The following is a 113,893-nucleotide window of genomic DNA, read 5'->3' as shown; positions in this document are numbered from 1 at the left end:
AGCACCGCGCGCGCCGCGGTCGCGCCCAGGCACAGCACGATGCGCGGACGCACCCGCGCCAGTTCGCCGGCCAGCCACATCCGGCAGGCCTCGACATGGGCGCGCTCGGGATTGCGATGCAGCCGCGCCTTGCCGCGCTGCTCGAAACGAAAATGCTTGACCGCGTTGGTGACGTACAGGCCTGCGCGTTCGACGCCCAGCTCCTGCAACGCGCGGTCGAACAAGCGCCCGGCCGGGCCGACGAAGGGACGCCCGCTCAGGTCCTCCTCGTCGCCAGGCTGCTCGCCCACCACCATCACCGCGGCATCCTGCGGACCTTCGCCGAACACGGTCTGGGTGGCCGGCTGCCACAGCGGACAGCGGCGGCAGTCGCGCGCCGCCGCGCGCAGCGCGTCGAGGCTGTCGTCGGCGGCCACCACCGGCGCCGGTGCCGGCGCGGGAATGCGCCGCCGCACCGGCTCGGGCGCGCGCTCGGCCATCTCGCGCACGCGCTGCCCGGCGTCGCGGATCAGCGTGGGCAGCAGTTGCGCTTCCGGCAGGTGCTTCCAGTATTTCTGCGGCATCTCCTGGCGCATCATCGTCGGATTGAGCCGCGCCGGGTTGAAGATGTTGGCGTAGTAGGTGCGCCACAGCGTGTCCTGCGCATCGTCGGCCGGCGCATCGGCGCGCTGGGCGCCGGCGCCGAACTGCAGCGTCTCGCCGTCCCAGCGCACGCTGCGGTACGGAGTGAGGATCGCCCAGCGCATCCCGGCGAAGCGCCGCGCGAAGAACGGCGCCACCCGATCGACGATGTGATGTTCCGGCTCGAACCAGGCGATGTAGGCCTCCTGCTCGCCCGGCACCTCGCGGAAGCGCACGAACGCCTTCATCTTGTGGCTGTCGCGGCGCACCGCCTGCGCCCATTGCTGGGCGCGGTGCACGTCGGCATCGGTGACCCGCTGCAGCAGCGCGCGCTCGCCGCCGGCGATGCGCCACAGCAGGCGGTACAGCAGCGCGTGCCGCTGCGGATCGCGATGGCACAGCACCGCACCGGCCAGCGCCAGGAACTCGGCCGATACCCGCGGCGGCGGCACCTGCGCCGGCAACATCGCGACGTCGGTCCCGACCAGCAGCCCACCCTGCGCATCGCCGTCCCAGGCCAGCGTCTCCGGCGCCACCTGCGCGCACCACGCCGCCCGCGCCACCGCCCGCCACGCCTCCAGGCTCCACGGCGGCGCCACCTCAGCCTGGAACATGCACCGCTCCACGCATCAGCTCACCGAAACGAATGCAGAACACAGCAACACAACCGCCAACACAGCATCCGCAACCATCGCCGCGCGTGCAGATGTTGCTGTTGCTGTTGCTGTTGCTGTTGCTGTTGCTCGTGATGTTGCTTTTAAAACTTCCCGCCTTAAAGCGAGCCGAGCACCGGAGTGGCGAGCGGCCGAAGAGGCGCCCTTGTTTGAGCGAAGCGAGTTTGGGCGCCGTGCCGCTCGCCGCGAGGAGCGCAGGGGACCGGTGCGGCCGTATCGCACCGGCTCGTGTCAGGCGGGAGCGGTTTTGGTGACTTTTGCCAAGACAAAAGTCACTCGCGCCCGTAGGCGCGAAAGCCTTTGCTGTTGCCGTTGCCGTTGCCGTTGCAGCAAGCATGGCAACACCCCACCCCACCGCGTCAATCAAACAAGCCCCCCTGCCGCGGTGCCGGCGCCAGTTGCGCACGCAGCCGCTGCGGATCGTCCAGCCGCTGCCGCGGATGGTGGTCCAGCACACTGACGAACGGCAGCAACTTCTTCAGCGGCACCCGCAGCCGCGCCAGATCCTCGACCCGCAGCCGCGCATGCCGCCGCGCCAGCAGCAAGCGCTCGACGTTGCGGGTGCCCAGCCCCGGCACGCGCAACAACAGTTCGCGCGCGGCGGTGTTGAGATCCACCGGGAATCGCTCCGGGTTGCGCAGCGCCCACGCCAGCTTGGGGTCCACGTCCAGATCGAGCATGCCGCTGGCCGCAGGCGGGGCGATCTCCTCCACCGAGAAATCGTAGAACCGCAGCAGCCAGTCGGCCTGGTACAGGCGGTGTTCGCGCTGCAGCGGCGGCGCCAGCAGCGGCAGCTTGGCCGAGGCGTCGGGAATCGGACTGAACGCGGAGTAATAGACCCGGCGCAGGCGATAGTTGCCGTAGAGATTGTGGCTGGTGTGCAGGATCGCGCGATCGTCCGCGCCGTCGGCGCCGACGATCATCTGCGTGCTCTGTCCGGCCGGGGCGAAACGCGGCGGCTTGGCGCGCACCCGCGCCTCGGCCTTGCGTGCTTCCTTGCTCTCCTCGATGCGCCAGCGCAACTCGCCCATCGCCGCGCGGATACCGCCGACGTTCTTCTCCGGCGCCAGTTGCGCCAGGCCGCGCTCGGTCGGCAGCTCCACGTTGATGCTGAGCCGGTCGGCGTAGCGGCCGGCGGCGGCGAGCAGCTCCGGCGCCGCGTCGGGAATGGTCTTGAGATGGATGTAGCCGGCGAAGCGGTGCTCCTCGCGCAGTTGCCGCGCCACTTCCACCAGTTGCTCCATGGTGTAGTCGCTGTTGCGGATGATGCCGCTGGAGAGGAACAGGCCTTCGATGTAGTTGCGCTTGTAGAAATCCAGGGTCAGCTTGACCACTTCGGCCGGGGTGAAGCGCGCGCGGCGCACGTTGCTGGACACGCGGTTGACGCAGTACGCGCAGTCGAAGACGCAGAAGTTGGTCAGCAGGATCTTCAGCAACGACACGCAGCGCCCGTCGGGCGTGTACGAATGGCAGATACCCATGCCCTCGGTGCTGCCGATGCCGCCGCTGCGCAGCGAATGGCGCTTGTCGGCGCCGCTGGAGGCGCAGGACGCGTCGTACTTGGCCGCGTCGGCGAGCACGGCGAGTTTTTCGAGGGTATTCACCGGCCGACGATGCCGGGTCCGCGTCTCAAACGGTGAGACGCGGATGCGCTGCGGCCTTCACCGCGATGAACCGCTCAGGTCGATCTCCTGGCGTTCAGGCCGCCACGCGCGCTGCGGCGCCGTCGAAGCGGTAGATGTCCATCGCCAGCAGGCCGGCGTCGATCCCCGCATCGATGCGCTGCGCGCCCAGCCCGTCCGCGCCGGCCGCACCCATCGCCACATAGATCGGCAGCCAGTGCTCGTCGGTGGGATGCGCGCGCTCGGCGAACGGCGCCTGCCGGCGGTAGTCGAGCATCGCCGGCACGTCGTCGCGGCGCAACGCCTGCTCGGTCCATTCGATGAACGGACGCACGTAGGGCACTTCCTTGCCCTCGGCGTAGCGGCCGAAGTCGTGCAGGTTGTGGGTGATGCTACCCGAGCCGATCACCAGCACGCCGTCCTCGCGCAGCGGCGCCAGTGCGCGGCCCAGCGCCAGGTGGTGCTCCGGCCCGAGTTCCGGCTGGATCGACAGCGGCACCACCGGGATGTCGGCCTGCGGGTACAGCAGCGACAGCGGCACCCACACACCGTGGTCCAGCCCGCGACGCTCGTCCAGCACCGGCGCCAGCCCGGCCTGCGCCAGCAGCTCGGCGACCTGCTGGGCCACGGCCGGCGCGCCCGGCGCCGGGTACTGCATCGCGTACAGCGCCTGCGGGAAGCCGCCGAAGTCGTGGATGGTCTGCGGCTGCGCCGCGGCGCCGACCAGCGGCCGCCGGCCCAGCCAGTGCGCCGAGGCCAGCACGATGGCGCGCGGCCGCGGCAGCGTCGCCGCCAGTTCGGCCAGCCGCGTGCCGACCAGGCCGGGCTGCAGCGCGGTCATCGGCGAACCGTGCGAGATGTACAGGGAAGGCAAACGCGCCATGGCAGGTCTCCACAGTGGGGGGCGGCACGGTGGCGCGCGCGGCCAGCGCCGGGCGTTCGTGCAGACGACCAGGGTATTTCCGCCATCTGCGGGAATAAATTACCCTGCCGCCGACGATCCATTTCAGGAACCGAAACAATGGACACGCTGGAGGCGATGCGGGTCTTTGTCGCCGTGGTCGACCGCAACGGCTTCAACGCCGCCGCCGACGCGCTGGGCATTTCCACCGCCAGCGTCACCCGCCAGGTGGCGTGGCTGGAACAGCGCCTGGGCTCGCGCCTGCTCAACCGCACCACCCGCCGGGTCAGCCCGAGCAGTGTCGGCGCGGCGTATTACCAGCGCTGCCAGTTGCTGCTGGCCGAGTTCGACGACATGGAGGCGGCGGTCGGCGAGCAGGCGCTGACGCCCTCCGGCACGCTGCGGATCAACGCACCGTTCAGTTTCAGCGTCGCCCGGCTGGGTCCGCGCCTGGCCGGCTACAGCGCGCGCTATCCGCAGGTCGCCCTCGATCTGTCGCTGTCCGACCGCCTGGTGGACATCGTCGAGGAAGGCTACGACCTGGCGATCCGCATCACCCGCCAGGTGGCGCCCACCTTGATCGCGCGCAAGCTCGGCGAAGTGCAGGCGTTCCTGTGCGCGTCGCCGGACTACCTGGCGCGTGCCGGCACCCCGCAGCTGGCCGCCGACCTCGCCGGCCATGCCTTCCTCAGTTACAGCTACGTGCAGGACGACCTGACCCTGCACGGCCCCGACGGGGCGACCCAGGTGCGGGTGGCCGGCACCCTGCGCGCCAATTGCGGCGACGTGCTGCGCGAGGCGGCCATCGCCGGCATGGGCGTCACCGTGCAACCGGACTTCATGGCCGAAGCGGCGCTGGAGGACGGCCGCCTGGTGCGGGTGCTGCCCGACCATGAGATCGGACCGATCGGCGTCTACGCGGTGTACGCCAGCCGCAGCCACCTGGCGCCGAAGGTGCGCAGCTTCATCGACTACCTGGTCGAAGTGGGCATCGATCGCACGATGCGCTCCCCGGCCGAGAGCTGAACCGCGGCGCGCGGACCGGACACAACATCCCGCCGATGGCGCTGATCGCGGCGGCCGCGCATGCGCACAATGCCCGCGCTTTTCCCCTCACCTTCAGGAGTCCGCGCATGAGCAAGATCGCGATCGTCTACTTCAGCGGCTACGGCCACACCGTCAAGCAGGCCGAGGCCGTGCACGCCGGCGCCGCCAGCGTCGGCGAAGCCACGCTGTACCGCATCGACCAGGACGGCAACCTGCCCGACGGCGCCTGGGAGGCCATCGGCCAGGCCGACGCCATCGTCTACGGCAGCCCGACCTACATGGGCGGCCCGGCCTGGCAGTTCAAGAAGTTCGCCGACGCCAGCTCCAAGCCGTGGTTCGCGCAGGCCTGGAAGGACAAGATCGCCGCCGGCTTCACCAACTCGGCCTCGGTCAACGGCGACAAGTTCGCCACCATCGAATACTTCTGGACCCTGGCCCAGCAGCACGGCCAGATATGGGTCGGCACCGGCCTGCTGCCGTCCAACACCAAGGCGCATGGCCCGGACGACGTGAACTGGACCGCCGGCTCCGGCGGCGCGCTGGCGATCTCGCCGTCCGACGCCTCGCCGGACGAGGCGCCGCGCAGCGGCGACCTGGAGACCGCGCGCCTGCTCGGCAAGCGCGTGGCCGAGTTCGCGGCCAAGCTCAAGGGCTGAGCCCGGCGGTGCCGCCCGCAAAGGGCGGCACCCTGCATCGCGATCGCAGCGGTCTCCGGGCGAGGCGATGCCCCTGCGGCGCCCGGCCTTGCCGGTCGGGCGCGTCTTCGAGGGGACAATGCCCTCGCGCTGCGGCGCTGCCGCGTGTTCTCTGCATCCCGATCTCGCCATGCGCCGGCCCTCGGCCAGCACCGTCGCGCTATGCCGGGCCACCCACCGCATGCGCCGCGCGCAGATGGTCGATGAACACGCGCAGCTTCGGCGGCAGGTGCTCGCGCGCCGGGTAGTAGATGTGCCAGCCGGCGAACGGCGCGTGCCAGTCGTCCAGCACCTGCTGCAAGCGGCCGGCGGCGACGTCTGCGGCCACCTGCCATTCGAACGCCTGGCCCAGGCCCAGCCCACGGCGCGCGGCGTCCAGGCCGACCGCGGTGTCGTTGACCACCAGGCGCCCGGCGACTTCGACCAGGAAATCGTGGCCGTCGCGGGTGAACTCCCAGGCCTGCAGGCGGCCGTCGGTGCGCCGCCAGCGGATGCAATCGTGTTCGGCCAGTTCGGCCGGCGTCTGCGGCGTCCCATGCGCGGCGAAGTAGGCCGGTGCGGCCACCACCGTCTGCCGCTGCGGCGGGCCCACTGGCACGGCGATCATGTCGCGCGCCAGGCTCTCGCCCAGGCGGATGCCGGCGTCGAAGCCGCCGGCGACGATGTCGGCCAGGGTCCGGTCCGAATACAACTCGACGCTGACTTCCGGATAGCGCGCCAGGAACGCCGGCAGGTGCGGACACACCAGTTGCTCGGCGGCCACCAGCGGCAGGTTGATGCGCAGCGTGCCGGCCGGGCGGTCGCGCAGGAAATCCAGGTCGGCGAAGGCCGCATCGATCTGCGCCAGGCCCGGCGCCACCCGCTGCAGGAAGCGCTCGCCATGCTCGCTCAGGCCGACCCGGCGGGTGGTGCGGTTGAGCAGGCGTGCGCCCAGCTGCGCCTCCAGCGCGCGCAGCGTCTGCGACAGCGCCGAGGGCGAGACGCCCAGCTCGGCGGCGGCGCGGGTGAAGCTGCCATGGTGGGCGACCCGGACGAAGGCGACGACGGCGGACAGCGGCGAGGGACGGTGCATGGCGGGCGGGCAGCAAGGGAGGACAGACGCGGCAGGCGCCGGTCATTGTGTAGCACAGCTTCAAAGCCCATGCGGATTACCAGGATTTATCCAGGGCGACGCGGCGCCTACAGTGCCCCGCACCCTCACCTGGAGATCGCCGCGATGGCCCTCGACCATTACCGCCTGCTCGGCCGTTCCGGCCTGCGCGTCAGCCCGCTGTGCCTGGGCACCATGACCTTCGGCGCCGACTGGGGCTGGGGCGCGGACGAAGCCGAGGCACGCCGCCTGTTCGACCTGTATGTCGATGCCGGCGGCAACTTCCTCGATACCGCCAACATCTACACCAACGGCAGCGCCGAGACCCTGCTCGGCCGCTTCGTCACCGGCCGCCGCGACCGCCTGGTGATCGCCAGCAAGTTCGCGCTCAATCCCTTCCCCGGCGACCCCAACGGCGGCGGCAACCACCGCAAGGCGCTGCTGCGCTCGGTCGACGCCAGCCTGGCGCGGCTGGGCACCGATTATCTGGACCTGCTGTACCTGCATGCCTGGGACGGCACCACCGGCATCGACGAGATCATGCGCGGTTTCGACGACCTGGTGCGCGCCGGCAAGATCCTCTACGCCGGCATCTCCGACACCCCCGCCTGGCAGGTGGCGCGCATGCAGACCCTGGCCGACCTGCGCGGCTGGACGCCGTTCGTCGCCCTGCAGATCGAGTACTCGCTGGCGCAGCGCACGGTCGAGCGCGAACTGGTGCCGATGGCCGAGGCGCTGGGCATGTCGGTGCTGGCCTGGTCGCCGCTGGCGATGGGCGTGCTGACCGGCAAGTACGGCGCCGCCGATCTGGCACGGGTGCGCGCGGCCGCCTCCGGCGGCGCGCAGGTCGATGGCGTGGGCCGCGCCGAGGTCGCGCATTCGCAACGCACCTTCAACGAACACGCGCTGGCGGTCGCCGAGACGGTGGTGGCGCTGGCCGCCGAGCTGCAGCGCTCGCCGGCGCAGGTGGCGCTGGCCTGGCTGCTGGCGCGCGGGGCGATGCCGATCGTCGGCGCGCGCAGCGTGGCGCAATTGCAGGACAATCTGGGCGCACTCACCCTGCACCTGGATGCCGAGGCGCTGCAGCGGCTGGATGCCGCCAGCGCGATCGAACTGGGCTTCCCGCACGACTTCCTGGCCTCGCCCAACCCGCAGGCGCTGCTGAGCGGCGGCACCCGCATCCAGCCGCGCTGAGCGCGGCGTCCTGCCCCTTCGCACACGAGCACCATTCCATGGCATCCATCGCGAACGCGTTGCCGAGCAACATGACCCTGGCCGAGGCCGAAGCGGCCGGCATCGCGCAGATCGCCGCGCTGATGGGCCCGCAGCAGGGCGCGGCGATCCGCGCCCTGGCCGACGACGCGGACACCGCGCTCACCGGCCGCGGCGCGGCCATCGCGTTCGGCGAGATCTACCGGCCCGACAGCGCGCTGGACCTGAAGACCCGCGAACTGGTCACGGTCGCGGTGCTGGCCAGCCTCGGCCAAGCCGAACCGCAATTGCGTCTGCACCTGCGCGCCGCGCAGGCGGCAGGCGCCAGCCGTGCGGAGATCTTCGCCGTGCTCGACCAGTTGTACGCCTACGTCGGCTTCCCGACCGCGCTCAACGCCCTGGCCGTCGCCCGCGACACGCTGGGCCCGTCCTCACCCTGAGCGAACCGCCCGGCGGCCACGCTTTCCCTCCCCTCCCCCTCAGGAGCATCCTCCATGCAAACCCGCACCCTCGGCCGCAACGGCCCCCGCGTCTCCGCCCTCGGCCTCGGCTGCATGGGCATGAGCGCGTTCTACGGCGGCCGCAGCGACGACGCCGCCTCGATCGCGGTCATCCATGCCGCGATCGAGCACGGCGTCAGCCTCATCGACACCGCCGACATGTACGGCCCGCACACCAACGAAGTGCTGGTCGGCAAGGCGCTGGCCGGGCGCCGCGACCAGGTCGTGCTGGCGACCAAGTTCGGCATCAAGCTCGACCCCAACGACCCGGCCGCGCGTGGCATCGACGGCCGCCCGGAGTACGTGCAGTCCGCCTGCGAGGCCAGCCTGCGCCGACTCGGCGTGGACCACATCGACCTGTACTACCAGCATCGGGTGGATCCGAACGTGCCGATCGAGGACACGGTCGGGGCGATGGCGCGGCTGGTGGAACAGGGCAAGGTGCGCTTCCTCGGCCTGTCCGAAGCCGCCGCGGCCACCATCCGCCGCGCGCACGCGGTGCATCCGATCACCGCGCTGCAGAGCGAGTACTCGCTGTGGTCGCGCGACCCGGAACACGACGGCGTGCTGGAGACGGTGCGCGAGCTGGGCATCGGCTTCGTGCCGTACTCGCCGCTGGGCCGCGGCTTCCTGACCGGGGCGATCCGCTCGCCGGAGGATTTCGAGGCCGACGACTACCGGCGCCATTCGCCGCGCTTCCAGGGCGAGAACTTCGACCGCAACCTGCAGCTGGTGGAGCGGGTACGTGAGCTGGCGCAGGCCAAGGGCGTGACCCCGGGGCAACTGGCGCTGGCCTGGGTGCTGGCGCAGGGCGAGGACCTGGTGCCGATCCCGGGCACCAAGCGCCTGGCCTACCTGGAAGAGAACCTGGGCGCGCTGCAGGTGAAGCTGAGCACCGAGGAACTGGCGCAGATCGAGGCGATCTTCCCGGCCGACGCCGCCGCCGGCCATCGCTACCCGGCCGCCTCGCGCGGCGCGCTGCAGGGCTGAACCGCGCCCCCGGCCGCGGCGCGGGTCGATTGCCCGCGCCGCCCCGGCCCCGCATGATGCGGGGGTGATCTCCTTCATCGTCCCCGCGCACGACGAAGCCGCCCTGATCGGCGACACGCTGGCCTCGCTGCATGTCGCCGCCCAGGCGCTGCGGCTGGACTGCGAGACGCTGGTGGTGGCCGATGCCTGCCGCGACGGCACCGCCGAGATCGCGCGCCGGCACGGCGCGCAGGTGCTGGAGGTGGAACTGCGGCACATCGCCGCCGTGCGCAATGCCGGCGCCGCCGCCAGCCGCGGCCGCCATCTGCTGTTCGTCGATGCCGACACCCGGGTCAACACCCCGCTGCTGGCCGCGGCGCTGCGCGCGCTCGGCACCGGCGCGGTCGGCGGCGGCGCGCAGGTGCGCCTGCTCGGCGACATCGCCTGGCACGAACGCATGGCCCAGGCGCTGTTCGGTTGGCTGTTCCGCTGCACCGGCATCGCCCCCGGCTGCTTCCTGTTCTGCACGCGCAGCGCCTTCGTCGCCGCCGGCGGCTTCGACGAGCGCTACTACGCCGGCGAGGACGTGGCGCTGAGCCGCGCACTGGCGCGGCAGGGACGCTTCGTGATCCTGCGCGAGCCGGTGCACACCTCCGACCGCAAGCTGCGCAGCTTCAGCAAGCGCGAGCACCTGGGGCTGCTGTTGCGCCTGCTGCGCCGCGGCCGCAGCCTGCTGCGCTCGCGCGACGGACTTGGCTTCTGGTACGGGCAGCGTCGCGGGCGCTAACGCGCCGCCCATTTCCGCACAGATTGCGTCGGGTCGGCAAAGCGGTTGCGCCCGACGCGGGCGACTTCCTACTGTCTGCAAATGCGCGAGAACGGCACCCTGGACATCAGGAACGCGGCAATGGCGGACCGGCAGGCGATCGTGACGCTGATGGCGGCACTGGACTACGCCGGAACCGAGGACTTCATCGAGGCGCGCTTGGCGCAGCTCCTGGCACATCCGGACGCGGCCTTGCTGTTGGCCGCCGCAGGGGACGCCATCCTGGGTGTGTTGTCGCTGCACTTTCTGCCGCAGTTGGCATTGGCCGGCGACATCTGCCGCATCAGCTATTTCTGCGTCGACGATCGCGCGCGCGGCGCCGGAGTGGGACAGCGTTTGCTGGCAGAGGGCGAGGCGCTGGCGCGGCAGCGCGGCTGCGACCGCCTGGAGGTGCACTGCCACAGCCGGCGGGAACGCGCGCACGCCTTCTATCGGCGCGAAGGCTTTGTCGAAGCGCCCACGTATTTCGCCAGGTCGCCGCGCGATTGAGGATTGTCTGAGGTCGCCAGCCGCAGACAGCGGCGCGATCTTCGCAAGAACGGTTGCCGGCGCCGAGCCGCTGGCAGTACGCTGCGCGCCCCTTGTGCGAGCTTTACGGATGAGCGTCCACACCAGCAGGCCCATCGCGCTGCGCATCCTCGGCACGGGCGAGTATCTGCCCGCGCAGCAGGTGCCGGCGGAGGCCTTCGACCGGCGCTGGGGCAAGCCCGCCGGCTGGACCCTGCGGCATACCGGGGTCGCCACGCGGCACTACGCGGGCGCCGACGAGCCGGCCATGTTCATGGGCGAACGCGCCGCGCGCGCGGCGCTGCAGGCGGCGCAGTTGCAGGCGCACGAGGTCGATTGCGTGATCAGCGCCTGTAGCCTGATGGAACAGGCGATCCCGTGCAGCGCGGCACTGCTGCACGCGCGGCTGGGCCTGCAGGGAAGCGGCATCCCCGCCTTCGACATCAACGCCACCTGCCTGAGCTTCATCGCCGCGCTCGACCTGGCCGCCTGCGCGATCGCCGCCGGCCGCCATCGCCGCGTGCTGATCGTCTCCAGCGAGATCGCCAGCGTCGGCCTCAATCCGGACGATGCGGATACCGCGCCGCTGTTCGGCGACGGTGCCGCCGCGGTGGTGCTCGGCGCCGACGACGGCGCCAGCGGTTCGCAATTGCTGGCGGCGCGGCTGGAAACCTATTCCGAAGGCATCGACCACTGCCGCGTGCGCGCCGGCGGCACCCGCCTGCGCCTGGATCACGGTGTCGAGGCGCTGCGCGCCGGTTCGCAATTCGAAATGAACGGCCGCGCCACCTATCGCCTCGCCGCGGCGAAGCTGCCCGGTTTCCTGCAGCGGCTGCTGGCGCAGGCCGGGGTCGATCTGGCGCAGCTGCGGCGGATCGTGCCGCACCAGGCCAGCGCCAAGGCGCTGCGTCACCTGCGCGTGGCGCTGGGGCTGGCGCCGGACGCGCTGATCGAGGTGATCGGCCAGCGCGGCAACCAGATGGCGGCCTCCATTCCGAGTGCGCTGCACCAGGCGATCCACAGCGGCCGCATCGTCCGCGGCGACCTGATCGGCCTGGTCGGCTCCGGCGCCGGGCTGGCGTTCGGCGGCGCGGTGTTGCGTTACTGACATGGCACGCGTCCTGGTCACCGGCGCGTCCGGCTTCATCGGCGCCTACATCGTGCGCGCCCTGGCCGATGCCGGCGTAGCGGTGCGCGCCAGCGGTCGCGACGCCGCCAAGCTGGCGGCCTTCGCTGGCGATCCGCGGATCGAGGTCGTGCCCGCCGAGCTGTGTCGCGATGACCTGGCGCCGTTGCTGCGCGGCTGCGATGCGGTGATCCACTGCGCTGCGTTGTCGGCACCTTGGGCCAGCGCCGAGACCTTCCGCCTGGCCAACGTGGTCGCCACCGAACGCCTGCTCGCCGCCGCGCTGGCCGCACGCGTGCGCCGCTTCGTGCACTTCAGTTCGCCCAGCATCTACTTCCGCTTCGCCGATCAATACCAGATCACCGAAGACTTCACCCCGCCGGCGCGCTGGATCGGCGGCTACCCACAGACCAAGTGGGAAGCCGAGGAAAAGGTGCGCGCCGCCGCCGCGGCCGGACTGCCGGCGGTGGTGCTGCGCCCGCGCGCGGTGTTCGGCCATGGCGACAACGCGATCGTGCCGCGCTTGCTGGCGGTGGCGCAGCGCGGCTGGTTCCCGCTGGTCAACGGCGGCCGCGCGATGATCGACGTGTGCTGCGTGGAGAACGCGGTGGCCGCGGCACTGGCCGCGCTGCGCGCCGAGCACGTCGTCGATGGCCGCGCCTACAACATCAGCAACGGCGTGCCGATCGTGGTGCGCGACCTGCTGACCGAACTGTTCGCGGTGCTGCGCCTGCGCGTACGGCTGCTGTCGGTGCCGCGCGGGCCGGCGCTGGCGCTGGCCGCGCTCGGCGAACAGATCGCGCTGCGCCGGCGCGGGCAGCCGGAGCCGCGGCTCAGCCGCTACGGTATCGGCGTGCTCGGCTATTCGCAGACGCTGGACATCGGCCGCGCCCGCCGCGAACTCGGCTATGCGCCCGTGCTGTCGACCGAGGCCGGGCTGGCCGCGCTGGGGCGGCCATGAGCGTACCCAGGCTGCAGTGGCGGCTGTACGAAGCCGGTCACTGCACGCATCCGGAGCGCGCCACGCGCCGCGGCGCGCCGCTGGCGCCATGTCCGTTTCCGGCGCTGGCGGCCCTGCTGCAGCATCCGCAGCAGGGCGACCTGTTGTTCGACACCGGCTACGCCCGTCATTTCTTCGATGCCACCGCGCGCTTTCCCGAACGCCTGTACCGCTGGCTGACGCCCGTGCAATTGGCACCCGGGCAATCGCTGCGCGAACAACTCGCCCGCGACGGCGTGGATGCGGACCGCATCGGCTGGATCGTGCTGTCGCATTTCCATGGCGACCACGTCGGCGGCGTCGCCGATTTCCCACACGCGCGCCTGGCCTGCGCGCAAAAGGCCTGGGACGATCTGCAGCGCCGCGGCCGGCTGGCCGCGCTGCGCGAAGGTTTCCTGCCGGCACTGCTGCACGGCGCGCGCCCGCGCATGCACTGGATCGAGGCGCTGCCCGCGGCGCTGCCGCCCGCCGCGCTGCGCGACTTCGGCACGCCGCGCGACCTGTTCGGCGACGACAGCGTGCTGCTGGTGCCGCTGCCCGGACATGCGCCCGGCCACTACGGCCTGTGGTTCGAGGACGCGCACGGCCCGGTGTTCCTGATCGCCGATGCGGCCTGGTCCAGCGCTGCGCTCGCCGACGGCACGCCGCCGCCAGCCCTGGTCACCCACCTGCTCGGCGAGCATCGCGTCTATCGCGACACCCTGGCGCGGCTGCATGCGCTGCGCCAGGCCGAGCCGGGCTTGCGCCTGGTGCCCTCGCATTGTCGGCAATGGCGGCCGGCACCGGCGGAGCACCCGCATGGCTGAGGCCCCCGGCGTGCTGATCACCGGCGCACGCGCGCCGGTCGCCCTGGACCTGGCGCGCCGCTTCGCCGCGCAGGGTTGGCGGGTGCACCTGGCCGACAGCGTCGCCAGTCGCATCTCCGGCTGGTCGCGCGCGGTGACCGCGCATCACCGCGTCGCCCCGGCACGCGATGCGCCGCGCGCCTGGCTGGCCGATCTCAATGGCGTGCTCGCCCGCCAGCGCATCGACGTGCTGGTGCCGACCTGCGAGGAAGTGTTCTACCTGGCCCGCTACCGCGGCGCGCTGCCGACGCAGTTGCACCTGCCGCTGCAGGACTTCGACACGCTGCGCACGCTGCACAGCAAGTACGCCTTCATGGCACTGGCGCGCGGCCTGGACAGCGCCATCGACGTGCCCGCCAGCGTGCGCGTGCGCAACCTGGTGCAGGCGCGCGAGTGGGCCGGCGACACGCCGCTGGTGTTGAAACCGGAATTCTCGCGCTTCGGCGTGCATGTGCGGCTCTATCCGGACGGTGTGACCGCCGATGCCACGCCGCTGCCCGCGCAGGGCGACTGGGTCGCACAGCGCTACTGTGAGGGCGAGGAGCGCTGCTCGTATGCGCTGGCGCGCGACGGCGTGCTGCTGGCGCATGCGGTGTACCGCCCGCGCTATCGGCTGCGGCGCAGCTCCAGCTATTACTTCGACGCGGCGCCGGATCCGCAGATCGAGCGCTTCACCGCGCAACTGGTGCAGGCGCTGCGCTTCACTGGGCAGATTTCCTTCGACTGGATGGTGTCCGCGCAAGGGCGCTGCAGCGTGATCGAATGCAATCCGCGCGCGACCAGCGGCCTGCACCTGTTCGCCGCGACCGATCCGCTGGTGGCCTTGCTGTGCGGCGACGCGGGCGCAGCGCCCGCGCCGTTGCGCCCGGCCGACGAGCGCGCGGCGATGCTGGGCACGCTGATGCTGGGAGTGGCACTGCCGGCGGCGCTGGGCCAGGGCCGGCTGCGACAGTGGCGCCGCGACTACGCGCGCGCCGAGGACGTACTGGCGCCACGCGGCGACCGCTGGCCGCTGGTCGGCACGCTGTGCGACCTGGGCAGCCACGCGCGCCTGGCGCTGGCACAACGCTGCAGCGTGCGCGAGGCCGCCACCCGCGATACCGAGTGGGACGGCGAGGCACTGCCGCCGCCATGAGCCATGGCGACGCCGCCGCCGCAGCCGCCGACTACGCCACGCAGCTGCAACGCTTCGCCGCGCTGCATGCCGGCGGCGACGCGCAGCAGTTGGCCGACAACGCACATGCGCGCATCGAGGTATTGCAGGCGGGCGACCTGGCGCTGCCGGTGACGGTCGGCGAACGCCACCCCGGCAACGCCTGGGTGTGCTCGCCGCGCACCACCTACGCCGACTACGCTGCCGAGGAGGCCGCACGGCTGCTGCCGGGCACGCTGGCCGCGCCGGTACGCGGCCTGTGCGGCGGCATCGGCGCCTGGCTGGACTGGGCACGGATCGACCGCGCGGTCACCCTCAACAACTGGCTGCTGTCCACCAACCTGTACCCGCCGCTGCCGCCGAGCGGCTTGCGCGCGTTGCTGGATGTCGCACGCGCGCGCTGGCCCGACCACGCGCTGTGGTTCCGCTCGCTCAACGCGGTGGATACGCCGCAGTGGCTGCACGCGCTGCAGGCCGAAGGCTTCACCCTGATCGGCAGCCGCCAGGTCTACCTGTACGAGGACTGGCCGCGACTGTTGCGTCATCGCGACCTGGCCCGCGACCTCAAACTGGTCGAGCGCCGCGACCTGCAGCGCTGCGGCAACGACGCCATCGGCGAGGCCGACTATCCGCGCATCGCCGCGCTGTATGCGCAGCTGTATCTGGAGAAATATTCGCACTGCAATCCGGCCTACCACGCCGGCTTCCTGCGCGCCTGGCACCGCGCCGGGCTGCTGCGCTTCGACGGCTTCCGCGACGGCGACGGGCAACTGGTCTGCATCACCGGCCTGTTCGGCGTCGGCGGCACCGTCACCGCACCGATCGTCGGCTACGACCTGCAGCTGCCGCAGCGGCTGGCGCTGTACCGCACCCTCACCGCCTGCGGCATCGACCATGCGCGACGGTATGGCCAGCGCCTCAACCAGAGCGCCGGCGCGGCCAGTTTCAAGCGCCAGCGCGGCGGCATGCCGGTCATCGAGTACAGCGCGGTCGATGCGCGCCACCTGCCGCTGCGGCGACGCCAGCCGATCGCCGCGCTCGGCGCCCTGACCCGGCGCATCGGTGTCCCGCTGATGCGCCAGTACCGGCTGTGAGGCCAAGCAGCGCCAAGCCCGAAGGCGGGCCGTAATCGTTTTCAGCGTCGATCGCGCATGCCGCGTCGGCTGCCCGACACTGGCACTGGCATATACTTTGCTGCATCTGCAACACCTCATCGCCGCTGCGGCCCGGAACATCTGTGGAATGGATTGCGCATCTGGCCCATGCCGGCACCTTGCTGATCGTCAACGCATTGCTCGCGGCGGTGTCCTCGGCGATGTTCCTGGCGCTGTACGTCACCGGCCGCAAGGAACGGCACGCCCGCAGTCTGTTGCTGCTGACGCTGAGCTACGCCGTGTTCACCCTGGGCTTCGGCACCCTGCTGGCGCCGGCCTGGCACTACATGGACGTCTGGGTCGCGCCCGCCGGCAACGTCACCCTCGACGTGGCCACCGCACTGACGCTGTTGGCGGTAAACGCCTACCTGCGACGCCCGCTGCTGCAGTGGACATTGCTGGTCCCGGTCGCGCTGCTCTGCGTGCTGGAACTCTACAGCCTGCACTACACAGGCCTCGATCACCGCATCATGGTGATCTTCGGCGGCCTGGTACGCGGCATGCTGACCCTGGCCACCGCGGTGGCGCTGTGGCGCCATGCCGACAGCACCGTGCGCACGCCGGCGCGCTTCACGGCCGTCTTCCATTTCCTGTGGGCCGGCATGGTCGGGCTGCGGGTGGTCTGGTGGGCCGTCCATCCCGACGTCGATACCAGCTACGACCCGACCACCAACTTCGGCCTGCTCTCGCGCATCGTGCTGACCGCCAGCATCACCCCCGGCTTCCTGTGGATGCTGACCCGCGAAATGAACGCGGAACTGCGGCGGCACGCCTCGCAGGATCCGCTCACCGGGGTCACCAACCGCCGGGTGATGTGGGAGCGCGGCGAGGCGGCGACCCTCGATGCCGCACGCAAGCGGGCGTCGATCGCGGTGTTGATGATCGACGTGGACCATTTCAAGGCGATCAACGACCGCTTCGGCCATGCGGTCGGCGACCAGGTGCTGGTCGCCATCGCGCAGACCCTGACGCAGCACATCCGCATGCCGGACCTGCTGGCGCGCATCGGCGGCGAGGAGTTCATGGTGCTGATTCCGCAGGGCGACGAGGCGTCGGTGCGCGATCTCGCCGAACGCCTGCGGCGGCGCATCGAGCAGGAACAGATCGATGCCGCGCCGGAGGCGCCGCTGGTGTGCACGGTGAGCATCGGCTACTGTCTGTCGCCCGGGGCGCAGGCGTCCTGGCAGACCCTGGTGCTGGCCGCCGACCAGGCGCTGTACGCGGCCAAGCGCGCCGGCCGCAACCGGGTCGCCGGCACCACCATCACATGAACGCGCGCGGCGCGCGGCACACCACGCGCGTGGCGCCGGCGGCATGAGCGCCTGGCATCCGTCCCTGTACCGGCAGTGGTTCGCCGTCGCGCCCGCCGCGGCGTTGCGGCGCCAGCCGCTGGCGGTGTCGGTGATGGACCGACATGCGGCGATCGCGCGTTGCGCCGATGGCGGCCTGCTGGCGCTGGAAGACCGCTGCCCGCACCGGCACGCGCCGCTGTCGGCCGGCTGCGCCACCGGCGACGGCCTGTCCTGCCCCTATCACGGCTGGCGCTTCGACCGCGCCGGCGCCCTGCGCGAGATCCCCGGCCTGCCGCCGGGGCAGGCGCCGCCGGCGGTGCGGGTCCGCGCCTTCGCCGCGCGCGAGCACGACGGCCTGATCTGGCTGCGTCCCGATCCGGAAGGCGAGGACGCGCCCTCGCAACTGGTGCAGGCGCTGCAGCCGTCGGCGCGGCGCTTCCTGTGGCGCACGCGCTGGGAGGCGCACGTGGTCGATGCGCTGGAGAACTTCCTGGACCCGCTGCACACCCATCTGCTGCATCCGGGGCTGGTGCGGCGCGGCGGCGCGCGCACCGCCATGCGCGCCGAGCTGCGCCACACCGACGAAGGCTTCCACGTCGACTACCGCGGCGCCGCGGCGCAGAGCGGCTGGCTGTACCGGTTGTTCGAGTCGCCGCGCATCCTGGAACGCGCGCATTTCGCCGCGCCCGGCAGCGCGCAGATCGAGTACCGCTACGCGCGCGGCGGCCGCGTGCGGATCAGCCTGCACTTCACCCCGCTCGACGCGCGCAGCACCGACGTCTTCGCCAGCCTGCACGTGGAGGGGCGCTGGGCGCCGGTGTGGGCGGTGCGGCTGCTGGTGTGGCCGCTGCTGCGCCGGGTCGGCGAACAGGACCGGCGCATGCTCGCGCTGCAGTCGCGCAACCTGCAGCGCTATCCGGGCGCGCGCGGTGCCTCCACCGCGCTGGACCTGGTGCGCGAACCGCTGCGGCGTTACTGGGACGGCGAGCCGCTGCCGGCACCGGGCAGCGGCCACGACGTGGAACTCATGCTGTGACCGCGCCGAACCGCTGCAGCACATCCGCCAACGGGGCCGGACGCCCGAGCAGATAGCCCTGCACGCCGCCGCAGCCGTGCGTGCGCAACCAGCGCAGCTGCGCCTCGGTTTCCACGCCCTCGGCGACCACGTCCAGCCCCAGGCAATGCCCCAGGGTCAGCAGCGCCTGGCAGATCGAGGCGTTGCGTGGATCGCGGTCCACCTCGGCGACGAAGCTGCGATCGATCTTCAGCGTGTCCAGCGGCAGGTCGCGCAGATACGCCATGCTGGAGAAGCCGGTGCCGACATCGTCCAGGGCCACGCGCACGCCCAGCGCGCGCAGTTGCCGCAGCACATCGCCGGCCTGCTGCGGCTGCCGCATCAGGCTGCTCTCGGTCAGCTCCAATTGCAGGCCGTTGGCGGCCAGCCCGGCCTCGGCGCAGGCCTGCACCAGGTCGGCGACCAGATCGCCATCGAAGAACTGCAACGCCGACACGTTCACCGCCACCGGCAGGTCCGGCCATCCGTGCTCGACCAGGGCGCGGCGCGCCCGCGCCGCCGCGCGCATCACCCAGCGCCCCAGCGGCAGGATCAGCCCGGTGTCCTCGCACAACTGGATGAACGCATCCGGCGCGATGAAACCGCCATCGGCCTGCGGCCAGCGGATCAGGGCTTCCAGTTCGCGCGGCGCGCCGCTGACGGCGTCCATGATCGGCTGGAAATACAGCTCGAACTCCTGGCGCTCGATCGCCTGCTGGATGCGCCCGGCCAGGCGCAGGCGTTCGCCGGTGCGCGCGGCCATGGCGCGGTCGAAGCGCACCAGGCTGCGGCCCTCTGCCTGCGCCGCATGCGCGGCCTGCGCGGCGCTGCCGATCGCCTCGTCGGCATCGGCGGCATCGTCCGGACACAGCGCCACGCCGATGTGCGCCTGCAACTGCTGAGCGAATTCGCCGCCCTGCACCGGTGCGTACAGCGCCTCCTGCAGCGCCTGCAAGGCCAGCGGCAGGGCCTGCGGGTCCAGGATCGCCAGCACGAAGTCCTGCGCCGGCTGGTGCGCGCTCAGCCCGAAGCGCTCGCCGAGCGCGCGGATGCGCCCGGCCACCGCGCTGCGCACCGCGTCGCCGGCGGCGCGGCCGAGGGTGTCGCCGATCAGAGCCAGGCCACGCACCTGCACGTAGGCGATGGCGTAGCCGCCACGCTGCGCGCGCAGGGCTTCGGCCAGCGCCCGCGGCTTGAGCAGGCCGGTGCTGAATTCGTGGCGTGCGAGATAGGCCAGTTCGCGTTCGTGGGCCAGGCGCTCGGTGACGTCCTCGGCCAGGATCAGCCGCGCCGGCACGCCGCCGAACTCCAGGTCGGCGCTGTGGATGCACACCGATAGCAGGCTGCCGTCCTTGCGCCGATGCGTCCACACGCTCGGCGCGTCGAAGCCCTCGCGCGGTTTGCGCACGTCCTGCAGCAAGCGCTCGGCATCCTCCGCCGGGCGCAGGTCGCGCAGGTCCATCGCCAGGAATTCCTCGCGGCTGTAGCCGTACTGGCGCACCGCGGCCTGGTTCACTTCCAGGAAGCGCAGGCTGTCCACGGCGAACACCCAGTACGGCAACGGATTGCGATCGAACACCAGGCGGAACTGGCGCTCGGCATCGAGCAGGCGCGCGTGCGCCGCCACCCGGTCGCTGACGTCCTGCACCGCACCGGTCATGCACACGCCCTCGCGGGTGTGCACCAGCGCGCCGCGCGCGGCCAGCCAGCGCAGGCGTCCATCGGGCAGGTGCATGCGATAGACGGTGTTGTACTCCGCGCGCCCTTGCGCAGCGTCCTCGTACAGCTGCGTCACCCGTGCGCGATCCTCGTCGTGGATCCGCGCCAGGAACGCCTCGATAGGCAGTTGCATGCGCTGCAGGCCGAACATCGCGCCGGTCGGTTCGGACAGGCGCAGCACACGCTGCGCGATGTCGACGCGCCAGGTGCCGATGCCGCCCATGCCGTGCGCCAGGCGCAGATCCTCGTCGCCGCGGCGCAGGCGCTGCAGCAGGTGGCGCTGGCGACGCTCGGCACGGCGCAGGCTGACCAGCAGATAGGCCAGGCCGAGCAGGTACAGCACGTACACCAGCGCCGCCGCCGCGGCGAACCACCACCAGCCGGACAGCGTCTCGCGCAGCCCCACGCCAGCCACCGCCAGCAACGGATACGCACCGCCGCCGCTCAGCGCCAGGATCCGCGGTGTCCCGTCGAAGACATCGCGGCGTACCCCCAGGGCGCCGCCGTGCGGCATCGGCTGCGCCAGCGCGATCGGCAGGCGTGGCTGGCCGGCCGCGAGCGGACGGCTGGCGGCCAGCAGCACGCCCTGCGCGTCGGTCAGCGCGACGATGCCGTCGCGCCCGCTGTCGGTGCCCCGCACGATGCGTTGCAACGCGGCCACCCGCCATTGCGCCTCGACCCAGCCATCGGTCCCCCACGGGACCGCCACGCGCACCACCGCCTCGCCATCGGCCAGGCGCACTGGCGGACTCACGCAGACCCGGTCGCCGCAGCGCGCGCGCGGCATCCATGCGCGCAGTTGCGGATCGCCCGTGCCGCCGAAGCGGCGTTGGCCCTGCACATCCAGCAGGGCCACGTCGCGCAGTTCCGGGTGCCGCGCCTGCAGGCCGTGCAGCGAGGCGGCGATCAGCTCGGGCGCCCGCACCGGCGTCTCCGCCAGCAGCGCCTGCGCGCTCAGGCCCTCGCCATGCAGGGCCTGGCCGAGATTGTCCAGTTGCAACTGCAGCAGGCGGTCGCTGCCGGTGGCCAGGGCCAGGCTCTGCCGCTGCGCTGCGGCCAGGCGGTTGTGGCGGTCCTGCGCCAGCACCAGCACCAGGCCGGCGGCCAGCAGCATCGCCAGCGCCACGCCCCAGGTCGCGATCGCCCGCAACGGCGCGCGCGTGACGCGCCGCAGGCTGTGCCGAAAGCGACGGTCACGCTTCCTGTCGGCGAGCGGGTTCGGCGGCATCGAGGGTCGGGAGTGCGGCGTAGATGCTGGATACAGCGGCCTGGGACCGGCGATCTTGACCGCCCGTGACGCGATGCTGCGTTCAGCGATGCGGATAAATCATTCAGTCCGCTGCGGCCACTGCGCCAGTGCCTGTGTCGTCAGCCCCACCCGTCGGCACGCCCGCGCGGCGATGCCGTCGTGCAGCGCCACCCGGAACAGCGGCGCCACCTGCTGCAGCAACCAGGCCGGCACCGTCGGGCCGGTGCGCTGCAGCCGTGCCTGCCGCAGCAGGGCGCTGGCCCATGGCGGCAGCAAGGCCGCGCCGGCGCCCAGGAACAGTTCGCGCGACAGCCCCGGCGCCGGCACCGGCAGACGCAGCCCGGACAGCACCGCCAGCACCTCGCGCGAGCGCGCATCCACCCGCAGCAGCGGCCGCTGCCGCTCGAAATAGTCCAGCACCGCCGCCTCGCTGGCCGGGACGTCGCGCGCGCCCAGCGCTTCGGCGACGCGCCGGCCTTCGTCGTAATAGCGGTCGGCGATCGCCGCCGGCGCCGCGCGGCAGTAGCGGCGGTAGCCCTGCAGGAAGCCGTAGGCCTCGGTCACGTGGACCCAGGTCAGCAGCGCCGGATCGTCGGCGGCGTAGGCGCGCCCGTCGGGCGTGTGGCCGCGCACCCGCGTGTGGATCGCACGCACACGGGCGATCTGGCGCTGCGCCGCGTCGGTGGGCGCGTAGCTGGTGGCGGCGACGAAGTGGGTGGTGCGGCGCAGGCGCCCGACCAGATCCTCGCGAAAGTTGGAATGGTCGTAGACCCCGGCCAGCGCCAGCGGATGCAGGGTCTGCAGCAGCAGCGCACACAGCCCGCCGGCCAGCATCCCGGGAAACTCGGCATGGATGCGCCAGGTGACGCTGTCCGGACCGAACAGGCCCACATCGCCGAGCGGCTGGTCGTAGTCGATGGCGTCGCGTTCGCGCGGGAACGCGCCCAGCACCCAGCGGCGGATCTGCGCGGTGGCCGGAGCGGAGAGGGTGCGTAGCAGCGGGGGCATGCGCCGATGGTAGCGAAAGCGGCGCGAGCGCCGTGCGATGGCGTATGGCGCGCCGCTGCCGCGCCGCATGTGCGACCGCAGCATGCACTTTGCGGCCGCTGTGCTAGAAAGAAGCTGCCTCAAGATCGCCAACCGACGTTCCGCGTCCGTCACCGCATCTGCAAGGAGCCCGTCATGCTCGCTCTGTTCAAAGGCTTGGGATTGCTGCTCGAGGACAACGCGCTGCATCAGCGCTCGTTTCCCGAACAGGTCGCGCACTGGCAGCACAAGAGCGAGGCGCAGATCCGCGAAGAGGTCGCGTTGCTGGCCAAGGCCAAGCAGCAGTGGCTGGTGGCGTCGATCATCGGCTGGCAGGCGATCTCGCTGATCCTGCTCGGCGTGATCACTGCGCAGTTGTGGCAGCACGACTACCACCTGACGTTCTCGCGCATCGTCATCGTGGTCACCTCGTGGGTGGCGATCCTGTTCGTGATCTGGTTCATCGCCAACATGTTCGACCGCACCGCCGGCTTCGAGCGCTGGCTCACCGCGTTCAACAGCCGCGAACCGCTGTCGGCCGATGCCGACACCGTGGAGTGCGTGGCCGACGCGCTGAACATGGCGCGCAAGTATCCGGAGATCCTCGCCTACAAGCGCGAGGTGGTGGCCAACCGCGAACTACGCCACGAGGACATCCGGATCATGCGCGAGATGGGCCGCATCCGCCTGCATGCCGAACTGGTCGCCTCGCTGATCCAGTTCGAGGGCACGCCACCCGGCGGCCAGCCCGGCGTGTTCCGCGTCGCCGGCTGAGTCCGCCGCACACGCATCTCACGCGCGCCGTCTGCGATAGACGGCGCGCCCGCCGATCCGACATCACGCGCGGGCGTGACACTGGCGCAACACGCGCGCAGTCGGTCGCGATCCGCGCGTCCGACGGCGTGTTCGCTCACGCCCGCGATCGCCGCAAGGGCGCAACGCCACGGCGATGCCAGCCCCCAGTCAAACCGCACCGACCCGACGCAGCCGGCGTCGGCCGACCGCGGTGACACAGGGCATTCCCAACGCCCGTTTCGCGAAATATAATCATTCTCGATTAGAACTTTCGCCCCACGGTCTCGATGACACTGCATCCCCTTTCGTGCGCCTGCCTGCTGGGCATGGCGCTGTCCCTGCCTGCGCACGCCGCCAGTGCCGACACCGTCTCGGACGCCGACAGCGGCGCCGATGCCGCACAGGCGACCGCCCTGCCCACGGTGCAGGTGCGCGCCGACGCGCAGAGCGGCTTCCGCGCCACCGGACCGGTGCAGGCCGACAAGTCGGATGCGCCGCTGGCGCAGACGCCGTTCTCGATCACCGTGGTGCCGCGCGCGCTGCTGGACAGCCAGCAGGCGCGCACCCTGTCCGATGCCCTGCACAACGTCTCCGGGGTCGTCGCCAACACCTACGGCCGGCGCGGCTGGGACGACCTGATCATCCGCGGCCAGACCGCCTCCGACGCGCTGTTCGTCGACGGCCTGCGCACCGCCGACAGCAACCGCGTGGCCGAGCAGTTGTTCGGCGTGCAGCAGGTGGAGGTGCTGAAAGGCCCGGCTTCGCTGCTGTACGGACAGGTGCTGCCGGGCGGCCTGGTCAACCTGATCAGCAAGCGTCCCGGCGCCGAGCCGATGCGGCGGGTCGACCTGGGCGTGGGCAGCGACGGCCTGCGCCAGGGCAGCGTGGATCTCAACCAGCCGCTGTCGGCCGATGGCAAGGTCGCACTGCGCCTCAATGCGCTGGCGATGAACAGCGACGACCCGTCCGACCACGTGTACTTCCGCAGCCGCTGGATCGCCCCCTCGCTGTCGCTGGACCTGGGCCCGCGCACCGATTTCGTGCTGCTGACCAGCTACCAGGAACGCGACTACATCCGCCAGCAGGGCCTGCCCTGGGAAGGCAGCGCCGAACCCAACCGCAACGGCAGGATCGACCGCGCGCTGTTCACCGGCGAACCCGGGCAGCGGCCGTACCACAGCCATCAGAGCCGGATCGGCTACGTGCTCGATCACCGCTTCGACAACGGCTGGAGCCTGCACCATGCCGCGCGCTGGCAGAGCTTCGGCCTGGACGGTTTCCTGATCGCCAACAACGGCCTGGCCGCCAACCTGCGCACCCTGCGCCGTACCGCCACCCAGCAACAGTTCGACGGACGCACCTGGGTGCAGGACACCTACCTGCAGGGCGGCTTCGCCACCGGCACCTGGCAGCACACCGTCACCGCCGGCCTGGACGCGTTCAAGACCTGGGAATGGAACGTGCAGTCGACCTGCCGCGTCGGCAATCTCGACGTGTACGCGCCGGTCTACGGCAGCGCCGTGACCTGCCCGGCCCGCCCCACCCGCGACAACCTCAGCGTGGTGACCTCGGGCGGCCTGTACCTGCGCGACCGCATCCAGTTCGCGCCGGACTGGCAACTGCTGCTGGGCCTGCGCCACGATCGCAGCCGCAACCAGAGCGAGGACCGGCTGGCCGGCAGCGACACGCGCACCGACAACAGTGCCACGACGGGCTCGGCAGCGCTGATGTTCGACGCCGGTGGCGGGCTGCGCCCGTATGTCAGCGTCGCCACCTCGTTCTATCCCAACGTCGGCGTCGATGCGCAGGGCGCGCAGTTCGATCCCGAGCGCGGGCGCCAGGTGGAACTGGGCGTCAAGATGGAAGTCGGCAGCGGCACCAGCCTGAGCATGGCGCTGTACGACCTGCGCCGGCGCAACGTGCTGCAGACCGATCCGTTCAACGACGGCTACAGCATCGCCGTGGGCGAACAGCGCAGCCGCGGCCTGGAGCTCAACGCCGCCGCCGACCTGGGCAACGGCTTGAGCCTGTTCGGCGGCTACGCCTACACCGATGCGGTGGTCACCGACGACGGTGGCCAGCGTGTCAGCAGCGTCGGCAGCCGCCTGAACAACGTGCCGCGGCATAGCGGTTCTGTGTGGCTGCAGTACACCGCCCACGGCGCGGCCGACGGCTGGAGCGTCAGCGGCGGCGCCCGCGCCGAAGGCGAGAAGACCGCCTACGGCCATCGCATTCCCGGCTACCTGGTATTCGATGCCGGCCTGGGCTACCGCCAGGGCCATTGGCGCTACGCGCTGAACCTGAAGAACGCCTTCGACCGCGACTACTTCACCGGCGGCCTGCAGCGCGCCGTGGCCCTGGGCGACCCGCGCACGCTATTGTTCTCGGTGGGCGTGGATTACTGAGTGGGTGCGCGTCATTGCGCACGACGCGACGCCGTTCGTGCCAGCGTGCTGTGGGATCGCGGGACAGCGTCCTGTGGGAGCGGCTTCAGTCGCGACGCGAGAGCCCATCCGGCGGCTCCGTTGCGGAGGCGTCGGGACTGAAGTCCCTCCCACAACGGCAGCGATCCGATTGCGACAGTCGGATGCAAGGGCGGATACGGCGACGCGATGCGTCGGTCGACCTCGCATCCGGGTCGCGGCTGACGCCGCTCCGACGGTGCCGATCTTCGGACCGCAACGAGGCATCGCGCAGGAACGGCTTCAGCCGCGACGCATGACGTCGTCCGACGGCTCTGCGGCAATGCCTCTCAACGGCTTCAGCCGCGACGCGCGACGTCCGACAGCTCCGCGGCAATGTCGGTGTGGGAGCCACTTCGGTAGCGACGCAAGACGCCATCCGGCAGTTCCATTGCAGACGCGTCGGGACTGAAGTCCCTCCCACAACAGCCGCGGCCATCGTGACATCGCTGGATGTGTCGGAAGATCGTATCGACCAGCCGTTCGCTATCGCCTCTCACTCGCGCCCGCAGGCCGACGCCGGTGCATCCGACACCACGCACTGGCGGAAGTCGCGTGGCAGCCCGGCGATCTCGCGGCGCTGACCGATCGCCAGATCGAAGGCCTGCAGCACGTGCGGATTGCAGGCAGCGCCATCGCCGCCGCTGGCCTGCGGCGATGCCGTGCAGGCGGCGTAGACCCGGTAGTGGCAGCGCCCGCTGCGGCTGTCGATGCAACGGAACGTGGCCAGGCCACCGCGATACGTGGTGCGGCTGAAGAGCAGCGGCACGCCGCGTTCGCTGGCCTGCACCACGGTCTCGCGGCGGGCGCCCATGGACAGGTCGAGATCGGCATGTCCCTGGCAGCCGAACAGGCCGAGCAGGCACGACCACAGCACGGAGAGCAGACGCATGGCGGAGATTCCTTGTTCCAGTGCGAAGCGAGGGAATGCGCGGCTACATGCCGCGGAACAGGCTCATGTACGGCTGGCTGACGGTCAGGACCTCGTCGCGGTGGCGCAGCTTCAGCCGGCCCTTGCCGGTGTCGTCGCGCACCACCGAGGCCACCGCCTTGAGGTTGACGATGGTGGAGCGGTGGATCTGCCGGAACGCCGCCGGATCGAGCACGTCCAGCAGCTCGCGCAAGGAGGTGCGCAGCACCGCCTCGCCGTCGCGGGTGAGCACCGTGGTGTACTTGCTGTCGGCCTGGAAATACAGCACGTCGTCGAGCAGGATCAGCCGCGTCTCGCGGCCGCTGCTGGCGGTGACCCAGGCCAGCGGCGGCGGCGCCGACGGCGCGGCCGGGCGCTGCTGCAGACGCAGCAGCAGCGCGTCGAGCACCGCCGGATCCGGCCCCTGCGCCGCCCGTGCCTGCAGCCGCTGCACCGTGGCCTGCAGGCGCTCGCGCACGATCGGCTTGAGCAGGTAGTCCACCGCGCCGTGCTCGAACGCGTCGATGGCGTACTGGTCGTAGGCAGTGACGAACACCACCTGCGTGTGCGGGCTCAGTTCGCCCAGCGCACGCGCCACCTCGATGCCGCTCAGCCCGGGCATGCGGATGTCCAGGAACGCCACCTGCGGGCGCAGCTCGGCCAGCCGCTCCAGCGCGCTGGCGCCGTCCTCGCACTCGGCGACGATGCGCAACTCCGGCCACACCTCGCCCAGCAGCGCGACCAGCGCATCGCGCAACAGGGTTTCGTCCTCGGCGACGATCGCGTCAGTCATGGTGCGCTCCCGTGTGCATCGCCACCGCTGCCGGCGCTGGCGGCGGTGTCTGCGTCGTCCCCGCCGGCCACGGCAGGGTGATGGTGGCGGCCACGCCGCTGGGGAAGTTGGAGACGATGGCGAAGCTCGCCGCGCCGGCATAGGTGAGGCGCAAGCGCTCGCGCAAATTCTTCAGGCCGATGCCGGTGCCGCTGGACTGGGTGTTGAAGCCCAGGCCGTCGTCGGCCACGGTCAGGGTGACGTGGTCGTCGACCGCGCGCGCCAGGATCCAGATGGTGCCGCCGCCGGGCTTGGGTTCCAGACCGTGCTTGATCGCGTTCTCCACCAGCGTCTGCAGCATCATCGACGGCAGCGGCAGCGTCTTCATCGTCTCCGGCACCTGCACCTGCAGTTGCAGGCGTGCGCCCATGCGGATGCGCAGGATCTCCAGGTAGGCCTGGGTCCGCTCGAGTTCGTCGCCGAGCGAGCTCATCGCGTCCTCGGTGCTGGGCAGCGAACGCCGCAGGTACTGGATCAGATAGCCCAGCATCAGGTCGGCGCGCGGCGGATCGGTCCGCGCCAGCACCTGTGCACTGGCCAGCGTGTTGTAGAGGAAGTGCGGCTCGACCTGCGCGTGCAGCAGGTTCAGCCGCGCCACGGTCAGCTCCTGCTCGGTGGCGGCCTGTGTGGCGGCGGCCTGCTCGTCGCGGCGCAGCTCGGCCACGCGCCGCGCCAGCGCACGACCCAGGGCTTCGGCGTTCTCGTAGTTGCTGCCCTCGTCGACCGCGAACAGGTCGATCCAGGCGCTGGCATCCGGCTCCAGCAGCAGGGTCAGGCTGCTGGTGCCGGTGCCCGGGGTCACCGTCGCCACCACTTGGTTGCGCTTGACCGCGAAGCGCGCGGCCAGGTTCCAGCGCGACGGCGGGCGGCCGTTGTACGGATCGATGCGGCGCACCTTGGCGCGCACCTGCAGGCTGTCCAGCGTGCTTTCCACCTCCTCCACCCGCGGCAGCTCGCGCACCGCCGCATCCAGCAGTGCGAACGCCTCATGGGTGTCCAGCGGGATCTCGATCTGGCGCCGCTGGCGGCTGGCCAGGGTGCCCCAGTCCAGGCGCCCGGCGATCAGCCAGACCTTGCGCAGGTGGGTGATGCCGGCGATCAGCGCCGACAGCATCAACAGCATCGCCAACAGGCCGAACAGCCAGCCCGGTCCGGAATTCATGCCGTAGAACAACCCGGCCCAGACGAAGGCGGCGACAACCACCGCCACTGCCCAGGCGCACAACAGGCGAACGAGGAAGAACAGGCTGGCGAGCATGGCGGCCGGGGACTGGGTAGTTCCGGCGAGGATAGCCGCGGCGTCGCACGGCGCCAGCGGCGTGCGACGAAACCGCCGCTGGCGAGGATGGGACCGGGCCTTGGCAGGACGAAATCGCAGCCCAGCCGCACGCCGAGGCGGCGGCGCCATTCCAGGCGACAGCGCGCCCTACAGCCGGCTCACGCTGCGGATGCGGATCTCGCTGCTGTCCACGCCGTGGCGTTGCGCCGCCTGCGCCCGCATGTGACACAGCAGCCGCTCCGGGTCCAGCGGCGCGGGCTCGGCCCAGGTGTGCGCCAGGGTGCCCCAGGCCACGCGCTGGCCGAAGCTGTAGGCCTCGTAGTCGGCCAGGTAGTGGCGCGCGCGCTCAGGTGCCGACGTGGACATCGCCTTCGTAGCCGTTGCAGCCAAGATGTTCGAGCGCGATCGACAGCGCCAGCGCGTAGCCCTGCGCGCAGTAGCCGCCGACCTGGCCCAGGCGCTGCCCCGACGCCGCGCACAGGCAGGCTTCGCGGCGATCGCTGGCATCGTCGTGCACTTCCACGTAAGGCCGGCGCAGGTGCGCCACCGCGTCGGCGGTGATGGCGCTGTCCGAGCACGCGCCCGGATCCAGCAGCAGCATCTCCACCCCGGCCTGGTCGGCCTGGGCCAGCGCCTGCAGCAGTTCGCGCTCGCTGGCGCAGCCGCGCACCGCCAGGGTCTTGCCGGCGCGGCCGGCATGGGCGAGCAATTGCCGCATCACCGGTGGGGCGATGCGGGCCGGGCGGCCGCGATGGCCGGCCACGCAGTCGGGGCCACGGAGCAACAGGATCGACATGGCGGCGCCCTCAGTTGGCCAGCGCCGCGCGCGCGCCGAGCCGGCGCTGCGCCACGCCCAGGGCGATCGCGTAGCTGTCGGCGAGCGCCCCGTTGGCGATCACCGTCAGCAACGGCATGTGCCGCGGATGCAGCAGCGGTTCCAGCGCCTGCGCGCTGGCATCGTGCACCTCGATGTACGGATGGCCCAGCGCGTCCAGCGCCGCGCACAACTGCGCGCCATGGTCGGCCAGCTCCGACGCCGGCAACTCGCCGGAATCCAGCAGCACCAGCTCGGTGTCGTCGCACGCGCCTTGCTGCAGCCGCGCCACGATCTGCGCAGCATCGGCACAGGCCACCGGCACCACCTGCGCGGCATGGGAAGCGGCCAGACACTGCGCCGCGGCGATGGCCGACGCATCGCGATGCGGGCCCTGGATCAGCAGAATCGACATGGAACACATCCAACGGAAAGGACGTGGCGCAGTCTGCGCGCGTGCCGCGTAAGCGTTCCATGGCGGAAGTGGGCCTGGGGCGTAAAGCTTGCGTAAGCCGGGAATCGGGAATGGAGAATGGAGAATCGTTGAGCGCAAGCCGGGAACGTTCAGCCAACGACACGCCGCTTTTCCGATTCCCCATTCCCCAATCCCCATTCCCGGCTTTATGCGATCATCCCCCGCTTCCCGCCGCCGCCGGACCCGCCATGACCCAAACCGCCCTGCGCCGCGATGTCGGCCCGTTCGCCCTGATGCTGACCGGCCTCGGTTCGATCATCGGTTCCGGTTGGCTGTTCGGCGCCTGGCGCGCCGCCGGGCTGGCCGGCCCCGGTGCGATCTGGGCCTGGGTGCTGGGCGCGGCGATCGTCACCACCATCGCCCTGGCCTATGCCGAACTGGGCGCGATGTTCCCCGAGTCCGGCGGCATGGTCCGCTACAGCCACTATTCGCACGGTTCGCTGGTCGGCTTCATCGCCGGCTGGGCCAACTGGATCGCGATCGTGTCGGTGATCCCGGTGGAGGCCGAGGCCTCGGTGCAGTACATGGCGTCCTGGCCCTGGCAGTGGGCGCAGGACCTGTACGTGCAGCAGCCCGGCGGCGCCGGCGAGCTGTCGGTGCCCGGCCTGTGCATCGCCGCGGTGCTGGTGCTGGTGTATTTCCTGCTGAACTTCTGGAGCGTCAAGCTGTTCGCGCGCTCCAACAGCCTGATCACCGTGTTCAAGCTGGTGGTGCCGGCGCTGACCGGCGTGGCGTTGATCGCCAGCGGCTTCCACAGCGAGAACTTCAGCGTCGGCCTGCACGGCGGCAGCCACACCATCGACTTCGCCGCGGTGCTCACCGCGGTGGCCACCGCCGGCATCGTGTTCAGCTTCAACGGCTTCCAGAGCCCGGTGAACCTGGCCGGCGAGGCGCGCAATCCCGGGCGCAGCATCCCGTTCGCCGTGCTCGGCTCGATCGCGCTGGCCACGGTGGTCTACGTGCTGCTGCAGGTCGCCTATCTGGGCGCGGTGCCGCCGGACCTGCTGGCCAAGGCCGGCTGGCACGGCATCGACTTCCGCTCGCCGTTCGCGCAGCTGGCGATCATCGTCAACCTGCACTGGCTGGCGATGCTGCTGTACGTGGACGCCTTCGTCAGCCCCAGCGGCACCGGCATCACCTACACCGCCACCACCGCGCGGATGATCTACGGCATGGAGCGCAATGGCACCATGCCCAAGGTGCTGGGCCGGATCCATCCGACCTGGGGCGTGCCGCGCCCGGCGATGTTCTTCAACCTGCTGGTGTCCTACCTGTTCCTGTTCTTCTTCCGCGGCTGGGGCACGCTGGCGGCGGTGATCTCGGTGGCGACGATCATTTCCTATCTGACCGGCCCGATCAGCGCGATGGCGCTGCGCAAGCACGCGCCGGAGATGCACCGCCCGCTGCGCATCGCCGGCCTGCCGGTGCTGGCCGCCGCCGCCTTCGTGCTGGCCACCGAACTGCTGTACTGGGCGCGCTGGCCGCTGACCGGCGAGATCATCCTGCTGATGCTGGTCGCCCTGCCGGTGTACGCCTACTACCAGCAGCGCGACGGCTGGAAGGATTTCCGCCGGCACCTGCGCGGCGCCAGCTGGCTGATCGCCTATCTGCCGACCATCGCCCTGCTATCGTGGGCCGGCAGCACCACCTTCGGCGGCCACGGTTACCTGTCCTACGGGCCGGACCTGGTGGTGGTCGGCGTGGTCGCGCTGGGCTTCTACTTCTGGGGCGTGCGCGCCGGCTGGCGCACCCCCTCGCTGCAGCAGGCCAGCGCCGGCTGAGCCGCGGCGGCGCTCAGCCGCCGCGCAGGAATTGCAGCGCGCGCGACAGCAGCGCGGCGCCGACGAAACCGGCCAGGGCGCACAGGCCCACCGCGATGACGCCCTGGTGGGACGGGTCGTCGCGTCTGTCGAACAAGGCCAACGCCGCGGCGACGCAGACCGCCGAGGTGCCGGCGCCGATCAGGCCGATGCGCAGATGCGCGCGCCAGCCGCGCAGGCGCGGCCAGGCGCGTGCGGCGAACAGACCGGTCAACAGCGCCGGCAAGGCGCCGAACACATAGGAAAACGTCGCCATCAGCAGGAGCAGCAGCAGCGGGGCGCCGCTGCCCTCTCCCCAGGTCATCGCGATCGCCACCGGCAGCCCGACCACCACGGTCCCGAGCGGCGGGCCGACGAACAGGAAGGTCGTGACCACGCCGACGCCGACCAGCCAGCGCGGCAGCGGGTCGTTGCCCGCTTCCGCGTCGAGCGGGTCGACCTCGTCCGCGCGTGCGTCCGGGGCCGCCTGCGACGCAGGCGGCAACGGGTCGTGGCTCACTGCTTGGCGGGCGCCGCCTGGCGCTGCGCAGCGCTGGCGTCGCGGGTGGCGCGGAACTCGGAGTCGCGGCTCCAGTTCGGCCACTGCGTCGAATTGGCCAGTTCCTCGCCCAGCGTGTACAGCACCTGCATGTCGCGCGCGGCGCCGGCGAAGGTCCAGTTCGGCTGCCATTCGTCGCCGGGCTGGTGGTAGCGCTTGGCGGTGTAGTCGTCCGAGGCGGCCTTGCCGGCCGCCACGCCGCCGTCCACCCAGTCCTGGCCGGCAGCGAAGGACAGCGCCGGCACGCCGCGCTTGGCGAAGGAGAAGTGATCCGAGCGGAAGAAGTAGCCGGCTTCCGGCTTCGGATCGGGCGTGTAGCGCAGGTCCCAGCCCTTGGCCACGCGCTTGAGGTCGTCGAGCAGTTCCAGCTTGGCGGTGCCGTAGATGCCGAAATCGCGCGAGGGCCCGAACGGGCTCATGCCGTCCATGTTGATCACCGCCACCGTGCGCGCCAGCGGATACAGCGGCTTGGAGGCGTAGTACTCCGAGCCGAGCAGGCCCTTCTCCTCGGCGGTGACCGCCATGAACACCACCGAGCGCTGCGGCGCCGGGCCCTTGGCGAAGGCGCGGGCCAGTTCCAGCAGCGCGGCGACGCCGCTGGCGTTGTCCAGCGCGCCGTTGAAGATGCGGTCGCCCTTGGCGTCGGGCGCGCCCACGCCCAGGTGATCCCAGTGCGCGGTGTAGATGAGGGTGTCGTCCGGCCGGGTCTTGCCGGGCAGGCGCGCGACCACGTTGCGCGAGGTGATCACCTCCGACTTCACCGCGTAGTCGGCGTACAGGCGCTCGCCCTTCAGCTCCACCGGCTTGAAGTCGCGCGACTGCGCCTGCTTCTTCAGCGCATCGAAATCCAGCCCGGCGCGCTTGAACAGGTCCACCGCCAGGTCGCGCTGGATCCAGCCCTCCAGCTCCGGGTGCACCGACTTGGGATCGTCGCGGACCACGTCGAACATGCTGTTGGTATTGGAGTTGGCCACGGTGGCCCAGCCGTAGGACGCCGGTGCGGTCTCGTGCACGATCAGCACGCCGGCCGCGCCCTGCCGCGCGCCTTCCTCGAACTTGTAGGTCCAGCGGCCGTAGTAGGTCATGCCCTTGCCGTCGAACGCGCCCTTGCCGGTCTCGAAATCGGGGTCGTTGATCAGCACCACCGCGATCTTGCCCTTCAGGTCCACGCCCTTGAAGTCGTCCCAGCCGCGCTCGGGCGCCTTGACGCCGTAGCCGACGAACACCAGCGGTGCGCCGTCCAGGGTCACCTGGCTGCTGCCGTCGAGCGCGGCGCGCACGGCGATCTGCTGGCCCTGGGTCAGGGCCTGGCGCTGGTCGCCGCTGGCGATGGCCAGCTGCGGCGTACCGACGATGTCGGCGCGGCGCAGCGGCACCGCCTGGGTCCACAGGCGCTTGCCGTCGCGCAGGTCGCCGCCGGGCTGCAGGCCGGCCGCCTGGAACTGCGCGCTCAGATAGGCCACGGTCTTCTCCTCGCCCGCCGAGCCCGGGGCGCGGCCCTCGTAGGCGTCGGAGGCCAGTGTCTTGACGTCGGCGGACAAGCGCTTGGTGTCGAAGGTCGGTGCGGGCGGCGGTGCCGCCAGGCCGGCGCCGGACAGCGCAAGCGCCAGCAGGCTCACGATCGGTCGTTTCACGGAGTTCCCTCGGCAGACACAAAGAACCTCGAGTGTAGCGGCGCGGCCAGGCGATCGGCAGGGGCCGGGGCGGTTTGGGCGCGCGCGGTCGTTCGAGCGCTGATGTCGTGGGGCGCGCCATCATCCGCGCGCATGCCGCGTGCCGCTGCGCGTGGGCGTAGCAGGGACGCGCGAGGAAATGGACGCTCGCCCGGGACTTCCGTGGCTGGAGCCCGCGGGCCGGCTGGCGCCCCCCTCGCGGCCCCAGGCCAGCACCGGCCGGGCCGCGGCAGCGCTCAGCGTCCGCGCAGCCGATCCAGCGCCAGCGAGAGCAGCATGGCGCCGACGCCCCCGGCAAGCACGCAAGATCCCAGCCAGCTGCCGGGCTCGCGGAACGCGTCGCGGTGGCTGTTGATCCAGGCGATGAGCGCACCGACGCAGACGGCCGACATGCCGGCACCGATCATCCCCACCAGCAGATGCGCGCGCCAGCCACGCAGGCGGGGCCAGGCATAGGCGGCGAACAGGCCGGTCAACAGCCCCGGCAACGCGCCGAAGATGCAGGACATCAACGCCATGAGCAGGAGAAGCGGCAGCGCATCGCCGAAGCCGCCGGGCTGCCCCCACGTCCAGAAAAACGCCAACGGCAGACCGACGACCAGCGTGCCCAGGAGCGGCCCGACGATCGCGAACGCCAGCACCACGCCGCTGCGGACCAACCAGCGCGGCGCCCCATTGCCCGGGGGCACGCCATCCGGCTGCGCGCACGCAGCGGCCGCGGTGTCCGCCGGGGCGACCGCCGCAGCTTCGCCCATCCGTGCCGCCGCGGCCCCGGCGGCAACCGCCGGGGCAGGCGCCGGCGCTGCGGACGGCGGTAGCGGTTCCCGACTCACGCGCGCCGCGCTGCGCCGGCGCCGCGGCGCGCGCGGAAGGCGGAATCGGGGCGCCAATGGGGCCACTGCACTGCGAAGGACAGGTTTGGACGTTGCACGAAGATCCCTCTCGGCAGGCATGAGCGGCCGAGTGTAGCGAGGCGGCCGCGGGACCGGCGAGGGCCGGGCACCCGCCAGACGTGCGCTGTCGCAAAAATTTATTGTGATAAACCGCTCAAATACGAACCTGAACATGCTCTAATGCCGCGCTCGCGCATCACGGGGCCGCGCCGATCCGGTGGCCACGCCGATCCGCGAGCGCCTCCCGGCTTCCACCCGAGCCGGGCGCGGCGCCCGTTGCCCCTACCCTCATCTGGGCCGCTCCGACTGCGGGGCCGGCCCGCTTCCGGAGACCTGCAGAGATGTCGATGTCCCCTCTCACCCGCATCACCCGTTGCGTGCTGGCCGCCGCGCTGCTGGCCGCCAGCGGTTCGGCCTGGAGTTACGCCGTCAGCAAAGGCACGGTGGTGGACGACCGCGGCAACGCGGTGCAGCTGCGTGGCGTCAACTGGTTCGGCTTCGAAGGCAGCGCGCACACCGTGCATGGCCTGTGGGCGCGCAACTGGAAGGACATGATCACGCAGATGCAGGGCCTGGGCTTCAACGCCGTGCGCCTGCCGTTCTGCCCGCAGACCCTGCGCGGCGTCGCGCCGACCAGCATCGACTACGGCCGCAACCCGGACCTGCAGGGCCTGAATTCGCTGCAGGTGCTGGACAAGGTGGTCAACGAGTTGAGCAACCGCGGCATGTACGTGCTGCTGGACCACCACTCGCCCGATTGCCAGGGCATCTCCGAGCTCTGGTACACCGACTCCTACAGCGAGCAGCAGTGGCTCAGCGATCTGACGTTCGTGGCCAAGCGCTACGCGTCGGTGCCGGGCGTGATCGGCATCGACCTGAAGAACGAGCCGAACGGCCGCAACACCTGGGGCACCGGCAACCTCAAGACCGACTGGAACAAGGCGGTCGAGCGCGCCTCGGCGGCGGTGCTGAAGGTGGCGCCGAAGTGGCTGATCGTGGTCGAGGGCATCACCGACAACCCGACCTGCTCCAGCAGCTACGGCTACTGGTGGGGCGGCAACCTGGAACCGCTGACCTGCACCAAGCTCAACGTGCCGGCCAACCGCCTGCTGCTGTCGCCGCACGTGTACGGCCCGGACGTGAACTGGCAGCCCTACTTCGGCGACAGCAGCTTCCCGGCCAACATGCCGGCGATCTGGGAGCGCCAGTTCGGCCAGCTGACCCAGCTCGGTTACACCATGATGATCGGTGAGTTCGGCGGCAACGAAGGCCGCAACCAGGCGCAGGACCCGATCCTGCAGAAGGCGCTGATCGACTACCTGATCAAGAAGAACATCCGCAGCGGCTTCTACTGGGCCTGGAACCCGAACAGCCGCGACACCGGCGGCGTGCTCGACGACGACTGGACCACCGTGCGCACCGAGAAGATGACCGGGCTCAAGCGGCTGTGGGGCGACACCAGCGGCACCACGCCGACACCCACTCCGACGCCCACGCCCACCCCGGAGCCGACGCCCACTCCGACCCCCACGCCGACCCCGGCCCCGGGCAGCGCCAGCTTCAGCACCAAGGTCATCGTCGACAGCGACTGGAACGCCGGCTACTGCGAACGCGTGCAGGTGACCAACAGCGGCAGCGCCACCGGCAACTGGGCGGTCACCCTGTCCATCAGCGGCACCGTCAACAACCTGTGGAACGCCACCTGGAAGCAGTCGGGCACCACCCTCAGCGCCAGCGGCGTGGACTGGAACAAGACCCTGGCCCCCGGCGCCACCGCCGAGTTCGGGTTCTGCGCCGCCCGCTGAAGACGGCGCCATCGCCCCGCGCAGCGCGCGGGGCGCAACCTCAACGGCAGCGTCCCACGACGCTGCCGTTGGCGTTTTCACCAGGCGACGGCACGCCCGTGGACATCACCACAGCTCCCGCGCGCAATCCGTGGACAAGCCCGTCTTCTGCAACGGCAGTCACGGCCGCCATGGCGGACACTGCCGATCATCGCCGCCAAGTATCCGCCCCCTTGGCCGGCGCACTCCGCACCGGCCACCCTCGGAGCATCGCGATGAACCGATCCCTGCATTCCCGCATTACCCGCTGCCTGCTGGCCGCGGCGCTCGTGGTCGCCAGCGGCTCGGCCTGGAGCTATGCCATCAACCAGGGCAAGGTGGTGGACGACGCCGGCAACGCCGTGCAATTGCGCGGCGTCAACTGGTTCGGTTTCGAGACCTCGCAGCACACCGTGCACGGTCTGTGGGCGCGCAACTGGAAGGACATGATCACGCAGATGCAGGGCCTGGGCTTCAACGCCGTGCGCCTGCCGTTCTGCCCGCAGACGCTGCAGGCGGTATCGCCCGGCAGCATCGACTACAGCCGCAATCCCGACCTGCAGGGCCTGAACTCGCTGCAGCTGCTCGACAAGGTGATCAACGAACTCAGCAGCCGCGGCATGTATGTGCTGCTCGACCACCACACCCCGGACTGCAACGCGATCTCCGAACTCTGGTACACCGGCAGCTACAGCGAGCAGCAATGGCTGAATGATCTGAGCTTCGTGGCCAAGCGCTACGCGTCGGTGCCGGGGGTGATCGGCCTGGATCTGAAGAACGAGCCGCACGGCGCCGCCACCTGGGGCAGCGGCAATGCCGCCACCGACTGGAACAAGGCCGCCGAACGCGCGTCGGCGGTGGTGCTGAACGCGGCGCCGAACTGGCTGATCGTGGTCGAAGGCATTTCCAACACGTCCACCTGCTCCAGCGACACCGCCCACTTCTGGGGCGAGAACCTGGAACCGCTGGCCTGCACCCCGCTGGCCATCCCGGCCAACCGCCTGCTGCTCGCCCCGCACGTGTACGGACCGGACGTCTACATGCAGCCGTACTTCAGCGCGTCCAACTTCCCGGCCAACATGCCGGCGATCTGGGAGCAGCACTTCGGCCAGTTCGCCCAGGCCGGCCACGCGCTGCTGCTGGGCGAGTTCGGCGGCAAGTACGGCCAGGGCAATCCGCTGGACGTGCAGTGGCAGAACGCGCTGGTCGACTACCTGATCGGCAAGGGCATCCACAGCGGCTTCTACTGGTCGTGGAACCCGAACAGCGGCGACACCGGCGGCATCCTCAACGACGACTGGAGCACGGTGCGCACCGACAAGGTGACCCTGCTGAAGAAGCTGTGGGACAGTGACGGCAGCAGCACGGGCGGTGGCGGTGGCGGTGGTGGCAACGGTGGCGGTGGCAACGGTGGTGGCAATGGCGGCGGCACCACGCCCACGCCGCCGCCGTCCGGCAGCAGCTTCAGCACCAAGGTGCTGGTCGACAGCGACTGGAACGCCGGCTACTGCAACCGCGTGCAGGTGACCAACACCGGCGGCAGCAGCGGCGACTGGAGCGTCACCCTGTCGATCAGCGGCACCGTCAACAACCTGTGGAACGCCAGTTGGACGCAGTCGGGCACCACGCTCAGCGCCAGCGGCGTGGACTGGAACAAGACCCTGGCCCCCGGCGCCACTGCCGAGTTCGGCTTCTGCGCCGCACGCTGAGCGCGCCGCTGCGTCCCTGACGCCACCCGCACGGCCCTTCTCCCGCGCGGGCCGTGCGCGAGGCCGGCCGCCCACGCGGCGCCGCGCGGTGTGCCATCAGTCACGTTCCCGCGGCCGCCGCCGCCCCTCTATGCTGGCGCACTGTCCACACTCAGGCCCGGCCCATGCTCCGTCCCTTGTCGCTGTTGATCTCCAGCATCCTCACCCTCGGCACCGGCGCCGCCCTGGTCGCCGCGCCGTCGGCCCTGGCCGCGGCCACGCCGGGCCAGGCGACCGCGCCGGAGATCGCCTACACCCGCTTCACCCTGCCCAACGGCCTGACCGTGGTGGTGCACGAGGACCACAAGGCGCCGGTGGTGGCGGTGAGCATCTGGTACCACATCGGCTCGGGCGACGAGCCGGCCGGCAAGACCGGCTTCGCGCACCTGTTCGAGCACCTGATGTTCTCCGGCTCGGAGAACCACAAGGGCACCTACTTCCAGCCGTTCGAGAAGGTCGGCGCCACCGACATGAACGGCACCACCTGGTTCGACCGCACCAACTACTTCGAGACCGTGCCGACCACCGCGCTGGACACCGCGCTGTGGATGGAATCGGACCGCATGGGCCACCTGCTCGGCGCGATCGGTCAGAAGGAACTGGACACCCAGCGCGGCGTGGTCCAGAACGAGAAGCGCCAGGGCCAGAACCGCCCCTACGGCCGCGTCGACGAGAACATCCTGGCCAACATCTTCCCGGCCAACCACCCGTACCAGCACGACACCATCGGCTCGATGGCCGACCTCGACGCGGCCTCGCTGGACGACGTCAAACAGTGGTTCCACGACAACTACGGCGCCGCCAACACCACCCTGGTGCTGGCCGGCGACATCACCGTGGCGCAGGCCAAGGCCAAGGCCGAGCAGTACTTCGGCGACATCCCCGCCGGCCGCCCGGTGCCGCGCCAGCAGCCGTGGATCACCCCGCTGGCCAAGCAGACCCGCGGCGTGCAGCACGACCACGTCGCGCAGCCGCGCATCTACCGCACCTGGGTGGCGCCGCAACTGGGCACCGACGACGCGGTGCTGCTGGACCTGGCCACCACCGTGCTCGGCGGCGGCAAGACCAGCCGCCTGTACCAGCGCCTGGTCTACCGCGACAAGCTGGCCGACGACGTCTCCGCCGGCCTGCAGTCGTTCGCGCTGGCCAGCCAGCTGCAGATCACCGCCGACGTGAAGGAAGGCGTGGACCCGGCCAAGGTCGAGGCCGCCATCGCCGACGAACTGCAGAAGTTCCTGGCCGAAGGCCCCACCGCCGACGAACTGCAGCGCGCGCAGGTCGGCTACCGCGCCGGCTTCGTGCGCGGCCTGGAGAAGGTCGGCGGCTTCGGCGGCAAGGCCACGGTGCTGGCCGAGGGCCAGGTCTACCGCAACGATCCGGGCGCCTACAAGAAGGACCTGCAGCGCGCACAGGACGCCACCGTCGCCAGCGTGCGCAAGGCCGCCGACACCTGGTTCGGCAAGGGCGACTACCTGCTGACCGTGCTGCCGGCGCCGGAAGGCTTCGATCCGGCGGCCGAGGACAAGGCGGTCAAGCCGCTGCCGGCGGCCCCGGGCAAGCCCGCGCCGAAGGTGCCGGCCAAGGGCAACTACAGCGTCGGCAAGTCGCAGGTGGACCGCGCGGCCGGCGTGCCGGAGACCAGCCAGTTCCCGAGCCTGAGCTTCCCGCAACTGCAGCGCGGCAAGCTCAAGAACGGCATCGAGGTGGTGCTGGCCGAGCGTCACACCATCCCGGTCACGCAGATCCAGATGCTGTTCGATGCCGGTTACGCGACCGACCGCGGCAGCAAGCTCGGCACCGCCAACTTCACCGCGGCGCTGATGAACGAGAGCACCCGCAACCTGGATTCGGTGGACGTGGCGCAGCGCCGCCAGCGCCTGGGCGCGATGACCAGCGTGTCCTGCGAACTGGACAGCTGCGACGCCTCGCTCAACGCGCTCAACGACCAGCTGGCGCCGTCGCTGGAGCTGTTCGCCGACATCGTGCGCAACCCGGCGTTCAAGGCCGACGACATCGAGCGCATCCGCGGCCAGTGGCTGGCCTCGATCGCGCAGGAGAAGACCCAGCCGCAGGGCCTGGCGCTGCGCACCCTGCCGCCGCTGCTGTACGGCCCCACCCATCCGTACGGCGTGCCGCTCACCGGCACCGGCACCGAGGCGGCGATCAAGAGCCTGACCGCGGGCGATCTGAGCGCGTTCCAGAACAACTGGCTGCGTCCGGACAACGTGCGCATCCTGGTCGCCGGCGACACCACCCTGGCCAAGATCATCCCGCAGTTGGATGCCGCGTTCGGCGACTGGCAGGCCCCGGCCGGCAAGCGCCCGACCAAGAGCCTGCCGCAGGTGGCCGCGCAGCCCAAGCCGCGCGTGTTCCTGATCAACCGCGACGACGCCCCGCAGTCGCTGATCCTGGCCGGCCTGCTGGCGCCCTCGACCAAGGCGCCGAACAACCTGGCGATCGGCGTGGCCAACGGCGCCTTCGGCGGCACCTTCACCTCGCGACTGAACATGAACCTGCGCGAGGACAAGCGCTGGGCCTACGGCGCCAACAGCTTCATGATCGACGCGATCGGCCAGCGCCCGTTCCTGTTCTTCGCCCCGGTGCAGACCGACAAGACCGCCGAATCGGCCGCCGAGATCCTCAAGGAAGCCAAGGCCGTGGTCGGCGACAAGCCGCTGACCGCCGCCGAGATCGCCAAGATCAAGGAACAGCGCGTGCGCGCCCTGCCGGGCAGCTTCGAGACCACCGGTGCGGTGCTCGGCGCGATGGAAGGCATCGTCCAGTACGGCCGCCCGGACGACTACGTGCAGACGCTGAAGACGCGCCTGGAAGCGGTGGACCAGCCGGCGGCGGAAGCGGCGATCAAGGAGATCGTGGCGCCGCAGGCGATGACCTGGGTGATCGTCGGCGACCTCAAGCAGATCGAAGCGCCGGTGCGTGCGCTGAAGCTGGGCGAGGTGCAGGTGCTGGACAGCGACGGCCAGCCGGTCAAGGCGAAGGCCAAGCCGTAACGCCGCACACGCATGGCGGGGCTGCCCCGCCATGCGCCACGCGCCGGCGCCAACGCATCGCCATCGCGTAATGCGACATGCGCATGCGCATGCGCATGCGACGACAGTGAACGCGCAGGCTGCGCTCCGGCGCAGCCCGCAGGCATCGACCTTCCCTGGCATGCGCACGGGTCGCGGATGGGTTGCCAAGGCGGCGCGCCGCGCCTGTCCTTCACGGCGCCTGGTCGCAACGCTTGGTATCCGACAGGCCTGTCCTTGCCTGCCACCGCCGATGCCGACCGCTTCTCCCCGCCGCGTCGTCGCTCCCCGCATCCGCGTCGGCTGCGCCGGCTGGTCGATCGCCAGCACGCAACGCGCCCTGGTCGGCGACGGCGCCAGCCAGCTGGCGCGCTATGCCACCCGCTTCGACGCGGTCGAGATCAACTCCACGTTCTACCGCGCCCACCGCGCCAGCACCTACCAGCGCTGGGTCGACAGCGTGCCGACGCATTTCCGCTTCTCTGCAAAACTGCCACGCACCATCACCCACGACGCGCGCCTGTCCCGCGTCGCGCCGCTGCTGCAGACCTTCCTCGACGAGGTCGGCCATCTCGGCGACAGGCTCGGCTGCCTGCTGGTGCAGCTGCCGCCGAGCCTGGCCTTCGATGCACGCACCGCCGCCACCTTCTTCGCGATGCTGCGGCGCCGCTGGCACGGCGGCATCGCCTGCGAACCGCGCCACGTCAGCTGGTTCAGCGCGCGCGCCGAAGCGCTGTGGCAGCGCCACCGCATCGCGCGCGTGGCCGCCGACCCGGCGCTGGACGCCACCGCCGCGCAGCCGGCAGGCACGGCGGCGCCGGCCTATTGGCGCTGGCACGGCGCGCCGCGCATCTACTACAGCGCCTACACCGACGACACATTGCGCGACCTGGCCGAGCGCGTCGTCGCCGCCACGCCACACACGGGCGAAACCTGGGTGATCTTCGACAACACCGCGCTCGGCCACGCCCTCGACAACGCCGCCACGCTGCAGACGCAGCTGCGCGCGCTCGGCGCCGGCGCCGCGGGTTGATCGCCAACGTACAGCAATCGGGCACTTGGCGTGCACCACGTCACGCTTGTGCGCCTGTCCACGCGACGTCGCCACGCCCTGCGGTATGGTGCTGCGCCTCGCGATCCGCGCCAGACCCGACGCCGCCCATGACCGATGAAGCCCAGCGCCAGCGTGTCCTCGACAGCTACCACATCGTCGACAGCCTGCCCGAGGACGCCTACCAGGACATCGTGCAGATCGCCGCCGCCCTGTGCGACACCCCGATCGCGCTGCTGTCGCTGGTGGATCGCGACCGGCAATGGTTCAAGGCGCGGATGGGCCTGGAGGTGCCGCAGACCGAGCGCAGCCAGGCGGTGTGCGACCACGCGATCCGTGAGCCCAAGCAACTGATGGAAGTGCCCGACCTCGCCGACGACCCGCGGTTCGCCGACATCTCCGTGGTCCGCGGCGACATCGGCGCGCGCTTCTATGCCGGCATGCCGCTGGTGACCGACGAGGGCATCGCCTTGGGCACCGTGTGCGTACTGGACACCACGCCGCGCGAACTCAAGGACGCCCAGCGCGACGGCCTGCGCGCGCTGGCGCGCACGGCCATGCGCCTGCTCGACGCGCGCCGGGATGCGCTGCAGCGTCAACGCGAGGCGCTCCTGCAAGCGCACCCGGTTGGCGACAACACGGACTCCGGCACCGGCGGCCGCTACCGTGTGGTGATCCTGGAAGTGCAGGAACTGGCCGCGCTGGCCGAGCGGCAGAGCGAACGCCTGCTGGGCAGCAGCCTGCAGCAACTCGACCGCACCCTGGCCAGCTACGTGCAGGACGACGGCGCCGCCGACAGTGTGGACCGGGCGACCGACAGCGCGGAATTCATCGTCATGCTGCACGGCGCCGACGCCGAGCAGAAGCTGCGCGGCCTGCGCGAGATCGCCGCGCGGCAGCAGGCGCTCGGGCTGACCGTGCTGGTCGGCGACGCCCAGGCCACGCGGGCGGACGAGCCGATCGGGCAGGTGTTCCTGCGCGCCGAAGCCGCGCTCAGCGCCGAGAAGGACCGCCAGCGGCCGCAGCAGTCGGCCTGACCTGCGGGCGGATCGCCGACCGGCGACCGCCGGCGCACGTGGCGCGCTGACGCCCCAGCTCCCTGATCCGCAGCGGGCAAGCACCTACGCGCACCGGCCTTGGCGGCGCGCTGAACGCCCAGCCGCCCCGCTCTGGGCGAGCGGCGCCAACCATTCTGCAGATGACGTGCTCCGGCTGACCCGGCGACGAGCAGCCACGCCGCCCTAGCGGCCCCGTTCTTGCATGCCCCAGGCGTTGCGGTCCCTCACCGTTACGAGCCGGGCGGCGCGCGGCCGCCAGGGCAGGATCGGGTGGGCACGCACCGGATCCGGCCGCGCGCCCCCGTCTCCGCTTCGGTCGTTTACCATGCCGCACGCATCCTGCTCTGGACCCGACATGAGCCATGCCGCTCCTCCCTGTTGCACCCCGCTGCTGAGCCTGTCGCTCGGCCTGTTGCTGGGCACCGCCGACACCGCCATGGCGGAGGCCGCGCCCGCGACCACGCTGACCGCGCCGGCACCGCCGCCGCAGACGCCCGACCTGGCCTACCCGGAACTGTTCCAGGCGGTGCAGCAGCAGGAGTTGTTCGACGACCAGAAGCACTTCGTCGACGCGTTGCCGCTGCGCGACCCGGCGCTGATCAACGCCGACTATCTGGCGCAGCGCCAGCAGCCGGGCTTCGACCTGCGCCGTTTCGTCGCCGCCAACTTCGAGGAATCCGGCCCGGTGCAGACCGAGGCGATCCGTCAGGACACCGGCCTGCGCGAGCACATCGACGCGCTGTGGCCGCTGCTGGTGCGCCGCCAGGTCGACGTGCCGCCCTACAGCAGCCTGCTGTCGCTGCCGCACCCCTACGTGGTGCCGGGCGGGCGCTTCCGCGAGGTCTACTACTGGGATTCCTACTTCACCATGCTCGGCCTGGTGGAGAGCGGCGAACACGAACGCAGCCGGCAGATGCTGGACAACTTCGCCTACCTGATCGACACCTACGGGCACATCCCCAACGGCAACCGCACCTACTACCTGAGCCGCTCGCAGCCGCCGTTCTTCTCGCACATGGTGCAGTTGCAGGCCAAGGTGGAGGGCGATGCCGCCTACGCGCGCTACCTGCCGCAGTTGCAGAAGGAATACGCGTACTGGATGGAAGGCGCGCAGACCCTGGCCCCGGGCAGCGCGCATGCGCACGTGGTGCGGCTGGCCGACGGCAGCCTGCTCAACCGCTACTGGGACGCCCGCGACACGCCGCGCCCGGAGGCCTGGCTGCACGACGTGCGCACCGCCGCCGAGGCCAAGGACCGACCCGCCGCCGAGGTCTACCGCGACCTGCGCGCCGGCGCCGAGAGCGGCTGGGACTATTCCAGCCGCTGGCTCGGCGACCGCAAGACCCTGGCCAGCATCCGCACCACCGCCATCGTCCCGGTCGACCTGAACAGCCTGCTCTACCACCTGGAGAGCACCCTGGCCCTGGCCTGCGCCAAGAACCCCGGCGCGGCCGGCTGCGATACCGACTACGCGGCCCTGGCCAGCGCGCGCAAGACCGCGATCGACAAGCACCTGTGGAGCGATGCCGGCTACTACGCCGACTACGACTGGCAGCAGCGCCGGCTGCGCGACCAGGTCACCGCCGCGGCGCTTTACCCGCTGTTCGTCGGGGTCGCCTCGCCGGCACGGGCCAAGCGCAGCGCCGACACCGTGCAGGCGCAGTTGCTGCGCCCCGGCGGCGTGGCGACCACGCGCCTGCACACCGGCCAGCAGTGGGACGAACCCAACGGCTGGGCGCCGCTGCAGTGGATCGCCGTGGACGGCCTGCGCCGCTACGGCCAGGACGCGCTGGCGCAGCGCATCGGCAGCCGCTTCCTGGCGCGGGTGCAGGCGCTGTTCGCGCAGCAGCACAAGCTGGTGGAGAAGTACGGCGTGGACGCGCAGGCCAAGGGCGGCGGCGGCGGCGAGTACGCGCTGCAGGACGGCTTCGGCTGGACCAATGGCGTGACCCTGTTGCTGCTGGATCTGTACGCGGCGCCGGCGGCGGCGCCGACAGCGCCGCACGCGCAAGCGACGACCGAAGCCGAGGCGGAGGCCGTCGCGCTCTGAGCCGCCGCGGGCGGTGGGCGCCGCCGCTATTGCGCGGGCGTCTCCACGGCCATCCCCATCGCGAGGCGGTAGCGCTGGTACAGCGCCATCACCTTGTCGATGTACGCGCGGGTCTCCGCGTACGGCGGCACGCCGCCGTAGCGCGCCACCGCGCCGATGCCGGCGTTGTAGGCCGCCGCGGCCAGCACCCGATCGCCGGCGTAGCGGCGCAGCAACGCGCGCATGTAGCGGGCGCCGCCGTCGATGGACTGGTCGGCCGCGAACGGATCGCGCACGCCGTACTCCCTGGCGACCTCGGGCAACAGTTGCATCACCCCCTGCGCGCCCTTGGGCGAGACCGCGGCGGCATCGAATCCGCTCTCGGCATGCGCGATCGCGCGCAGCCACGGCTCGTCGACCCCGGTGGCGCGCGCCGCGGCGCGGAACTGTTTGGCATGCGCCTGCAGTTGCGGCGCACCGAGCTTGCCCAGTCCGGGATGCGCCACCTCTCCCGGCGGCGTGACCGCAGTGAAGCGCAGATACGGCCGCGAGCCCGGCAGGTTGCGCGTGGAGTAGACCAATTGCCCGTCCTGCTCGCGCTCGTACAGGGTGCCGCTGAACACGCCGAGGTTGCCCCACAGATTGGGCGTGGCGATCGCCGCATCGTCCAGTTCCCTGGGGGTGCAGCGCGAACCCGGTTCCGGCGCGGTCGCCAGGCTGACCGTGCCGTCGCGCACGCAGCGGTACACCGTGCGCGCTGCCGCGTCGGCGACGACGCCACAGCACAGCAGCAGGCACAGCACGGCACGGGCAAGCGGCATCGGCGACACACGCTCGGATGGGATGGGCGCGCATCATCGCGCAGCGCGCGTGGACGCAGGTGACGGCCTGTCGCCCGGCGCTGTTTCCGACACGGGTCTGGGTAGGAGCGGCTTCAGCCGCGACCAGGCTCCTGCACACCACGATGGCACCAGACTCCACGCGTCGGGACTGAACTCCCTCCCACAGGGGCATGCGGCACGCTGGCTGGAACATCGTGGGCGGATCTCTGGTCCCGATTGCTTCAGCGGCCGGATAGCGCACCGCCTTCGCTCGTCGCGCCTGAAGCCGTTCCTACAAGAACGTGCAGCACACGGCCTGGGCGCACTGTGGGAGGGACTTCAGTCCTGACTGCTGCCAAGGTCGAATCGCTCGCGGCCTCCGCTCTTCGCGATTCAAGCAGCGACGACCATTGCATGCGTCCTCCGACCTGCACGCCCGCCTACGGCGCACACGCCGCGAGCTTCTGATCGGCGTACCACAGCGCGCGCCGCGCCAGATCGTAGGCGCTGTCGGCCTCGCGCGGCAGAAGTTGCTGCGCGCGGATCGGGTCGGCGCCCTTGGCCATGGCGGTTTCCACCTGCAGCAGCGCGTCCAGGTGCTGCTGCACCGGCGCCAGCAGGCGCGCGCGCTGCGCCGCCGGGCAGGCGCCGCGACGTTGCTGCAGGTCGGCCAGGGCCTGGCGAATCCGCCGACTGGCTTCGCCATCCAACCCGGGCGCCTTTTCGAAGGCGATCGGCGCGGCCTTGTAGGCATCGCCGGTGGCCTCGCTGCCGAGGTCGCTGGCGCGCTCGTGCAGCGCCGGGTTGAAACGCACGTCCGGCGGCGGCCGCGCCACCGCCGACTGATGCGTGTTCTTGGGCAACAGCTGCTTGATCGCCCGGTCGATGCCCTGCACGGCGACATCGCCGAGGGTGCCGTCGCTGGCCCAATCCTTGTCGAAACGGGTCGACCGGTAGTCGATCGGGTTGGGCCGTTCGAGCAGGCGCTTGGACTTGGCCACGTCGCGCGGATTGAGCGTGCCCGGCGGCGTGCCCTGCGCCTGCGCGAACGGATCCACCGCCACCCCATCCGGCAGGCGCGGATGGCCATCGCCGGTATAGAGCGTCGCCGCCATGCCGGTCGCGGCCGCGGCGGGCGCGCTCGGCGTCTGCGAGGGCGAAGACGGCGGCGCGGCGGCGCCGCGCGGCGGCCGTGCCCCGGCCGGCATGCGCGCGTCCACGGCCGGCGCGCGCGTGGACACCCGCGGCGGGTCCGGAACGCGCTGCGCGGGCTGCCGCGGCAGGAACACCAGGCGCAGCGCGTCCTCGGCCACGGCACGCGGCGGCGCCGACGGCGTGCCCCACAGCAGGCGTCCCAGCAAGGCCAGGATCATCGCCGTCGCCAGTGCCGCCCACAGCTGCAGCCATCGGTCTTGCGCAGGAAGGGGGGTCACGACGGTCGAGGATCCATGGGCAAGCGGCGAGGACGAATGTGGGGGACGGACCGGTACAGCGTGCCGCGAGTTCCGTTGCCGGCGCGTGCCGCCGCGCGCGGCAAGCGGCAACATGGCGTCACCGGCGACCGCCCGGCGCACGCAAGGCCTTGTCGCGTCAGGGATTGCGTCGGCGCATGCGCAAAACGGCTAAGGTGACGCGCACCGCCGGCGCGACAGCCGGCGTACAGCCAACGGGCACCGACGCCCACCCTGCCGCAGGAGAACCGCATGATCCGACGCCTGGCCGCCGGCCTGCTCGGCGCCGCGCTGGCGCTGCCCGCACACGCCGCGCCCTCGCACCTTGACAGCGTCCTTCGCGATGGCGTGCTGCGCGTGTGCACCACCGGCGACTACGCGCCCTACAGCCGCCTGCGCCGCGACGGCACCTACGACGGCATCGACATCGCCCTGGCGCAATCGCTGGCCGACAGCCTGGAGGTCAAGCTGCAGTGGGTGCCCACGCGCTGGCCGACCCTGCTGCCGGACCTGCTCGCCGACCGCTGCGACATCGCCGTCGGCGGCATCTCGGTGTCGCTGCCGCGGCAGCGCCAGGCCTGGTTCAGTGCGGTGCTGGAGGTCGACGGCAAGATCCCGCTGGTGCGCTGCGCCGACCGCACGCGCTACCGCACCATCGCCCAGATCGACCGGCCCGAAGTGCGGGTGATCGAACCGCGCGGCGGCACCAACGAGGCGTTCGCCCGCCGAGAACTGCCGCATGCGCAGTTGATCCTGTCTGACGACAACCCCGCCATCTTCCGCGACCTGCGCGAGGGCCGCGCCGACGTGATGATCACCGACGCCTCCGAAGCGCGCTTCCAGCAGCGCCAGGTGCCCGGCCTGTGCGCGGTGGCGCCGGAGCGGCCGCTGCAGTACAGCGAGAAGGCGTTCCTGCTGCCGCGCGACGACATGGCCTGGAAGGCCTACGTCGACCAGTGGCTGCACCTGAGCAAGGCCAGCGGCGCCTATGCGCGGGTCGTGGCCGCGTGGCTGGGCGATCCGGAGACAACGCGCTAGGCCTCCCGCCTGCCCGCGCGCAGCCGCTATGCTGCCGCGGCCGGCGGCGTTCGCCCCGGCATGGGGATTCAACAAGGAGAGAGCATGAAACTGCAATGGAAAACGCTCGCGCTGGTGAGCGTGATGTTGCTGGCCGCCGGCTGCGCGACCAACAGCGTGGTGCACCAGAGCTACAAGGCGACCACCGCCGAAACCTACTGGTACCAGCTCACCGGCAACGACGACACCGATGCCGAGAGCCTGGCCATGTTCCGCCGTCAGCTCGACGCGCAACTGGACGCGGCGCACCTGCACGGCACGCAGGGCCAGGCCAATGCGCGCAAGATGACCATCGTCATCGATCACTACTACATGCGCAGCAACGGTGCGCGCTTCTGGGCCGGCATCATGGCCGGGCGCGACAAGATCAAGAGCCGCGTCACCGTCGCCGATGCCAACGGCAAGACCGCCGCGCAGTTCGACGTGGAATCGACCAACAGCACCGCCTGGGGCACCTCCGAAGGCCTCATCGAGCGCCACGCGCAGGAGATCGTCGCGCGGCTCAAGCAATTGCAGTAGTGCGTGCCGCCCGTGCAGGACCGCACCGGTCCTGCACGGGCGCCGAAGCGCACCAATGCGCTGCCTGCAGCACCTCGAATCGCTTGATCCGGCGACACGCAAGCCGGATGCGGCTTGCTCTGTAGGAGTCAAGTGTCATGCAGCCGCGACGCGCGATGTGGTGTGCGTTCCGATGGCGCAATGCGTCGGGACTGAAGTCCCTCCCACAGTGCACCCGGCGGGCTCGCCGCAAGCCCCTGTGGGAGCGACTTCGGTCGGGACGAAGCTTTCCCGGTAACGCGCGTCGCGGCTGACGCCGCCCCTACGGGACGTGCCTCGGAGTGATGAGAGAGGCCCTTGGTCGATCAAGCAGCACGTCAAATGCGCAAGAGGACCCGCGCAGTGCCGGTACCGCTCAGCCGGCCAGGCCCAGCTGCTCGGCCAGGTCGCTGCGCGGCGACCGCCCGTACAGCCGGCTGTATTCGCGACTGAACTGCGACGGGCTCTGGTAGCCGACGCGGTAGCCGGCCGCGCCCACGTCCATGCGCTCGACCACCATCAGCCGCCGCGCCTCGCGCAGGCGCAACTGCTTCTGGTACTGCAGCGGCGTCATCGCCGCGACCGCGCTGAAATGGTGATGCAGCGAGGACACGCTCATGTTGACCTGGCGCGCCAGGTCCTCGATGCGCAGCGGTTCGGCGTAGTGCTGGCGCAACCAGGCGATGGCCTTGGCGATGCGGTTGCTGGGGCTGTCCTCCTGGGCGATGCGCAGCAGGTTCGGCCCGCACGGCCCGACCAGCAGGCGATACAGGATCTCCTGCTCGATCAGCGGCGCCATCGCCGCGATGTCCGCCGGGCGTTCCAGCAACCGCAACATGCGCAGCGTCGCGTCCAGCAGGTCCGGGCAGGCGGTGTTGACCGAGACCCCGCGCGGGCGCTCGGCGCCCACCTGCGGCGGCAACGGAATGCGCTCGAGCAGTTCGCGCAGCCGGTCCGGCCGGATCGACATGCCCACGCCCAGCAGCGGCTGTTCCGGGCTGGCCTGGGTGATGCGCGAGACCACCGGCAGATCCAGCGTCACCAGCAGAAAGGTGCCCACGCCGTAGTGGTACTCCTCGTTGCCCAGGGTCAGGCATTTCTCGCCCTGCAGCACCAGCGCGAAGACCGGCCATTGCGCGGTATGCGTCTTCGGCGACGGCGCGGAGCGGTAGGAACAGAAGAAGCCGTCGATGGCGGTGTCGTGGTCGCCATCGGGGACGGCCAATCGGGCAACCAGGGCGGCCATTTCCTGGTAGCGGTGGGCGAGCGCGGTCATCGGCAAGGGCGCCGTAGCGTGCGGAGGGGGAAGGCAAGCTTGCACGATGCTGCGCCGGCACGGACCACGGCGCGACGCGGCTTGCAGGATCGTACAAGAATTCCGTTGGATCGCGCTAACGCGCCCGCGGCGCGGGCCAGCATCCTGTGTCGGCCGGTTCCCGCACCGGCGCCGTCCCGGAACGCCCGCCCCCGCCCGCCTGTTCCGGCCGTTCGGCCCTGTCCCTTCCCCCATGCCCCTCGTCGCGCTGCCGCGTCGCCGCCAGCGTGCCATGCGGGCGACGCAGACCGCAGGAGAGACCGATGCATCCCCATACCGAAGCCCTGGAAATCGCCACGTTCCGCCTGCTCGACTGCACCTGGCGCACCTTCCTGCGCGCCAATGCCGAAGTCGATGCCTGGCTGCAGCGCCAGCCCGGCTTCCGCTCGCGGCGCATCGCCCGCCGCCGCGACGGCAGCGTGGTCGACATGGTGCTGTGGGACAGCGTCGCGCACGGCACCGCGTCGGCACGACGGCTGATGCGCGAACTGCAGGGCGCGGCGATCCACGCCTTGATCGATCCGGACACGGTGTCGTGGGACATCGCCGCGGTCCAGCACGTCAGCGGCGAGGAAGGCGACACCGCGGAAGACGCCGCCGAGGCCGACAGCCTCGCGGCGTGACCTGCGCGGCCGGCGCCGCGCGCGGCTGGCTCAGACCCAGCCGCGCCGGCGGAACCAGGCCAGCGGCAGCAGCATGCTCAGCGCGATCACGCCCAGCGCCCAGTAGTAGGCGTCGTGCCATTTCAGCTCGGGCATGTGCGCGAAGTTCATGCCCCAGATGCCGACCAGCACCGTCGGCGGGATGCCCACCACCGAGGCCACCGCCATCACCTTCATCACGTTGTTCTGGTCGACGTTGATCATGCCCAGCACGCTGTCGAGCAGGAACTCGATGCGGTCGTTCAACTGCTGCTCGAACTCGCTCAGCGTGACCAGGTCCTTGTGCAGCAGGCCGATGCGCTTGGCCGCGTCCTCGCCGAACCAGTCCGGCGCGGCATCGTCCAGATAGGTGGCCAGGCGCAGCAGGCCGTGGCCGGCGTTGTGCATGCCGCCCAGGCGCCGGCCCATGTCGCCGACGTCGTGCAGCATCCGCTCCAGGTGCCGCGACTTGTGCCGCGCATGCGGCCGGTCGAACGCCACCCGCGTGGTCTCGGTGATCTGCGCCTCCAGCGCTTCCAGGCGGTCGGCCAGGCGCCCGACCAGTTCGTCGAGCAGGCGCAGCAGCAGGTCGTCGCTGCTGCGGCAGGGGCTCTGCTGCAGCTGCGCGGCCACCGCATCCAGCGAGGCCATCGGCTGCTCGCGCTGGGTCACCAGCACCCGCGGCGACACCGCGAAACCGAGCGGCGCGGTCGGACCGTCCTCGTCCTGGAAGCGCGGCACGTTGAGGAACAGCACATCGCCTTCCACCCGCACCCGGCTGCTGAACTCGATCTCGCCGATGGCCGCGCGCGTCGGCACCGCGAAACCGACCCTCTCGTCGACCTCGGCCAGCTCCGCCTCGCTCGGCCGGCACAGGTCCACCCAGCACACCGGCGTGTCGGAGGTACCGCCGAGGCGATGGATGGTGATCATCGGGACAGGCTCGCGCAGGAAAGGCCGCGAGCATCCGTCAGCGCGCGCGGAGCGTCAACGCCGGCCGCGCGCACCGGTTCAGGCGCTGCGCCGCTTCAACGCATAGCCCACGCCCAGCAGCAGGAACCATACCGGGCTGGCGAACAGCGCCTGGCGGGTGTCGGCCTGCAGGGTCAGCAGCGCCAGCACGAAGGCGAAGAACGCCAGGCACACGTAGCACATGACCACCCCGCCAGGCATCTTGAACGCGGAGGCCGCATGCAGCTGCGGGCGCTTGCGCCGGTAGGCGATGTAGGCGCACAGGATCAGCGACCAGACGAACATGAACAGCACCGCGGCCAGCGTGGTGACCAGGGTGAAGGCGGTGACCAGGTTCGGGATCAGGTACATCAGCACGGTGCCGCCGAGCAGGCAGGCGCAGGAGAACAGCAGCCCGCGCGCCGGCACCGCCGCGCGCGAGAGCCGGGCGAAGCCGCGCGGCGCGTGGCGCTCCTCGGCCAGGCCGTAGAGCATGCGGCTGGTGGAGAAGATGCCGCTGTTGGCCGAGGACGTGGCCGAGGTCAACACCACGAAGTTGATCAGGCTGGCCGCGGCCGGCACGCCGGCCAGCACGAACAGCTCCACGAACGGGCTCTTGCCCGGCACCACCTCGCGCCACGGCGTCACCGCCATGATCGCCACCAACGCCAGCACGTAGAACACCAGGATGCGCACCGGGATCGAGTTGATCGCCTTGGGCAGGTTGCGGCGCGGGTCGGCGGTCTCGGCGGCGGTGGTGCCGACCAGTTCGATGCCCACGAAGGCGAACACCGCGATCTGGAAGCCGGCGAAGAACCCGCCCAGCCCCATCGGGAACATGCCGCCGTCGTTCCACAGGTTGGCCAGCGAGGCCACGTGCCCGGACGGCGACTGGAAGCCCCAGGCGACCAGCCCGGCGCCGGTGAGGATCAGCGCGCAGATCGCCACGATCTTGATCAGCGCGAACCAGAATTCCATCTCGCCGAACAGCTTCACCGTCACCAGGTTCAGCCCCAGCAGCAACAGCACGCACAGCATCGCCGGGATCCACGGCGCCAGCGTCGGGAACCAGAACTGCGCGTAGGCGGCGATCGCGATCACGTCGGCGATGGCGGTGATGATCCAGCAGAACCAGTAGGTCCAGCCGCAGAAGAACCCGGCCCAGGGCCCCAGCAGGTCGGTGGAGAAGTCGATGAACGACTTGTACTCCAGGTTCGACAGCAGCAGCTCGCCCATCGCGCGCATCACGAAGAACAGCATCACGCCGATGATCAGGTACACGAACAGGATCGACGGCCCAGCCAGGCTGATGGTCTTGCCCGAGCCCATGAACAGGCCGGTGCCGATCGCTCCGCCGATCGCGATCAACTGCAGGTGGCGGTTGGACAGGCTGCGCTGCAGGTGGTCGGGCTGGGCGGACGGATCGGTCATGGGCGCAGGCCATCGCGAGGGATTAGCCTGCAAACATAGAAGATGGCGGCAGCGCGCGCCAGCCGCGCGTGCGCCGGGTGGCGCCCGCGGCGGCACGGACGGCGCCGCATGCCGTCCGCGCCGCCGCGGGTGCCGTCGCTCAGGCCAGTGCGCCGCCCTGCCCGATCGCGACGAAGCTGAAATCGCGGTCGGACTGGTTGCCGCCGCCATCGCCGGTCTTCAGCAGCACCTGGCCCGCATCCAGGCGGATGATCACCGCGTTGTCGCAGGTGCTGCCGTCGCCGGGATAGATCTGGGTGACCGAGACGCCATCCAGCGCCTGGAACGGCGGCTGGAAGCTCACCAGGTAGTGGCCGGTGCTCACATGCGCCACCGTGTACCCCGCGCCGTTGCGGACCGCACCGTCCGCGCCGACCACGCCTGCCACCACCCGCACACCCGCCGCGCCCGCATGGGCGGCGGCGTCGAGCAACTGCCCCATCGCATTGTTCGTCATGCCGTTCTCCGATCTTGATAAGGAAAGTCCGATGGCGCGGCGACCGCTGCGCTCCCTCGCGGCCACGCGCCGCTGCCCTGCCTCGTCCGTGAGCCGGCAGCATCGCCGCGCTGCGTGCGCGGCCGTATCGGCGATTTCCTGATCGGCGCCGGTGCGGCGACCGAGATCGGCTCAGGCGACCGCGCTCACACCAATTTGGTGCGCCGCCACCACCGCGTGACCTTCTCCTCGCGCACCAGGGTGAACAGCCCGGCGCCCAGGATCAGCGCGATGCCCACCGCCATCGGCCAGTCCAGGTGATCGTGGAACAGCCAGTAGCCGAAGCCGATCGCCCACAGCATCTGGCTGTACTGGGTCGGCGCCACCGCGCTGATCGGCGCCGACCGCGAGGCGTACATCATGAAGATCGCGGCCAGGCCGGCGAGCAGGCCGTAGCCGGCCAGCAGGATCCATTGCTGCCAGGTCGGCCAGACGAAGGTCGGCAGCATCAGCAGCCCGCCCATCAGCAGCGGGCCAAGCACGCCGGCGCCGTACAGGGTCAGGCGCTTCTCGCCGGGCCCGGCCATGCGCAGGCTGATCACCGACACCGCGCCCACCAGCCCGCAGACGATCGCCGCGACATGGCCCTGGCCCAGGTGCCGGAAGCCTGGCCGCAGCACCACCAGCACCCCGATGAAGCCGACGATCACCGCCAGCCAGCGCCGCCAGCGCACCTCCTCCTTGAGCAGCAGCACCGACAGCACGGTGACGAAGATCGGCATCAGGAAGATCAGCGCGAACGCCTCGGCCATCGGCAACAGAGTGAACGCGGTAACCGCGGACAGATTGCCGGCTGCGCCGGTGAACGCGCGCAGCAGCCAGATGCTGGGCCGCTGCGCCACCACCACTTCGCGCCAGCGATCGCCCGGCTTCTTCAGGAACGGCAGCGCGGCGAGCATCAGCAGCGCCCCGAAGAACACCACCTCGTAGGCCGGCAGCGACCCCTCCAGCCCCTTCACGAAGGCGTCGCTGATCGAGTAGGCGGCGTAACAGGCGAAACCGAGCAGCACACCCTTGAGCATGGACGATCCTGGCCGGCAGCGGCGCTGCGACGGCGTACGTGGGGGGGATGGTCAGTATCCCTCTTTTGTCGTGGCGCTGCCGCCGCGCTGGCAATGAAAATGACGAACTTTCGATCGCTGCAGCTTGCCGCCACGCGGCACGTACTTTCCTTCGGGAACAGGCACGCGGCAATGCGCGCCGGCGATGCGGGTGCATGGAGCCATCGGTTACGATGCGCTCCCGCATCCGAGCCCCGTGCCGCGCCGTGGCGCCGGCAGATCCCCCGTGACCCGCTATTCCGGCCCCCTGCTCACCCGTCCGCTCGCCGTCGCGCTGCTCGCCGCGCGCGATGCCGGCGCCGCCACCTGGTCCGGCTCGCTCGACCTGGAGCGCAGCCAGGGCCAGGCATTGCTCGGTGCCGACCGCTGGCAGTGGCAGGGACGCGAGTATCAGTACCCGGGCAAGCTCAAGGACCGCACGCTGTACTACTGGGACGGCGAGGACTTCGCCGCGGTGTCGCGCTTCGGCGGTGCGCTGATCAAGCTGGTGCCGACCGAGTGGGGCGCGCCGACGTTCGAGATCGACGGCATCAAGATGCTGCCCAGCGCGCAGCTATCGCCGTTCGAGGACGCGCGGCGCAAGGTGGCGCTGGTGGAACCGCGCGGCAAGCAGGTGCTGGATACCTGCGGCGGCCTCGGCTATTTCGCCGCCTGCGCACTGGAAGCCGGCGTGGCATGCCTGCACTCGTTCGAAAAGAACGCCGACGTGCTGTGGCTGCGCACGCTCAATCCGTGGTCGCCGGATCCGGCCGCCAGCGACGGTCGCCTGCAGCTGACCCATGGCGATGTCGGCGCCGCCATCGGCGGCATCGCCGATGCGTCGATGGACGCGATCCTGCACGACCCGCCACGTTTCGGCATCGCCGGCGAACTCTACGCGCAAACCTTCTACGACCAGCTCGCGCGGGTGCTGCGCCGCGGCGGCCGGCTGTTCCACTACACCGGCAGTCCGAACAAGCTCACCAGCGGGCGCGACGTGCCGCGCGAGGTGGCCAAACGCCTGGAGAAGGCCGGCTTCGCCGCGCAACTGGCGCTGGATGGGGTGCTGGCCACGCGCCGCTGAAGCGAGATCGCCTCCGCCGCATCAGATCGACGCGAGAATGTGCTCGCGCAACCAGCGGTGCGCCGGATCGCGGTGCACGCGCTCGTGCCAGAGCATGGCCATTTCGTAGCCGGGCAGCTCCAGCGGTGGCGCGCACACCCGCAGGCCGGGCTGGTCGCGCACCAGGCGCTCGGGCAGCATCGCCACCAGGTCGCTGCGCTGGAGCGCGGCAACGACGAACTGGAAGTGCGGCACCGACAGCACCACCCGGCGCTGCAGGCCATGCGCGCGCAGCGCGGCATCGGTGACGCCGCTGAAACCGCCGCCATCGGGCGAGACGATGACGTATTCGAGCGCGCAGAACTGCGCCAGACTCGGCCGTCGTCGCAACCGCGGATGGCCGGCCCGACCGACCAGCACGTAGTGTTCGGCGAACAGCGTGCGTCGGCGCAGGCCGGGCGGCGCGTCGGCGACGGTGTGCAGGGCCAGGTCGATCTGGCCCTGTTCGGCCTGCTGCGCGATCGTCGGCGGCGACAGCTGCAGCACCGCCAGTTGGGTGCCCTGCGCCACCCGGCGCAAGGCGGCGATCGCCGGCAGCAGCACGGTGGAGGCGCCGTAGTCGCTGGCCGCCACCCGCCACAGCGTCTGCGCGCGCGACGGATCGAACGGCGCGTCCGGCGCCACCGCCTGCTGCAGTGCCTGCAAGGCCTCGCGCAACGGGACGCGCAGCGCGTCGGCGCGCGCAGTGGGGCGCATGCCGCGTGGCCCCGGCAGCAGCAACGGATCGCCCAGCGCCTCGCGCAGCTTGGCCAGGTGCACGCTGACCGACGGCTGCGACAGATGCAGACGCGCCGCGGCGCGGGTCACGTTGTGCGTGTCGAGCAGCGTGTCCAGGGTCAGCAGCAGATTGAGGTCCAGGCGCCGCAGATCAACCATGGCAATAGCGACTATCAAGGCAATTCATTTCCACTATAGCGAAGCGCGACCTAGCGTGGAGACCTTCCCTCACCGAGAACCCGCATGAACGTGCTGCTGGTCTATGCCCATCCCGAACCCGCCTCGCTCAATGGCGCCCTCAAGCAGGTGGCGGTCCAACGCCTGCAGGCCGCCGGCCATCGCGTGCAGGTGTCGGACCTGTATGCAATGGACTGGAAAGCCACCGTCGACGCGCAGGACAGCCTGGACGGCGCCGCGGACGCGCGCTTCGATCCCTCGCGCGACTCGCAGCGCGCCTTCGCCAGCGGCCGCCAGCGCGCGGACATCGCCGCCGAGCAGGACAAGCTGCGCTGGGCCGATGCGCTGCTGCTGCAGTTCCCGCTGTGGTGGTTCTCGATGCCGGCCATCCTCAAGGGCTGGGTGGACCGGGTGTATGCCTGCGGCTTTGCCTACGGCGTCGGCGAACACTCCGACACGCACTGGGGCGACCGCTACGGCGAAGGCACGCTGGCCGGCAAGCGCGCGATGCTGATCGTCACCGCCGGCGGCTGGGAATCGCACTACGCACCGCGCGGTATCAACGGCCCCATCGACGACCTGCTGTTCCCGATCCAGCACGGCATCCTGCATTACCCCGGCTTCGAGGTGCTGCCGCCGTTCGTGGTGTACCGCAGCGGACGCATGGATGCGGCGCGTTTCGGGCAGACCAGCGCGGCGCTGGGCGAACGGCTGGACACGCTGTTCAGTACCGCGCCGATCGCCTTCCGCAAGCAAAATGGCGGCGACTACGCGATCCCGGCACTGACGCTGCGGGCCGATCTTGCACCCGGCCGCAGCGGCTTCGGCATCCATGTGGCCGACGCGGACACGCAAGCGGCGGCGACCTCCGACCGCACAGTGTCGGCACCAGCGACGTAGGCGCGGTGCCGACAGCGCACCTGTAGGATGCAGGCGACCGCCACTCCGTTGGAGCCGCCGCGCCGATGTCCACCGCCGTCTTCGTCCGCCTGCTCGCCGTGTGCAGCGCCGCCTTGCTCGGCGCCTGCGCCACACAGGCGCCGCGTATGCCCGAGCGCACGCCCAGCGAGGTCAAGGCCGACATCGCCCGGCGTATCCCGGCCACGGTACCCGATCGCCGCGGCTGGGCCGACGACGTCTACGTGGCCCTGGCCTCGCAGAGTCTGGGCACCAACGCCGAGAACATCTGTGCGGTCCTGGCGGTGATCGAACAGGAATCGACCTACCAGACCAATCCACCGGTGCCGGGGCTGGGCAAGATCGCCCGGGCGGAACTGCAGCGGCGCGCGGCGGCGGTGCATGTGCCGGCGTTTGCGCTGGATGCAGCGCTGCAATTACGCGGGCCGGATGGACGCAGCTATGCCGAGCGCCTAGCCGCCGCGCGCACCGAACAGGATCTCAGCACCATCTTCGAGGACATCGCCGGCAGCGTGCCGCTGGGCCAGCGCCTGTTCGGCGACCTCAACCCGGTGCACACCGCCGGGCCGATGCAGGTGAGCATCGCCTTCGCGCAGGCGCATACCGACGGCTATCCGTATCCGCTGAGCGACGGCGTGCGCCACGCGGTGTTCACTCGCCGAGGCGGCATCTGGTTCGGCACCCGCCACCTGCTCGGCTACCCGAACGCGGCGGCGATGCTGTACCGCTTCGCCGACTTCAATGCGGGCTGGTACGCCAGCCGCAATGCCGCATTCCAGGCCGCGCTGGCGCGCGCCAGCGGCATCTCGCTCGCCCTCGATGGCGATCCGCTGACGCCCGGCGCCGACCTCGACGCCCCCGGCGCCACCGAGCGCGCCGCACGCAGCCTGGGCACGCAACTGGGCATGGACGCGCGCACGATCCGCCGCGAACTGCAGCGCGGCGGCGAGGCGGATTTCGGCGACAGCGCGCTGTATCGCCAGGTGTTCGCCCTGGCAGACCGCGATGCCGGCAAGCCGCTGCCACGCGCGGTACTGCCGGGCATCGCCCTGGAAAGCCCGAAGATCACCCGCAAGCTCACCACCGCCTGGTTCGCGCAGCGCGTGGCCGAGCGTTGGCAGCGTTGCCTGGCCAGGTGACGGTCGCGGCGATCCGCCGACCCAACGCTACTTCGGTTTGCGTAACGCCATCAGCGCCCAGCCCGTGGCGATGGCCAGCGCCAGCAACACGAGGCAGACCACGCTGTCCCACGCGATCGAGAACCAATAGTGGCCTGGATCGGTCGCCAGCAGATAGATCCGCTTCGGCCCGGCTCTCGGTACGCCGATGTACACGCCGCTCTGCAGCGCGTTCGCCAGCAGGTACAGCTTCATCGCGGCGCACGCCACCATGACCGCGGCCATCAGCATCAACACCGGCCGTTCCAGACGCGCGACCAGCCGTTGCAGGCGCGTGGGTGTCGGCATTGGCAGGGGCGGTCGTCGTTTGCGTTTGCCCATGGCCTCCTCGCCTGCACTGGGGACAGCATTCTAGAGCGCTGCCGGAGAATGCAGTCACAACACACTACCGATGCAGCGCATCGCACAGGGCAAGATGTCTCGCCTGCGCCGCAGCGCCTGCACTATTCCACGGCACGCTGCCCTGGCGCGCCGAGCAGGCCGATCCGGCGGAACCACAGTTCCAGCGGCACCGTGACCAGCGGCGGCAGCGCCGCCAGCAGGCTCAGCGCCCACGCCCACCAGGGCCAGCGCAACCGCAGCGCGGCGAGCAGGCTGGCGACCACGTACAGCAGGAATGCAGCCCCATGCAGACGGCCGAACAGCCACACGCCCAGCTCGGTGGTCTGGGTGCCGTACTTGAGCAGCATGCCGAGCAACAGGCCGGCCCAGGTCAGGCCTTCGAACACGGCGGCAGCGGCGAACAGCCGGCCCACCGGCGACAACGGACGGGAAGAAGACAAGGACACACGCAACTCCAGTGAGGAAACGAGGCCGCGACGCGATGGCGGCGGCGACGCCCGCTGGCAGGTGCATTGTAGAGCGTGTCCTTGCACGTGGCGCACAGGCGCGACGCGGCCACGGCGAGCGCGGCACAGCTGCACCCACCGCACCGATCCGTCATCGCGTGGCCGGCAATGCGCCGTAGCGCACCGCGACAGTCCTCAGCGACGCTGTTCCAGCACCGCCACGTCATCGGGTGCCAGTTGCACCGTGTCGTTGCTCGGCGTCGGCCCCAGCAGCGCGCGCATCGGCGCCGGCAGCCGCACGTTGTGCGGGGTGGCGTCGTGGTTGATCAGCACCACGATGCGGCGCGCGCCGTCGCTGCGCACGCCCACTTCCACATCCTCCGGCACGTCGGCCAGCGGCGCCTGCACCCCGGCGTCGCGCAACCAGTCGCCGGTGAGGCGATCCAGCGTGGCGTCGTCGAACCAGCCGCCGACATAGCTGATGCGGCCCTTGCCGACGCGCCGGGTCAGCAGCGCCGGCGCGCCGTCCAGCCATCCATTGGCTGCGCCGTACTGCAGCGGTGCGGTGGTGTCGGCGGCGGTGGCCTGCAACTGTTCGGCCCAGATTTTGGCGCTGCCGTCGGCGCCCGCGCCGACCAGCGGGATCGGCTTGTCCAGCGCATAGAACTGCTCCACGCGGCCGCCAAGCAAGGTCGCCAGCGGGCCGGGCTGGCGCTGCGGATGCAGGCCGTTGTCGACGTTCTTCATGCCGCTGCGCGGCCCCAGCACCAGGTGCCCGCCGTGTTCGACATAGGCCTTCAGCCGCTGCGCCTGCGCCTCGGTCAGCACGTTCAGCGCCGGCGCCACCACCAGCTTGTAGCGCTCCAACGGCGCCATCGCCGAGACCACGTCGACCACCTGCGCCTGCTGCCGCAGCGGCCGGTAGAAGCTCTTCATCTGCACGACCGGATCGAAGTCGGCCGCGTGCTTCTGGAAGCCGATCGCCCAGCGGCTGTCGAAGTCGTTGATCAGCGCCACCTGCGCCTGCGGTGTGGTGCCGGCCAGCGCCGGACCGGCCTTGGCGAACTCCGCGCCGACCTGCTGGATCTCCGCATACACCGGCACCGGCGTGCCGTCGGCGCCGACCAGGGTGCCGTGGTATTCCTCCTGCCCGTTGGGCGCAGCGCGCCACTGCCAGTACGACACCGCATCGGCGCCATGCGCCACCGCCTGCCACGCCATCGCGCGTACCTGGCCCTTGCGCAGCGCCACGTTGGTCGCGCGCCAGTTGACGAAGCCCGGCTGGGTTTCCATCACCCAGTAGTTGCGCTGCTTGTAGCCGCGGGTCAGATCGTGGCGCGCGGCGTTGTCGACCCAGTCATAGCGCTCGCCGGCGACGTAGTCGTCCCAGGCGGCGATGTCGAGCACGTCGTGCACGGTGTAGGCGTCGAAACCGGCGAACCAGCCCATGGTGTTGGTGGTGATGAACTGGCGCGGATCGGCATGCGGTCGGATCGCGTCGATCTGGTTGCGCGAATAGTCGGCCCAGGTGTCGCTGACGAAGCGCTTCCACTCCAGCAACAGCGCCGGATTTTCCTCGTCCTCGCGCACCGGGATCTGCGCGAAGTCGTTGTAGGTCTGGCTCCAGTAGGCGGTGGCCCAGCGCTGGTTGAGCGCCTCGATGCTGCCGTACTTGCGCTGCAGCCACGCGTGGAACTGCGCCTTGGCCTCGGGATCGAACGAGGACTGCGCGTACTCGTTGTCCAGTTGCCAGCCGACCACGTGCGGGTTGTGCCCGTAGCGCTGCGCCATCTGCTCGGCGATGGCATGCGCGAAGCGCCGGTAGCGGGTGCTGGCAAAGGAGAATTGCTGGCGGTTGCCGTGCTCGTCGCGCACGCCGTCCTGGCTGACCCGCAAGGTGTCCGGATAGGCTTGAGTCAACCACGCTGGCGGCGCCGCGGTCGGCGTGCCCAGCACCACCACCATGCCGTGCCGCGCGGCCGCGGCGATGGCGCGGTCCATCCAGTCGAAGTCGTACTGCCCCTCGCGCGGCTCCATCCGGCTCCAGGCGAACTCGCCGATCCGCACCACGCGCACGTGCGCCGCCTGCATCAGCGCCAGGTCGTGCTCCCATTGCGCCTCCGGCCACTGCTCCGGATACCAGGCCACGCCCAGCAGCAGCGGCGCGGCGTCGCGATAGCGGGTGGCCTGCGCCTGCGCCAGCATCGGCAGGCAGAGCAGGATCGACAGCATCGCAGCGAACAGGGCAACGCCGCAGCGCTGCGGAACACGGAACAGTGGCATGCGCAACACCTTCGCAAGAGGAAACGCCGGCACGCCCCCTGCGCTGTGCCAGCGCATGCATTGTGCGCAGTTTTGCCATGCGCGCACTTGTGCATCTTGCGGCGTTTGCGCGCGCAACTGCGCACAATCCGCACGCCGTACCTCACGCCGCAGGCGTGTGGTGCACCGCGCTGCACGCATCATGCAGCGCGACGCATACGCTGATGTGGATTGAGGAGACGTTAGCGCTTGGGGTGCGCCGCCGGTCTCACTTGCCGGCTTTGGACGACCGCGACATTGAAATGGTCATCTGCGCTGGCTAGCGTCACGCCTCCCCCACTGCTGGACACGCCATGAAGACCCCTCGTTTGCTCGGCACCTTGCTCGCCGCAGCCGCCACGTTGTTCTCGGCCGGCACCGCCCTGGCGCAGACCGTCACCGTCAATCCGTCCGAAGTTCACCAGACCATCCAGGGCTTCGGCGGCATGAACGGCGCCGGCTGGGTCGCCGACCTCACCCCGGCCCAGGTTGACCTGGCGTTCGGCAGCGACACCGGGCAGATCGGCCTGTCGATCATGCGCATGCGCATCGATCCGTCCAGCTCCGGCTGGAGCCAGCAGGTGCCGTCGGCGGTGCGGGCCCGCGCGCACGGCGCGGTGCTGCTGGCCACGCCGTGGTCGGCGCCGGCCTACATGAAGTCCAACAACAGCCTCAACAACGGCGGCAAGCTGCTGCCGCAGTACTACGACGCGTACGCCAAGCACCTGCTGGATTTCACCGCCTACATGGACAGCAAGGGCGCACCGATCTACGCCCTGTCGCTGCAGAACGAGCCGGACTGGCATCCGGACTACGAGTCGGGCGACTGGAACGGCACCGACTTCCTCAATTTCATCAGCGCGCAGGGCGCGAAGTTCGGCAAGTTCAAGCTGCTCGCGGCCGAATCGCTGGGCTTCAACACCGCGCTGACCGACCCGGTGCTCAACAGCAGCGCCGCCCAGTACCTGTCCATCGTCGGCGGGCACCTGTATGGCGTGCAGCCCAAGGACTACCCGCTGGCGCGCAGCAAGGGCAAGCAGCTGTGGATGACCGAGCACTACACCGACAACACCGACGGCAACGCCTGGCCGTCCGCGCTCGGCGTGGGCAGCGAACTGCACAACAGCATGCTGGCCAACTACAGCGGCTACATCTGGTGGTACATCCGCCGCAGCTACGGGCTGATTGCCGAGACTGGCACAGTGAGCAAGCGCGGCTACGTGATGTCGCAATACGCACGCTTCGTGCGTCCGGGGTCCGTGCGCATCGGCGCCACCGCCGCGCCGTATAACGACGTCGCCGTCAGCGCCTACAAGACCCCGAGCGGCAAGCTGGTTCTGGTGGTGGTCAACACCGGCACCCAGCATCGGCAGCTTACCGTGCGCGTGCCCGCCGGCAGCGCCACCGCGTTCACCAAGTACAGCACCTCGTCCAGCCTCAACGTCGGCTACGGCGGCAAGTACAGTGTCGCCTCGGGCCAGACCGTGGTCTACGTCGATCCGCAGAGCGTGGCGACGCTGGTCGGCGAGTGATCTGCGCGATGGCTTGAGTCGGCCGGATCGACCCACGGCAGCCGAGCGCTGCCGCGGGTTGGTTTCTACCTGCTGCCTAGTCGCGTCGTCGCGGTGCCACGCCGTGAGCGTCGGCACCGAGACACGCGCCAGCGATCAGCCCAGCTTGGCCAGGAACCCCAGCAGCGCCTGATTGAACTCCTCGGCATGGCTGGTGTTGCAGCCATGCGGCGCATCCCTCAGCAACACCACGTCGCTGCCGGCGATGGCGCGATGGGTGCGCTGGCCCGAGCCCTCGTACGGCACCGTGGCGTCGGCATCGCCGTGCAGCACCAGGGTCGGCACGTCGACCTTCTTGAGGTCCTCGCGGAAATCGGTGGTGCCGAACGCCTGCATGCAGCCCAGCGCCGCGGTCTGGTCGCTCTGCAGGCACAGCGCGATCGCCTCCTGGCGCTGCGCCTCGCTGACCTTAAGCGTGCCGTGGGCGCTGAAGAAGCCGCGGGTGAAGTCATCGAAGAACGTCTCGCGCGAGGCCTTCAGCCCCTGCTCCATCTCCTGCGCCTGCTCCTTGCTCAGCGGCCCTTCCGGGTTGTCGTCGGTCTTGAGCATGTACGGCGGCACCGCGGAAGCGAACACCACGCCGGCGAGCTTCCCGGTGCCATGCCGCGCCACGTAGCGCGCCACCTCGCCACCGCCCATCGAGAACCCGACCAGCACCGCGTCGCGCAGTTGCTTGTCCTCGATGATGCCGGCCAGGTCGTCGGCCAGGGTGTCGTACTCGTAGCCGTCGGCCGGCTTCTCGGAACGGCCGAAGCCGCGACGATCGTAGGCGATGACCCGGTAGCCGGCCTGCTGCAGCGGCCCGACCTGGTCCTTCCACGCCTCGGCCGACAGCGGCCAACCGTGGATCAGGATCACCGGACGACCGGCACCGCCGGTATCTTCGACATGCAAGCGGACACGCGCGTTGGTAGCAGTCATGGGCAAGGCCTCGCGGGGGGGAAGTCGCGGCAGCTTCCCCTGCGGCGTGTCCCGCCCGCGTGAGGGCGATGTGTCGGGTGATTTAACGCTGCGCGAAAGCGCTCAACCGATCCGCGATACGGCGCGCGTCAACTGCGCCAGCGCATCCCGCGCGATGCTGTGAAATGCCGCGGACACATGCACGTCCTCGATGACGCGCTCCCAGAACGTCACCGCCATGCCGGCCGCTGCGCGCCAGTCTTCGCGCTGGTCCGGTGTCGGCAACGGCAACACATAGGCGCGCTCTACCACCTCGCCGCTGGCCGCAGGACGGAACGCCATCGGCAACATGTCGTAGATCGGTGCCAAGGCCAGCGGCAAGACATCGCCCAGCATCAGGCCCGCGTTGCCCAGATGCATGTCGTTGTTGCCGATCAGTGCGCCGAACCAGCCGCACACACGCAGGCGCTGCGCATCTGCGTCGCTCAGCCAGCCTTCGCGCTGCAGTTGCGGTGCAAACAACCACCAGTCGATGCGCCCATGGCCGAAGTAGGCCGCATCCACCGCAGCCAACGAGACGAAGCCGCGCCGTCCCAGCACAGGCGTGCGGTCGAACCGCGTGGACTGCAGGAACACGCGACCGTCGCTCTCGAGCAGTTCGCTCTCGACAGCAGCGATGCCGTGCGCACGCAGGATGTCGCTGGCCAGGTGTTCACACCGCAGCAGGTCGCTCCAACGCTGCGCGGCCGGCGTGCCGGCACGCTCGCTGAACTTGACGATGACCGCCGTGTAGCCGCCTTCCGTGTGCAGGATTGCGGTGAACTTCGGTTGTTCGCCTCCTGCCGACGAGCCCACCGCCTCGCCACGCAAGACGGCGTTGGCGCGCTGCGGATAATGCTGGGATCGCTGCGCCTTCTCCAGCGCATCAGCCGGCTGCAGGGCGGCCTGTTGCGCACGCTGCAAGGCGAACTCGCCCAGGACCAGGTCGCCGGGCTGATCGTCGCCATGCCGCAGCAACGACAGGACGACATCGTCAGGCTGCCAGCGCTGCAGATCCTGCGGCGCGCCGATATCTTCGGCGACGCGCCGTGCGAAGGCACGGCCGAGGAAGCCTTGCGGGCGCTGATCGTCCAGGAACCACGGCAGCCCTGGGAACACGCCATCGGCGAATTCACCATGCACCAGAACCGGTCGCGCGTTCTGCGGAACGAACAGAAATCCATCGCCATGCATGGCATGGAGATCGCCAAGCGTCTCGGCGCGCCCGTCAGGACGCAGACGGAACAGGGGCCAGCGTCGGCCTGCCCGGCCCAACGTGCGGCTGAGCGCATAGCGCGTGGCGCGCGCCTTGCCGATCCGCAGCACTTGATCGCCGGCAGCGCTGAGCAGACGCGAGACCGTCGGCTGGCTGATGCCGAGCGCCGCTGCGATACCAGGCGCCGTCGCCGCCCCCTCATGGCGCAGAAAAGCAATCAGATCGCGTAGCCGGGCCTCGCTCATCCCCGGATTGAATAGATTTATGAATAGATAGTCAAGAGAACTAGACTTGTAAGCAGCTGGATTCTTTGGCTATTACCTCGAAATCGGTCTACTGGTGACTGCTTTTTTGAATAGATACTTGAAGCAATGGATAGTCAGCCTGCCGAACCTAAGGCGAGCGCCCTGCAGGCGCTCGCCTGACTGCCCGATCCGGCAGAAGTGCAAGCGAAGAGGCTACGTCCAGTTGTCGTTGCCGAAGTCGCCGTCGTCCTGGAAGTCCTGGCCCATGTCCTGCTGCGGCGTGTCGTCGTAGTAGTTGTTGGTGATGTTCTCGACTACCGTCTCCTGCGGCGCGCCGCCGCCGAACAGGCCGCCGCCGTGGTGGCCGCCCAGCAGGCTTTCCACGCCCTCGAACAGGAACATGCCGCCGGCCACGCCGGCCGCCGTGGTGGCCGCGGTGCTGAGGAAGCTGGGGCCACGCGCGGCGGCCGGTGCCGGCGTCGGCTCCGCTGCCGCAGCGCCACCACCGAACCAGCGCTCGCGCCAGCCGGGCGCACCCGCGCCCGCGACGCCTGTGGTGGCGGGCGCCGGGGGCAACGGCGGCGGCGCCGCATTGAAGCCCTGGCCCAGGAAGCTGGCCGGCGGTGGCGGGGGCGTGGCCGCCTGCTGCAACTGCGCGATCTGCGCCTTGGCCGCCTCCAGTGCGTGCTCCAGCAGCAAGGTGCGCTGCACCAGCAGATACGCGGCATCGGGTTGATCGGCCAGGCGTGCGTGGATCAGCGCGTCGGCCTGCGGATCTTTGGCCACCCCGCCAGCGCTGCGCAGGCGCGCCAGGAAGTCTTCGAGAAGCTGCTGTTCTTGCGGAGTCATACCCGTACCTGGATGCGATGACCGGCCCAGTGCCGGCACGGCACGGTATGGGCATGGCGCGGCGCAGGCCAAGGGTGCGTCCGAGCTCCGGTGTATCGGCATTCATCAATCGCGCGCGCCAGGACAACCAGACCGGCAGCCGCACTGGCGAACTCCGACATTCTTCCGACAACGCGCGTCAGGTATGCCCCCACTCCAAGCGCAGACGCCTTGATTATTCCTCGTCGATGTCCGCACTGGAGGAGGACGTCGCATGCGGCAGCCGCGCCGCCCACATGTTGTCGACCAGGTTCGGATACGGGCGGCCGTTCTCTTCTGCGCGCTGCTTCGCCGCTTCCTTCTGCGCCGGCGACAACGGCTGGCTGCGCTGACCGCGCGGATTCGGTTTCTTCCATGGAGGCGTCTTGGACGAGGGCATGGGCGTCAGGGTGAGCGGGGAGGAGCCATCGTGATCCGGCTGTGCGTGCGCGGAGGGTGAAGGTGCCAGCGGTCGGCTGTGCCGACACTTAGCCGTTCAACATCTTGCCGGCGGAGGTGCGGTACTCCCACCTTCGTCTTTACATCAAACTCGCCAGACACCGGCTTGCTTGGCGATCCTCGCACTCCACGACGCGTAAGATTGCACCGCGCCAACTCGAACCCACGCTACATCACCTCCACCGTTGCCAGCCAACTGAGCGGAAGCCACTATCGGCGTCGCCGAGCGATGGTTGGAATTGTTTAGCCACCGGAATGTATATGAGCAAGCAACACACAGACATCAGCAAGTTCCTCAGCTTTGTGCTTCGCCACGAGCCACAGGCCGCTGGCATTACCCTCGACAGCGAAGGCTGGGCGGAGGTCGATGCATTGATCGCAGGTGGTGCGCAAAGCGGCAGGACGCTCGATGCAGATCTCATTCGCGCCGTGGTGGACAGCAGCGACAAAAAACGCTTCGCACTCTCGGAAGATGGCCGGCGCATCCGTGCTGTCCAGGGCCATTCGACTGAGAGCGTCGCCATTCAGTACGAAGCCAAGATGCCGCCAGAGTTCCTCTACCACGGCACCGCCACACGGTTTCTGGACGCGATCCTGGCCGAGGGCTTGCGTGCGGGCCAACGGCATCACGTGCACCTGTCGCAGGACATCGCCACCGCGACCACGGTCGGGCAACGTCATGGCAAGCCGGTTGTCCTGAAAGTCGAAGCCCTGCGAATGCACCAGCAGGGCTTTGCCTTCTTTCAGGCGGACAATGGCGTCTGGCTCACCCAGGCAGTTCCGAGCAGCTTTCTTTCGGAAATCTAGTTCCTGTGGCTATCTCGCTTGGGCACCCATACCGCGTGTGCGACTGGGCAGCGACATCCAGGGACTCATAATCCTTTGCTCCGATTTGGCGGGCGTTACGAGACGATCCCTGCATTACTCCGAATCCACCCCCGCCAGCGCGAACACCCACCGCGGCACCACCGGTTCGCCGGCATAGAAGTCCTTCGGCTTGTCCTCAGCCATCGCCCAACGGTGCAGCCAACTAATCCCGCCGGGGCCAGTGTAGCCCTCGGCATGGGTGTAGGCAGGGTCGCGCAACGCTTCATCCAGGGAAATGAAGGCGTAGCCGCGACGGCGCGTGGCCGCGATCAGATCCTGGAAGGCGGCGGCGTTGAGCGCGTTGGCGTGCATCAACCACACCTGCGGGATACGACGGCCGAACAGCGCCTGCGATTCGCGCTCGAAGAAATCCAGCTTGTTGAGCATGTACGGCACGTAGCCCTTGCGCAGGCGCAGCAGCATGGCGTCGCGCGCCGGGCCTGGCGGCTCGTCCAGCACATGCGCGTAGGCGAACGCCCAGACCCACTCGCCGCTGTCCACGGTGACCGGCGCGATGCGGTAGCCGTGTGCGGCCAGGAAGGCATTGACGGCCTCACGGTCGGCGACGCTGCGGCCGGTCGCCAAATAGGGATGGCGAAACCACTGCAGCGGCTGGCCACGCTCGGCGAGCAACGGCCGCAAGGTGCGCTCGCCGCGCACGATCGCGTCCTCGTACGCCGGCACGCCCACCCGGTGCAGGTTCACATGGCCGTAAGTGTGGTTGCCAAGCGCATAGCCGGCATCCAGCCAGTCGCGCAGCATCGCCACGCGTTGCGGCTGCACCTGTCCGTCCTGCTCCAGCTTGTCTTCGTTGACGAAGCCAACGATGGGTACCTGCGCCTGCCGCAGCGAGGCCATCAACTGCGCATGCAGTGCCGGCAATTGCGCCGGCGGCGTCTGCTCGATGCGCTGCCACGGCAGGTCGTCGATGGTCACCGCGATGCGGCGCGTATCGTCCTGGGCCTGGGCGAATGCGGTGATGCACAGCAGGGCTGGCAGCAGCAGGCAGCGAAGTACTCTCATCGGACGTCCCCGGTATGGAGCTGCCAGTCTATACGCCCACCTACTGACGACACCAAGGAGCATCTTTCATCTAGTCGCGCGCCCTGCCTGGCCGACTCACCTGCAAGAGCCAGGCACCGAAGATTCAACTCCCTGCGTGCGCGTTGCCACGATCCTGCGAGCAGGATAAAGGAGAGCGACGCTCCAGGTTCCGAGCCAATACCCTCACCAGTTGCTCGCGCGCCAAGCGCTTTCGTGCAGGCGACAGGGCCGGCAGGATCTCCACAAGCGCATCGCTAAGCGGCATCGACCAGGTCGCCTCTGGGCCATCCATCGCCTCATCTCTTCGGATCCCAGGCACACCGTGGATCCACGCCAGCATGAACGGCTTCTGCGACTGCGAATGGAACACCAGCGGCGCACCACGTTCGGGCACGATGCGGATCGTCATGGACGGGCTATCGTCGGTCCATGGAATAGTTTCGCCATAGAGCCGCTCGAGCGCGTCTCTCACGCCATCTCCATTCACTTGCGCGGCACGCAGTTGGCGCTGTTGTAGGGGTGGACAATCCCGATCGACAAACAGCGCATTGCGGATTCTGGCGATGGTCGCTGGCTCCATCGCCCGCTGCTGCAACGCGCCCAGCCCGGTCGCGCGATCGATGCGAGGCGCGCGTGCCGCCGCGAACAGCGCCATCACCTTGTCCGTAGCGACCACCTGCTCGGCGTGCCTCGCCCCATCCTGATCCGTCCAGCGCATGACAAACCCCATGCCGTTGCGCGCCGGAACCAATTGGAAACGTTCATCGACGTACCCCCACCCCATGTATGTGTATTGGATCGAGACCGAGGCGATCCTGATCGGGGCTTGCCGCCCGGTCGGCGCCGCAGCACGTCCTGCAGCAAGCAGCCAGAGCGATGCCACGGCAACGACGATGACCAACGCGATACGCATGCGACTCCCCCCAAGTGCAGGCAACCTAATCTACCTTTCATGCAGAGGGAAGCCGCCAGCGCCGGAATCTCCTTTTCGCACGTCCAATCGACACGGACCGCGGGCGCCGCGGAACGGGTGCGCGCGCGATGCAGAACACGCGAGGCGCCGGCACTCGCGCCGCCATGGCACCATGCAGATGCGCCGACTCGCGCGCGGACCCGAACAAACGGAAATGACGGAATGAGGAAAGCGCTTTGGCTGGTCTGGACGTGCCTGCTGCTCGCCGGGTGCACGAACACGGCGCAGGCGCCCGCGGCAGCGTCTGCAACGAAGGAGGCCACCACGCAACCGGCACCACCTCCCGCACGCACGGTAGCGACGCAGCTCGGTGGTCAGCGCGGCAGCGGTGCGCCGTACGAACTGGCCGGGACCGAAGTGTGGGATGTCCCCGATCGCTTGTCCGGCCGCACCTACCAGGTGTTCGTGGCGTTGCCTGCCGGCTATGTGGATCACCCCGAGCGGCGCTACCCGGTGCTGTACGCCACCGATGCCGACTACGCGTTTCCGGTGGCGCGGCAGATTGCGCGGCGCTTGAACGGCGAAGGTCCGGCTATCGAGGACTTCATCCTGGTCGGCTTGTCGTATGCACTCGGCGATGAACCGATGCCAAGCCGTCGCCGCGACTATACGCCCACCACCGAGGCCGGCGATGTTGCGGCCGCCGGCGCCACTCACGGGGGTTCCAGCACCTACATTGCGTACTTGCGCGGTCAAGTGCTCCCTTTCGTTGCGCAGCACTATCGCACCGATGAAGCGCGGCGCCTGTTCCTTGGCCATTCCTACGGCGGCCTGCTCGGTACGCAGATCCTGCTGAGCACACCCGAGCTGTTTTCCGGCTACATCCTGGGCAGTCCATCGTACTGGTTCGGCGCGCATGCCATGCGCGCCGAGGAAACGCGCTTCGCCTCCAGTCACCGCGATCTGCCGGCACAGGTCTACATGTATGTCGGCGAGTACGAACAGCGCCGCTACGGCAAGCGCTACGACATGGTGACCGACGCGCAGCAGATGGTGCAGACCTTGCGCGGACGGCACTATCCGTCGCTGAGTCTACAGTTGGCCGTGCTGGACGACGAGGATCACCTGAGCGTTGCGCCGCGCGGGCTCACCCATGGCTTGAAGTTTCTGCTGGGTGTTCCGCGGCAGTGAGGCGCGGCGCGCACGCCGCCGGTCGGGCGGATGCTACATCTCCACGGATGGCGTTGTCGCGGCTGAAGCCGTTCCCACAGGTGCCGGCCGGCCGCCGTTAAAGGTCTTCTAAAGCAACGCCATTTACTGGCACGTGTTCGCAGAGGTTTACTGAAGGCACCGCATAACGGCCGCTCAATACTTCAGCGCATCCGCCGTCGGCGCCAATGGTGCGAAGCGTGCGCCGCTGAAATCGTGCAGCAACCGGAATACCTGGGCACCCCGCTGCGCCACCTCGCCGAAGTCGCTCTTGCGCAAGCGATACAGCCTGCCCTCGCGCGCGAACACCAGGTCGCCGCCATCCCAGTCGGCCCAGTCGCTGCCCGGCAGGTCGACCAGCACGGTGCCGTCGCGGTCCAGCACCCGGTGATCCAGGCCATACCAGGCATGGTTTTCCTGGCCGACCGCATGCAGCAGCGACTGCAGGCGGCGGCCATTGGCGCCGAGCTTCTCGCGCACGCGCGGGCGGCTGAAGCGGAACAATGCGCCGCTGCGCAGCCCGCCACGCTCGCCCTCACCGTCATCGCACAGGCGCCAGCCATCGCGTTCGCGCAACACGCCGTCGATCGGCTCGTCCTCGCCGCCGCCCGAATGCGTGCCGAACGGCCGCACCTGCAGATGGTGCGGCAACTGGAAGCCGGTCGGCATCGGAAAGGGATCCCGCCCTTCGCGTGGCCGGTGGTTCAACAACAAGGTCCGCTCGTCCTCGAACATCCCGCCGCCACCCCAGCAGTCGCCCTTCGGCCACAGCGCCAGCGCAGTGAAGAACGGCGGCCGCGACAGCGCGGTCCAGGTGCCGAAGTCGCCGCGCTGCTTGGAGGCGAAGTACACCAGCAGCCGCCCCGACGGCGACAAATCGCAGCGTCGCTCGTAGATGCGGCCCTTGAACCACTGGCCGTGCACGAAGCTGTCGTCACGCAGATCCCAGTGGATCAGCTGCACCTGCTTGCTCGGCCCGCGGCGGAAGATCACCCCGGTGCGCGCCTCGCGGGCCAGCAGGGCGAACAGCCGGGTCGCCGGCGGGCGCGACCCGGTAACGCTCTCGGCGCACTCCATCTCTCGATCTCCCAAACCGCTGCCCGCGTCACTCTGGCACAGCAGGCTACAACACTGCCAGCGCAGGTCGTCTACGTGGCCGATGCCGCAGGGATGCCCGGGCGCTCTGCATGCTCTGGGATTCAGGTGAGGGAATTCGTGTCGTCGCTCGTCTTCAATGGAACAACTCCGGTCGCGCCCTACGACCTGGCTCAGTCCCGCCCTTCCTCTTGGAACCAACGCACATGCAGGACAACGACTCCACCGTGATCCACAGGTTACACACCCTCGCTGGGCAAGGACGGGACACGATCGAGGTCTACGAAGGCGGCAGCACGATCCCGGTGATCGTCCTGCTGTGGGTGATGTCCTTCTTCATGACGGTGCCGGCCTTGATGATGCTGGCATTCGCCTTCAGGCAGACATGGTGGATGGGCGGCGCCGGACTGGCCATCGGCATCGGCTTGTTTCTGCTGGGGCGCATGTTCTGGAAGCGTCGCACCACCCCGTTCCTCTGCCTCAGCGAGGCCGGCTTTCAGTATCCGGATCTCACCCGTCCGATCGCGTGGACAAGCGTCCAGGGCTATCGCGTGGGCGCCGGCCAACTTGCCGGCGAGAACCTGATCCTGTTCGTGGACCTGCGCGACGGCTGCGAGGTGCCGCTCAAGGATTCGGGCCTGACCAGCGCAGCGCACAGCGTGCGACGTGTTTGGTACAACCCGAAGGAACACTGGATCGTGTTCAAGACCCTCGGGGTGCGCGGCATGTCCTGCGCACACCTGATCGAGCTGTTCGAGACCTATCTGGAGGCTGGACGTGCCCGTGCGCAACTGGCGCCCCTGGAGCGCCCTGGCACGCACTGAAGTCGGTCGGCCGCCAGGCGCTTCGGGGCAGCCCGCAAAAATGTCAGGCCGGTAGACGGCCAAGGCCCCACACCCAACACCCCACAACGGCGCTGGATGCGATGACACGTGGAAGGCGTTGCCCCGGCCCTACTTGGCGATCACCGACGTTCCCGACGGCACCATGTAGCAGGCCTGCGCCTTGGCACAGGCATCGGCATTGATCTCGGCGATCTGGCTGGCCAGGTACTGCTCCGGGGTCAGGCCCATGCGGTTGCGGTAGGCGTTGTCCGCATCTGCCTTGGCCACCTGCTCCTGCTCGCGCTGGCGCTCGGCGGTGGTGGCTTCCACCAGGGTCTTGACCCGCTGCTGCTGCGCGGCGGTGAGGTTCATCTGCTGCAGCACGTCGGGATTGGGGCGGGCGCGGCCGAGGGTGATGTTCTGGATCTGGATCGGCAGGCCCTGCTCCTTGACCAGGGCGCGCACGTTCTCGGTCACCGCCTCGTCGATCTTCCGTGCACTGTCCGGGTCGCTCATCATCCGCGTCATGTCGTAGCGCTTGACCTGGTCGCGCACGATCGCCGCGTACTGGCTGGCGACGTTGTTCTTGAACCAGTCCTGGCCGAAGCCGGACAGCAGCCGCGCTGGCGCGGTGATCCGGTACTGGATCTGCGTGGAGAAGTCCAACAGGATGTTGTCGCTGGACGAGAAGTCGTCGAAGGCCACCTGCACCGTCTGCGGCGTGGTGTCCACGTACACTGCCGACGTCGTCATCCACGTGTAGGTGCGGCCGGGATCGCGCACGTCGTCCAGGCGGATGCCGCCCTTGCCGAACAGCAGCGGCTTGTCCACCAACACCGCCTGCTGCCCCGGATCGGGCGAGACCACGGTACAGCCGCACAGCAAGGCCGCCACGGCGGCGGCCAGCATGAAATGTTTCATCGATGTCCCCCTGAAGGACGGCGCCGCGCGCCGTCGTGTGCGGGGGATGCTAGCGCATCACGGCGGACGAGGCATCTACTCGGGCATAGGCAGATAGGCCGCCCATGGACCTACATAAGATTCGAATAGTCGCCAATCTGGTTGCAAACCTCTCTCGGCGGATCATCCAACTTCAGTATGCGGCGCTTGCGGGCATCCGTCTTTGCCCTGGGAGACACGATGCGGTACACCAGGTAAAGACCATCCGTCGTTCTCCATAGGCCGAAGCTGGAGAGGTCCGAGAACTGGTAAGTGCCGCCGTCAGACCGGCGAGCAGTGAAGACGCACTCTGCGTAGCTCCCCCATCCGCAGCTAGCGTCCAGCGTCTGCAGTCCGGCGCTTCCGTGTAGATCGAAATGATAGGTACGGCCTGCATCACTTTCCACGACCATCGGGGTCATCTGCTTTGCACCCACCAACGCTCCATCAGTCCAATCGCTGGCTTGGCTGCAAAGTAGATCACCCCGATCTACTTCGACGGCGCGGGCAGCAGAAACATTAATGCCCCCACACAGGAAGGCCGCGATCAGCCACCATCGCACTTCCGTCATTCTTCCCGCCTTAGTCGATCTGTCATCTGTGAAATTGCCCTTCCAACTAGCCAAAGCCTAACCTGCCATGGGCCATCGTCAGGCGCGCTCCTATTTCGCCTTCCTCGTGAAGGCGATCAACAGTTCCGATCCGGCCTCCTCCAAGGCACCGACGTTACCCTCGAAGCGGACGGACACCCGGTATTGGCCGGGCGGCGTATCCCGTATAAAAGCCATGTCCAATTCGCGGTAGGTGACATTCGGAGCAATCAACCCCGCGGCTTCCATCGTTGTGACGTCCGCATCTGTCGCGAAGATACGTGGCACATGCCCATCGCGGCCCAAGGCCACGACTCGATACTCGGTACGCCCTATTTCTTCGCTCCGCTGCAATACCACCGGTTGCTCGCCTGCCTCTGTCAATCGATAGAGGTGCAACTGAGCGGTCACGCCAGCATCGCGTAGGCGATCGACCTTGGCCGCTGCAGCCTCCCCATCTGCAGCAGCGACCCGCAATCCGATGAAGATCGGCGGCTCGGGATCATCCTCCTGGGGAGGAACAGAGAAATCGAGCGTGATGGCATCAGACAGGAGTTGCGGACTGAGCTTCCTGACCAGCGGCACGGTCGTCCTCGCTGCAGGCGCCTCCTTGCGATGGAGCACCTGGGTGGATGCCACTGATTGAGCCGATTCGGGCTGGCATGCTGTCAGTTGCAACGTCGCGGCGACGAAGACCATGCAAAGCGCTTGCTTCGATTTCGCCATGAAATTCATCTCGATGCTTACTTCATGGAAGCGCGGAGCTGCACTCTCACGCTAGCACAGGGACGTTGCTTGCTTCGGGCGCAAGGAATTTTCAGGGCTGGTCGAGCCCATCGTCTTGATCCATGCATTCTTGATCGAAAGGCACATCCTTCCCTGCGACACTCGGGTGAAGCGCAACGTCGCGCCGATAACCGGAACCGTACTTCTGATAGCGAACAAGCAGTCCATTTTGTAGCCGGAACCGATCTTCTGGTCCTGAGAACGCGGGACATGCGGCGTAGCTTTTTCCTCCATCTTCACTGCAATAGCGGATATGCAACGTGCCCCCGCGTACTTCCCCCTGCAACTGCCCATCATGGCCGTGCGCGTTGGTTCCCTCGCTCCAATCTCCGGTGACGCGATCGTCATGCTGCTGCAGATGCAGGCCCAGGTAATGGCCCAAGTCGCATCTCTTGGCATAACCCCACTCGCCGGAGAATGTGGTGGACTTGCTTGCGTAAGCGGAACCCGCACACGAGGTCATCAACCCCATCGCCACAACTCGCGCGACCAGCGACAAGCGCCGCCCGCGTCGGTGCTGCTTCATCATCGGTCACCCCTTGTACATGGCCTGCGGCTCGTAGGCAGGGAAGATAGCAATCGGTCTCCCGGCGTTCCACCGACCTCCCGCCAGATATCCAGCCGCAGGCCAGCGCGCGCATCTGCGCACCGACTTGACGCATGGCCGCATCGACCATTAAAGATCAGCAGGGAAAACAGGATCGGCGAAAAGATATGGCCAAAACACCTCCTCTGAAGATGACCTGGCTGGTCTGCGCTGCGATCGCCACGCTGTCCACCGCCGCCTGTTCGGCACAACCACCGGACGCTGCCCCGAAGCCGGGAGCGCGCAAGGAACAGCCCGCCTTGGCGGCGCCGCATGTTGTGTCCGACAGCACTCCTCCGCCGGGCGAGTACATCACCGACAAGGGATGGGGTCGCCTGCTGATCAAGCAGCAAAACGGCACATTGACCTTCTCCCTGGAAAGCACCACGGGGGAAGACGTGTGCGAGCTGAATGGCGCGATAGAGGGACACACCGGCGTCGCCAAGGGGAACAAGGGCCAACCCACCTGCCAGGTGAAGTTCGCCAGTACGCCGCAGGGCATTGACGTAGCGGCTGCCACGCCCGCCGAATGCAAGACGTTCTGCGGCTACAACGGGGATTTCGAGGCGCCCTACCTGCGGGTCAAGGATGGCTGTGGCCGGGACGCGCTGGACCGCACACGGACGACTTTCAAGCGTCTCTATGATGCGAAAGACTACAGGGCGGCGCTCGCCACCTTGTCGCCAGCCGTGCCGAGTTGCCTGCCGACGCTGGAATGGGAAGACGAAGGCGCCATTCGTAACGATCTGGCCGTCACCCAGTACAAAAATGGCTTGTATGCGCAGTGCCTTTCCACACTCGACAAGTATGCGGAGGACGCCGCCAAGGACGACGACGCGGCCGTGGAAGGATGGACGCCAGTGCTGGCGGACCGCTACCTGGCCATCGTGCGCGCAGCGAGAACCAACATCGGCTTGTGCCGCAAAGGCGCAACGAAGAAGTAGTCCCCAACGCGAGGGAGTGTCAGGACAGAAGGGAATGAGGGCACCACGCCGCCGCCAGCGACCACATTGACGGATTCGGACGCGCCCTCTTTGGCAATCAAGTTGGCAGGTGGCACCTCGATCGAGGTGCAGGCAGGCACCAGCAAAAGCGCCATCGCCAGTGCAATAGCGCAGACGTGCCACCGCACCGCACGCGGCGCATCCCGTGTCAGGGCGACGTCGACGGCCACTGACCCAGCGCCGCCACCGCGCGTTCGAGTACGGGGTCCTTGCCGTCGCGTAGGTCGGTGCGGGTCGGTGCGGCCACGATGTCCGGCAGCACGCCGACGCCGACGAAGTCGGTGCCGTCGGGGTAGCTGTCGCGTTTGACGCAGATCCGCGCCGAACCGCCGCCGGGCAGGGCCAGCAGCAGCGGCTGGCCGGTGCTCCCACCGGTCGCCTGCCCCACCAATGGGCCGCGCCGCATCAGCCGGAACACCGCCGCCGTGTCCTCGCCGGCGGAGAACGTGCCTGCATCCACCAGCATCGCCACCGGGCCGGAATAGGCGTTCGGTTCGGGTGCCACCGGCTCTGTTTGCACCGGCCGCCACTCGATCAGCCTGGCCCCGCGTGCCTGCGCCAGCGACGAGCCGTTGTCGCGCTCGACAGAGCGCAGCGATGGCAGCGGCGCCGCGGCGACGTAGCGCAGGATCTGCAAGCCGAACCACGTGTTGCCGCCACCATTGCCGCGCAGGTCCAGGATCAGTCCGCGCGCGGCACGCACGCGCGGCAGTGCCTGCTTGAGCGCCTGCAGGCTGGCATCGTTCTCCAACTGCGGCACACGCAGCACCGCCACGCCATCGCGGCGAATGCGCAGCAGCGGCACCTCCGGCACCTTCATCCTGGTATAGCCACTGCGAGCGGCACGCACCTCGCTGCGGCGCCCGTCGGCGTGCTCCACCGACAGCCGCACCGGGGTGGCAGCATCGCCGGCCAGCAAGGCGTAGGTATACATACGCAATTGCAGGTCTTGCGGGGTGGAACTGCTGAGCTGCGGACGCACCGCCCGCTGCGCATACTGCACCACCGGCTCGCCGTCGATCGCGAGGATGCGGTCGCCGCGTGCCACCCCCTGGCGGCGCAGCGCGGCATCACTGACCGAGGTCACCACCACCTCCCCGTCCAGCCAGGCCGTCCGCAGCCCGGGACGGGCATACCAACGGTCCTCCAGCTCCTTGGGCGGCAGGATCCCGGTGTGTCCGTCGTGCAACTGCGCCAGGAAGCGCGCCAGCACGCGGTAGTAAGCGTCGGTATTCACCGCACGCTGGACCAGTGGCAGCGTCTCCAGGTACAGGCGATCCCAGTCCAGGTCGGGCACGTGGTCGAACCAGACGAAGCGCTCGCGCGCGGCCATCCACACCTGCGACAACCCGGCCACGCGCTGGGCTTCGGTCAGCTGCACGGCGTAAGGCACCGCGATCGAGGGCGCCGTGGCATCGCGCACCGCCAGCGCTTCGTGGCGCCGTACCTCGGCCAGGCGCGGATCGTCCAGCAACGCCGCCGTCGCCGGGTCCTTGTCCACCACGAAGTCGATCAGCCCCTCATGCCAGGACATCGCGTCCAAAGCGCGCCAGGCCGCCACCGCCGCGTCGCGGTCGCCGAGCCACACCTGCACCCGCACCAGATCGCCCAGCAGGTTCAGGCGGCGGAAGCGCAGCGTCTTGCTGCCCTCGGCGAGCGCTGCGACCGTCGGATCGTCCAGATACTGCAAGCCCTGCTGCAGGGCATCGCGTGCCTTCAGCAGGTCCTCACGCGTGCTCTTGGCGCCGTGCTCGCTGAGCTGACTGGCCCGGTCGCGGAAAGCGGTGGCCCGCGCATAGGCCTGATCGGCTGGCGTTTCCGCCGCCCCCACCGACGGCAACAGCAGCAACCACAACAGCGCACCCCATCCGCAGCTTCGCATCGCACCCTCGCGCTCAAGCGTTTGAATTGCAGGCCGCAGTATCGGGCATCTGGCGCGCGCGAGCATCTGGACGACGCTGGGCAGCTGCGGCGACCAAGGGACAAGAGCCTGTCATGAGCCGCGCTGCCCTTTGCCCGGTGCGTCGCCAGGGAGGGTTAACAGCGATCCACTACCGGCATCGCGACCCTGGCGGATCCAGCGCCAGACGATTGAGCGCCTGATTCCTAGACGCCAATGCTGGCGGACCGCTACCTGGCCATCGTGCGCGCAGCGAGAACCAACATCGGCCTGTGCCGCAAAGGCGCAGTGAAGTAGCAAGTGCGGCTCGCAGCCGTACCTTTACAGGACCGCGGCACTATTCGGGTGCTGATAGCGCAGGCAGGCTATCCCATCTGATGTGGTCGGGCCTGGATCTGGTCCCGCTGTTCCACACCTTGTGCCAGGTTCTGGCGTTGCGTCTCGTTCAACGACTGCAGCTGCGCCAGCGTCTCCTCAACCGGCTTGCGCAGCGCATCCTCGGTCCGCATGTGCGCACGCAGGTGTGCGGGGTCGTTCAGCGCTCCCTGGACAACGAACAGGTTCTCGCCTGCCCGCACATTGCGCGAGTCCTGGCTGAGTACCACGTGGTCGATACGGGAGAGGCCGCTTTCTTTTGCAAGGTATGCGGCACTTGCCGCCAACTTGGCGCTGTTGCCGTCGTAATCCCGCCCCAAGCCTTGCTCCAACTTCACCACCGCGGACTCCGCCTGCTGCAGCAATGGGTCGCGTGGTAACTCAGGCCCTGCACCGGCGAGCCTCCCGGACGCGCGCTGCTCGCCTTGCGTCCCATTCTCGGTGATGACCTTCTGCAGGATGGTCTGCTTCGGCATCGGATTGTGATGCTCTTTGTTGAGTTCGCTTCCCGGCTTTGGCGCGGGGATGCTTTGAACGTCGTCCTTGTTGCTCAGCGGCTTGAGGTCGCCTTCGAACTTTTCATCGATGGCGCCATGGCGATCTCGACGGTGCAGCCCGGCGTAGTTGAGCGCGCCCCAGGTGAAGTCGATGCAACTGTTCGTCGTACCGCTGTACTTCATATCGAAGCCGTGCTTTTGCGGTGCGTCGCCAAAGGCGCGCAGCCGGTCGTACTGCTCCCGGCTGATTTCCATGGTGCGGCTGTAGTAGGGATCCTTGTAATCCCGCAGATCCCTGTCGTACACCTTGCCCTGACCACTGGAGCTTCCGTGTTCGACAGGCGCAAAGCCGTAGCTATCAACCTGCTTTCCATCGGAAAGCGTGTAATACATGTGTCCCGCCGCAGACGTTCCGCCGGATAACGTCAACGGTGTGCCGGGGGCAGCCAGATAGACAGTGACCGTGTACCGCGGTGTAGGCTCGCTCATGGTGCTACGCCTCCCTATTGCGCCTTGGCGGTGAAGGCAACCAGCAGTTCCGGGTGTGTCTCTTCCAAGGCACGAACATTCCCCCCGAAGCGGACGGACACCCGGTAGCGACCAGGCGGTGTATCGCGAACAAAGGCCAGATCCATTTCACGATAAGCAGCACCTGGCGCGATCAATCCAGCGGCGCGCATCGTCGGTTCATCTGCATTCGCCTTGAGGAGACCTGGCACATGCCCGTCGCGGTCCAATGCCACCGTCTGGTACTCGGTGCGCCCAACCAGTTCGCTCCGCTGCAATACCACGGGCTCCTCGCCTGCCGCCGTCAACCGAGAGAGATGGACCTGCGCGGTGACGCCGGCGTCGCGTAAGCGGTCCACTTTGGACAGCGCAACCTCAGCATCCGGGGCCGTTACCCTCACCCCAATGAAGATAGGCGGTTCCGGATCATCTGCCTGGGCGGGAACATCGAAATCCAGCGTGATGGCATCAGCCAACACTTGCGAGCTCAGTGGCCTGACCAACGGCACGGTCGTTCTCATTGCAGATTCCTCCTTGGCATGCGGCGCACGGTCCGGCGCTGGGGGCTGAGCCGAATCAGCCTGGCATCCCGTCAATTGCAGCGTCGCGGCAATGAAGAGGATGCCGATCAGGTGCTTCGCTGTCACCATGACACGCTCGCTTCGATTCTCTTGTACTAGAGAGTAGTCCGGCCGGCTGGTCGGCGCGAGTATGCCGTCGCCCACGCGGATACTCGCTGCAGCCCTGTTCAGCCCAACAGCGTTGGGTCGGCCTTGTCTTACAAAGCGCCCGCGCCGCGCCAATGTAACCAGGATCAATGCAGCCGCCCGCCTCCCGCAGGCGGCGCCTCGGATTTCAGCGCATAGACAGCCCGCTCTTCTCGTACGCGGTTGGACGCCGGTTTGCGCAGCGGCTGGTGTGCGATCTGCAGCAGCAGTTCACGCACGTCGTTCGCTGCGGCGCAGAGCGTGCTGCCCACTTCCGGCAGCGCTTGGCCGGCACGCTCGGCCGCATCACCGGCCGCCACCATCCGGGCGTTGGCCGAGACGGTGTCAGCCAGCTGAGTGAGCCTGTCGATCTGCTGCTGCGTCATGCGGAACATGCCGCTGCCGGCGCCCGGCACTGTTTGGGTAGTGGTATCGGGCCAGGCGCCGCGCGTCGTGTCGGTCCTCTGGGCAGGATAGGACAGCGCGTCCAGCACCAGGTCCACCTGGTCGGCCAGCAGCTCCAGACAGAGCGCCAGCTCGCCCATGCGCACTTTGGGCTCGGCGGCGCGCTCCTCGTCCAGCGACCGTGGCTGCGCCAGCCGGACCAGGAACCTCACGTGATCGCGCAGCTTCGCCAGCCGGAATTGGCTGTCCTCCGGCAGGAAATAGCCGGGCATGTCTTCATCGTCCAAACGGTCGTACGCCATCGTTGCCTCCTCGTTCCATGAAGGGGTCCGCCCGTCACGCATGGCGGACGGGAAGTCGGGAGGTTCGAAACCGCTAACAGACGGCGGGCGTATTTCCCTTGCGGGTGTTGTATTAGCCGCCCTCCCGACGCAGGCATCGCGTCGGTTGCACCTGCAAAGCATACAGGCACAAAAAACCCACCGGTTTGTCGGAGGTGGGTACCGCTGTTAGAGGAGTTTCGACGCTCCTTAAGATCGATAATGCTACCGATGCCGAGCCAAGTCAACAGGGTATTCCCTGTAGTGGGGTCAAAATCTTTCTACGACGCGACAATATGGCTTTGGAAAGCTCGGGGTCAAGTCCACTTCCTAGATAACTTAACCTGACCCCGTTATTCGTTTACGGTCGAGGCCAAGACCCGCCGTTTTACCGCAATCAGGCCCGCGCATCGACCGCGCGAGCCAACGGCCTGCGGCTGATAAGTGAACCTGACCCTGATTTCGGCAGAAAGTGGGCTCTGACCCCTGTTTTTCTGTTTTGCCGTTTTTCGACGATCGACGCGCTACCAGACCTCACAACGAGTATGCATAAGGTTGCCGGATAACTGAATTGCACGAGTGTAGGCCTCGTGCGGATCCGGTGCAGATTTGAGCAAGGAGGGCTCAACGCCGTGCATCAAGCCGGCGATTCGATAGAGCTCAACATCAATCAAGTTGGCATAACCCTGATTGCAGTCGGAGCAGAGCGTCACCATGTTCCTGCTAGAAGTCTCTCCACCACTTGAAAATGCCCAGACATGCTGCAGCGTGAGCCGCTGGGAGGAACCGCATTGCAAGCAGACGTTCTTGTCGCGCTCAAGGATCTGGCTCTTGGCTTTTCCTCTGTAGGTTCTAGAGAGCGCTTTCGGAGATGCGATTTCGATATCCGTATACGAGCCCAGCGGCGAACGGATACATTTCCGGGATCGCAACCAATTTCCCATCTTGCGATGGGCGAAAGCCTCGTCGACAAGCGCCCACCCTTGGATATAGAGCCAATCGCGCAATGAACGGTCGGAATCCACGAAGCTAGCGCGCTGGCCAAGCTGCGCCAACGCCGAGAGAAATCGATCTGAATCTACCTCCGATGGTGAACGTCGCTCATATCGGCTGTGCCCGAAGTCGTCACACTGAGAGAACGCACTGAAGTAGGAATAACCACCGCACACCTGCCGCAGGTCGAACGCATAGGACATTGAGAATCACCAAAGTGGTCACTGATGGGCAGAAAAGCGAAAGCCTGGGTCAGGAAAGCCTGAGTCAGAGTGCAGCCCCCCCCCCTCCGCGAAGCCATCGAACGACAGATCTGACGGCGCGTGGCGTCGGCGACACGGACGGGAAGAACGGCGAAGGTCAAGGTGTCAAAGGCAAAAACTGTACTCTGACCCTGTCTTCGCAACGGCAGCACACACTAGGCAACGACCGATTCCGCGGAGCGATCGAACGCCAGCTGGGCCGCTGCGCTGGCCCAGCAGAGCGCACCGGCCAACCACCTAAGGCCCCAGCAGCCAAGAAGCAATCGGAAAGTGCACTCTGACCCCTGTTTTCACCTATCCGACATGTACTACGATTTCTTGGCAGGTCGCTTCGACCGTCCGCTTTTTGCAGGCGGACGTTTCTTTTCCAGCTGCGTCTCATCAAAGGGAAGGCTTGCTTGAGTGTTTCCGCCACCCGGCAACTGCCCGTGCTCAAGCAAATGTCGAGCACGATTAGCCAGATTGAGAAATTGCTCTAACACCGATTTTAGCTCATCCTCATGAACTGACCTATTGGGGCGCACTCGCTGCTCAGGCTCTACGGCTTTTGATTCAAGCGCCAGTCGGAACTGGCAAATAGCGCCTGGTACAATCTCAATTGAAAGTGTACGTGTGGCAAGACGTGCCACGTCAGAAAAAACCTGTAAGCCGGTAAACGTCTGTGACAGCCATAAGTACTCTGTCCAACAGATGTCGCAGACAGGTGGCTCATCCCAACGGAGCTTACCCCTGAGTTGCCGTTCGATACCCTTGACCGCTCTCGACCACTGCGCATCCCAACCATGCGCACCAAGCAGCGAGGCCATGAGGCCAAACCAGACAAAAGCTAGAGGAGCGAACACCGGAGACTTACGCAAGAGGAAAGAGTGGCTTGTTCCTCTACCGACAAGAAGCGCCCCCGCAGCGAGGGTTGCGGCTGCCATCTGCCTGCTTGGACCGACGTTCAACTGAATATCGAGTCTTTTAACTAACCGCTGAAAAGCAAGCACTCTCTCCTCAGCGGAATCTCCGAACAACTCTGGGAATTCCTTAAGTTTTGGAACCAGCCGCCCCACATCAATGCCGGTCGCATGACTGGTGGCTACACTTAGCACTAGTTCGGCTACCTCTTGCGGGTCATTCAACTCTCCAGCATCCACGCTTATGAGCGCCCAAATTGAATGCAGGTCTGTACTTACTAAAGGACGCCGCACGAAACGTTTATCCGCTTCTATGCTACGAAGCCGCTCGCTGCAAATTCGGAGTAGTTCAGACCGACCATGCGACATCTCGGCCCGAGCAATAGCTGTGGAAAAGCACGCGGAGGCACGGGACAAGGGCACGGATGAAACATCTGTATCCACCTCCCCTTGAGCAAGAAGCTCCCCAAGAATGAGGCAGGCCCATCTATCCGAACGAGCATCGACATTGATATCGCCCATCCCTTCAACGCACTGCCAATCATCACTTGAAATGACACGGGCAAACTGGCTTAGCGGAAAGGTCTCAGGCGCATAGACCTTCAGCCATGCCAGTGTCTCAGATGCCTCACCATCTCTGAGAACAAACAATGATGGCGGCTGGTAGTCTGGCGGCTGCGTCCCGGTACGCGAATACGCGACAGCCATGCCACTCGCCATGAGCTGATTAGGCGAGGATGAACCGCCACCTCGTCTATTCCCGACCCCAAAGGCAAGAGCTGGCACGTCATCCTTGCTAATGGAGTACCAAATTAAATCTTTCCAATTCATGACGCCCCCTCATGAAAGAGGGCATCAAGGTCCATGTGCACAGGCTCAGCAAATGCAGCCTCCAATACATGGCTGGTCGGTCCCGTTCGATATGCGTTCAATGCTGTTTTAGCCCTGGTCACTGCGGTATATGCGAGCCTGCTTCGGTTGAGCGGAAATTTCTTTAGTTCCTCAGCACCAAAAATATGAACAGATCTGAACTCAGTCCCTTTAGCTGCATGCATTGTCATAATGTGGATGAGCTTGCCACTACCAAAGCTCCCTCCACCAGCGCCGTGCAAACAGACTTTGCCTTCAAACTCTGTCCCGACAAAACGCTCCATCACTTCGGCCGCGCTGTCTTTGCGGCCGCAGAATATGCCAATACTATCACCTTTGAATGCATCTAACTGCACGGAGATGAGATCACACATTTTCTCAAACTGTTCATCTCTGCTAGCACAATCATGCAACTTCGCGGTTGCTATACCGTACGTCTTTGCATTGTAGTTGGCGGTAGCAGATAACGATTCAGCACCGTCGACAGGCGGAAGAATTCTATCTGCGACTTCAGCAATGCGCTGACCGATTCGGTAGTGCCTTTTAAGCGTTATTCTCTGCAAGTCAATTTTATCAGCTATAGACAATCCATCTCTCTTATACAGACCCTGGCGAACATCACCACATACGCAAATTTTATCTGAGAGTTCAAGCAGACACTCGAGCTCGTCAACCGAGAAGTCCTGCGCCTCATCAACGAATATTCCGCTGTAAAGCTTCGTTGCTGGAAGCTTATTTCTAGCAGCACGAACAAGTTCCAATGCGCGCGCCCTCACCTCATCATCAAACTCGTTACCATCAGGCACGAGTGCCTCACCAAGATACTCGCGAATATGTTCATTAGCCCAAGAATGGTAGGTACGAACTTGGTCTCCCGAAATCAACCCCTTACCTTCAACTCCATTCCTCATGAAGTCCGCGAGAGACCTTGTAAACGAAATAATGAGCACATTCTTTTCACCTTGACCAGCTATGAACTGCGCTCGGAGCAGCAGCAAATTTGTTTTCCCTGACCCAGGAGGACCCTCCAGCATCAACCTAGCTGTCGAAGGAGCGAGAATAAAAGCCTTCTGTTCTTCGTCTAGCTCATCCTTCTTCCGCCACCAGCTTGTATCCATTCGCGGTTATCCTAAGTCCGTGTGAATTCGAGTATGCCCATATCGACACCGTTTAATGCACCCTTGTCCGGCGACGCCTCAATTAAGTCAAGTGCTTTTCCCAACACTGAGGCAAGTCTACATGCCACGTCGTATGCCGAAACCTCCTCAGCTTCATTGCTTGTTGCAACGCAGATGATGAAATTTTCAAGTGAATCTATTGGCGCACTACCACCAACACTCAACGCTGCGGATGCCTTGATATCAGCAGATTTCCGTTGAAGCTCCTCATGCCATGAAAAGCACAGAATAACCCGCAACTGAGTATCGAATCCAAGAGCAAATTCAAATATGTACTCGTTTGCCGAGTTAACTGAAGATTGCTTAAGCGTAAATGGAACCTTGTTTGTGCAAACGGCCGTTAGCTCAGTTCGAACCAGTTCGCAAAAGCGTCTTGTGAACTCCGACCGCTCAAAGGCTAATCTGGCATTGTTCGCAACATTGGCATGCAGACCAGCAGCACCCCCGCTCTTAGCTAAGCGGACGCGCAGTGCGGACAGCTGGTCAGTTGATGCCTCTAGGTCAAAATCAGACCAATCCACCAGACTTAGACGTGTACTGATGTCCTTCACAAGGCACCGCGCCGCCAAGGCCTTGTAAGCCGCAAGTCGGGTCGGGTCAACATCAGGGAAGCTTGGTACGCGACTAAGTACAGCCCGGGCAACTAACCAACGATTTCCTAGACTCACTTCTTGATTAAATAGTGGAGCCTTCACAATAAGGTCATGAAGTACCGCACCAACTTGATACAGAGACAACCCTTTCCACAAGGTTGGCGAGGGGGCATCGAGCCGGAACAGGTACTCTGGCGAACTGTATTGAGCCGTAGCTATGAAGGGACGAAGAGCTCCATAGTCAGTGGCGGAGACTGTCTCTTCTTCTTTGGTTATCAGCTCACGAGCGACACCAAGGTCGATTAGCTTTAGGACACTGAAATCTGGAGAAACATGGATATTCTCCGGCTTGATATCGCGATGAACGATATCGAGCCTCTCTAGGTAAATGACAGCCTCTACTAGCTGCTTAATCAAGACGGGAACCGAAGAGTCCGGCACTTGGCTGAGAACCTTCTTGAGCTGCGGCCACTCAATAAATTCCATCTCAACGAAGGCAGTTCCTTCTGCTTCATCGACTTTAAAAATTTGCACCAAGGTTGGGCACGCATGGCCAATCAGCGCACGCTGCAACTCAAGCCGCCTTTTCTCGGCTGCGGCAGCTGGGCCGACCAGAAAGGCAGGGTCATATACCTTGATAGCCCGCAAGCCCTGTGGGCTCTCGACACGGTAGAGCGCGGCGGAGCCGCCAGAATCAACAAACTTCGGCACAGCATAGCCTTCGCGCTCGAGCAGATATCGGCTCAAGCGTTCCTCAATATCGCTCCGTACTTCCGGCGTCATCTCTGGCAAACGGAACCCCTTTCACATGTCGGAATTCAAACTATAACGACCTATCCAGACCTGGCTCGAAAGCAGCGGAATCGTTTCCCCGTCCTGACGCATCCCAGCAAGATGCAACTCGATCGCCTCGCGAATCAAACCTTCCACCTCCGAAGTCATCGCGCCCGTCGCCATACACCCAGGCAAATCCGACACGCACGCGGAGTGGTTGTTGCCTGCTTGCTCGATGACAACGGCGTAGCGCACAGCGATTACTTTTTCAGGCCGGCCTGCTTCAGGAGACTGTGCGAGGTGCCGGGAGTTTCATCATCGCTCGGCTAGCCGACCACTGTCACGCAACCTCGGTAGACAGAACGCGTGAACTGACGGTGGCTGCCGCCTGGCTGACTTGCTGCCAGCGTGCGTCCCTGAGTTGTTGCAGCACGTCGCGGATTTTCGGGGGCATGTCCGCGGTCCTTGCGAATGCGGGCCGGCCAGGGGAAGGGTGCCCTTCCGCTGCGGCCCCCTCTCCCGCGTGGCGAGAGAGGGGCAGAACGTTATTACCTGGCGGGTCGGTTAAACCCCAACCGGATTAGCCTTCTCCGGATCAATCTTGTACTGCTTGATCGCTCGGGCCACATCCTTGCCGGTCATCTTCCCCTCCTTCGCCAACGCCGCGATGGCGGCATGCGCGATGTAGTACCGATCGACCTCGAAGAACCGGCGCAGGTTGGCACGCGTGTCCGAACGACCGAAGCCGTCGGTGCCCAGCACGGTGTAGTGCATCGGCACGAAGGCGCGGATCTGGTCGGCGAAGGCGCGCACGTAGTCCGTGGCGGCGATGGCCGGGCCCTGGCGGCCTTCCAGCAGCTGGGTGACGAACGGCTTGCGCTGTTCGCCTTCCGGGTGCAGGCGGTTCCAGCGCTCGGCGTCGAAGCCGTCGCGGCGCAGTTCGTTGAAGCTGGGGCAGGACCAGATGTCGGCGGTGACGCCGAAGTCCTTGTCCAGCAGCTCGGCGGCGGCGATGGCTTCGCGCAGGATGGTGCCCGAGCCCAGCAGCTGCACGCGCAGTTCGCCCTTCTTGGGCTTGCCAGCGTCCTTGAGCAGGTACATGCCCTTGATGATGCCGTCTTCCGCGCCCGCCGGCATTTCCGGGTGGGCATAGTTCTCGTTCATCAGGGTGATGTAGTAGTACTCGTCCACCTGCTCCTGCATCATCCGCTGGATGCCGTACTGCATCACCACGGTGACTTCGTAGCCGAAGGTGGGGTCGTAGCTGCGCACGTTGGGGATGGAGCCGGCGATGACCTGGCTGAAGCCGTCTTCGTGCTGCAGGCCTTCACCGTTGAGGGTGGTGCGGCCGGCGGTGCCGCCGAGCAGGAAGCCGCGGGTGCGCATGTCCGCCGCCTGCCAGGCGATGTCGCCCACGCGCTGGAAGCCGAACATGGAGTAGTAGATGTAGAACGGCAGCATCGGCACGTTGCTGACCGAGTAGCTGGTGCCGGCGGCCATCCACGAGGAGATCGCGCCCGGCTCGCTGATGCCCTGCTGCAGCACCTGGCCGGACTGGTCCTCGCGGTAGAACATCAGCTGGTCGGCGTCCACCGGCTTGTACTTCTGGCCGAACGGGGCGTAGATGCCGATCTGCCGGAACATGCCTTCCATGCCGAAGGTGCGCGCTTCGTCGGCCACGATCGGCACGATGCGCGGGCCCAGTTCCTTGTCGCGCAGGGCGATGTTGAGGCTCTGCACGAAGGCCATGGTGGTGGAGTAGGTGCGCTCGCCGCTGTCCTTGAGCAGGCGCTCGAACTTGTCCAGGCCCGGGGCCGGGATGGACAGATCGGCCTTGCGGCGGCGCTGCGGCAGGTAGCCGCCCATCGCGGCGCGACGCTCCTGCAGGTACTGCACTTCCGGCGAGTCCGGGCCGGGGTGGTAGAACGGCACCTGCTCGGCGTCGGCCAGCTGCTTGTCGCTGAGCGGGATGTTGAAGCGGTCGCGGAACGCGCGCACGGCGTCGTCGTCCAGCTTCTTGGTCTGGTGGGTGGGGTTCAGCGCCTCGCCGGCCGAGCCCATGCCGTAGCCCTTGACGGTCTTGGCCAGGATCACGGTGGGCATGCCCTTGGTGTTCACCGCCTGGTGGTAGGCGGCGTAAACCTTGTGCGGATCGTGGCCGCCGCGGTTCAGGCGCCAGATGTCGTCGTCGGACAGGCCGGCGACCATGGCCGCGGTCTCCGGGTACTTGCCGAAGAAGTTGGCGCGGGTATAGGCGCCGCCGAAGGCCTTGCAGTTCTGGTACTCGCCGTCGACGGTTTCCATCATCAGCTTCTTGAGGACGCCGTTGGTGTCCTTGGCCAGCAGGGCGTCCCAGTAGCCGCCCCACAGCAGCTTGATGACGTTCCAGCCGCCGCCGCGGAACACGCCTTCCAGCTCCTGGATGATCTTGCCGTTGCCGCGCACCGGGCCGTCCAGGCGCTGCAGGTTGCAGTTGACCACGAAGATCAGGTTGTCCAGGCCTTCGCGGCCGGCCAGGGCGATGGCGCCCAGGGTCTCGGGCTCGTCGCTCTCGCCGTCGCCGATGAAGCACCACACCTTGCGGTCGGACTTCTCGATCAGGCCGCGGTGCTCCAGGTACTTCATGAACTGCGCCTGGTAGATGGCGCTGAGCGGGCCCAGGCCCATCGACACGGTGGGGGTCTGCCAGAAGTCCGGCATCAGCCACGGGTGCGGATAGGAGGAGATGCCCTGCCCGTCCACTTCCATGCGGAAGTTGTTGAGTTGGTCTTCGCTGATGCGGCCTTCCAGGAAGGCGCGGGCGTAGATGCCGGGGGAACTGTGGCCCTGGATATACAGCAGGTCGCCGGGGTGCTTGTCCGAGGGCGCGCGCCAGAAGTGGTTGAAGCCCACGTCGTACAGGGTGGCGCTGGAGGCGAAGGAGGCGATGTGGCCGCCCAGGTCGCCCGGCTTGCGGTTGGCGCGGACCACGGTGGCCATGGCGTTCCAGCGGATGATCGAGCGGATCTTCCACTCGATGGCCGCGTCGCCCGGGCTCTTGGCCTCGTTGGCGGGGGCGATGGTGTTGACGTACTCGGTGGTCGGCGAGAACGGCAGGTAGGCGCCGGAACGACGGGTCAGCTCGACCATGTCCTCCAGCAGCTGATGCGCGCGCTCGGGGCCTGCGACATCGATGACGGCCTTGAGCGATTCGATCCACTCCTGGGTTTCAGTGGGGTTCGGATCGTTCTGCAGCACCTCGTTCAACCAGTTCATAACGCTCCCGTAGGTCGCACGCACGCGCGCGATGGCATGTGTTTTCTCGAAGCCTGCAAGTGTAGCGCAACCGCCTCGCAGGACCTCGTACGCCAGCGTATGGAACGGACTGTCACATTGGCCCGGGACACGCGGCGGGACAGTGCGGGCAGCCGCTGTGCCGGGCGGCCGCGGCTGCGCTTATGATCGGGCTCCAGGCCCCCGTGGAGCGCCGCCATCGCCGTCGCCTCGTCAGCGCAGGAGCCTTCCGCGGTCGCCTGGCGGCACAGCCTGCGCACGCGCCTGCTGCTGTGGGGAAGTCTGCTGCAGGTGGCGCTGCTGCTGGGCCTGGCCCTGCTGTTCTACCTGGGCGCGCGCGAGGTGATGGTGCGCAACGCCCGCGAGGAGGTGGCCGGGCTGACCCAGCAGACCGCGCGCAGCCTGGACGCCACGCTGGGCTCGGTGCAGGTGAGCGGGCGCACCCTGGCCGCCGCCGCGAGCGGGCTGGGCCGGCAACCGTTCAACCTGCGCAACCTGCTGCAGGCCACGCTGCAGGGCGACCCGGACATCGCTGGCGCCTTGCTGGTGATCGAGCCCGGCGCACTGAAGGACGACGGCCGCGGTTTCGCCTGGCACCTGCGGCGCACCGCTACCGGGGTGCTGGAACAACCGGTGGAGGCGCTGGGCTTCTACGCGCTCAGCATGCCCTGGTACCGGCGCACGCTGGCCGCGCCGGCGCCGTGGTGGTCCGAGCCGTACAGCGACGCCAGCACCGGCGGCGCCTACCTGACCACCTACAACCTGCCGCTGCGCCTGCCCGGCGATGGGCCGCAGGCGCCGGCGATCGGCATGGTGAGCGTGGACGTGCCGCTGCAGCGGCTGCAGGCCATCGTCGCCGAACTGCCAGCCAACAGCGGGCTGCAGCCGATGCTGCTGTCGCCGGACGGGCTGTTCGTGCTGCATCCGGACCCGGCGCTGCGCTTCCGCCGCACCCTGGAGGCGCACGTGGCGCGGGCGCGGCCGGACCTGTCGCCGCTGGCGCAGGCGGCCGACACCCACAGGCCGGTGCGCTTCGAGCACACCGCGCCGGACGGCACCCGCTACCTCACCCAGAGCGCGGCGGTGGGCGACACCGGCTGGACCTTCGCGCTGAGCGTGTCGGAGGACTACATCCTGGCCGGGCTGGACCGCATCGTGCTGTGGGGCGCGCTGGCCGGTGCCGCCGCGCTGGCGCTGTGGCTGTGGCTGCTGCACCGCTACACGGTGCGGCTGGTGCGGCCGATCGAGGACCTGACCGACTCGGCCCTGCACTTCAGCCAGGGCGCGTTCGACTACCCGCTGCGGCATGTGCAGCGCGCGGACGAAGTGGGGGTGATGGCGCGCGCCTTCGACAGCGCGCGCGGCTCGATCAAGCGCCAATTGGACGAGATCGCCACGTTGGCGCAGGCGCGGCAGCGCATGCAGAGCGAGCTGTCGATCGCGCGCGACATCCAGCAGGCGATGCTGCCGGGTGGGCGCACCTTCGACAGCGCCCACAAGCACCTGGAGACCTATGCGCTGCTGGAACCGGCGGAGATGGTCGGCGGCGATTTCTACCAGTTCTTCGAGACCGAGCCGGGGCTGCTGTGGTTCGTGGTCGGCGACGTGTCGGACAAGGGCGTGCCGGCGGCGCTGTTCATGGCGCGGGCGATGACCGTGCTGGAGATCGCCGCGCGCCGGCACACGCGCCCGGACGCGATCCTGATCGCCGCCTCGCAGCGGCTGGTGGAGGGCAACGAGCCGTGCATGTTCGCCACCGTGCTGTGCGGGCTGATCGACGTGCACAGCGGCGACTACTGGCTGTCCAGCGCCGGCCACGAGCCGCCGCTGCTGCTCGACGCCGACGGCAGTGCGCACCTGCTGCCGCTGGAATCGGGCCCGCCGCTGGGGCTGGAGCCGCAATCGCGCTATCCGGTGGTGCATGGGCGCCTGGCCGCCGGCGCCACCCTGCTCAGCTACACCGACGGCATCACCGAGGCGATGGACGCGCAGGAGCGGCCCTACGGCGAGGCGCGGCTGCTGGCGGCGCTGCAGCCGGGCGCCGACGCGCAGGCGCAGTGCGCCGCGGTGCTGGCCGACGTGCAGGCGTTCACCGCACCGGCACCGCAGTCCGACGACATTACGCTCCTGGCGATCCGGCTGCGCCAGGATCCGGCACGGGAGGCGACGCGATGATGCTGCGATGGCAGATGGAACCGGCAATCGACGCACTGGCGCAGTTGAGCGACAGCGTGGAGGCGGCGCTGCGGCGCCACGGCGTAAGCGGCGAGCAGGTGAGCCGCACCCGGCTGATCGTCGAGGAGTTGGCGTGCAACACCCTCGAACACGGCCACCTGCGCCGTGCCCCGCTGCCGGTGGACGTGATCCTGCATCTGCTGCACGACGCGCTGGTGCTGGAGTTCCACGACAGCGGCCCGGCTTTCGATCCGCGCAGCGCGCCGGTGCCGGACCTGGACGCGGACATCGCCGAACGCCCGATCGGCGGCCTCGGCCTGCACCTGGTGCAGCAACTGGCCGATCGCCTGGACTACCGCCACGACGCCGGCCGTAATGTCGTGCGCATCGTGTTGCTGCAACCTGCCGATCCCCCTCTTCAGGAGTCGCCCGCATGACCACGTTGAGCCTGCAGATCGACCCGGCGCAGGACAAGCGCCAACGCCTCACCCTGAGCGGGCGCCTGGACACGCATACCTACCAGGCCCTGGACGAGGCGCTGGCGCCGCTGCTGGCCACGCCGATCACCACCCTGGTGCTGGACCTGTCGCATCTGGACTACATCAGCAGCGCGGGCATCCGCTCGATCTTCAAGGCGCGCAAGGTGCTGGCCGCGCGCGACGGCCGGGTGCTGGTGGTGAACCCGCAACCGCAGATCCGCAAGGTGTTCGACGTGGTCAAGGCGGTGCCGTTGAACGAGATCTTTACCTCGGTGCAGGAACTGGACGAGTACCTGGACGAGATGCAGCGGCGGGTGCTTGCCGATGGCGCAACGCGTCGGGACTGAAGTCCCTCCCACAGTGCGCCCGGCAAGCGCGCTGCAAGACCCTCTTTCGACACAAGTCGGCTGTCATGTAACTGCGACGTGCGCGAAGCGGCGCGCGTTCCGATGGCGCAATGCGTCGGGACTGAAGTCCCTCCCACAGTGCACCCGGCGAGCGCGCCGCAAGACCCTCTGTCGACACAAGCGGCCCAGGCCGCGACCGGAGTTGCCGTACAGCGCGTCATGGCTAAGCCACTTCCACAGGGATGGGCTGGGCATCTCTTGTGGGAGGGACTTCAGTCCCGACGAGGGAGGGTGTCAGTCGGCTTCCGGCTTCCCTTTTCGCGACTGCATGACCAGCTGACTCTCACAAGGGCCACCGCTGGCCGATGCAACTTGGACAGCGCATCCCCGCAGAACTCCCAAGCACACCGAATGCACGCGCAGGACGCAAACGCGCGCTGCCGTCCTGACTGAACCAATCCCACCGCGCTCCAGCGCCCGCTCTGCCAGGCGCTTGCCGACCACACTACTTCGATATATCGTTTCCGCACCAGATTCGACATATCGAAATGCCACGACCCCATGTCCCCGGCCCGCACCCCGCGCACCGCCTGTTCGACGAGGACCGGGCCGGCCGCGGCCGTGGCGCGCGCGGCCCCCGTCCGTTGGGCCACGGCGACCTGCGGCTGTTGCTGCTGGCGATGATCGAGACCCAGCCGCGCCACGGCTACGAGTTGATCCGCGCGGTCGCCGAGCTGTTCCATGGCCTGTACACGCCCAGCGCCGGCACGGTCTACCCCACCCTGGCGCAGTTGGAAGCGCAGGGCCTGGTGCAGGCCGATGCCGACGCCACCCGCAAGCGCTATGCGATCACCGCGGCCGGCCAGGCCTTCGTGCGCACCGAGCGCGCGCAGGTGGACGCGGCGCTGCAGCGCACCCAGCACAGCGCGCGTGCGCTGGTGCGCGCCAACGTGCCGGCGCCGGTGCGCGAGGCGATGCGCCGCATCAAGCACGGCCTGCTGGCGCGGCACGGGCGCTGGGACCCGGACGAGATCGAACGCGTCGCCGCGCTGTTGCATGCCGCCGCCGACGGCATGGATGGCGGCACCCCCTGACTTCCCTTTCCAGCCAGCACACGGGGCTTTTGTCGTGCCGCCCGCGTCGCCCGCCAATCCCCTCCCCCACTTTTCGAGGATTCCCATGGCGACCCACGAACACCGCCTGCTGCGCCACCCGCTGCGCCTGCGTCATCTGCAGGTGCTGCGCACGCAACCACTGACCCCGCACATGCGCCGCATCGTCGTCGGCGGCCCCGAGCTGGACGGCTTCGTCAGCGCCGGGCCGGACGACCACGTCAAGCTGTTCTTCCCCAATCCCGAAGGCGCGTTCGTGCTGCCGACGATGACCGAGCACGGCCCGGTGTATCCGGCCGACGCACTGCCCTCGCCCGCCCGCGACTACACCCCGCGCCACTACGACGCCGACGCGCAGGAACTGACCCTGGACTTCGTGCTGCACGGCGATGGCCCGGCCTGCCGCTGGGCGGCGCAGGCCGACCCGGGCGATGCGCTGGTCGTCGGCGGGCCGCGCGGCTCGTTCGTGGCCGCCGACGACTTCGACGCTTATGTGCTGATCGGCGACGAGACCGCGCTGCCGGCGATCGGCCGCTGGCTGGAAACCCTGCCGGCCGACGCGGAGGTGGACGCGCTGATCGAGATTCCCGGCTACGCCGACCGGCAGGCGCTGGACTGCGACGCCGAGCTGCGCATCACCTGGCTGGAGCGCAACGGCGTGGACGCACGCAGCAGCCAGTTGCTGGAAGGCGCGCTGCGCGACTTCGATCCGCCCGACGGCGATGCGTTCTACTGGATCGCCTGCGAGTCGGCGCGTGCGCGGATGATGCGCAAGTTCGTCGAAGGCCACCTCGGCGTGCCCAAGGAGTGGATTCGTGCGACGGGGTATTGGAAGGCGGGTGGGGACGCGGCGGAAGACTGAAAGCCGCGTCGAAGAAAGCAAAAAAGCACGCGCAATATGGCCGGCACGGAATACACGACAATCCGGCGCAACAGCCCCTCTCCCGCCGGGAGAGGGGTTGGGGTGAGGGTAAGGACGCGCCTGGCGCTTCAGGCGCATGCGGGGCTTCGCCAAGAACCATCGCGGTAAGGCCATCGCGGCTGAAGCCGCCCCTACGGTGCGTCTTTCGCGCGCAGTTTCATTGCACTGCACACAGCAAGATCCCGAAAACACAAACGCCCGCCGAATGGCGGGCGTTTGCGTTACGGCAGGCGGCAGCGCGAGAAGCGCCGCCGCGACCACAGGCGGCCTTACTTGGCCGCTGCCTGCAGCGCTTCGGTGGTGATGCGGATCTTCACCTCGTCGCTGACGTTCGGCACGTAGGCGCCCAGGCCGAAATCGCTGCGCTTGACCGTGGTGGTGGCGTCGAAGCCCAGCGCCGGCACCTTCTTCATCGGGTGCGGACCGGCACCGTTGAGGGTCACCGCCAGCACCACCGGCTTGGTCGTGCCCTTGATGGTCAGGTCGCCGGCGACGGTCAGCTTGTTGCCGCCGGCCGAGGTCACCTTGGTGCTCTTGAAGGTGGCGGTGGGGAACTTGGCGGCGTCGAAGAAGTCGGCGCTCTTCAGGTGCTCGTCGAACTTGGCGGTGAAGCTGTTGAGGCCGGACAGCGGCAGGGTCACGTTGACGCTGGACTTGCTCACGTCCTGGGCGTTGTAGACCAGGGTGCCGTCGACGTCGCCGAAGTGCGCGGACGGGTTGGAGAAGCCGAAGTGGCTCCACTGCACCAGCACGTCGGTGTGGGCCGGGTCGAGCGTGTAGGTGCCGGAGACGCCCTTGGCGGCGGCAGCGGCGGCGGCCGGCGCGGCGAAGGCGCTGGTGGCCGGCTGGGCGACGACGACGGCCAGGGCCATGGCGAGCGGGAGCAGCAGTTTGCGGGTCTTGGTCATGGTGGAACTCCTTGGAGGGGTGATGGGACGAAACTGCGGCAGGCGCGGGCCTGCGGTGGGACACGAAAGCGGAACCCGCGCGCTCACTCGATGCGCGCGGCCTCGTCGAAACTCAGCCGCGGCAGGCGCGGGAACAGGCCGCTGGGGTCGCCGTAGCCGAGGTTGACCAGGAAGTTGGATTTGATCGCAGTGCCTGCGAAGAACGCGGCATCGACCTTGGCGTTGTCGAAGCCGGACATGGGACCGGCATCCAGGCCCAGCGCACGCGCGGCCAGGATCAGGTAGGCGCCCTGCAGCGAGCCGTTGCGGAACGCGCCTTCGCTGCGGCCTTCGCGCGGGCCGTCGAACCAGCTCTTGGCATCGGTGTGCGGGAACAGATACGGCAGCTTCTCGTGGAAGTCCTCGTCGTGGGCCACGATCACCGTGACCGGCGCGGCCAGGGTCTTGGCCAGGTTGCCCTCGGACAGCGCCGGCTTGAGCTTTTCCTTGGCCTGCGGCGAGGTGACGAAGACGAAGCGTGCCGGGCTGCCGTTGGCCGCGGTCGGGCCCCACTTCACCAGGTCGTAGAGGGCACGCAGGGTGGCTTCGTCGACCGGCTTGTCCAGGAACGCGTTCTGGGTGCGGGCGGTGCGGAACAACTGGTCGAGGGCGGCGTCGTGCAAGGCGTCGGACATGGAGGAAGTTCCTTAGATCGAGGGAAGCGCCAGGAGGCCGGTGGGGCCGTCCCGATGCGAGGCGGCCAGTGTAGAGTGGCACGATTGTCGCAACACCCGGCCGCGATGCAACGGATTACTACCAAACGTGAAACGATCGGACGCGACCTGGGCGATTAGCGATGGCCGCGCCGGCAACGCCCGCCAGGCCGAGGCGCTGGCTGCCGCGTTGGCGCTTCCGGCCGCGGCACCGATCCAGGCGCAGGTGTTGCAGCCGCACATGCCGTGGCGCTGGCTGGCGCCGCGCTGGCTGCCAGGCGCACGGCATGCGTACGGCACGACGTTCGCCGCAGCATTGCGGCAGCCGCCTCCGCTGGCAGTGGGCTGCGGCCGTCAGGCGGCACTGGCGACGCGGTTGCTGCGCGCACGCGGCAGCCAGGTGGTGCAAATCCTGGATCCGCGGCTGGATCCGCAGCACTGGGACATCGTGGTGGTGCCGGAACACGATCGGCTGCGCGGCCCCAATGTGCTGACCCTGCTCGGCAGCCTGCATCCGATCGACGATGCCTGGCTGGCGGCAGGACGCGCCGCGTTTCCTGCGCTGGGCGCGCTGCCCTCGCCGCGTGTCGGACTGTTGGTAGGCGGCCCCTCCGGGCTGGCGCCGTGGAGCGCAGCGCAGGCACAGGCCGCCTTCGCCGACATCGCCGCACAGTTGCGCGCGCACGGCGGCAGCCTCCTCGCCAGCGCATCGCGGCGCACGCCGCCTGCGGTGGCCGCGGCCTTGCGCCGCACGTTCGCCGACGTGCCGGGCATGGTGTGGTGCGGCGCGGACGATGGCGCCAATCCCTACGCCGGCCTGCTCGGCTGGGCCGAGCACCTCGCCTGCACGCCGGATTCGGTGAACCTGCTATCCGAAGCCTGCGCCACGCGCGTGCCGGTGCAGGTACTGATGCCGGAGACGGCGCGTGGCCGCGCCCTGGATTTCCATCGTGCTTTGCAGGCGCGTGGACGCCTACTTCCGGCGCAAGATGCCGGCGACGCGTACGCCGCCGGCATCGCACCGCTGCGCGAAACCGCGCGGGTGGCCGCACTGATCCGCGACCGCTTGGCGCTGGCCTGATCGGCCGCCGTGCCGGCGTCGCTGCCACGACACCGACACGGCAACCGGGCCCAACGCGTCACATCACGCTATGTCAGGGGTTGCTCGGCGAACGCGGCACGCCGGCCGGCGCCGCATCCAGCGCGCCGATCAGCAGCCGCACCACCGGCGTGCCCACGCCGACCGTGTAGTTGTACTTGCCCTTGATCGGCTGGTTGTTGTCGACCACGCCGTTGTAGCCGGGGATGCCGCGATGCAGCGCCTCCGGCCCATTGGCGGCCAGGCGGTACAGGTAATCGTTGAGATTGCCCTGGCGGCCCTGCTTCTCCACCAGCAGCGCGACCGCGCTGGCGAATTCCGGCGCGGCGACGCTGGTGCCGATCACCGCCGAGATGCCGCCCTTGAAGTAGGTGGCCACCGAGCTGTCGCCCTCACGGCACGGCTGCGTCGCAATCCCCGGGCAGCCGCCGACCAGCATGCCGATGTCCGGCAGCGCGCGCATGGACGTGCGCGTCCCGCCGAGTGCACGCAACTGGTAGGCCGGACGCTGGAACAGGGTGCTGACGCCGCCACCGGCGCCCCAGTAGCCGCCGGCCAGGTTCGCGCCGACGCCGTAGTAGTCCGCGGTCTCCAGCGGATCGCCGTAGGCGCTTTCGCTCTTGTAGCCGGATTCCAGGCTGCCCTTCTTGTACGCAGTGAGCAGGTTGCCGCCGCCGACCGCGGTCACGTGCGGGCTGGCTGCGGGGTGTTCGACGCCGGCGACGAAGTGGCCGTCCTTGTGGTCGACCGCGTACTGCGTATCCGCGCAGTCCAGGCCGGCGTTGTCGCCGCTGGAGGCAACGAAGGTGATGCCCTGCGCGTTGCCCTGCTTGAACACCGCATCGTAGGGGCGCAGCAGCGAGGTGAAATCCTTGCCGCCGTTGTAAGCCGCGGTGTAGTACAGCTCGCAGACGCCGAACGAGGAACTGACCACGTCGGCCTGGTTGTCCTGCACGATCTGCCGGTAGCCGGCCAGCACCGAGGCGTCGCTCAGGTCCGGGATCACGTACAGCAGCACGTGCGCACCCGGCGCGCCGCCGAGCGCCATCTGTACGTCGAGCGCGGCCTCGCCGCCTGCGGCGTCGTTGCCGTCCTGCAGGCCGGGCTTGGCGCCGGCCACGTAGTGGCGCGCGTACAGGGTGGGATCGGCGTGGTTGGCGGCGTAGCGGCTGAAGTTTTCGTGGTCGAACATCGCCTTGATGTCCGAATCCAGCACGTCGCTGCTGATCAGGATGGCGATGGTGCTGCCGGTGCCGTCGAGCCGGCGCTGCTGCCCGGCCGCGCCGGTGGTGGCCTGGTAGGACGGGTAGCCGTAGGCCTGCTTGAGATCGTTGTACCAGTAGGTGGTACCGCCGGCGCCGTAGCGGTTGGCGGGATTCTTGGTGGCCGCGCGCTGCCAGTTGACGTGCATCGGCGGCGCACCACGGGTCAGGCCGGTCACGGTCGCACCGCTGTCGCGCAGTACGGCGGGCAACTGCAAGGGCGCGGCGGCGGCGAGGTGGGCCTGGCTGCCCTGCTGGACCTCGGCGGTCAGCGGCACCGCGAACAAGCGCTCGACGTTGTTCGCGCTCGCACTGACATGCAGGGTGTTGCCCTGCTCGGTGACGTTCATGTGCGCGGCCTGCAGCGCGGCACGCACCTGCGCGACCTGTGCCGGCGCCGGTGCGAAGCGGCGCTGGAATTCGGCCGGCGTCAGCCAATGGTGATACTGCGGGGAGACCGGATCCTGGATATCGGCCAGCAACGCGTCCAGGCCGGCCTGATCGCGCAACGGCAAGTGCACGTCGAAGTTGACCGGCGCGGCGCGCAGCGTTGCGGTCATCGCCGCGATGGAGGCGTCGGGCACGGCATTGGCGGTGCCGAGCGCGCACAGCAGGGAAGCGGACAACACGGCAGCCAGCAAGGGCCGACGGCGGATGCGATCAAGCATGGGCGTCTCTCCGGGGGTAGAGCGGGTGGGACGAGGCCGTGGCGGCCTCGCGGTGGGAAATCGACTGCCCCTCTTCCCTCGGGAGAGAGGTTGGAGTGAGGGTGTGAAGCGCGAAGTGCGCGCGTGGTGCGTTGCTGCGAGGCTGCGCCCGTACCCTCATCCGCCCCTGCGGGGCACCTTCTCCCGGGGGGAGAAGGGAAGCGCCTGGCCCCTCGCCCATCGGGAGAGGGGTTGGGGTGAGGGTACGGCGCGCGCAGCGCGTGCGTGGTTCGTTGCTGCGAGGCTGCGCCCGTACCCTCATCCGCCCCTGCGGGGCACCTTCTCCCGAGGGGAGAAGGGAAGCGCCTGGCCCCTCTCCCACCGGGAGAGGGGTTGGGGTGAGGGTACGGCGCGCGCAGACCTGTCGAGGCGAGGACCCAACAGCGCACGCGAACGACGCTCCGAGCGACGCGAAGGCACTGTGCTTCCTGCTCATGTCTGCACGCATCGGCACGTTGTCGGGCTTGGGCGAGGCGTGATCATTGAGGAGGAGCGCACTACAAAACTTTGACGGACGACGCCGTTTTCGACTTTGGAAACAGCATGTTTCGCCGGGTTTCCGACACATGCGCTTACATGTGTTCACCACTCGTCATGCATGGCAATCGGCGACACTCTGTATCGCATTGATGTCGACACGCGCTTGCCACGCTGCTTCTTCCGCGATGTCGCACGATGGCGCGCCCGCAGTCATCGCGCGCCCGGCGGCGGCGACACGAAGGCCATGCCGCAGGACCGCTGCATGACAACCGCAACGCCGATGACGCCAACCTGCAACGTCGCTGTCGCATCGTGTGCGCACTTCCTTTACGAATTCCCCTCGCGCATGCCTCTCCATTCCCTGCTGAGCACGGCGATCCTCGCCGCCCTGTTGTCGCCTTTCGCCGCCACTGCCGCAGAACCCACCGCCGATGGCGCCGCGGCCGACGTGCAGCAACTCGATGCGGTGTCGGTGATCGGCCAGGGCGAAACCCGCCAGGTGCAGCGCATCACCGCGCAGGACGTGGCGGTGCTGCCGCCGGGCACCAGCATCCAGAAGCTGCTCAACCGCATTCCCGGCGTCAACGTGCAGTCCAACGACGCCTTCGGCGCCAACGAGGAATCGCAGACCATCAGCCTGCGTGGCTTCAACGGCGTGCGCCTGGGCTACACCCTCGACGGCCTGCCGCTGGGCGACAACGCCTACGGCAACTACAACGGCCTGAACATCAGCCGCGCGCTGATCGCCGAGAACTTCGGCGGCGTGGAACTGGCCTCGGGCATCGGCAGCCTGGGCACGGCCTCCACCAGCAACCTCGGCGGCACGGTGCAGTACTACTCCGACGACCCGTCCACCGAGGTCGGCGTGCGCCTGGCGCAGACCGTGGGCTCGGACAGCAACCGCCGTACCTACCTGCGTCTGGATACCGGTGAGCACAACGGCTTCTCCGCCTACCTGTCCGGCATCTACGCCGACGCCGACATGTGGGCACCGCCGGGCTCGCCGACCCACACCGCGCAGTTCAACGGCAAGGGCGTGTACCAGTTCGAGGGCGGCAAGATCACCGCGTTCGTCGACACCTCGCGCACCTCGCAGGCCGACTACGCCTACCTGTCCAAGAGCGGCCTGCACCGCGGCCTGGGCTGGGACTGGAACCTGTACGCGCCGGACTGGCAGCGCGCACTGGCCGCGGCGTATTGCGCGCCGGCCACGCGCAACCCCAGCCGCTGCGGCTACAGCGGCGGTGTGGACAACATCGACGACGCCTACTATCAGAGCCGCGCGCTGCGCAACGACGACCTGTACTACCTGGCCGGCGACTTCCAGCCGTCCGATGCGGTGAGCGTGCACACCCAGGTCTACCATCACGAGAACGCAGGCCAGGGCCACTGGTGGTCGCCGGGCCAGCCGTCCTACCCGGGCACGCCGCAGGCGCTGCCGATCTCGATCCGCAGCACCAACTACACCATCAACCGCACCGGCGGCATCGCCTCGCTGGGTTGGGACATCGGTCCGCACCACCTCGAAGCCGGCGTGTGGTACGAGCGCAACAAGCACCACGTGGAGCGCAACTTCTACTGGATCGACGGCCCGATCGACGACGACATCTTCCTGAGCAACCCGAACCGCCGGCTGTTCTCGCAGGACTACGTCATCACCACCAAGCAGGCCTACGTGCAGGGCACCTTCAAGCTGCTCGACGAGCGCCTGACCCTGGACATCGGCGCCAAGAGCCCGCACACCACGATGACCGCGCGCGAGACGCCGGGGATCGCGGTGGAGTCGCCGGTGGCCAACGGCGAGCTGAAGGCCAGCAAGGCGCTGCTGCCGCAGGCCGGCCTGAGCTACCGCCTGGCCGAGGGCCAGGAAGTGTTCGCCTCCTACGCCGAGAACATCGCCGCGTTCCAGGGCGGCGGCGCCGGCGGCCCGCTGCTGGTGACCCAGGCCTCGTTCGACGCCAGCGTCGGCGCGCTGCAGCCGGAGAAGTCCAAGACCTTCGAAGCCGGCTACCGCCTGGTGCGCGACCAGTTCGAGGCCTCGCTGGTCGGCTACGACGTCACCTTCGACAACCGCCTGCTGTCGCTCAACCCGTGCCCGAGCATCCAGCAGGGCACCACCCCGGCGTGCACCACGCGCTTCTTCAATGTCGGCTCGGTGAGCAGCCGCGGCGGCGAGCTGACCTTCATCTGGAAGCCGACCGCGCACCTGCAGTGGTACAACTCGGCCTCGATCAACCGCTCCACCTACGACGACAACTACGTGCAGAACGGCGCGGTCATCCCCACCGCCGGCAAGTCCACCGTGGACACGCCCAAGCGCATGTTCGCCAGCGAACTCAGCTGGACCTGGAACGGTTGGAACGCCAACCTGCGCGGCAAGTACACCGGCCAGCGCTACTACACCTACACCAACGACCAGGGCTTCGGCGGCTACACCTCCTTCGATGCCGGCGCCGGCTACGATTTCGGGGCGGTGTCGTTCCTGCGGGACCTGAAGCTGTCGTTGAACGTCACCAACCTCACCGACAAGCGCTACGCCTCCAACCTCACCGCCTTCAGCAACAGCGATCCGAACGGCCGCTCGCTGGCCTTCCACGCCAGCGCGCCGCGGCAGGCGTTCCTGGCCCTGGACGCGCGCTTCTGAGCGCGTCCATCCTGTCCGCCCGCCCCCGAACCGGAACGCATGCGATGATCCGATCCACCTCCTGGTTGTTGGGATGCGCGATGGCCGTGTTGGCGACCACCGCGGCGGCCGCACCGGCCGCCGCCCCGGGCGAGCACAAGCCGCTGGTGATCGGCCACCGCGGCGCCAGCGCGCTGCGTCCCGAGCACACCCTGGCGTCCTACGCCAAGGCCATCGCCGACGGCGCCGACTTCATCGAGCCGGACCTGGTCTCGACCAAGGACGGCGTGCTGGTGGCGCGCCACGAGAACGAGATCGGCGGCACCACCGACGTGGCCGCGCACCCGGAGTTCGCCGCGCGCAAGACCGTCAAGCAGATCGACGGACAGCGCGTGGAAGGCTGGTTCACCGAAGACTTCACCCTGGCCGAACTGAAGACCCTGCGCGCGCGCGAGCGCCTGCCGCAACTGCGCGGCACCGCCTTCGACGGGCAGTTCCAGGTACCGACCATGGACGAGATCATCGACTTCACCGCGGCCGAGTCGGCCACGCGCGGGCGGCCGATTGGGCTGATTCCCGAGATCAAGCACGGCACCTACTTCCGCGGGCTCGGCCTGGCGATGGAAGACAAGCTGGTCGCCACGCTCGATGCGCATGCCTACACGCGCAAGGCGCCGGTGGTGATCCAGTCGTTCGAGATCGGCAACCTGGAATACCTGCGCGGCAAGTTGGGCAGCACCCATCCGAACGTGCGCCTGGTGCAGTTGCTGGGCGATCCCAAGGAGCGCCCGGGCGACCAGTTGCGCGACGGCCCGACCTACGCGCAGATGGGCAGCGCGCAGGGCCTGCGCGCGATCGCCAAGTACGCGCAGCTGGTCAGCCCCAACCTGCGCGCGATCGTGCCGGTGAGTGCCGACGGCGACCTGGCTCCGCCCACCTCGTTCGTGGCCGATGCGCATGCGGCCGGCCTGCAGGTGATTCCGTACACCTTCCGGCCGGAAAACTATTTCCTGCCCAAGCAGTTGCAGGACGCGCGCGGCCCGGCTGCGGTGAATGCCGCCGGCAGCATGAAGGAAATGCGCGCGCTGATCGACGCCGGCATCGATGGCTTCTTCACCGACGACCCGGCGGTGGGCCGCGCGGCGGTGGATGGGACGGCGCTGCCGCGGTGAAGCCGAGAATGGGGAATGGGGAATGGGGAATCGCAACAGCTGTTCCCAGCGCTGAGTTCCATTTGTAGGAACGGCTTCAGCCGCGATGGAGCCGGGATTGGGGAATAGGGAATGGGGAATCGCAAAAGCGGTTCCCAGCGCGGGGTTCCATTTGTAGGAGCGTGTCCGCACACGGGCATTGGTCATTGGGTGTCCGGGCCGCGATAATGCGCGCCCGCCGCCCCTGCCCCGATCGCCGTGCCGTCCGTTGCCGCTCCCTCGCCCACTTTCGCCGCGCTGACCCCGCGCGCGCTGCTGCTGTCCGTGCTGGCGATGGGCGCGGTGGTGTTGCTGTCGAACGTACTGGTGCAGTTCCCGATCAACGACTGGTTGACCTGGGGCGCCTTCAGCTATCCGCTGGCGTTCCTGGTCAGCAACCTGATCAACCGCCGCTTCGGCCCGCGCGCGGCGCGGCGGGTGGCCTGGTGCGGGTTCGCACTGGCGGTGCTGCTGTCGATCTGGATCGCCACCCCGCGCATCGCCGCGGCCTCGTGCCTGGCCTTCATCGCCGCGCAGTTGCTGGACATCACCGTGTTCGACCGATTGCGCCGCGGGCGCTGGTGGCGCGCGCCGATCGTCGCTACCACCTGCAGCGCGACGCTGGACACCACGATCTTCTGGTCGATCGCCTTCGCCGGCTCGACGCTGCCCTGGCTGAGCTGGGCCGCCGGCGACCTGGCGGTGAAGCTGGGCATCGGCGTGTGCCTGCTGGCGCCGTTCCGCGCGCTGCTGTGGCGGATGGCGCCGACGCGCTGACAGCTGCGCCGCGCTTCGCGCAAGCGCGGCTTCACAAGCGGCCACGGCAGACGTTGAACAGGCCATCGGCGGCGCACGTCCCGTGCGCCGCGCCTGCGACGAGACCACGCCCATGCCGCACGACGTCACCCCCGCCCTCGCGCTGAGCGCGCTCAACGCCACCCTGGCGCAACTGCAGCCGGCCGGCACAGCGCTGGCCACGCTGACCAGTCCCGCCGTTTCCAACCCAGCGTGGTCATGCAATACCTTCGCCCCGCTGATGCTGGAAATGGTGCTGCTGCGCCGCGACCGGCCCTTGCGCACCACGCCGTACCTGGCGGACGCGGCGCTGCCGACCTTCGCCGATGGCGACTTCGTCAACATCGTGCTACTGGGCGATCCGTCGCAGTTGATCCACAACGTCAACATCCTGGTGGACGGCGAGCGGGTCTACCTGTTCCAGGCCTACCTCGAGCAGGTCGTGGACGTGGTGCGGGTGTTCGAGTCAGTGACCTTCCATGCGCTGTGGCACGACCTGTGCGCCGGTCGCGCCGGCCTGTGGAAGCGCGCCTACCAGGCGCTGTTCGGCGTGGATCCCGACCAGGTGGCGGACACCGATCCCGACGCGGTCTGGTTCCAGTCTCAATACGTCAGCGTGTAGCAATCGCGCCACCGCGGCGCGGAACGGCATGCCGGCGCCGATCGCCGCGACCAAGGCGGCGTGTTTGCGGTGGCATCACGGCGGCGAGCCCAGGCCCTCCGGCCGATTGCAGCCAGCGCCGACGGCGCGCTTTCCGCCGCGACTCGGCGAGACGCGGCGTTGCCGAAGAAGCATGTCGCCACCGACACCACGCGTGCGCGCATCCGCTGCCAACAAGGATCGCGCTAGCGCGCCGCGTCGCCGTCCGCACGGCCATCGACGAACACCAGCTCCAGCGCGACCGCGGCAGCGCGAATCGCCGCACGCGCCGCGGCGATCTCGACCGTGGGCGCGGTCAGGCGCGGTCGCCGGTCCAGCGTGCAGGCCAGGCCGGCCTCCACCAGTGCGGCGTGGGCGGCATGCAGGCTGGCAGCGATGGAAGGCGACAGCCAGCCGCTGTGCGCCAGCGCATCGAGCAGCGCTGGCGTGTCGCGCGGCAACAACAGTGCCGGCTGCTGCGCGGCGCCGAGCAGCACGCCGGCCTGCACCAGGAATTCCAGGTCGACCAGGCCGCCGGCACCCTGCTTGAGGTCGAAGCGCGCGGCATCGCTGCGGTCGAGTTCGGCGCGCATGCGCGCACGCATCTTGCGCACTTCCTCGCGCAGGGACGCGGCCTCGCGCTGGCGCGCCAGGGTCTGCGCGCGCACCTGCTCGAACTGCTGCAGCAGCGGCGCATCGCCGGCCACGCCGCGCGCGCGCACCAGCGCCTGGTGCTCCCAGGTCCAGGCGCGCTCGCGCTGATACTCGCGGTAGCTGGCCAGCGACGACACCAGCGCGCCCTTGCCGCCGTCCGGGCGCAGGCGCACGTCGATGTCGTACAGGCGGCCGCCACCGGTGACCGCGCCGAGCAACGCGATCACCTTCTGCGCCAGCCGCGCGAACCAGCGCCCGCTCTCCAGCGGCCGCGGCCCGGCCGAGGCCTCCACGCCCGGCGGGTGGTCGTACAGGAACACCAGGTCCAGGTCCGAGCCGATGCCCAGTTCCACACCACCGAGGCTGCCGTAACCGACGATGGCGAAACTGCCGCCAGGCACCTCGCCGTGCGCGGCGACCAGATCGGCACGCGCCAGGCGCAGCACGGTCACGACCACCGCCTCGGCCAGCTGCGCGAGCTGGCGGGCGCTGTCGAGCGCGGGCTGGCGCCGGTCCAGCGTGGCCAGGGCGATGCGGAAACTCAGCGCCTGGCGCGCTTCGTTGAGGCCGCGCAGGGCCGCTTCCGGATCGTCGCCAGCGGTGGCGACCGCGGCATCGCACAGCCGCTGCATCGCCGCCTGGTCCGGCATCGCGCCGTCCACGCGGCTGTCGAGCAGTTCGTCCAGCAGCAGCGGATGCGCGGCCAGCCGTTCGGACAGGAAGGCGCTGCGCGCCAGCACGTCGACCAGCCGCGCCAGCGCGCTGGGTTGTTCGTCGAGCAGGGCCAGGTAGCTGGCCCGGCGCAGGATCGCCTGCAGCAGGCCGAGCACGCGGTGCAGGGCGGCATCGGCCTGCGCCGAGCGCGCCGCGGCATGCAGCAGCGCCGGCAGCACCCGGTCCAGGCGCGCACGCGCGGCATCGGAGAGCGTGCGCACGCCCAGCGACTGCACGAAACCGCGCAAGGCCTGGTCGACGCCGTCAGGGTCTGAGAAACCAGCCTCGCGCAGCACCTGCACCTGGCGAGCGTCGGGCAGGCTGCGCCAGTAGTCGGCCAGCGCATCGGGCGCCAGCGCGCGCTCGCGCGGCGCCAGCAGTTCGGCGAACTCGGCGGCGACGCGATCGCGCTGCACCTGCAGCGCCGCGTGCAGCGCGGCCCAGTCGGCATGGCCGAGGCCGAAGGCGATGCGCGCGCGGTCCAGCGGATCCTCAGGCAGCGCATGGGTCTGCGCATCGCGCAGCATCTGCAGGCGGTTCTCCACCTGGCGCAGGACGCGATACGCCTGCGCCAGTGCGGCGCCGTCCTCGGCGGCGACCTGGCCGGCGGCAACCAACGCCTGGAGCGCCGGCAACAGACGGCGCTCGCGCAGCGCAGGTTCGCGACCGCCGCGGATCAACTGCAGCGACTGCACCAGGAACTCGATCTCGCGGATGCCGCCGGCGCCGCGCTTGATGTCGTCCAGGCGGTCGTGGCGCGCCACTTCGGCGGTGATCGCCGCCTTCATCTCGCGCAGGCCGTCCAGCGCGGTGTAGTCGAGATAGCGCCGGTACACGAACGGGCGCAGCGCCTGCAGCCATTCCTCGCCGGCGGCGATGTCGCCGGCCACCGCGCGCGCCTTCAGCCAGGCGTAGCGCTCCCAGTCGCGGCCTTCGCGCTGGAAATACTGGTCCATGCCGGCGAACGACAGCGCCACCCGGCCCGCCGTGCCGAACGGACGCAGGCGCAGATCCACGCGGTGCGCGAAGCCGTCGGCGGTGGTCTCGTCGAGCAGCCGCGCCAGGCGCTGGCCGAGCCGCGCGAAGTATTCCTCGGCGGCCAGCGCCCGCGCGCCGTCGGACTCGCCGCCCTGCGGATAGGCGTAGACCAGATCCACGTCGGAGGAGAAATTCAGTTCGCCGCCGCCGAGCTTGCCCAGGCCGAATACCACCAGCCGCTGCACGCTGCCGTCGGCGGCACGCACCACCCCGTGGCGCGCGGCGAACTCGCCCTCCAGCGCCTGCAGCGCCAGCGCCAGGCAGTCCTCGGCCAACTGCGTGCTGCCGGCCAGCGTCGCATCGACATCGTCCAGGCCCAGCACGTCGCGCCACACCAGCCGCGCCGAGGCGGCCGCACGGTAGCGGCGCAACTGCGCCGGCCATGCGGCGGGCTGCGCCGGATCCAGTTGCGGCAGCGGCAAGGACGGCGGGTCCGGCTGCGCCAGGTGCGCGAGCAGCGACGGCTGCCGGCACAGCGTGTCGAGCAGGAAATCGCTGGCCAGCAGCGCGCGCGCCAGCGCGTCCTCGAAACCGGGATGAGACGGCCACGGCTGCACGGCGACGGCCTGGCGCAGGCGCGCCAGGCTGCGTTCGAGCGTGGGTTGCAGGACGTCGGGAACGGCGAAGGGAGCAGAAGCCATCGGCCGATGATGGCATCCCGCGGCGACCGCGGACAGGACCGCGGCGTGGATGCAATCAAACGCGCGCCGTCGGACACGGCGAGCGCAAGGAAAGCGTCATGATTGCAGCATCGGCCCTAGCCAGGGCGGAGCTGTCTGCGCTGCATACGAGGAACTTCATTCCGACGTGTCCGACGCTTGCTGGGTCTACCACCACCGCGCGTCGCGGCTGAAGCCGCTCCCACAGGTGAAGCACCCACATTCTCGGGAACCCCGCTGTGCAGCACTTCACTGTGGGAGGGACTTCAGTCCCGACCCGACGGCGCATCCGACGCCGCAAGGCTGTTCCACCGTCGCGCGTCGCGGCTGAGGCCATTCCCGCACGGAACGGAAAATCCACTCAGAACGCAGCTTTTCAGCACTTTTCGCAACGTTTCTCAGACCTTGTCACCAGCCCCGTCACGACGATGGTGTATCATGAACCCCTCGACGGAGCCCCTGTGCGCCCTGCGCCGCCCGCTCCATTCTTCGATCCTGCAGCGCCGTGGTGTTGACGCGGCCGTCCGGGATCGCCCCCGCAGACCAGTGCGGCGCCGTTGCGCCCTGTCGTTCCGTCTTGCTTGCCTGACGCGTGCGGGCCGGGGGTCATCACCTCACCGTTCCAGGACAGGAGAAGACATGTCGGAGTTCCACGCCCATTTCGGATGGTTCAAACGCCGCCGCCAGTTGCAGGTGGAAGAAGTCACCGTGGTCGACAAACCCATGCTCAAGCGGGCGGTCGGCGCGGCGGCGCTGGGCAACGCGATGGAATGGTTCGACTTCGGCGTGTACGGCTACCTGGCCGTGACCCTGGGCCACGTGTTCTTTCCCAGCACCAACCCCACCGCGCAGTTGATCGCCACGTTCGCGACCTTCACCGTCGCGTTCCTGGTGCGCCCGCTGGGCGGGCTGGTGTTCGGCCCGCTGGGCGACCGCTACGGCCGGCAGAAGGTGCTGGCGGCGACCATGATCCTGATGGCGCTGGGCACGTTTTCGATCGGCCTCATCCCTTCCTACGAGCGCATCGGCATCTGGGCGCCGATCCTGTTGCTGGTGGCGCGGCTGGTGCAGGGCTTTTCCACCGGCGGCGAATACGGCGGCGCGGCGACCTTCATCGCCGAGTACTCCACCGACCGCAACCGCGGCTTCATGAGCAGCTGGCTGGAGTTCGGCACGCTGGGCGGCTATATCGCCGGCGCCGCCACGGTGACCGCGCTGCACTTTGCGCTGAGCGATGCGCAGATGCACGACTGGGGCTGGCGCGTGCCGTTCCTGATCGCCGGCCCGCTGGGCCTGCTCGGCCTGTACATGCGCATGAAGCTGGAGGAAACCCCGGCATTCCAGGCCTATGCCGAGGAAGCCGAAAAGCGCGAGCACGACGCGCCCGGCCTGGGCGCACTGTTCCGCATCCACTGGCCACAGCTGCTCAAGTGCGTGGGCCTGGTGCTGGTGTTCAACGTCACCGACTACATGCTGCTGACCTACATGCCCAGCTATCTCAGCGTCACCATGGGCTATGCCGAGAGCAAGGGCCTGCTGCTGATCATCATCGTGATGCTGGTGATGATGCCGCTCAACGTGCTCGGCGGATTGTTCAGCGATCGCCTGGGCCGCAAGCCGATGGTGATCGGCGCCTGCATCGCGCTGCTGGTGCTGGCGGTGCCGTGCCTGCGGCTGGTCGGCACCGGCAACGACTGGCTGATCTTCCTCGGCCTGATGCTGCTGGGCGTGGCGCTGGTGTGCTTCACCAGCTCGATGCCGTCGACCTTGCCGGCGCTGTTCTACACCCCGGTGCGCTACAGCGCGCTGTCGATCGCCTTCAACGTGTCGGTGTCGCTGTTCGGTGGCACCACGCCGCTGGTCACCGCGTGGCTGGTCGAACGCACCGGCGATCCGCTGGTGCCGGCGTACTACCTGATGGGGGCGGCGGTGGTCGGCATCGCGACCATGGCCTTCGTGCGCGAAACCGCCGGCCTGCCGCTGCGCGGCTCGCCGCCGGCGGTGGCCAGCGAAGCCGAGGCGCATGCGCTGCTGCGCAGCGACGAGCCGCTGACCGTGGATCCGACCCGGCCGGAACTGCCGCCGTCGCCGAACGCGACGTCGCAGGCGATGCCGACCTGACCCGAGCACCGGCTGCGCGCGCTGCGGCGCAGACATCCACGCGACGCGACCCGGCGATGTCGCTGTCACGGACGCGTGTTATCGATACCTCCCGCTAGGCCGGCGCATCGCCCGCAGCGGAAGGCCCGGAAACGAGCAATAAAAAAGCCCGCTGGCAGCGAACTGCTAGCGGGCTTTGCTCCCTCCCCCACGTCGGGATGCAGGGCGATCTTGGGCGCTTTTTTGAGACATTGCACGCTGCAGTGCAAAACGATACTGGGCGGTACATTCTGCCGCGCTGAGGGAATGGGGAAACGGGAATAGGGAATGGGAAACGCGGGCTGATCTGCACCCTGCGCGTGCCTGCACATTTCCAGCGCCGCGATGCATTGCCTGGCCTTGCCTACGCAAGAGCACGACGCCTTCGTCGTCGCGTCAAGGCGATGCCGCCGGTGCCGGGGCCTCCGGCAGCCAGGCCGGCTGCTTGTCGTACCACTCGCGCGCGCCGAGCAGATGCCATTGCCGTTGTTCGCCGCGCAAGGCCACGCCCACGCCGAGCACGCCCCAACGCGCATACAGATCGCCCTGCGTGCCGGCGTCGCCGACGCGCAGGCGCGCGCGCAAGGCCACCCGTTCGTTCTCCGCCGCGACCCGATCCAGCCACAGTGCGTCCTTGCGCCAGCGCAACTGCCCGCTGGCCTGCAGTTGCCCGGCGTCGGCCAGCTTCAGCAACCACGCCGGCGCATCGCTGTGCTGCGCGAATACCGCCAGCACCGGGCCGGCGTCGCGCATCTGCATCTGCACCTGCGCATCGGCCTGCACCGGCGCCGCCGCGGCGATGCGGCCCTGCGGAATGCGCACCGTCGCCCACCAGTCGCCCTGCCTGGGCTGGGTGCCGTAGCGCACGCCCTGCAGGCGCAGGGTGCTGCCGCTCAGATCGAAGCGCTTGTCCTGCAGCTCGGCACGCCGCAGCCGCGCGTCCAGGTCGAGATCACCGGCCAACTCCAAACCCGCGGTCTGCAGCCGCGCCCGGCGACCGAGCACGCGCACGGTGCCCTGGCCGACCTGGCCGGACGCATCCAGCTGCAGATCGCCGCTGAGCCGGCCATCGCCGCCGAGCACGCGCACCTGCGCCGCCGGCAGGTAGCGGTTGTAGGCGCGCAGGTCCGGCACGCGCGCATCGGCGAAGCGCAGCCGCGCCTGCAACGAGTCGCGCAAGGTGGCCAGCGCGCCGTCGCCCTGCAAGTCCAGTTGCAGGTTCTCGCCTTCGACGAAGCTGGCCTTGGGCTCGGCCAGCGGCGCCAGCGCGAAGCGGCGCATGCGCACGTCCAGTTGCGTGCGCGGCTGGTCGGCGCTGCCGACGATGCGCCCGGCCGCCTGCGCCTTGCCGCTCAGGCGCACGCGCATGATCTCCGCCACCGCCTGCACGTCGGGCACGTCGAGGCGGCTGCCCGGCTGCAACGCGCCCTGCCGCAACCGCAGATCGGCGGCGACGTCGCCGCCGCCGTCGAGCTGGAACCACGGCTTGCGCACCAGCAGGTCGCTGATCCAGTTCAACGATTCGAAATGCCAGCGTCCCTGCACGCGGCCGGAGGTGCGCGGCAGCAGCGCCGCCGGGTCGGCGAACGGCACCTGGCGCCCGGCGATGCGCAGGTCGGCATCGAGCATGCTGCGCGGATCGACCTGACCGGGCAGGCGCGCGCGGGCGCGGATGTCCTCGCCCTCCACGTCCAGCAGCAGCGTCAGCACGCCGCGATCGGTGGCGCCCACGCCGGCATGCAGCGGCACCCGCCAGTTGAGCGTGCTGCCGGGCTGCAGCGCGCCGCGCAGCAGGTGCAGATCGGCCTGCACATGGCCCAGCCCGGGTTCGGTACTGAGTTTGGTGGTGTCGCCGGCGGTGTCGATGCGCAGGGCCACGCTGCGGCCGTGCATGCGCAGTGCCAGGTCGGTGATGCCCAGCTTGCGCAGCCCCGGCGCCTGCGCGCGGTAGTGGCGCGGGAACGAGAAGCGCGCGTCCAGCGTGGCCTGGTCGGCGATCTGGCGCTTGCCGTAGCGTACGCTGGCATCCTCGAACACG

97 protein-coding genes (2 of these 97 only partly in view) are annotated in these 113,893 nt (G+C 68.7%); 45 read left to right on the top strand and 52 right to left on the bottom strand.

Going from position 1 to position 113,893, the window contains the following annotated elements:
- The 3 genes from ACHWVH_RS03375 to ACHWVH_RS03365 form a co-directional block, all read right to left on the bottom strand.
- A protein-coding gene (locus ACHWVH_RS03375; protein WP_267100587.1) for a UdgX family uracil-DNA binding protein crosses the window boundary here: on the bottom strand, positions 1 to 1,235 show its 5' portion. The gene continues 208 nt to the left of window position 1, outside the view; 1,235 of the gene's 1,443 nt are visible here — the first part of the coding sequence; its start codon is at positions 1,233 to 1,235; the stop codon falls past the left edge of the window.
- Between the two features lie 419 nt (positions 1,236 to 1,654).
- Complete coding sequence (locus ACHWVH_RS03370; protein WP_017914786.1) at positions 1,655 to 2,899, bottom strand: putative DNA modification/repair radical SAM protein; 1,245 nt, start codon at positions 2,897 to 2,899, stop codon at positions 1,655 to 1,657.
- 94 nt (positions 2,900 to 2,993) lie between these two features.
- Positions 2,994 to 3,800 (bottom strand): class III extradiol ring-cleavage dioxygenase, encoded by an 807-nt coding sequence (locus tag ACHWVH_RS03365; RefSeq protein ID WP_148828025.1) that lies wholly within the window; start codon positions 3,798 to 3,800, stop codon positions 2,994 to 2,996.
- Between the two features lie 138 nt (positions 3,801 to 3,938).
- Here ACHWVH_RS03365 and ACHWVH_RS03360 point away from each other — a divergent pair, with 138 nt between their 5' ends.
- Positions 3,939 to 4,844 carry a LysR family transcriptional regulator gene (locus ACHWVH_RS03360; RefSeq protein WP_017909607.1) on the top strand — a complete coding sequence of 302 codons (906 nt, stop codon included), beginning with the start codon at positions 3,939 to 3,941 and terminating at the stop codon, positions 4,842 to 4,844.
- Positions 4,845 to 4,951: 107 nt separating this feature from the next.
- Positions 4,952 to 5,521, top strand: a complete 570-nt coding sequence (locus ACHWVH_RS03355) for a flavodoxin family protein (protein WP_043091462.1) — start codon at positions 4,952 to 4,954, stop codon at positions 5,519 to 5,521.
- 199 nt (positions 5,522 to 5,720) lie between these two features.
- On the opposite strand, the gene ACHWVH_RS03350 is transcribed toward ACHWVH_RS03355, so the two are convergent.
- Positions 5,721 to 6,632, bottom strand: coding sequence for a LysR substrate-binding domain-containing protein (locus tag ACHWVH_RS03350; protein ID WP_394686679.1), 912 nt, complete (start codon positions 6,630 to 6,632; stop codon positions 5,721 to 5,723).
- A gap of 144 nt (positions 6,633 to 6,776) precedes the next feature.
- Between ACHWVH_RS03350 and ACHWVH_RS03345 the strand changes: the two genes are divergently transcribed.
- The 12 genes from ACHWVH_RS03345 to ACHWVH_RS03290 all read left to right on the top strand — a co-directional run bounded on the left by ACHWVH_RS03345 (position 6,777) and on the right by ACHWVH_RS03290 (position 18,270).
- Positions 6,777 to 7,844 (top strand): aldo/keto reductase, encoded by a 1,068-nt coding sequence (locus ACHWVH_RS03345; protein WP_295935199.1) that lies wholly within the window; start codon positions 6,777 to 6,779, stop codon positions 7,842 to 7,844.
- A 38-nt stretch (positions 7,845 to 7,882) separates the two neighbouring features.
- Positions 7,883 to 8,302: a carboxymuconolactone decarboxylase family protein gene (locus ACHWVH_RS03340; protein WP_394686678.1), complete on the top strand. Its 420-nt coding sequence runs from the start codon at positions 7,883 to 7,885 to the stop codon at positions 8,300 to 8,302.
- A gap of 54 nt (positions 8,303 to 8,356) precedes the next feature.
- Positions 8,357 to 9,352: an aldo/keto reductase gene (locus ACHWVH_RS03335; RefSeq protein WP_295931820.1), complete on the top strand. Its 996-nt coding sequence runs from the start codon at positions 8,357 to 8,359 to the stop codon at positions 9,350 to 9,352.
- A 64-nt stretch (positions 9,353 to 9,416) separates the two neighbouring features.
- Entirely contained in the window at positions 9,417 to 10,118 is a 702-nt protein-coding gene (locus ACHWVH_RS03330; RefSeq protein WP_267092965.1) for a glycosyltransferase, read from the top strand.
- An 81-nt stretch (positions 10,119 to 10,199) separates the two neighbouring features.
- The gene (locus ACHWVH_RS03325) at positions 10,200 to 10,646 is read left to right on the top strand and encodes a GNAT family N-acetyltransferase (protein WP_295927484.1); all 447 of its coding nucleotides are present in this window, start codon (positions 10,200 to 10,202) and stop codon (positions 10,644 to 10,646) included.
- A gap of 109 nt (positions 10,647 to 10,755) precedes the next feature.
- Positions 10,756 to 11,772, top strand: coding sequence for a 3-oxoacyl-[acyl-carrier-protein] synthase III C-terminal domain-containing protein (locus ACHWVH_RS03320; protein ID WP_295927480.1), 1,017 nt, complete (start codon positions 10,756 to 10,758; stop codon positions 11,770 to 11,772).
- Position 11,773: 1 nt separating this feature from the next.
- Positions 11,774 to 12,751 carry an NAD-dependent epimerase/dehydratase family protein gene (locus ACHWVH_RS03315; protein WP_394686677.1) on the top strand — a complete coding sequence of 326 codons (978 nt, stop codon included), beginning with the start codon at positions 11,774 to 11,776 and terminating at the stop codon, positions 12,749 to 12,751.
- On the top strand, positions 12,748 to 13,596 hold the full coding sequence (locus ACHWVH_RS03310; protein WP_394686676.1) for an MBL fold metallo-hydrolase: 849 nt from the start codon (positions 12,748 to 12,750) through the stop codon (positions 13,594 to 13,596). The genes ACHWVH_RS03315 and ACHWVH_RS03310 overlap by 4 nt, the downstream gene beginning before the upstream one ends.
- The gene (locus ACHWVH_RS03305) at positions 13,589 to 14,770 is read left to right on the top strand and encodes an ATP-grasp domain-containing protein (RefSeq protein ID WP_394686675.1); all 1,182 of its coding nucleotides are present in this window, start codon (positions 13,589 to 13,591) and stop codon (positions 14,768 to 14,770) included. The genes ACHWVH_RS03310 and ACHWVH_RS03305 overlap by 8 nt, the downstream gene beginning before the upstream one ends.
- Positions 14,767 to 15,882 (top strand): hypothetical protein, encoded by a 1,116-nt coding sequence (locus ACHWVH_RS03300; RefSeq protein WP_394686674.1) that lies wholly within the window; start codon positions 14,767 to 14,769, stop codon positions 15,880 to 15,882. The genes ACHWVH_RS03305 and ACHWVH_RS03300 overlap by 4 nt, the downstream gene beginning before the upstream one ends.
- Before the next feature lie 143 nt (positions 15,883 to 16,025).
- Entirely contained in the window at positions 16,026 to 17,213 is a 1,188-nt protein-coding gene (locus tag ACHWVH_RS03295) for a diguanylate cyclase (RefSeq protein WP_394686673.1), read from the top strand.
- A gap of 43 nt (positions 17,214 to 17,256) precedes the next feature.
- Positions 17,257 to 18,270: a Rieske 2Fe-2S domain-containing protein gene (locus tag ACHWVH_RS03290; protein ID WP_394686672.1), complete on the top strand. Its 1,014-nt coding sequence runs from the start codon at positions 17,257 to 17,259 to the stop codon at positions 18,268 to 18,270.
- Here the strand turns inward: ACHWVH_RS03290 and ACHWVH_RS03285 are convergent.
- Together ACHWVH_RS03285 and ACHWVH_RS03280 are read right to left on the bottom strand one after the other, a co-directional pair.
- The gene (locus tag ACHWVH_RS03285) at positions 18,260 to 21,157 is read right to left on the bottom strand and encodes an EAL domain-containing protein (RefSeq protein ID WP_394686671.1); all 2,898 of its coding nucleotides are present in this window, start codon (positions 21,155 to 21,157) and stop codon (positions 18,260 to 18,262) included. The genes ACHWVH_RS03290 and ACHWVH_RS03285 overlap by 11 nt on opposite strands.
- Positions 21,158 to 21,334: 177 nt before the next feature.
- A complete protein-coding gene (locus ACHWVH_RS03280) occupies positions 21,335 to 22,264 on the bottom strand; it encodes an oxygenase MpaB family protein (protein ID WP_394686670.1) in 930 nt (309 codons plus the stop codon).
- A 174-nt stretch (positions 22,265 to 22,438) separates the two neighbouring features.
- Here ACHWVH_RS03280 and ACHWVH_RS03275 point away from each other — a divergent pair, with 174 nt between their 5' ends.
- Together ACHWVH_RS03275 and ACHWVH_RS03270 are read left to right on the top strand one after the other, a co-directional pair.
- Positions 22,439 to 23,056 carry a hypothetical protein gene (locus ACHWVH_RS03275; RefSeq protein WP_026143828.1) on the top strand — a complete coding sequence of 206 codons (618 nt, stop codon included), beginning with the start codon at positions 22,439 to 22,441 and terminating at the stop codon, positions 23,054 to 23,056.
- A gap of 308 nt (positions 23,057 to 23,364) precedes the next feature.
- Positions 23,365 to 25,482, top strand: coding sequence for a TonB-dependent siderophore receptor (locus ACHWVH_RS03270; protein ID WP_394686669.1), 2,118 nt, complete (start codon positions 23,365 to 23,367; stop codon positions 25,480 to 25,482).
- A gap of 553 nt (positions 25,483 to 26,035) precedes the next feature.
- On the opposite strand, the gene ACHWVH_RS03265 is transcribed toward ACHWVH_RS03270, so the two are convergent.
- The 6 genes from ACHWVH_RS03265 to ACHWVH_RS03240 form a co-directional block, all read right to left on the bottom strand.
- Positions 26,036 to 26,431 carry a hypothetical protein gene (locus ACHWVH_RS03265; protein WP_295927458.1) on the bottom strand — a complete coding sequence of 132 codons (396 nt, stop codon included), beginning with the start codon at positions 26,429 to 26,431 and terminating at the stop codon, positions 26,036 to 26,038.
- Between the two features lie 43 nt (positions 26,432 to 26,474).
- Complete coding sequence (locus ACHWVH_RS03260; protein ID WP_394686668.1) at positions 26,475 to 27,242, bottom strand: LytR/AlgR family response regulator transcription factor; 768 nt, start codon at positions 27,240 to 27,242, stop codon at positions 26,475 to 26,477.
- Positions 27,235 to 28,539: a sensor histidine kinase gene (locus ACHWVH_RS03255; protein ID WP_295910124.1), complete on the bottom strand. Its 1,305-nt coding sequence runs from the start codon at positions 28,537 to 28,539 to the stop codon at positions 27,235 to 27,237. Before ACHWVH_RS03255 ends, ACHWVH_RS03260 begins: the two co-directional genes overlap by 8 nt.
- Before the next feature lie 168 nt (positions 28,540 to 28,707).
- The gene (locus ACHWVH_RS03250; protein WP_017913865.1) at positions 28,708 to 28,926 is read right to left on the bottom strand and encodes a hypothetical protein; all 219 of its coding nucleotides are present in this window, start codon (positions 28,924 to 28,926) and stop codon (positions 28,708 to 28,710) included.
- Positions 28,907 to 29,356, bottom strand: coding sequence for a type II 3-dehydroquinate dehydratase (locus tag ACHWVH_RS03245; RefSeq protein WP_152182479.1), 450 nt, complete (start codon positions 29,354 to 29,356; stop codon positions 28,907 to 28,909). The genes ACHWVH_RS03250 and ACHWVH_RS03245 overlap by 20 nt, the downstream gene beginning before the upstream one ends.
- Positions 29,357 to 29,366: 10 nt before the next feature.
- Entirely contained in the window at positions 29,367 to 29,789 is a 423-nt protein-coding gene (locus ACHWVH_RS03240) for a hypothetical protein (protein ID WP_017908519.1), read from the bottom strand.
- Between the two features lie 248 nt (positions 29,790 to 30,037).
- On the opposite strand from ACHWVH_RS03240, the gene ACHWVH_RS03235 reads away from it, so the two are divergent.
- On the top strand, positions 30,038 to 31,630 hold the full coding sequence (locus ACHWVH_RS03235) for an APC family permease (RefSeq protein WP_295937079.1): 1,593 nt from the start codon (positions 30,038 to 30,040) through the stop codon (positions 31,628 to 31,630).
- A gap of 13 nt (positions 31,631 to 31,643) precedes the next feature.
- On the opposite strand, the gene ACHWVH_RS03230 is transcribed toward ACHWVH_RS03235, so the two are convergent.
- From ACHWVH_RS03230 to ACHWVH_RS03220, 3 genes are all read right to left on the bottom strand, one after another.
- A complete protein-coding gene (locus ACHWVH_RS03230) occupies positions 31,644 to 32,168 on the bottom strand; it encodes a hypothetical protein (RefSeq protein ID WP_295937082.1) in 525 nt (174 codons plus the stop codon).
- Positions 32,165 to 33,841, bottom strand: a complete 1,677-nt coding sequence (locus tag ACHWVH_RS03225; RefSeq protein ID WP_394686667.1) for a M28 family metallopeptidase — start codon at positions 33,839 to 33,841, stop codon at positions 32,165 to 32,167. The genes ACHWVH_RS03230 and ACHWVH_RS03225 overlap by 4 nt, the downstream gene beginning before the upstream one ends.
- A 275-nt stretch (positions 33,842 to 34,116) precedes the next feature.
- The gene (locus tag ACHWVH_RS03220) at positions 34,117 to 34,635 is read right to left on the bottom strand and encodes a hypothetical protein (protein WP_267092977.1); all 519 of its coding nucleotides are present in this window, start codon (positions 34,633 to 34,635) and stop codon (positions 34,117 to 34,119) included.
- 485 nt (positions 34,636 to 35,120) lie between these two features.
- Between ACHWVH_RS03220 and ACHWVH_RS03215 the strand changes: the two genes are divergently transcribed.
- The 6 genes from ACHWVH_RS03215 to treA all read left to right on the top strand — a co-directional run bounded on the left by ACHWVH_RS03215 (position 35,121) and on the right by treA (position 45,532).
- Positions 35,121 to 36,578: a cellulase family glycosylhydrolase gene (locus tag ACHWVH_RS03215; RefSeq protein ID WP_394686666.1), complete on the top strand. Its 1,458-nt coding sequence runs from the start codon at positions 35,121 to 35,123 to the stop codon at positions 36,576 to 36,578.
- A gap of 254 nt (positions 36,579 to 36,832) precedes the next feature.
- Complete coding sequence (locus tag ACHWVH_RS03210; protein WP_267124144.1) at positions 36,833 to 38,305, top strand: cellulase family glycosylhydrolase; 1,473 nt, start codon at positions 36,833 to 36,835, stop codon at positions 38,303 to 38,305.
- Between the two features lie 164 nt (positions 38,306 to 38,469).
- Positions 38,470 to 41,355 carry a pitrilysin family protein gene (locus tag ACHWVH_RS03205; RefSeq protein ID WP_026143887.1) on the top strand — a complete coding sequence of 962 codons (2,886 nt, stop codon included), beginning with the start codon at positions 38,470 to 38,472 and terminating at the stop codon, positions 41,353 to 41,355.
- Positions 41,356 to 41,626: 271 nt separating this feature from the next.
- Positions 41,627 to 42,406, top strand: a complete 780-nt coding sequence (locus ACHWVH_RS03200; protein WP_394686665.1) for a DUF72 domain-containing protein — start codon at positions 41,627 to 41,629, stop codon at positions 42,404 to 42,406.
- A 128-nt stretch (positions 42,407 to 42,534) separates the two neighbouring features.
- Positions 42,535 to 43,461: a GAF domain-containing protein gene (locus tag ACHWVH_RS03195; protein ID WP_017910581.1), complete on the top strand. Its 927-nt coding sequence runs from the start codon at positions 42,535 to 42,537 to the stop codon at positions 43,459 to 43,461.
- 376 nt (positions 43,462 to 43,837) lie between these two features.
- A complete protein-coding gene (gene treA / locus ACHWVH_RS03190; protein WP_148829875.1) occupies positions 43,838 to 45,532 on the top strand; it encodes an alpha,alpha-trehalase TreA in 1,695 nt (564 codons plus the stop codon).
- Between the two features lie 26 nt (positions 45,533 to 45,558).
- On the opposite strand, the gene ACHWVH_RS03185 is transcribed toward treA, so the two are convergent.
- Together ACHWVH_RS03185 and ACHWVH_RS03180 are read right to left on the bottom strand one after the other, a co-directional pair.
- Positions 45,559 to 46,332, bottom strand: a complete 774-nt coding sequence (locus ACHWVH_RS03185; RefSeq protein ID WP_267085684.1) for a lytic transglycosylase domain-containing protein — start codon at positions 46,330 to 46,332, stop codon at positions 45,559 to 45,561.
- Positions 46,333 to 46,772: 440 nt separating this feature from the next.
- Positions 46,773 to 47,705 (bottom strand): hypothetical protein, encoded by a 933-nt coding sequence (locus ACHWVH_RS03180; protein ID WP_394686810.1) that lies wholly within the window; start codon positions 47,703 to 47,705, stop codon positions 46,773 to 46,775.
- A gap of 330 nt (positions 47,706 to 48,035) precedes the next feature.
- Here ACHWVH_RS03180 and ACHWVH_RS03175 point away from each other — a divergent pair, with 330 nt between their 5' ends.
- Positions 48,036 to 48,821: a transporter substrate-binding domain-containing protein gene (locus tag ACHWVH_RS03175; protein ID WP_394686664.1), complete on the top strand. Its 786-nt coding sequence runs from the start codon at positions 48,036 to 48,038 to the stop codon at positions 48,819 to 48,821.
- Between the two features lie 84 nt (positions 48,822 to 48,905).
- Positions 48,906 to 49,379, top strand: coding sequence for a DUF4410 domain-containing protein (locus ACHWVH_RS03170; RefSeq protein WP_152236106.1), 474 nt, complete (start codon positions 48,906 to 48,908; stop codon positions 49,377 to 49,379).
- Positions 49,380 to 49,773: 394 nt separating this feature from the next.
- On the opposite strand, the gene ACHWVH_RS03165 is transcribed toward ACHWVH_RS03170, so the two are convergent.
- Entirely contained in the window at positions 49,774 to 50,673 is a 900-nt protein-coding gene (locus tag ACHWVH_RS03165; RefSeq protein ID WP_017908446.1) for an AraC family transcriptional regulator, read from the bottom strand.
- Between the two features lie 302 nt (positions 50,674 to 50,975).
- Here ACHWVH_RS03165 and ACHWVH_RS03160 point away from each other — a divergent pair, with 302 nt between their 5' ends.
- Positions 50,976 to 51,335: a hypothetical protein gene (locus tag ACHWVH_RS03160; protein WP_017908445.1), complete on the top strand. Its 360-nt coding sequence runs from the start codon at positions 50,976 to 50,978 to the stop codon at positions 51,333 to 51,335.
- Positions 51,336 to 51,365: 30 nt separating this feature from the next.
- Here the strand turns inward: ACHWVH_RS03160 and ACHWVH_RS03155 are convergent, their stop codons facing one another.
- The 4 genes from ACHWVH_RS03155 to ACHWVH_RS03140 form a co-directional block, all read right to left on the bottom strand.
- Entirely contained in the window at positions 51,366 to 52,286 is a 921-nt protein-coding gene (locus ACHWVH_RS03155) for a CorA family divalent cation transporter (RefSeq protein WP_394686663.1), read from the bottom strand.
- 78 nt (positions 52,287 to 52,364) lie between these two features.
- On the bottom strand, positions 52,365 to 53,735 hold the full coding sequence (gene cycA, locus ACHWVH_RS03150) for a D-serine/D-alanine/glycine transporter (protein ID WP_010340292.1): 1,371 nt from the start codon (positions 53,733 to 53,735) through the stop codon (positions 52,365 to 52,367).
- Positions 53,736 to 53,874: 139 nt separating this feature from the next.
- Entirely contained in the window at positions 53,875 to 54,231 is a 357-nt protein-coding gene (locus ACHWVH_RS03145) for a hypothetical protein (protein ID WP_152237325.1), read from the bottom strand.
- Between the two features lie 185 nt (positions 54,232 to 54,416).
- A complete protein-coding gene (locus tag ACHWVH_RS03140) occupies positions 54,417 to 55,292 on the bottom strand; it encodes a DMT family transporter (protein WP_026143535.1) in 876 nt (291 codons plus the stop codon).
- Between the two features lie 265 nt (positions 55,293 to 55,557).
- On the opposite strand from ACHWVH_RS03140, the gene ACHWVH_RS03135 reads away from it, so the two are divergent.
- A complete protein-coding gene (locus ACHWVH_RS03135) occupies positions 55,558 to 56,394 on the top strand; it encodes a class I SAM-dependent methyltransferase (RefSeq protein WP_394686662.1) in 837 nt (278 codons plus the stop codon).
- A gap of 21 nt (positions 56,395 to 56,415) precedes the next feature.
- On the opposite strand, the gene ACHWVH_RS03130 is transcribed toward ACHWVH_RS03135, so the two are convergent.
- Positions 56,416 to 57,309 carry a LysR family transcriptional regulator gene (locus tag ACHWVH_RS03130; protein WP_152237322.1) on the bottom strand — a complete coding sequence of 298 codons (894 nt, stop codon included), beginning with the start codon at positions 57,307 to 57,309 and terminating at the stop codon, positions 56,416 to 56,418.
- An 84-nt stretch (positions 57,310 to 57,393) separates the two neighbouring features.
- Between ACHWVH_RS03130 and ACHWVH_RS03125 the strand changes: the two genes are divergently transcribed.
- A complete protein-coding gene (locus ACHWVH_RS03125; RefSeq protein WP_152237321.1) occupies positions 57,394 to 58,227 on the top strand; it encodes an NAD(P)H-dependent oxidoreductase in 834 nt (277 codons plus the stop codon).
- Between the two features lie 65 nt (positions 58,228 to 58,292).
- A complete protein-coding gene (locus ACHWVH_RS03120) occupies positions 58,293 to 59,384 on the top strand; it encodes a DUF1615 domain-containing protein (protein WP_152237320.1) in 1,092 nt (363 codons plus the stop codon).
- Between the two features lie 27 nt (positions 59,385 to 59,411).
- Here ACHWVH_RS03120 and ACHWVH_RS03115 read toward each other — a convergent pair whose 3' ends face one another.
- From ACHWVH_RS03115 to ACHWVH_RS03105, 3 genes are all read right to left on the bottom strand, one after another.
- Positions 59,412 to 59,744 carry a hypothetical protein gene (locus ACHWVH_RS03115; protein WP_394686661.1) on the bottom strand — a complete coding sequence of 111 codons (333 nt, stop codon included), beginning with the start codon at positions 59,742 to 59,744 and terminating at the stop codon, positions 59,412 to 59,414.
- A 122-nt stretch (positions 59,745 to 59,866) separates the two neighbouring features.
- On the bottom strand, positions 59,867 to 60,187 hold the full coding sequence (locus tag ACHWVH_RS03110; protein WP_017911534.1) for a DUF3817 domain-containing protein: 321 nt from the start codon (positions 60,185 to 60,187) through the stop codon (positions 59,867 to 59,869).
- Between the two features lie 219 nt (positions 60,188 to 60,406).
- Positions 60,407 to 62,494 carry a DUF4350 domain-containing protein gene (locus ACHWVH_RS03105; RefSeq protein ID WP_394686660.1) on the bottom strand — a complete coding sequence of 696 codons (2,088 nt, stop codon included), beginning with the start codon at positions 62,492 to 62,494 and terminating at the stop codon, positions 60,407 to 60,409.
- Between the two features lie 332 nt (positions 62,495 to 62,826).
- On the opposite strand from ACHWVH_RS03105, the gene ACHWVH_RS03100 reads away from it, so the two are divergent.
- Entirely contained in the window at positions 62,827 to 64,044 is a 1,218-nt protein-coding gene (locus ACHWVH_RS03100) for a glycoside hydrolase family 30 beta sandwich domain-containing protein (protein ID WP_394686659.1), read from the top strand.
- A 135-nt stretch (positions 64,045 to 64,179) separates the two neighbouring features.
- On the opposite strand, the gene ACHWVH_RS03095 is transcribed toward ACHWVH_RS03100, so the two are convergent.
- The 4 genes from ACHWVH_RS03095 to ACHWVH_RS03080 all read right to left on the bottom strand — a co-directional run bounded on the left by ACHWVH_RS03095 (position 64,180) and on the right by ACHWVH_RS03080 (position 67,750).
- A complete protein-coding gene (locus ACHWVH_RS03095) occupies positions 64,180 to 65,004 on the bottom strand; it encodes an alpha/beta fold hydrolase (RefSeq protein WP_267119366.1) in 825 nt (274 codons plus the stop codon).
- A 102-nt stretch (positions 65,005 to 65,106) separates the two neighbouring features.
- Positions 65,107 to 66,483, bottom strand: coding sequence for a type II toxin-antitoxin system HipA family toxin YjjJ (yjjJ, locus tag ACHWVH_RS03090; RefSeq protein WP_394686658.1), 1,377 nt, complete (start codon positions 66,481 to 66,483; stop codon positions 65,107 to 65,109).
- A 213-nt stretch (positions 66,484 to 66,696) separates the two neighbouring features.
- Complete coding sequence (locus ACHWVH_RS03085; RefSeq protein WP_152244105.1) at positions 66,697 to 67,332, bottom strand: DUF2076 family protein; 636 nt, start codon at positions 67,330 to 67,332, stop codon at positions 66,697 to 66,699.
- A gap of 214 nt (positions 67,333 to 67,546) precedes the next feature.
- Positions 67,547 to 67,750 (bottom strand): hypothetical protein, encoded by a 204-nt coding sequence (locus ACHWVH_RS03080; protein WP_267100728.1) that lies wholly within the window; start codon positions 67,748 to 67,750, stop codon positions 67,547 to 67,549.
- A gap of 320 nt (positions 67,751 to 68,070) precedes the next feature.
- Between ACHWVH_RS03080 and ACHWVH_RS03075 the strand changes: the two genes are divergently transcribed.
- On the top strand, positions 68,071 to 68,616 hold the full coding sequence (locus tag ACHWVH_RS03075) for an RNA 2'-phosphotransferase (protein ID WP_394686657.1): 546 nt from the start codon (positions 68,071 to 68,073) through the stop codon (positions 68,614 to 68,616).
- 114 nt (positions 68,617 to 68,730) lie between these two features.
- Here ACHWVH_RS03075 and ACHWVH_RS03070 read toward each other — a convergent pair whose 3' ends face one another.
- Together ACHWVH_RS03070 and ACHWVH_RS03065 are read right to left on the bottom strand one after the other, a co-directional pair.
- Entirely contained in the window at positions 68,731 to 69,699 is a 969-nt protein-coding gene (locus tag ACHWVH_RS03070; protein WP_267123026.1) for a polysaccharide deacetylase family protein, read from the bottom strand.
- Between the two features lie 124 nt (positions 69,700 to 69,823).
- Positions 69,824 to 70,633, bottom strand: coding sequence for a hypothetical protein (locus ACHWVH_RS03065; RefSeq protein WP_267121477.1), 810 nt, complete (start codon positions 70,631 to 70,633; stop codon positions 69,824 to 69,826).
- Positions 70,634 to 70,855: 222 nt separating this feature from the next.
- Between ACHWVH_RS03065 and ACHWVH_RS03060 the strand changes: the two genes are divergently transcribed.
- The gene (locus tag ACHWVH_RS03060) at positions 70,856 to 71,824 is read left to right on the top strand and encodes an alpha/beta hydrolase (protein ID WP_394686656.1); all 969 of its coding nucleotides are present in this window, start codon (positions 70,856 to 70,858) and stop codon (positions 71,822 to 71,824) included.
- 174 nt (positions 71,825 to 71,998) lie between these two features.
- On the opposite strand, the gene ACHWVH_RS03055 is transcribed toward ACHWVH_RS03060, so the two are convergent.
- The gene (locus tag ACHWVH_RS03055; protein ID WP_394686655.1) at positions 71,999 to 72,919 is read right to left on the bottom strand and encodes a hypothetical protein; all 921 of its coding nucleotides are present in this window, start codon (positions 72,917 to 72,919) and stop codon (positions 71,999 to 72,001) included.
- Between the two features lie 224 nt (positions 72,920 to 73,143).
- Here ACHWVH_RS03055 and ACHWVH_RS03050 point away from each other — a divergent pair, with 224 nt between their 5' ends.
- Positions 73,144 to 73,761 carry a hypothetical protein gene (locus ACHWVH_RS03050; protein WP_295927388.1) on the top strand — a complete coding sequence of 206 codons (618 nt, stop codon included), beginning with the start codon at positions 73,144 to 73,146 and terminating at the stop codon, positions 73,759 to 73,761.
- A 129-nt stretch (positions 73,762 to 73,890) separates the two neighbouring features.
- On the opposite strand, the gene ACHWVH_RS03045 is transcribed toward ACHWVH_RS03050, so the two are convergent.
- The 4 genes from ACHWVH_RS03045 to ACHWVH_RS03030 form a co-directional block, all read right to left on the bottom strand.
- Entirely contained in the window at positions 73,891 to 74,670 is a 780-nt protein-coding gene (locus ACHWVH_RS03045; protein WP_295927533.1) for an SPFH domain-containing protein, read from the bottom strand.
- A gap of 122 nt (positions 74,671 to 74,792) precedes the next feature.
- The gene (locus ACHWVH_RS03040; protein ID WP_295927385.1) at positions 74,793 to 75,272 is read right to left on the bottom strand and encodes a hypothetical protein; all 480 of its coding nucleotides are present in this window, start codon (positions 75,270 to 75,272) and stop codon (positions 74,793 to 74,795) included.
- Positions 75,273 to 75,362: 90 nt separating this feature from the next.
- Complete coding sequence (locus tag ACHWVH_RS03035) at positions 75,363 to 76,025, bottom strand: hypothetical protein (RefSeq protein ID WP_394686654.1); 663 nt, start codon at positions 76,023 to 76,025, stop codon at positions 75,363 to 75,365.
- Positions 76,026 to 76,107: 82 nt separating this feature from the next.
- Positions 76,108 to 76,605 carry a hypothetical protein gene (locus ACHWVH_RS03030; RefSeq protein WP_394686653.1) on the bottom strand — a complete coding sequence of 166 codons (498 nt, stop codon included), beginning with the start codon at positions 76,603 to 76,605 and terminating at the stop codon, positions 76,108 to 76,110.
- Between the two features lie 131 nt (positions 76,606 to 76,736).
- Between ACHWVH_RS03030 and ACHWVH_RS03025 the strand changes: the two genes are divergently transcribed.
- Entirely contained in the window at positions 76,737 to 77,606 is an 870-nt protein-coding gene (locus ACHWVH_RS03025; RefSeq protein WP_394686652.1) for a hypothetical protein, read from the top strand.
- 208 nt (positions 77,607 to 77,814) lie between these two features.
- Here the strand turns inward: ACHWVH_RS03025 and ACHWVH_RS03020 are convergent, their stop codons facing one another.
- From ACHWVH_RS03020 to aceE, 10 genes are all read right to left on the bottom strand, one after another.
- A complete protein-coding gene (locus ACHWVH_RS03020) occupies positions 77,815 to 79,548 on the bottom strand; it encodes a S41 family peptidase (RefSeq protein ID WP_394686651.1) in 1,734 nt (577 codons plus the stop codon).
- Between the two features lie 383 nt (positions 79,549 to 79,931).
- On the bottom strand, positions 79,932 to 80,927 hold the full coding sequence (locus tag ACHWVH_RS03015) for an XVIPCD domain-containing protein (protein WP_267114674.1): 996 nt from the start codon (positions 80,925 to 80,927) through the stop codon (positions 79,932 to 79,934).
- 14 nt (positions 80,928 to 80,941) lie between these two features.
- Positions 80,942 to 81,595: a hypothetical protein gene (locus ACHWVH_RS03010; RefSeq protein WP_394686650.1), complete on the bottom strand. Its 654-nt coding sequence runs from the start codon at positions 81,593 to 81,595 to the stop codon at positions 80,942 to 80,944.
- 164 nt (positions 81,596 to 81,759) lie between these two features.
- Positions 81,760 to 82,359: an XAC0095 family protein gene (locus ACHWVH_RS03005; protein ID WP_394686649.1), complete on the bottom strand. Its 600-nt coding sequence runs from the start codon at positions 82,357 to 82,359 to the stop codon at positions 81,760 to 81,762.
- A 542-nt stretch (positions 82,360 to 82,901) separates the two neighbouring features.
- Positions 82,902 to 83,573: an HNH endonuclease gene (locus ACHWVH_RS03000; protein WP_267097303.1), complete on the bottom strand. Its 672-nt coding sequence runs from the start codon at positions 83,571 to 83,573 to the stop codon at positions 82,902 to 82,904.
- 368 nt (positions 83,574 to 83,941) lie between these two features.
- Positions 83,942 to 85,363, bottom strand: a complete 1,422-nt coding sequence (locus ACHWVH_RS02995; protein WP_394686648.1) for a hypothetical protein — start codon at positions 85,361 to 85,363, stop codon at positions 83,942 to 83,944.
- Positions 85,360 to 86,520, bottom strand: coding sequence for a UvrD-helicase domain-containing protein (locus tag ACHWVH_RS02990; RefSeq protein WP_394686647.1), 1,161 nt, complete (start codon positions 86,518 to 86,520; stop codon positions 85,360 to 85,362). The genes ACHWVH_RS02995 and ACHWVH_RS02990 overlap by 4 nt, the downstream gene beginning before the upstream one ends.
- An 11-nt stretch (positions 86,521 to 86,531) precedes the next feature.
- Positions 86,532 to 87,920, bottom strand: coding sequence for a protein kinase (locus tag ACHWVH_RS02985; RefSeq protein ID WP_394686646.1), 1,389 nt, complete (start codon positions 87,918 to 87,920; stop codon positions 86,532 to 86,534).
- Positions 87,921 to 87,977: 57 nt separating this feature from the next.
- A complete protein-coding gene (locus ACHWVH_RS02980) occupies positions 87,978 to 88,202 on the bottom strand; it encodes a type II toxin-antitoxin system HicB family antitoxin (protein WP_394686645.1) in 225 nt (74 codons plus the stop codon).
- A gap of 309 nt (positions 88,203 to 88,511) precedes the next feature.
- Positions 88,512 to 91,202 carry a pyruvate dehydrogenase (acetyl-transferring), homodimeric type gene (gene aceE / locus ACHWVH_RS02975; protein WP_048490558.1) on the bottom strand — a complete coding sequence of 897 codons (2,691 nt, stop codon included), beginning with the start codon at positions 91,200 to 91,202 and terminating at the stop codon, positions 88,512 to 88,514.
- 216 nt (positions 91,203 to 91,418) lie between these two features.
- Between aceE and ACHWVH_RS02970 the strand changes: the two genes are divergently transcribed.
- The 5 genes from ACHWVH_RS02970 (at position 91,419) to ACHWVH_RS02950 (ending at position 96,195) form a co-directional block, all read left to right on the top strand.
- Positions 91,419 to 93,395 (top strand): SpoIIE family protein phosphatase, encoded by a 1,977-nt coding sequence (locus tag ACHWVH_RS02970; RefSeq protein ID WP_394686809.1) that lies wholly within the window; start codon positions 91,419 to 91,421, stop codon positions 93,393 to 93,395.
- Entirely contained in the window at positions 93,392 to 93,832 is a 441-nt protein-coding gene (locus tag ACHWVH_RS02965; protein WP_394686644.1) for an ATP-binding protein, read from the top strand. The genes ACHWVH_RS02970 and ACHWVH_RS02965 overlap by 4 nt, the downstream gene beginning before the upstream one ends.
- Positions 93,829 to 94,221: an STAS domain-containing protein gene (locus ACHWVH_RS02960; protein ID WP_267098737.1), complete on the top strand. Its 393-nt coding sequence runs from the start codon at positions 93,829 to 93,831 to the stop codon at positions 94,219 to 94,221. Before ACHWVH_RS02965 ends, ACHWVH_RS02960 begins: the two co-directional genes overlap by 4 nt.
- A gap of 548 nt (positions 94,222 to 94,769) precedes the next feature.
- Positions 94,770 to 95,315, top strand: coding sequence for a PadR family transcriptional regulator (locus tag ACHWVH_RS02955; protein WP_394686643.1), 546 nt, complete (start codon positions 94,770 to 94,772; stop codon positions 95,313 to 95,315).
- An 85-nt stretch (positions 95,316 to 95,400) separates the two neighbouring features.
- Positions 95,401 to 96,195, top strand: a complete 795-nt coding sequence (locus ACHWVH_RS02950) for a siderophore-interacting protein (protein ID WP_394686642.1) — start codon at positions 95,401 to 95,403, stop codon at positions 96,193 to 96,195.
- Positions 96,196 to 96,524: 329 nt separating this feature from the next.
- Here the strand turns inward: ACHWVH_RS02950 and ACHWVH_RS02945 are convergent, their stop codons facing one another.
- Both ACHWVH_RS02945 and ACHWVH_RS02940 read right to left on the bottom strand, forming a co-directional pair.
- Positions 96,525 to 97,163: a YceI family protein gene (locus ACHWVH_RS02945; protein WP_017910034.1), complete on the bottom strand. Its 639-nt coding sequence runs from the start codon at positions 97,161 to 97,163 to the stop codon at positions 96,525 to 96,527.
- Positions 97,164 to 97,246: 83 nt separating this feature from the next.
- Positions 97,247 to 97,837: a malonic semialdehyde reductase gene (locus ACHWVH_RS02940; RefSeq protein WP_010343089.1), complete on the bottom strand. Its 591-nt coding sequence runs from the start codon at positions 97,835 to 97,837 to the stop codon at positions 97,247 to 97,249.
- A 127-nt stretch (positions 97,838 to 97,964) separates the two neighbouring features.
- Between ACHWVH_RS02940 and ACHWVH_RS02935 the strand changes: the two genes are divergently transcribed.
- Positions 97,965 to 98,936: a mitochondrial fission ELM1 family protein gene (locus tag ACHWVH_RS02935; protein WP_394686641.1), complete on the top strand. Its 972-nt coding sequence runs from the start codon at positions 97,965 to 97,967 to the stop codon at positions 98,934 to 98,936.
- A 73-nt stretch (positions 98,937 to 99,009) separates the two neighbouring features.
- Here the strand turns inward: ACHWVH_RS02935 and ACHWVH_RS02930 are convergent, their stop codons facing one another.
- The gene (locus ACHWVH_RS02930) at positions 99,010 to 100,884 is read right to left on the bottom strand and encodes a protease pro-enzyme activation domain-containing protein (RefSeq protein ID WP_267121492.1); all 1,875 of its coding nucleotides are present in this window, start codon (positions 100,882 to 100,884) and stop codon (positions 99,010 to 99,012) included.
- 865 nt (positions 100,885 to 101,749) lie between these two features.
- Between ACHWVH_RS02930 and ACHWVH_RS02925 the strand changes: the two genes are divergently transcribed.
- From ACHWVH_RS02925 to ACHWVH_RS02910, 4 genes are all read left to right on the top strand, one after another.
- On the top strand, positions 101,750 to 104,047 hold the full coding sequence (locus tag ACHWVH_RS02925) for a TonB-dependent receptor (protein ID WP_394686640.1): 2,298 nt from the start codon (positions 101,750 to 101,752) through the stop codon (positions 104,045 to 104,047).
- An 80-nt stretch (positions 104,048 to 104,127) separates the two neighbouring features.
- Complete coding sequence (locus ACHWVH_RS02920) at positions 104,128 to 105,198, top strand: glycerophosphodiester phosphodiesterase (protein ID WP_394686808.1); 1,071 nt, start codon at positions 104,128 to 104,130, stop codon at positions 105,196 to 105,198.
- A 237-nt stretch (positions 105,199 to 105,435) separates the two neighbouring features.
- A complete protein-coding gene (locus ACHWVH_RS02915; RefSeq protein ID WP_010343084.1) occupies positions 105,436 to 105,993 on the top strand; it encodes a queuosine precursor transporter in 558 nt (185 codons plus the stop codon).
- 112 nt (positions 105,994 to 106,105) lie between these two features.
- The gene (locus ACHWVH_RS02910; protein ID WP_394686639.1) at positions 106,106 to 106,633 is read left to right on the top strand and encodes a hypothetical protein; all 528 of its coding nucleotides are present in this window, start codon (positions 106,106 to 106,108) and stop codon (positions 106,631 to 106,633) included.
- Positions 106,634 to 106,857: 224 nt separating this feature from the next.
- Here ACHWVH_RS02910 and glnE read toward each other — a convergent pair whose 3' ends face one another.
- A complete protein-coding gene (glnE, locus tag ACHWVH_RS02905) occupies positions 106,858 to 109,698 on the bottom strand; it encodes a bifunctional [glutamate--ammonia ligase]-adenylyl-L-tyrosine phosphorylase/[glutamate--ammonia-ligase] adenylyltransferase (protein WP_394686638.1) in 2,841 nt (946 codons plus the stop codon).
- 657 nt (positions 109,699 to 110,355) lie between these two features.
- On the opposite strand from glnE, the gene proP reads away from it, so the two are divergent.
- Positions 110,356 to 111,837, top strand: a complete 1,482-nt coding sequence (gene proP / locus ACHWVH_RS02900; RefSeq protein ID WP_394686637.1) for a glycine betaine/L-proline transporter ProP — start codon at positions 110,356 to 110,358, stop codon at positions 111,835 to 111,837.
- A gap of 414 nt (positions 111,838 to 112,251) precedes the next feature.
- Here proP and ACHWVH_RS02895 read toward each other — a convergent pair whose 3' ends face one another.
- A protein-coding gene (locus ACHWVH_RS02895) for a hypothetical protein (RefSeq protein ID WP_394686807.1) crosses the window boundary here: on the bottom strand, positions 112,252 to 113,893 show its 3' portion. 551 nt of this gene lie beyond the right edge of the window; only the last 1,642 of its 2,193 coding nucleotides appear in the window; the start codon falls outside the window, past its right edge; the stop codon is at positions 112,252 to 112,254.

Source organism: uncultured Xanthomonas sp. (assembly GCF_964278005.1).
Classification (GTDB): Bacteria; Pseudomonadota; Gammaproteobacteria; order Xanthomonadales; family Xanthomonadaceae; genus Xanthomonas_A; species Xanthomonas_A sontii.
Note: the sequence above shows the minus strand (reverse complement) of the source record. Positions and strands in the feature narration are given on the sequence as shown.

Coding starts and splice junctions, on each gene's coding strand:
- ACHWVH_RS03365 (WP_148828025.1), bottom strand. CDS start 3,800: ATGGCGCGTTTGCCTTCCCTGTACATCTCGCACGGTTCGCCGATGACC.
- ACHWVH_RS03360 (WP_017909607.1), top strand. CDS start 3,939: ATGGACACGCTGGAGGCGATGCGGGTCTTTGTCGCCGTGGTCGACCGC.
- ACHWVH_RS03355 (WP_043091462.1), top strand. CDS start 4,952: ATGAGCAAGATCGCGATCGTCTACTTCAGCGGCTACGGCCACACCGTC.
- ACHWVH_RS03350 (WP_394686679.1), bottom strand. CDS start 6,632: ATGCACCGTCCCTCGCCGCTGTCCGCCGTCGTCGCCTTCGTCCGGGTC.
- ACHWVH_RS03345 (WP_295935199.1), top strand. CDS start 6,777: ATGGCCCTCGACCATTACCGCCTGCTCGGCCGTTCCGGCCTGCGCGTC.
- ACHWVH_RS03340 (WP_394686678.1), top strand. CDS start 7,883: ATGGCATCCATCGCGAACGCGTTGCCGAGCAACATGACCCTGGCCGAG.
- ACHWVH_RS03335 (WP_295931820.1), top strand. CDS start 8,357: ATGCAAACCCGCACCCTCGGCCGCAACGGCCCCCGCGTCTCCGCCCTC.
- ACHWVH_RS03325 (WP_295927484.1), top strand. CDS start 10,200: ATGCGCGAGAACGGCACCCTGGACATCAGGAACGCGGCAATGGCGGAC.
- ACHWVH_RS03320 (WP_295927480.1), top strand. CDS start 10,756: ATGAGCGTCCACACCAGCAGGCCCATCGCGCTGCGCATCCTCGGCACG.
- ACHWVH_RS03315 (WP_394686677.1), top strand. CDS start 11,774: ATGGCACGCGTCCTGGTCACCGGCGCGTCCGGCTTCATCGGCGCCTAC.
- ACHWVH_RS03310 (WP_394686676.1), top strand. CDS start 12,748: ATGAGCGTACCCAGGCTGCAGTGGCGGCTGTACGAAGCCGGTCACTGC.
- ACHWVH_RS03305 (WP_394686675.1), top strand. CDS start 13,589: ATGGCTGAGGCCCCCGGCGTGCTGATCACCGGCGCACGCGCGCCGGTC.
- ACHWVH_RS03300 (WP_394686674.1), top strand. CDS start 14,767: ATGAGCCATGGCGACGCCGCCGCCGCAGCCGCCGACTACGCCACGCAG.
- ACHWVH_RS03290 (WP_394686672.1), top strand. CDS start 17,257: ATGAGCGCCTGGCATCCGTCCCTGTACCGGCAGTGGTTCGCCGTCGCG.
- ACHWVH_RS03280 (WP_394686670.1), bottom strand. CDS start 22,264: ATGCCCCCGCTGCTACGCACCCTCTCCGCTCCGGCCACCGCGCAGATC.
- ACHWVH_RS03275 (WP_026143828.1), top strand. CDS start 22,439: ATGCTCGCTCTGTTCAAAGGCTTGGGATTGCTGCTCGAGGACAACGCG.
- ACHWVH_RS03270 (WP_394686669.1), top strand. CDS start 23,365: ATGACACTGCATCCCCTTTCGTGCGCCTGCCTGCTGGGCATGGCGCTG.
- ACHWVH_RS03265 (WP_295927458.1), bottom strand. CDS start 26,431: ATGCGTCTGCTCTCCGTGCTGTGGTCGTGCCTGCTCGGCCTGTTCGGC.
- ACHWVH_RS03260 (WP_394686668.1), bottom strand. CDS start 27,242: ATGACTGACGCGATCGTCGCCGAGGACGAAACCCTGTTGCGCGATGCG.
- ACHWVH_RS03255 (WP_295910124.1), bottom strand. CDS start 28,539: ATGCTCGCCAGCCTGTTCTTCCTCGTTCGCCTGTTGTGCGCCTGGGCA.
- ACHWVH_RS03250 (WP_017913865.1), bottom strand. CDS start 28,926: ATGTCCACGTCGGCACCTGAGCGCGCGCGCCACTACCTGGCCGACTAC.
- ACHWVH_RS03245 (WP_152182479.1), bottom strand. CDS start 29,356: ATGTCGATCCTGTTGCTCCGTGGCCCCGACTGCGTGGCCGGCCATCGC.
- ACHWVH_RS03240 (WP_017908519.1), bottom strand. CDS start 29,789: ATGTCGATTCTGCTGATCCAGGGCCCGCATCGCGATGCGTCGGCCATC.
- ACHWVH_RS03235 (WP_295937079.1), top strand. CDS start 30,038: ATGACCCAAACCGCCCTGCGCCGCGATGTCGGCCCGTTCGCCCTGATG.
- ACHWVH_RS03220 (WP_267092977.1), bottom strand. CDS start 34,635: ATGGGCGAAGCTGCGGCGGTCGCCCCGGCGGACACCGCGGCCGCTGCG.
- ACHWVH_RS03215 (WP_394686666.1), top strand. CDS start 35,121: ATGTCCCCTCTCACCCGCATCACCCGTTGCGTGCTGGCCGCCGCGCTG.
- ACHWVH_RS03210 (WP_267124144.1), top strand. CDS start 36,833: ATGAACCGATCCCTGCATTCCCGCATTACCCGCTGCCTGCTGGCCGCG.
- ACHWVH_RS03205 (WP_026143887.1), top strand. CDS start 38,470: ATGCTCCGTCCCTTGTCGCTGTTGATCTCCAGCATCCTCACCCTCGGC.
- ACHWVH_RS03200 (WP_394686665.1), top strand. CDS start 41,627: ATGCCGACCGCTTCTCCCCGCCGCGTCGTCGCTCCCCGCATCCGCGTC.
- ACHWVH_RS03195 (WP_017910581.1), top strand. CDS start 42,535: ATGACCGATGAAGCCCAGCGCCAGCGTGTCCTCGACAGCTACCACATC.
- treA (WP_148829875.1), top strand. CDS start 43,838: ATGAGCCATGCCGCTCCTCCCTGTTGCACCCCGCTGCTGAGCCTGTCG.
- ACHWVH_RS03185 (WP_267085684.1), bottom strand. CDS start 46,332: ATGCCGCTTGCCCGTGCCGTGCTGTGCCTGCTGCTGTGCTGTGGCGTC.
- ACHWVH_RS03180 (WP_394686810.1), bottom strand. CDS start 47,705: ATGATCCTGGCCTTGCTGGGACGCCTGCTGTGGGGCACGCCGTCGGCG.
- ACHWVH_RS03175 (WP_394686664.1), top strand. CDS start 48,036: ATGATCCGACGCCTGGCCGCCGGCCTGCTCGGCGCCGCGCTGGCGCTG.
- ACHWVH_RS03170 (WP_152236106.1), top strand. CDS start 48,906: ATGAAACTGCAATGGAAAACGCTCGCGCTGGTGAGCGTGATGTTGCTG.
- ACHWVH_RS03165 (WP_017908446.1), bottom strand. CDS start 50,673: ATGACCGCGCTCGCCCACCGCTACCAGGAAATGGCCGCCCTGGTTGCC.
- ACHWVH_RS03160 (WP_017908445.1), top strand. CDS start 50,976: ATGCATCCCCATACCGAAGCCCTGGAAATCGCCACGTTCCGCCTGCTC.
- ACHWVH_RS03155 (WP_394686663.1), bottom strand. CDS start 52,286: ATGATCACCATCCATCGCCTCGGCGGTACCTCCGACACGCCGGTGTGC.
- cycA (WP_010340292.1), bottom strand. CDS start 53,735: ATGACCGATCCGTCCGCCCAGCCCGACCACCTGCAGCGCAGCCTGTCC.
- ACHWVH_RS03145 (WP_152237325.1), bottom strand. CDS start 54,231: ATGACGAACAATGCGATGGGGCAGTTGCTCGACGCCGCCGCCCATGCG.
- ACHWVH_RS03140 (WP_026143535.1), bottom strand. CDS start 55,292: ATGCTCAAGGGTGTGCTGCTCGGTTTCGCCTGTTACGCCGCCTACTCG.
- ACHWVH_RS03130 (WP_152237322.1), bottom strand. CDS start 57,309: ATGGTTGATCTGCGGCGCCTGGACCTCAATCTGCTGCTGACCCTGGAC.
- ACHWVH_RS03125 (WP_152237321.1), top strand. CDS start 57,394: ATGAACGTGCTGCTGGTCTATGCCCATCCCGAACCCGCCTCGCTCAAT.
- ACHWVH_RS03120 (WP_152237320.1), top strand. CDS start 58,293: ATGTCCACCGCCGTCTTCGTCCGCCTGCTCGCCGTGTGCAGCGCCGCC.
- ACHWVH_RS03115 (WP_394686661.1), bottom strand. CDS start 59,744: ATGGGCAAACGCAAACGACGACCGCCCCTGCCAATGCCGACACCCACG.
- ACHWVH_RS03105 (WP_394686660.1), bottom strand. CDS start 62,494: ATGCCACTGTTCCGTGTTCCGCAGCGCTGCGGCGTTGCCCTGTTCGCT.
- ACHWVH_RS03100 (WP_394686659.1), top strand. CDS start 62,827: ATGAAGACCCCTCGTTTGCTCGGCACCTTGCTCGCCGCAGCCGCCACG.
- ACHWVH_RS03095 (WP_267119366.1), bottom strand. CDS start 65,004: ATGACTGCTACCAACGCGCGTGTCCGCTTGCATGTCGAAGATACCGGC.
- yjjJ (WP_394686658.1), bottom strand. CDS start 66,483: ATGAGCGAGGCCCGGCTACGCGATCTGATTGCTTTTCTGCGCCATGAG.
- ACHWVH_RS03085 (WP_152244105.1), bottom strand. CDS start 67,332: ATGACTCCGCAAGAACAGCAGCTTCTCGAAGACTTCCTGGCGCGCCTG.
- ACHWVH_RS03080 (WP_267100728.1), bottom strand. CDS start 67,750: ATGCCCTCGTCCAAGACGCCTCCATGGAAGAAACCGAATCCGCGCGGT.
- ACHWVH_RS03075 (WP_394686657.1), top strand. CDS start 68,071: ATGAGCAAGCAACACACAGACATCAGCAAGTTCCTCAGCTTTGTGCTT.
- ACHWVH_RS03070 (WP_267123026.1), bottom strand. CDS start 69,699: ATGAGAGTACTTCGCTGCCTGCTGCTGCCAGCCCTGCTGTGCATCACC.
- ACHWVH_RS03065 (WP_267121477.1), bottom strand. CDS start 70,633: ATGCGTATCGCGTTGGTCATCGTCGTTGCCGTGGCATCGCTCTGGCTG.
- ACHWVH_RS03060 (WP_394686656.1), top strand. CDS start 70,856: ATGAGGAAAGCGCTTTGGCTGGTCTGGACGTGCCTGCTGCTCGCCGGG.
- ACHWVH_RS03055 (WP_394686655.1), bottom strand. CDS start 72,919: ATGGAGTGCGCCGAGAGCGTTACCGGGTCGCGCCCGCCGGCGACCCGG.
- ACHWVH_RS03050 (WP_295927388.1), top strand. CDS start 73,144: ATGCAGGACAACGACTCCACCGTGATCCACAGGTTACACACCCTCGCT.
- ACHWVH_RS03045 (WP_295927533.1), bottom strand. CDS start 74,670: ATGCTGGCCGCCGCCGTGGCGGCCTTGCTGTGCGGCTGTACCGTGGTC.
- ACHWVH_RS03040 (WP_295927385.1), bottom strand. CDS start 75,272: ATGACGGAAGTGCGATGGTGGCTGATCGCGGCCTTCCTGTGTGGGGGC.
- ACHWVH_RS03035 (WP_394686654.1), bottom strand. CDS start 76,025: ATGAATTTCATGGCGAAATCGAAGCAAGCGCTTTGCATGGTCTTCGTC.
- ACHWVH_RS03030 (WP_394686653.1), bottom strand. CDS start 76,605: ATGATGAAGCAGCACCGACGCGGGCGGCGCTTGTCGCTGGTCGCGCGA.
- ACHWVH_RS03025 (WP_394686652.1), top strand. CDS start 76,737: ATGGCCGCATCGACCATTAAAGATCAGCAGGGAAAACAGGATCGGCGA.
- ACHWVH_RS03020 (WP_394686651.1), bottom strand. CDS start 79,548: ATGCGAAGCTGCGGATGGGGTGCGCTGTTGTGGTTGCTGCTGTTGCCG.
- ACHWVH_RS03015 (WP_267114674.1), bottom strand. CDS start 80,927: ATGAGCGAGCCTACACCGCGGTACACGGTCACTGTCTATCTGGCTGCC.
- ACHWVH_RS03010 (WP_394686650.1), bottom strand. CDS start 81,595: ATGGTGACAGCGAAGCACCTGATCGGCATCCTCTTCATTGCCGCGACG.
- ACHWVH_RS03005 (WP_394686649.1), bottom strand. CDS start 82,359: ATGGCGTACGACCGTTTGGACGATGAAGACATGCCCGGCTATTTCCTG.
- ACHWVH_RS03000 (WP_267097303.1), bottom strand. CDS start 83,573: ATGTCCTATGCGTTCGACCTGCGGCAGGTGTGCGGTGGTTATTCCTAC.
- ACHWVH_RS02995 (WP_394686648.1), bottom strand. CDS start 85,363: ATGAATTGGAAAGATTTAATTTGGTACTCCATTAGCAAGGATGACGTG.
- ACHWVH_RS02990 (WP_394686647.1), bottom strand. CDS start 86,520: ATGGATACAAGCTGGTGGCGGAAGAAGGATGAGCTAGACGAAGAACAG.
- aceE (WP_048490558.1), bottom strand. CDS start 91,202: ATGAACTGGTTGAACGAGGTGCTGCAGAACGATCCGAACCCCACTGAA.
- ACHWVH_RS02965 (WP_394686644.1), top strand. CDS start 93,392: ATGATGCTGCGATGGCAGATGGAACCGGCAATCGACGCACTGGCGCAG.
- ACHWVH_RS02960 (WP_267098737.1), top strand. CDS start 93,829: ATGACCACGTTGAGCCTGCAGATCGACCCGGCGCAGGACAAGCGCCAA.
- ACHWVH_RS02955 (WP_394686643.1), top strand. CDS start 94,770: ATGCCACGACCCCATGTCCCCGGCCCGCACCCCGCGCACCGCCTGTTC.
- ACHWVH_RS02950 (WP_394686642.1), top strand. CDS start 95,401: ATGGCGACCCACGAACACCGCCTGCTGCGCCACCCGCTGCGCCTGCGT.
- ACHWVH_RS02945 (WP_017910034.1), bottom strand. CDS start 97,163: ATGACCAAGACCCGCAAACTGCTGCTCCCGCTCGCCATGGCCCTGGCC.
- ACHWVH_RS02940 (WP_010343089.1), bottom strand. CDS start 97,837: ATGTCCGACGCCTTGCACGACGCCGCCCTCGACCAGTTGTTCCGCACC.
- ACHWVH_RS02930 (WP_267121492.1), bottom strand. CDS start 100,884: ATGCTTGATCGCATCCGCCGTCGGCCCTTGCTGGCTGCCGTGTTGTCC.
- ACHWVH_RS02925 (WP_394686640.1), top strand. CDS start 101,750: ATGCCTCTCCATTCCCTGCTGAGCACGGCGATCCTCGCCGCCCTGTTG.
- ACHWVH_RS02920 (WP_394686808.1), top strand. CDS start 104,128: ATGGCCGTGTTGGCGACCACCGCGGCGGCCGCACCGGCCGCCGCCCCG.
- ACHWVH_RS02910 (WP_394686639.1), top strand. CDS start 106,106: ATGCCGCACGACGTCACCCCCGCCCTCGCGCTGAGCGCGCTCAACGCC.
- glnE (WP_394686638.1), bottom strand. CDS start 109,698: ATGGCTTCTGCTCCCTTCGCCGTTCCCGACGTCCTGCAACCCACGCTC.
- proP (WP_394686637.1), top strand. CDS start 110,356: ATGTCGGAGTTCCACGCCCATTTCGGATGGTTCAAACGCCGCCGCCAG.